At 51.6% G+C, this 115343-nt stretch carries 107 protein-coding genes, 6 tRNA genes, 3 rRNA genes and 1 pseudogene (1 of these 117 running past the window's edge); 65 read left to right on the top strand and 52 right to left on the bottom strand.

Annotation, left to right across the window (positions count from 1 at the left end):
- Positions 1–135, top strand: partial view of a TetR/AcrR family transcriptional regulator gene (locus H3L95_RS07525; protein ID WP_040667940.1) — the 3' portion only. 507 nt of this gene lie to the left of the window's left edge; 135 of the gene's 642 nt are visible here — the last part of the coding sequence; the start codon falls outside the window, past its left edge; it ends in the stop codon at positions 133–135.
- A gap of 293 nt (positions 136–428) precedes the next feature.
- On the opposite strand, the gene H3L95_RS07520 is transcribed toward H3L95_RS07525, so the two are convergent.
- Both H3L95_RS07520 and H3L95_RS07515 read right to left on the bottom strand, forming a co-directional pair.
- Positions 429–504 (bottom strand) — tRNA-Ile (locus tag H3L95_RS07520).
- A 52-nt stretch (positions 505–556) separates the two neighbouring features.
- A pseudogene (locus tag H3L95_RS07515) lies at positions 557–682 on the bottom strand (IS5/IS1182 family transposase); the annotation flags it as partial.
- Positions 683–1150: 468 nt separating this feature from the next.
- On the opposite strand from H3L95_RS07515, the gene H3L95_RS07505 reads away from it, so the two are divergent.
- The 7 genes from H3L95_RS07505 (at position 1151) to nqrF (ending at position 8838) form a co-directional block, all read left to right on the top strand.
- Entirely contained in the window at positions 1151–2572 is a 1422-nt protein-coding gene (locus H3L95_RS07505) for a sodium:proton antiporter (RefSeq protein ID WP_003755974.1), read from the top strand.
- 464 nt (positions 2573–3036) lie between these two features.
- The gene (locus H3L95_RS07500) at positions 3037–4380 is read left to right on the top strand and encodes a Na(+)-translocating NADH-quinone reductase subunit A (RefSeq protein WP_003755978.1); all 1344 of its coding nucleotides are present in this window, start codon (positions 3037–3039) and stop codon (positions 4378–4380) included.
- 2 nt (positions 4381–4382) lie between these two features.
- Entirely contained in the window at positions 4383–5615 is a 1233-nt protein-coding gene (locus tag H3L95_RS07495) for an NADH:ubiquinone reductase (Na(+)-transporting) subunit B (protein ID WP_003755979.1), read from the top strand.
- Entirely contained in the window at positions 5608–6384 is a 777-nt protein-coding gene (locus tag H3L95_RS07490; RefSeq protein ID WP_003755982.1) for a Na(+)-translocating NADH-quinone reductase subunit C, read from the top strand. The genes H3L95_RS07495 and H3L95_RS07490 overlap by 8 nt, the downstream gene beginning before the upstream one ends.
- Positions 6384–7010 carry an NADH:ubiquinone reductase (Na(+)-transporting) subunit D gene (locus tag H3L95_RS07485; protein WP_003755984.1) on the top strand — a complete coding sequence of 209 codons (627 nt, stop codon included), beginning with the start codon at positions 6384–6386 and terminating at the stop codon, positions 7008–7010. Before H3L95_RS07490 ends, H3L95_RS07485 begins: the two co-directional genes overlap by 1 nt.
- Positions 7011–7013: 3 nt before the next feature.
- Positions 7014–7607 (top strand): NADH:ubiquinone reductase (Na(+)-transporting) subunit E, encoded by a 594-nt coding sequence (nqrE, locus tag H3L95_RS07480; protein WP_003755986.1) that lies wholly within the window; start codon positions 7014–7016, stop codon positions 7605–7607.
- Between the two features lie 13 nt (positions 7608–7620).
- A complete protein-coding gene (gene nqrF, locus H3L95_RS07475) occupies positions 7621–8838 on the top strand; it encodes an NADH:ubiquinone reductase (Na(+)-transporting) subunit F (protein ID WP_003755989.1) in 1218 nt (405 codons plus the stop codon).
- Positions 8839–9294: 456 nt separating this feature from the next.
- Here nqrF and putA read toward each other — a convergent pair whose 3' ends face one another.
- Positions 9295–12900, bottom strand: a complete 3606-nt coding sequence (putA, locus tag H3L95_RS07470) for a bifunctional proline dehydrogenase/L-glutamate gamma-semialdehyde dehydrogenase PutA (protein WP_003755993.1) — start codon at positions 12898–12900, stop codon at positions 9295–9297.
- A gap of 276 nt (positions 12901–13176) precedes the next feature.
- Positions 13177–14703: a sodium/proline symporter PutP gene (gene putP / locus H3L95_RS07465; protein ID WP_003755997.1), complete on the bottom strand. Its 1527-nt coding sequence runs from the start codon at positions 14701–14703 to the stop codon at positions 13177–13179.
- Between the two features lie 761 nt (positions 14704–15464).
- On the opposite strand from putP, the gene H3L95_RS07460 reads away from it, so the two are divergent.
- Positions 15465–16541 (top strand): TerC/Alx family metal homeostasis membrane protein, encoded by a 1077-nt coding sequence (locus H3L95_RS07460; RefSeq protein WP_003756000.1) that lies wholly within the window; start codon positions 15465–15467, stop codon positions 16539–16541.
- Between the two features lie 106 nt (positions 16542–16647).
- Here the strand turns inward: H3L95_RS07460 and dacB are convergent, their stop codons facing one another.
- Positions 16648–18087, bottom strand: a complete 1440-nt coding sequence (dacB, locus tag H3L95_RS07455) for a D-alanyl-D-alanine carboxypeptidase/D-alanyl-D-alanine endopeptidase (RefSeq protein WP_003756002.1) — start codon at positions 18085–18087, stop codon at positions 16648–16650.
- 165 nt (positions 18088–18252) lie between these two features.
- On the opposite strand from dacB, the gene gloA reads away from it, so the two are divergent.
- Positions 18253–18660: a lactoylglutathione lyase gene (gene gloA / locus H3L95_RS07450; RefSeq protein WP_003756006.1), complete on the top strand. Its 408-nt coding sequence runs from the start codon at positions 18253–18255 to the stop codon at positions 18658–18660.
- 84 nt (positions 18661–18744) lie between these two features.
- Here gloA and H3L95_RS07445 read toward each other — a convergent pair whose 3' ends face one another.
- The 5 genes from H3L95_RS07445 to H3L95_RS07425 form a co-directional block, all read right to left on the bottom strand.
- Positions 18745–19386 (bottom strand): glutathione S-transferase family protein, encoded by a 642-nt coding sequence (locus tag H3L95_RS07445; protein ID WP_003756009.1) that lies wholly within the window; start codon positions 19384–19386, stop codon positions 18745–18747.
- Positions 19387–19470: 84 nt separating this feature from the next.
- A complete protein-coding gene (locus H3L95_RS07440; protein ID WP_003756011.1) occupies positions 19471–20112 on the bottom strand; it encodes a glutathione S-transferase family protein in 642 nt (213 codons plus the stop codon).
- 66 nt (positions 20113–20178) lie between these two features.
- Positions 20179–20697 (bottom strand): PqiC family protein, encoded by a 519-nt coding sequence (locus H3L95_RS07435; RefSeq protein WP_003756013.1) that lies wholly within the window; start codon positions 20695–20697, stop codon positions 20179–20181.
- Positions 20697–22358, bottom strand: coding sequence for an intermembrane transport protein PqiB (gene pqiB / locus H3L95_RS07430; protein WP_003756017.1), 1662 nt, complete (start codon positions 22356–22358; stop codon positions 20697–20699). Before pqiB ends, H3L95_RS07435 begins: the two co-directional genes overlap by 1 nt.
- Positions 22355–23665: a paraquat-inducible protein A gene (locus H3L95_RS07425; RefSeq protein ID WP_003776766.1), complete on the bottom strand. Its 1311-nt coding sequence runs from the start codon at positions 23663–23665 to the stop codon at positions 22355–22357. The genes pqiB and H3L95_RS07425 overlap by 4 nt, the downstream gene beginning before the upstream one ends.
- A gap of 481 nt (positions 23666–24146) precedes the next feature.
- Between H3L95_RS07425 and H3L95_RS07420 the strand changes: the two genes are divergently transcribed.
- Both H3L95_RS07420 and H3L95_RS07415 read left to right on the top strand, forming a co-directional pair.
- On the top strand, positions 24147–24770 hold the full coding sequence (locus H3L95_RS07420) for a biliverdin-producing heme oxygenase (RefSeq protein WP_003756024.1): 624 nt from the start codon (positions 24147–24149) through the stop codon (positions 24768–24770).
- Between the two features lie 279 nt (positions 24771–25049).
- Positions 25050–27428: a TonB-dependent hemoglobin/transferrin/lactoferrin family receptor gene (locus H3L95_RS07415; protein WP_003756026.1), complete on the top strand. Its 2379-nt coding sequence runs from the start codon at positions 25050–25052 to the stop codon at positions 27426–27428.
- A gap of 360 nt (positions 27429–27788) precedes the next feature.
- Here the strand turns inward: H3L95_RS07415 and H3L95_RS07405 are convergent, their stop codons facing one another.
- Positions 27789–28211, bottom strand: a complete 423-nt coding sequence (locus H3L95_RS07405; RefSeq protein WP_003769066.1) for a hypothetical protein — start codon at positions 28209–28211, stop codon at positions 27789–27791.
- 371 nt (positions 28212–28582) lie between these two features.
- Between H3L95_RS07405 and H3L95_RS07400 the strand changes: the two genes are divergently transcribed.
- The 10 genes from H3L95_RS07400 to H3L95_RS07355 all read left to right on the top strand — a co-directional run bounded on the left by H3L95_RS07400 (position 28583) and on the right by H3L95_RS07355 (position 38001).
- The gene (locus H3L95_RS07400) at positions 28583–29332 is read left to right on the top strand and encodes a GNAT family N-acetyltransferase (protein ID WP_003769049.1); all 750 of its coding nucleotides are present in this window, start codon (positions 28583–28585) and stop codon (positions 29330–29332) included.
- A gap of 113 nt (positions 29333–29445) precedes the next feature.
- Positions 29446–30195, top strand: a complete 750-nt coding sequence (locus H3L95_RS07395) for a lysophospholipid acyltransferase family protein (RefSeq protein ID WP_003756032.1) — start codon at positions 29446–29448, stop codon at positions 30193–30195.
- Positions 30196–30271: 76 nt separating this feature from the next.
- A complete protein-coding gene (gene thiD, locus H3L95_RS07390; protein ID WP_003756034.1) occupies positions 30272–31078 on the top strand; it encodes a bifunctional hydroxymethylpyrimidine kinase/phosphomethylpyrimidine kinase in 807 nt (268 codons plus the stop codon).
- Positions 31079–31185: 107 nt separating this feature from the next.
- Positions 31186–31605, top strand: coding sequence for an OsmC family protein (locus H3L95_RS07385; RefSeq protein ID WP_003741038.1), 420 nt, complete (start codon positions 31186–31188; stop codon positions 31603–31605).
- Positions 31606–31966: 361 nt separating this feature from the next.
- A complete protein-coding gene (locus H3L95_RS07380) occupies positions 31967–32683 on the top strand; it encodes a GntR family transcriptional regulator (protein ID WP_003756038.1) in 717 nt (238 codons plus the stop codon).
- A gap of 159 nt (positions 32684–32842) precedes the next feature.
- The gene (locus tag H3L95_RS07375) at positions 32843–33619 is read left to right on the top strand and encodes a DeoR/GlpR family DNA-binding transcription regulator (protein WP_003756041.1); all 777 of its coding nucleotides are present in this window, start codon (positions 32843–32845) and stop codon (positions 33617–33619) included.
- A gap of 254 nt (positions 33620–33873) precedes the next feature.
- Positions 33874–34497 (top strand): hypothetical protein, encoded by a 624-nt coding sequence (locus H3L95_RS07370; RefSeq protein WP_003756046.1) that lies wholly within the window; start codon positions 33874–33876, stop codon positions 34495–34497.
- A gap of 106 nt (positions 34498–34603) precedes the next feature.
- Positions 34604–35203: a hypothetical protein gene (locus tag H3L95_RS07365; RefSeq protein WP_003756047.1), complete on the top strand. Its 600-nt coding sequence runs from the start codon at positions 34604–34606 to the stop codon at positions 35201–35203.
- 123 nt (positions 35204–35326) lie between these two features.
- The gene (locus H3L95_RS07360) at positions 35327–37015 is read left to right on the top strand and encodes a glutamine--tRNA ligase/YqeY domain fusion protein (protein WP_003756049.1); all 1689 of its coding nucleotides are present in this window, start codon (positions 35327–35329) and stop codon (positions 37013–37015) included.
- A gap of 83 nt (positions 37016–37098) precedes the next feature.
- Positions 37099–38001: a DMT family transporter gene (locus H3L95_RS07355; protein ID WP_003756050.1), complete on the top strand. Its 903-nt coding sequence runs from the start codon at positions 37099–37101 to the stop codon at positions 37999–38001.
- Positions 38002–38053: 52 nt separating this feature from the next.
- On the opposite strand, the gene H3L95_RS07350 is transcribed toward H3L95_RS07355, so the two are convergent.
- Complete coding sequence (locus H3L95_RS07350; protein WP_003756053.1) at positions 38054–38698, bottom strand: hypothetical protein; 645 nt, start codon at positions 38696–38698, stop codon at positions 38054–38056.
- Positions 38699–38954: 256 nt separating this feature from the next.
- Between H3L95_RS07350 and H3L95_RS07345 the strand changes: the two genes are divergently transcribed.
- From H3L95_RS07345 to H3L95_RS07275, 15 genes are all read left to right on the top strand, one after another.
- Entirely contained in the window at positions 38955–39851 is an 897-nt protein-coding gene (locus H3L95_RS07345) for a hypothetical protein (RefSeq protein WP_003756055.1), read from the top strand.
- A 69-nt stretch (positions 39852–39920) separates the two neighbouring features.
- Positions 39921–40526: a DNA glycosylase gene (locus H3L95_RS07340; RefSeq protein ID WP_003768961.1), complete on the top strand. Its 606-nt coding sequence runs from the start codon at positions 39921–39923 to the stop codon at positions 40524–40526.
- Between the two features lie 75 nt (positions 40527–40601).
- On the top strand, positions 40602–41804 hold the full coding sequence (gene trpB, locus H3L95_RS07335; protein ID WP_003756058.1) for a tryptophan synthase subunit beta: 1203 nt from the start codon (positions 40602–40604) through the stop codon (positions 41802–41804).
- 32 nt (positions 41805–41836) lie between these two features.
- Entirely contained in the window at positions 41837–42304 is a 468-nt protein-coding gene (locus tag H3L95_RS07330) for a DUF4279 domain-containing protein (protein ID WP_003756063.1), read from the top strand.
- A gap of 322 nt (positions 42305–42626) precedes the next feature.
- On the top strand, positions 42627–43922 hold the full coding sequence (gene bioA / locus H3L95_RS07325; protein WP_003756065.1) for an adenosylmethionine--8-amino-7-oxononanoate transaminase: 1296 nt from the start codon (positions 42627–42629) through the stop codon (positions 43920–43922).
- Positions 43919–44587 carry a dethiobiotin synthase gene (gene bioD / locus H3L95_RS07320; RefSeq protein ID WP_003756068.1) on the top strand — a complete coding sequence of 223 codons (669 nt, stop codon included), beginning with the start codon at positions 43919–43921 and terminating at the stop codon, positions 44585–44587. Before bioA ends, bioD begins: the two co-directional genes overlap by 4 nt.
- Before the next feature lie 204 nt (positions 44588–44791).
- Positions 44792–45316, top strand: coding sequence for a DUF4189 domain-containing protein (locus tag H3L95_RS07315; protein WP_094105936.1), 525 nt, complete (start codon positions 44792–44794; stop codon positions 45314–45316).
- Between the two features lie 181 nt (positions 45317–45497).
- The gene (locus tag H3L95_RS07310; RefSeq protein ID WP_040667944.1) at positions 45498–45995 is read left to right on the top strand and encodes a DUF4189 domain-containing protein; all 498 of its coding nucleotides are present in this window, start codon (positions 45498–45500) and stop codon (positions 45993–45995) included.
- A 182-nt stretch (positions 45996–46177) separates the two neighbouring features.
- Positions 46178–46693 carry a DUF4189 domain-containing protein gene (locus H3L95_RS07305; protein ID WP_003756080.1) on the top strand — a complete coding sequence of 172 codons (516 nt, stop codon included), beginning with the start codon at positions 46178–46180 and terminating at the stop codon, positions 46691–46693.
- Positions 46694–46753: 60 nt separating this feature from the next.
- On the top strand, positions 46754–47296 hold the full coding sequence (locus H3L95_RS07300) for a chorismate--pyruvate lyase family protein (protein ID WP_182096130.1): 543 nt from the start codon (positions 46754–46756) through the stop codon (positions 47294–47296).
- Positions 47297–47453: 157 nt separating this feature from the next.
- The gene (gene ubiA, locus H3L95_RS07295) at positions 47454–48371 is read left to right on the top strand and encodes a 4-hydroxybenzoate octaprenyltransferase (protein ID WP_003756083.1); all 918 of its coding nucleotides are present in this window, start codon (positions 47454–47456) and stop codon (positions 48369–48371) included.
- Between the two features lie 282 nt (positions 48372–48653).
- Entirely contained in the window at positions 48654–49103 is a 450-nt protein-coding gene (ptsN, locus tag H3L95_RS07290) for a PTS IIA-like nitrogen regulatory protein PtsN (RefSeq protein ID WP_003743926.1), read from the top strand.
- Positions 49104–49106: 3 nt separating this feature from the next.
- Positions 49107–50069, top strand: a complete 963-nt coding sequence (hprK, locus tag H3L95_RS07285; RefSeq protein ID WP_003756089.1) for an HPr(Ser) kinase/phosphatase — start codon at positions 49107–49109, stop codon at positions 50067–50069.
- Entirely contained in the window at positions 50050–50904 is an 855-nt protein-coding gene (gene rapZ, locus H3L95_RS07280) for an RNase adapter RapZ (RefSeq protein ID WP_003756091.1), read from the top strand. Before hprK ends, rapZ begins: the two co-directional genes overlap by 20 nt.
- A 43-nt stretch (positions 50905–50947) precedes the next feature.
- Positions 50948–51178, top strand: a complete 231-nt coding sequence (locus H3L95_RS07275) for a hypothetical protein (RefSeq protein ID WP_003756094.1) — start codon at positions 50948–50950, stop codon at positions 51176–51178.
- Here H3L95_RS07275 and H3L95_RS07270 read toward each other — a convergent pair.
- Positions 51175–51330: a hypothetical protein gene (locus H3L95_RS07270; RefSeq protein ID WP_003776816.1), complete on the bottom strand. Its 156-nt coding sequence runs from the start codon at positions 51328–51330 to the stop codon at positions 51175–51177. The two genes, H3L95_RS07275 and H3L95_RS07270, sit on opposite strands and share 4 nt — an antisense overlap.
- A 3-nt stretch (positions 51331–51333) precedes the next feature.
- On the opposite strand from H3L95_RS07270, the gene ylqF reads away from it, so the two are divergent.
- From ylqF to H3L95_RS07240, 6 genes are all read left to right on the top strand, one after another.
- On the top strand, positions 51334–52275 hold the full coding sequence (gene ylqF, locus H3L95_RS07265) for a ribosome biogenesis GTPase YlqF (protein ID WP_003756097.1): 942 nt from the start codon (positions 51334–51336) through the stop codon (positions 52273–52275).
- Between the two features lie 174 nt (positions 52276–52449).
- On the top strand, positions 52450–53052 hold the full coding sequence (gene scpB, locus H3L95_RS07260) for an SMC-Scp complex subunit ScpB (protein WP_003756102.1): 603 nt from the start codon (positions 52450–52452) through the stop codon (positions 53050–53052).
- Between the two features lie 356 nt (positions 53053–53408).
- The gene (gene recN, locus H3L95_RS07255) at positions 53409–55070 is read left to right on the top strand and encodes a DNA repair protein RecN (protein WP_003756104.1); all 1662 of its coding nucleotides are present in this window, start codon (positions 53409–53411) and stop codon (positions 55068–55070) included.
- Between the two features lie 150 nt (positions 55071–55220).
- Complete coding sequence (gshB, locus tag H3L95_RS07250; RefSeq protein ID WP_040667947.1) at positions 55221–56177, top strand: glutathione synthase; 957 nt, start codon at positions 55221–55223, stop codon at positions 56175–56177.
- Between the two features lie 284 nt (positions 56178–56461).
- The gene (locus H3L95_RS07245; RefSeq protein ID WP_003756111.1) at positions 56462–56854 is read left to right on the top strand and encodes a diacylglycerol kinase; all 393 of its coding nucleotides are present in this window, start codon (positions 56462–56464) and stop codon (positions 56852–56854) included.
- Positions 56855–57047: 193 nt separating this feature from the next.
- Positions 57048–57527, top strand: coding sequence for a copper chaperone PCu(A)C (locus H3L95_RS07240; protein WP_009311228.1), 480 nt, complete (start codon positions 57048–57050; stop codon positions 57525–57527).
- Positions 57528–58023: 496 nt separating this feature from the next.
- Here the strand turns inward: H3L95_RS07240 and xseA are convergent, their stop codons facing one another.
- From xseA to H3L95_RS13850, 16 genes are all read right to left on the bottom strand, one after another.
- Complete coding sequence (xseA, locus tag H3L95_RS07235) at positions 58024–59373, bottom strand: exodeoxyribonuclease VII large subunit (protein ID WP_003756119.1); 1350 nt, start codon at positions 59371–59373, stop codon at positions 58024–58026.
- A gap of 127 nt (positions 59374–59500) precedes the next feature.
- Positions 59501–60505: an ADP-glyceromanno-heptose 6-epimerase gene (rfaD, locus tag H3L95_RS07230; protein WP_003756124.1), complete on the bottom strand. Its 1005-nt coding sequence runs from the start codon at positions 60503–60505 to the stop codon at positions 59501–59503.
- Positions 60506–60726: 221 nt separating this feature from the next.
- Entirely contained in the window at positions 60727–61212 is a 486-nt protein-coding gene (locus tag H3L95_RS07225) for a hypothetical protein (protein WP_003756129.1), read from the bottom strand.
- Positions 61213–61241: 29 nt separating this feature from the next.
- Positions 61242–62225: an ADP-heptose synthase gene (hldA, locus tag H3L95_RS07220; protein WP_003756130.1), complete on the bottom strand. Its 984-nt coding sequence runs from the start codon at positions 62223–62225 to the stop codon at positions 61242–61244.
- A gap of 54 nt (positions 62226–62279) precedes the next feature.
- Positions 62280–63020 (bottom strand): orotidine-5'-phosphate decarboxylase, encoded by a 741-nt coding sequence (gene pyrF / locus H3L95_RS07215; RefSeq protein ID WP_003756133.1) that lies wholly within the window; start codon positions 63018–63020, stop codon positions 62280–62282.
- A gap of 347 nt (positions 63021–63367) precedes the next feature.
- Positions 63368–64015 carry an adenylate kinase gene (gene adk / locus H3L95_RS07210; RefSeq protein ID WP_003756137.1) on the bottom strand — a complete coding sequence of 216 codons (648 nt, stop codon included), beginning with the start codon at positions 64013–64015 and terminating at the stop codon, positions 63368–63370.
- Positions 64016–64097: 82 nt separating this feature from the next.
- Complete coding sequence (locus H3L95_RS07205; protein WP_003756142.1) at positions 64098–64616, bottom strand: hypothetical protein; 519 nt, start codon at positions 64614–64616, stop codon at positions 64098–64100.
- A 10-nt stretch (positions 64617–64626) separates the two neighbouring features.
- A complete protein-coding gene (kdsB, locus tag H3L95_RS07200) occupies positions 64627–65388 on the bottom strand; it encodes a 3-deoxy-manno-octulosonate cytidylyltransferase (RefSeq protein ID WP_003756144.1) in 762 nt (253 codons plus the stop codon).
- Entirely contained in the window at positions 65385–65567 is a 183-nt protein-coding gene (locus tag H3L95_RS07195; protein ID WP_002221286.1) for a Trm112 family protein, read from the bottom strand. The genes kdsB and H3L95_RS07195 overlap by 4 nt, the downstream gene beginning before the upstream one ends.
- Before the next feature lie 174 nt (positions 65568–65741).
- Positions 65742–66317: a DUF2059 domain-containing protein gene (locus tag H3L95_RS07185; RefSeq protein ID WP_040667950.1), complete on the bottom strand. Its 576-nt coding sequence runs from the start codon at positions 66315–66317 to the stop codon at positions 65742–65744.
- 20 nt (positions 66318–66337) lie between these two features.
- Entirely contained in the window at positions 66338–66874 is a 537-nt protein-coding gene (locus H3L95_RS07180; protein WP_003756150.1) for a DUF2059 domain-containing protein, read from the bottom strand.
- 48 nt (positions 66875–66922) lie between these two features.
- Positions 66923–67948 (bottom strand): tetraacyldisaccharide 4'-kinase, encoded by a 1026-nt coding sequence (gene lpxK, locus H3L95_RS07175; RefSeq protein WP_003756153.1) that lies wholly within the window; start codon positions 67946–67948, stop codon positions 66923–66925.
- 57 nt (positions 67949–68005) lie between these two features.
- The gene (locus tag H3L95_RS07170) at positions 68006–69013 is read right to left on the bottom strand and encodes an FAD:protein FMN transferase (RefSeq protein ID WP_040667951.1); all 1008 of its coding nucleotides are present in this window, start codon (positions 69011–69013) and stop codon (positions 68006–68008) included.
- Between the two features lie 244 nt (positions 69014–69257).
- Positions 69258–70334 carry a peptide chain release factor 1 gene (gene prfA / locus H3L95_RS07165; RefSeq protein ID WP_003756162.1) on the bottom strand — a complete coding sequence of 359 codons (1077 nt, stop codon included), beginning with the start codon at positions 70332–70334 and terminating at the stop codon, positions 69258–69260.
- 93 nt (positions 70335–70427) lie between these two features.
- Positions 70428–71090 carry a hypothetical protein gene (locus H3L95_RS07160; protein WP_003756164.1) on the bottom strand — a complete coding sequence of 221 codons (663 nt, stop codon included), beginning with the start codon at positions 71088–71090 and terminating at the stop codon, positions 70428–70430.
- Entirely contained in the window at positions 71087–71233 is a 147-nt protein-coding gene (locus H3L95_RS13850) for a hypothetical protein (protein ID WP_003756166.1), read from the bottom strand. Before H3L95_RS13850 ends, H3L95_RS07160 begins: the two co-directional genes overlap by 4 nt.
- Positions 71234–71323: 90 nt before the next feature.
- Here H3L95_RS13850 and H3L95_RS07150 point away from each other — a divergent pair, with 90 nt between their 5' ends.
- On the top strand, positions 71324–71470 hold the full coding sequence (locus tag H3L95_RS07150) for a hypothetical protein (protein WP_003776856.1): 147 nt from the start codon (positions 71324–71326) through the stop codon (positions 71468–71470).
- A 6-nt stretch (positions 71471–71476) separates the two neighbouring features.
- On the opposite strand, the gene H3L95_RS07145 is transcribed toward H3L95_RS07150, so the two are convergent.
- Positions 71477–72745: an NRAMP family divalent metal transporter gene (locus H3L95_RS07145; protein ID WP_003756169.1), complete on the bottom strand. Its 1269-nt coding sequence runs from the start codon at positions 72743–72745 to the stop codon at positions 71477–71479.
- Positions 72746–73346: 601 nt separating this feature from the next.
- Here H3L95_RS07145 and H3L95_RS07140 point away from each other — a divergent pair.
- Positions 73347–73685, top strand: coding sequence for a P-II family nitrogen regulator (locus tag H3L95_RS07140; RefSeq protein WP_003756171.1), 339 nt, complete (start codon positions 73347–73349; stop codon positions 73683–73685).
- A gap of 249 nt (positions 73686–73934) precedes the next feature.
- On the opposite strand, the gene nfsB is transcribed toward H3L95_RS07140, so the two are convergent.
- From nfsB to H3L95_RS07080, 13 genes are all read right to left on the bottom strand, one after another.
- Positions 73935–74585, bottom strand: coding sequence for an oxygen-insensitive NAD(P)H nitroreductase (gene nfsB, locus H3L95_RS07135; protein ID WP_003756174.1), 651 nt, complete (start codon positions 74583–74585; stop codon positions 73935–73937).
- Between the two features lie 337 nt (positions 74586–74922).
- The gene (gene tatC, locus H3L95_RS07130; RefSeq protein ID WP_040667953.1) at positions 74923–75699 is read right to left on the bottom strand and encodes a twin-arginine translocase subunit TatC; all 777 of its coding nucleotides are present in this window, start codon (positions 75697–75699) and stop codon (positions 74923–74925) included.
- A gap of 8 nt (positions 75700–75707) precedes the next feature.
- Entirely contained in the window at positions 75708–76382 is a 675-nt protein-coding gene (gene tatB, locus H3L95_RS07125; protein WP_003756179.1) for a Sec-independent protein translocase protein TatB, read from the bottom strand.
- A 3-nt stretch (positions 76383–76385) separates the two neighbouring features.
- Complete coding sequence (gene tatA / locus H3L95_RS07120) at positions 76386–76589, bottom strand: Sec-independent protein translocase subunit TatA (protein ID WP_003679438.1); 204 nt, start codon at positions 76587–76589, stop codon at positions 76386–76388.
- Positions 76590–76634: 45 nt separating this feature from the next.
- Positions 76635–76958 (bottom strand): histidine triad nucleotide-binding protein, encoded by a 324-nt coding sequence (locus H3L95_RS07115; protein WP_003756181.1) that lies wholly within the window; start codon positions 76956–76958, stop codon positions 76635–76637.
- A gap of 113 nt (positions 76959–77071) precedes the next feature.
- Positions 77072–77395: a phosphoribosyl-ATP diphosphatase gene (locus H3L95_RS07110; protein WP_003756182.1), complete on the bottom strand. Its 324-nt coding sequence runs from the start codon at positions 77393–77395 to the stop codon at positions 77072–77074.
- Positions 77396–77422: 27 nt separating this feature from the next.
- On the bottom strand, positions 77423–77554 hold the full coding sequence (locus tag H3L95_RS13845; protein ID WP_003756185.1) for a hypothetical protein: 132 nt from the start codon (positions 77552–77554) through the stop codon (positions 77423–77425).
- Positions 77535–77933, bottom strand: coding sequence for a phosphoribosyl-AMP cyclohydrolase (hisI, locus tag H3L95_RS07105; RefSeq protein ID WP_040667955.1), 399 nt, complete (start codon positions 77931–77933; stop codon positions 77535–77537). The genes H3L95_RS13845 and hisI overlap by 20 nt, the downstream gene beginning before the upstream one ends.
- 122 nt (positions 77934–78055) lie before the next feature.
- Positions 78056–78823: an imidazole glycerol phosphate synthase subunit HisF gene (gene hisF, locus H3L95_RS07100; RefSeq protein WP_003756189.1), complete on the bottom strand. Its 768-nt coding sequence runs from the start codon at positions 78821–78823 to the stop codon at positions 78056–78058.
- 144 nt (positions 78824–78967) lie between these two features.
- Positions 78968–79285 (bottom strand): hypothetical protein, encoded by a 318-nt coding sequence (locus H3L95_RS07095; RefSeq protein WP_003756197.1) that lies wholly within the window; start codon positions 79283–79285, stop codon positions 78968–78970.
- A gap of 333 nt (positions 79286–79618) precedes the next feature.
- Entirely contained in the window at positions 79619–80356 is a 738-nt protein-coding gene (gene hisA, locus H3L95_RS07090) for a 1-(5-phosphoribosyl)-5-[(5-phosphoribosylamino)methylideneamino]imidazole-4-carboxamide isomerase (protein ID WP_003756199.1), read from the bottom strand.
- Between the two features lie 197 nt (positions 80357–80553).
- Positions 80554–80913: a SpoIIAA family protein gene (locus H3L95_RS07085; RefSeq protein WP_003756202.1), complete on the bottom strand. Its 360-nt coding sequence runs from the start codon at positions 80911–80913 to the stop codon at positions 80554–80556.
- A 42-nt stretch (positions 80914–80955) separates the two neighbouring features.
- On the bottom strand, positions 80956–81852 hold the full coding sequence (locus H3L95_RS07080) for a DMT family transporter (RefSeq protein ID WP_040667957.1): 897 nt from the start codon (positions 81850–81852) through the stop codon (positions 80956–80958).
- Positions 81853–81953: 101 nt separating this feature from the next.
- Here H3L95_RS07080 and H3L95_RS07075 point away from each other — a divergent pair, with 101 nt between their 5' ends.
- The 8 genes from H3L95_RS07075 to H3L95_RS07040 all read left to right on the top strand — a co-directional run bounded on the left by H3L95_RS07075 (position 81954) and on the right by H3L95_RS07040 (position 90863).
- Positions 81954–82949: a hypothetical protein gene (locus H3L95_RS07075; protein ID WP_003756205.1), complete on the top strand. Its 996-nt coding sequence runs from the start codon at positions 81954–81956 to the stop codon at positions 82947–82949.
- A 256-nt stretch (positions 82950–83205) separates the two neighbouring features.
- Complete coding sequence (gene rho / locus H3L95_RS07070) at positions 83206–84465, top strand: transcription termination factor Rho (RefSeq protein WP_003756207.1); 1260 nt, start codon at positions 83206–83208, stop codon at positions 84463–84465.
- Positions 84466–84891: 426 nt separating this feature from the next.
- Positions 84892–86432 (top strand): 16S ribosomal RNA (locus H3L95_RS07065).
- 101 nt (positions 86433–86533) lie between these two features.
- Positions 86534–86610, top strand: a tRNA-Ile gene (locus H3L95_RS07060).
- Between the two features lie 7 nt (positions 86611–86617).
- Positions 86618–86693: transfer RNA gene (locus H3L95_RS07055), tRNA-Ala, on the top strand.
- A 431-nt stretch (positions 86694–87124) separates the two neighbouring features.
- Positions 87125–90016, top strand: a 23S ribosomal RNA gene (locus H3L95_RS07050).
- Between the two features lie 93 nt (positions 90017–90109).
- Positions 90110–90223, top strand: a 5S ribosomal RNA gene (gene rrf / locus H3L95_RS07045).
- Together the 16S, 23S and 5S rRNA genes with 2 tRNA genes alongside form the textbook arrangement of a ribosomal RNA operon.
- A gap of 349 nt (positions 90224–90572) precedes the next feature.
- Positions 90573–90863: a ComEA family DNA-binding protein gene (locus tag H3L95_RS07040; protein ID WP_009313167.1), complete on the top strand. Its 291-nt coding sequence runs from the start codon at positions 90573–90575 to the stop codon at positions 90861–90863.
- 444 nt (positions 90864–91307) lie between these two features.
- On the opposite strand, the gene rfaQ is transcribed toward H3L95_RS07040, so the two are convergent.
- Together rfaQ and H3L95_RS07030 are read right to left on the bottom strand one after the other, a co-directional pair.
- The gene (gene rfaQ / locus H3L95_RS07035; protein WP_003761828.1) at positions 91308–92414 is read right to left on the bottom strand and encodes a putative lipopolysaccharide heptosyltransferase III; all 1107 of its coding nucleotides are present in this window, start codon (positions 92412–92414) and stop codon (positions 91308–91310) included.
- Complete coding sequence (locus tag H3L95_RS07030) at positions 92359–92610, bottom strand: hypothetical protein (RefSeq protein WP_094105996.1); 252 nt, start codon at positions 92608–92610, stop codon at positions 92359–92361. Before H3L95_RS07030 ends, rfaQ begins: the two co-directional genes overlap by 56 nt.
- A 190-nt stretch (positions 92611–92800) precedes the next feature.
- Between H3L95_RS07030 and H3L95_RS07025 the strand changes: the two genes are divergently transcribed.
- On the top strand, positions 92801–93682 hold the full coding sequence (locus H3L95_RS07025; RefSeq protein ID WP_003761821.1) for a prephenate dehydrogenase: 882 nt from the start codon (positions 92801–92803) through the stop codon (positions 93680–93682).
- A gap of 104 nt (positions 93683–93786) precedes the next feature.
- On the opposite strand, the gene H3L95_RS07020 is transcribed toward H3L95_RS07025, so the two are convergent.
- The 4 genes from H3L95_RS07020 to H3L95_RS07005 form a co-directional block, all read right to left on the bottom strand.
- Entirely contained in the window at positions 93787–95238 is a 1452-nt protein-coding gene (locus H3L95_RS07020; protein ID WP_003761818.1) for a DASS family sodium-coupled anion symporter, read from the bottom strand.
- 1220 nt (positions 95239–96458) lie between these two features.
- Entirely contained in the window at positions 96459–97712 is a 1254-nt protein-coding gene (locus H3L95_RS07015) for a complex I 51 kDa subunit family protein (protein WP_003761813.1), read from the bottom strand.
- The gene (locus H3L95_RS07010) at positions 97709–99337 is read right to left on the bottom strand and encodes an FAD-binding protein (protein WP_182096129.1); all 1629 of its coding nucleotides are present in this window, start codon (positions 99335–99337) and stop codon (positions 97709–97711) included. The genes H3L95_RS07015 and H3L95_RS07010 overlap by 4 nt, the downstream gene beginning before the upstream one ends.
- Complete coding sequence (locus H3L95_RS07005) at positions 99337–99975, bottom strand: 2Fe-2S iron-sulfur cluster-binding protein (RefSeq protein WP_003761810.1); 639 nt, start codon at positions 99973–99975, stop codon at positions 99337–99339. Before H3L95_RS07005 ends, H3L95_RS07010 begins: the two co-directional genes overlap by 1 nt.
- Positions 99976–100799: 824 nt before the next feature.
- Here H3L95_RS07005 and H3L95_RS07000 point away from each other — a divergent pair.
- Positions 100800–102323: a fumarate hydratase gene (locus tag H3L95_RS07000; protein ID WP_040669189.1), complete on the top strand. Its 1524-nt coding sequence runs from the start codon at positions 100800–100802 to the stop codon at positions 102321–102323.
- A gap of 384 nt (positions 102324–102707) precedes the next feature.
- Positions 102708–103391 (top strand): 2,3-diphosphoglycerate-dependent phosphoglycerate mutase, encoded by a 684-nt coding sequence (locus tag H3L95_RS06995; RefSeq protein WP_003761799.1) that lies wholly within the window; start codon positions 102708–102710, stop codon positions 103389–103391.
- A 150-nt stretch (positions 103392–103541) separates the two neighbouring features.
- On the opposite strand, the gene H3L95_RS06990 is transcribed toward H3L95_RS06995, so the two are convergent.
- A tRNA-Pro gene (locus tag H3L95_RS06990) sits at positions 103542–103618 on the bottom strand.
- Positions 103619–103864: 246 nt separating this feature from the next.
- On the opposite strand from H3L95_RS06990, the gene H3L95_RS06985 reads away from it, so the two are divergent.
- The 3 genes from H3L95_RS06985 to H3L95_RS06975 all read left to right on the top strand — a co-directional run bounded on the left by H3L95_RS06985 (position 103865) and on the right by H3L95_RS06975 (position 106876).
- Complete coding sequence (locus H3L95_RS06985; RefSeq protein WP_003761790.1) at positions 103865–105244, top strand: mechanosensitive ion channel family protein; 1380 nt, start codon at positions 103865–103867, stop codon at positions 105242–105244.
- Positions 105244–105699 (top strand): dihydroneopterin triphosphate diphosphatase, encoded by a 456-nt coding sequence (gene nudB / locus H3L95_RS06980; RefSeq protein ID WP_003761787.1) that lies wholly within the window; start codon positions 105244–105246, stop codon positions 105697–105699. The genes H3L95_RS06985 and nudB overlap by 1 nt, the downstream gene beginning before the upstream one ends.
- A 217-nt stretch (positions 105700–105916) precedes the next feature.
- Positions 105917–106876, top strand: coding sequence for a siderophore ABC transporter substrate-binding protein (locus tag H3L95_RS06975; protein ID WP_070869735.1), 960 nt, complete (start codon positions 105917–105919; stop codon positions 106874–106876).
- Between the two features lie 108 nt (positions 106877–106984).
- Here the strand turns inward: H3L95_RS06975 and cysI are convergent, their stop codons facing one another.
- Positions 106985–108739, bottom strand: coding sequence for an assimilatory sulfite reductase (NADPH) hemoprotein subunit (gene cysI / locus H3L95_RS06970; RefSeq protein ID WP_040669188.1), 1755 nt, complete (start codon positions 108737–108739; stop codon positions 106985–106987).
- A gap of 234 nt (positions 108740–108973) precedes the next feature.
- Between cysI and hemA the strand changes: the two genes are divergently transcribed.
- The 3 genes from hemA (at position 108974) to H3L95_RS06955 (ending at position 112043) form a co-directional block, all read left to right on the top strand.
- Positions 108974–110227 (top strand): glutamyl-tRNA reductase, encoded by a 1254-nt coding sequence (hemA, locus tag H3L95_RS06965; RefSeq protein ID WP_003761773.1) that lies wholly within the window; start codon positions 108974–108976, stop codon positions 110225–110227.
- A 103-nt stretch (positions 110228–110330) separates the two neighbouring features.
- Positions 110331–110924 (top strand): Maf family protein, encoded by a 594-nt coding sequence (locus tag H3L95_RS06960; protein ID WP_003761769.1) that lies wholly within the window; start codon positions 110331–110333, stop codon positions 110922–110924.
- A 111-nt stretch (positions 110925–111035) separates the two neighbouring features.
- Positions 111036–112043 carry an IS5 family transposase gene (locus H3L95_RS06955; RefSeq protein WP_182096128.1) on the top strand — a complete coding sequence of 336 codons (1008 nt, stop codon included), beginning with the start codon at positions 111036–111038 and terminating at the stop codon, positions 112041–112043.
- Positions 112044–112462: 419 nt separating this feature from the next.
- On the opposite strand, the gene H3L95_RS06945 is transcribed toward H3L95_RS06955, so the two are convergent.
- Positions 112463–113875 carry a 3'-5' exonuclease family protein gene (locus H3L95_RS06945; RefSeq protein ID WP_040669067.1) on the bottom strand — a complete coding sequence of 471 codons (1413 nt, stop codon included), beginning with the start codon at positions 113873–113875 and terminating at the stop codon, positions 112463–112465.
- A gap of 118 nt (positions 113876–113993) precedes the next feature.
- Here H3L95_RS06945 and H3L95_RS06940 point away from each other — a divergent pair.
- The 3 genes from H3L95_RS06940 to H3L95_RS06925 all read left to right on the top strand — a co-directional run bounded on the left by H3L95_RS06940 (position 113994) and on the right by H3L95_RS06925 (position 115234).
- Positions 113994–114070: transfer RNA gene (locus H3L95_RS06940), tRNA-Arg, on the top strand.
- A gap of 13 nt (positions 114071–114083) precedes the next feature.
- Positions 114084–114158 (top strand) — tRNA-Glu (locus tag H3L95_RS06935).
- A gap of 281 nt (positions 114159–114439) precedes the next feature.
- Entirely contained in the window at positions 114440–115234 is a 795-nt protein-coding gene (locus H3L95_RS06925; RefSeq protein ID WP_003761438.1) for a Cof-type HAD-IIB family hydrolase, read from the top strand.
- Positions 115235–115343: the final 109 nt, after the last annotated feature.

Genomic DNA, 115343 nt, shown 5'->3' with positions numbered 1-115343 from the left:
GCGGATATATTGATGCGCCATCCGCAACTGGCCGCGCTTTATGCCGCTGCGCCGCAAAAGCTGCCGCAGGACGTATTGGGGTTGCTGTTGCACGGTTTGGCGGGAGAAGAGGGAAGGAACGAGGGAGGAGATTGAGTTTTTTGGCGAAGGTGAAAGAGATTCGCTGCATTTCTCATAAAACGTCGTCTGAAAACGAATTGTCGATTTTCAGACGACGTTTTGATTAGATTGCACTAGATTGGCACTAGGAGCTGCATGGGTTTGCCCTGATGCAGGCAAATCAGGCAGGGAATGATTTAGCGAATTTGTCGGCGGAACATCTGCAAGCACATGCTGCGGTATTGGACGGAATCGGGCGATTTCAGACACAAATTGGACACAGTTGCGACATGAAAAAATACCTTGCTTACGCAAGGCATTGATTTGATTGGTGGGTCCGGTGGGGTTCGAACCCACGACCAAGGGATTATGAGTCCCCTGCTCTAACCCCTGAGCTACAGACCCGTTCAAGAGTAGGGGCGTATTGTATCATAAATTATTCCGCTTACAAGGTCGTCTGAAAAAGATATAGTGGATTAACTTTAAACCAGTACGGCGTTGCCTCGCCTTGCCGTACTATCTGTACTGTCTGCGGCTTCGTCGCCTTGTCCTGATTTAAATTTAATCCACTATAATGTGTCTGCTATTGCCGACCGGCTTTATATTGATCATTTGGGTTGTACTGCCGCGGTAGACTTGTTTTGACTGTGGTTTGCTGCTTTGGGTGGAAAGCGGATTTCGGCGGTCGATAATTTCCTGTCCAATGGGCTGAGTGTAAATGTTTGGAAAAATAAATCTAAAGTTATATTTTGATAGTTTACATTGTTTTGACCTAGCATTTTATTTTCAAAAGGATTTTGAAAATCTGATTCGGCAGACATGGTGGAATAGGGGATTGAATATTGAGAAACAAGGTAGGGCGGTCGGTTATTTTGACTGGTTTGGGGCGGGGTTTTCACTTACAATCAAACAAGGTTTACATATGGCAACACTCCGCCGCTTGATGCCAAGGTTGGTTGCAGACGTTTTTGTTTGATTTCACGGCATTGTGCGGATGTGTTTGTCTAGGCTTTTCGTCCATAAGAAAAACTAAGAAAAACAAGGAAAAACAATGCGCCGCTTACCAATTCTATCCCTCATCCTGCTTCCCGCTGTGTCTCACGCCGCTGATTTTGACGGCGCGACGCTCAGTCTGTTTTGGGGTGCGCCGTTCGCGTTGATTCTTTTGTCTATCGCGTTGGGCCCGCTCTTTTTCGCGCATACCTGGCATCACCATTTCGGCAAGATTACGGCGTTTTGGACGCTGCTGTTTTTGGTTCCGTTCGCCGTTGTGTTCGGTTTCGGGGCGGGTGTGCATACGGTTGCCCATGCGCTGGTTGAGGAATATATCCCGTTTATCCTGCTGCTTTTGGCTTTATATACGATTTCGGGCGGGATTTTGGTTTGGGGTAAGCTCAATGGTACGCCTGCGCTGAATACCGGGCTGCTGGCAGCGGGGACGGTGATGGCTTCCTTTATGGGGACGACCGGTGCGGCAATGCTGATGATTCGTCCGCTACTGAAGGCAAACCATTACCGCAAGAATAAGGTGCATGTCGTTATATTCTTTATTTTTTTGGTGGCAAATATCGGCGGCGGCCTGACGCCGTTGGGCGATCCTCCGCTGTTTTTAGGCTTCTTGAAGGGCGTGGATTTCATGTGGACGGTGAAACACATGTTGATGCCCGTATTGATCAGTACGGTGGTGCTGTTGCTGGTGTTTTATATTATCGACAGCCGTTATCACGCGCGTGAAGCCAATGTGGAACAGATTCGGCAGGAAGAGGAGGCCGATGAAGATTTGCGTATTGCCGGCAAATGGAATTTTCTGCTGCTGGCGGGCGTGGTCGGTGCGGTTTTGCTGTCCGGCTTGTGGAAGCCCGATCATCCGGGGTTTGAAATTTTAGGCAGCCACTATGCGTTGCAAAACTTGGTGCGCGATGTGATTTTGCTGGTGCTGACCGTTGTTTCGTTGCTGATTACGCCCAAACAGGTCAGGGCGGGCAATGAATTCAATTTCGACCCGATTGCCGAAGTGGGCAAACTGTTTTTGGGTATTTTCATTACGATTTCCCCTGTTTTGGCGATTTTGAAGGCAGGCGAGGCGGGTGCGCTGGGTGCGGTGGTGTCGTTGGTGCATGACGCTTCGGGCAATCCGATTAATACGATGTATTTCTGGATGAGCGGTTTGTTGTCCGCCTTTTTGGATAATGCGCCTACTTATTTGGTGTTCTTTAATATGGCGGGCGGCGATGCTCAGGCGCTGATGACGGGGCATCTGTTCCATTCGCTGTTGGCAGTATCCATGGGTTCGGTATTTATGGGCGCGCTCACTTATATCGGCAATGCGCCGAACTTTATGGTTAAAGCGATTGCCGAGCAGCGCGGCGTGCCGATGCCGACTTTCTTCGGTTATATGATGTGGTCGGTGGGGGTATTGATTCCGCTGTTTATACTGCACACGCTGATCTTCTTCGTTTGGCAGTTGTTCTGATTCCTAAACTTCGAAAGGTCGTCTGAAAACCTGATTCTTGTCATCGGTTTTCAGACGACCTTTTGTATTCTGCCGCTTGTTTCGAAGGGATTAATTTGGGGCATCAATATCTTGGATTTTATTGGAGGGCTGTTTTGCGTGGGATTCGGGGCAGGAAGCTGGAAAAAATCTGCGTAAATCTGACATAAGGCGGGCTGTTCCTGCTAAAATCAAACGTTTTACAGTTTTCATTTATAGTGGATTAAATTTAAATCAGGACAAGGCGACGAAGCCGCAGACAGTACAGATAGTACGGCAAGGCGAGGCAACGCCGTACTGGTTTAAAGTTAATCCACTATAATTGTTGTTTTCCGTAAGTAAGGCTTTACTTTCAGACGACCTTCCCCATGCTTTGCCATTTCAAACGTCGTCTGAAAAGTTGGAACATTTTATTCTGTTTAACTCATCACAAGTAATGCAAATCTATGATTAAAATCAAAAAAGGCCTAGACCTGCCCATCGCGGGCAGACCGGAGCAAGCCGTTTACGACGGTCCGGCCATTACCGAAGTCGCGTTGCTTGGCGAAGAATATGCCGGTATGCGCCCCTCGATGAAAGTCAAGGAAGGCGATGCCGTCAAAAAAGGCCAAGTGCTGTTTGAAGACAAGAAAAATCCGGGCGTGGTGTTTACTGCGCCGGCTTCCGGCAAAATCGCTGCGATTCACCGCGGTGAAAAGCGCGTGCTTCAGTCGGTCGTGATTGCCGTTGAAGGCGATGACGAAATCGAGTTCGAACGCTACGTGCCCGATGCGTTGGCAAACTTAAGCGGCGAAGAAGTGCGCCGCAATCTGATTCAATCCGGTTTGTGGACTGCGCTGCGTACCCGTCCGTTCAGCAAAATCCCCGCCGTCGATGCCGAACCGTTCGCCATTTTCGTCAATGCGATGGATACCAATCCGCTGGCGGCAGACCCTGTGGTCGTCATCAAAGAAGCCGCCGAGGATTTCAGACGAGGTTTGCTGGTGTTGAGCCGTCTGACCGAACGCAAAATCCATGTTTGTAAAGCAGCCGGTGCGGACGTGCCGTCTGAAAACGCCGCCAATATTGAAACACACGAATTCGACGGCCCGCATCCCGCTGGTTTGAGCGGTACGCACATTCATTTCATCGAGCCTGTCGGCGCGAATAAAACCGTGTGGACCATCAATTATCAAGACGTGATTGCCATCGGACGTTTGTTCGTAACAGGTCGTCTGAATACCGAGCGCGTGGTTGCTTTGGGCGGCCCGCAAGTCAACAAACCACGCCTCTTGCGTACCGTTTTGGGTGCGAAGGTGTCGCAAATTACCGCCGGTGAATTGGTTGACGCAGACAACCGCGTGATTTCCGGTTCGGTATTGAACGGCGCGATTGCACAAGGCGCGCATGATTATTTGGGACGCTGCCACAATCAGATTTCCGTTATCGAAGAAGGCCGCAGCAAAGAGCTGTTCGGCTGGGTTGCGCCGCAGCCGGACAAATACTCGATTACGCGTACGACCCTCGGCCATTTCCTGAAAAACAAACTCTTCAAGTTCACAACAGCCGTCAACGGCGGCGACCGCGCTATGGTTCCTATCGGTACTTACGAGCGCGTGATGCCGCTGGACATCCTGCCCACCTTGCTTTTGCGCGATTTAATCGTCGGCGATACCGACAGCGCGCAGGCTTTGGGTTGCTTGGAATTGGACGAAGAAGACCTCGCTTTGTGCAGCTTCGTCTGCCCGGGCAAATACGAATACGGCCCGCTGTTGCGCAAGGTGCTGGAAACCATTGAGAAGGAAGGCTGATTATGGGCTTGAAACATTTTCTGGAAAAAATCGAACCGCACTTCCTGCCGGGCGGCAAACATGAAAAATGGTATGCCCTCTATGAAGCTGCGGCGACGATTTTCTACACATCCGGCGCGGTAACGCGCAAAGCGGCACACGTCCGCGACGCGCTCGACTCCAAACGCATGATGATTTTGGTGTGGCTGGCTTTGTTCCCCGCCATGTTTTACGGCATGTACAACGTCGGCGCGCAGGCATTCGGTGCGCTGACACCCGATTTGCTGCAACAAAGCATCGCCAACGACTGGCATTACGCCCTTGCCAACGCTTTGGGCATTAATATGTCGTCTGAAGCGGGCGTGTTGGGCAAAATGCTGTTCGGCGCGATTTACTTCCTGCCGATTTACGCAACCGTATTTATCGTCGGCGGTTTCTGGGAAGTCTTGTTTGCCACCGTACGCAAACACGAAATCAACGAAGGTTTCTTCGTGACTTCGATTCTGTTTGCCTTAATCGTTCCGCCTACGCTGCCGCTGTGGCAGGCTGCCTTGGGTATTACCTTCGGCGTGGTGGTTGCGAAAGAGGTATTCGGCGGTACGGGTAAAAACTTTATGAACCCCGCGCTGGCAGGTCGTGCCTTCTTGTTCTTCGCTTATCCCGCCAATATTACCGGCGACACCGTTTGGACGGCAGTTGACGGCTATTCTGGCGCAACTGCGTTGGCGCAATGGGCGGCACACGGTTCGGAAGGTCTGAAAAACGCCGTTACCAATCAACCTATTACTTGGATGGATGCGTTTATCGGCAACTTGCCCGGTTCTATCGGCGAAGTATCCACTTTGGCGCTTTTAATCGGCGGCGCGTTTATCGTGTTTGCCCGCATCGCTTCTTGGCGCATCATTGCCGGCGTGATGATCGGTATGATTGCGATGTCTTCGCTGTTTAACGTCATCGGTTCAGACACTAACCCGATGTTCAGCATGCCTTGGTACTGGCATCTGGTCGTCGGCGGCTTCGCCATCGGTATGTTGTTTATGGCGACCGACCCCGTTTCCGCTTCCTTTACCAATGTCGGCAAATGGTGGTACGGAGCGCTAATCGGCGTGATGTGCGTGTTAATCCGCGTGGTCAATCCGGCTTACCCTGAAGGCATGATGTTGGCGATTCTGTTTGCCAACCTGTTTGCCCCGATTTTCGACTATTTCGTCGCACAAGCGAACATCAAACGCAGAAAGGCGCGCAGCAATGGCTAAGAAATTCGATAAAGACAGCTTCAGCGGCACGCTGATTGTGGTGTTGGCGGTCAGCCTGATTTGCTCGGTCATCGTGGCGGGCGCAGTTGTCGGCTTGAAACCGGTGCAGGAAAAACAAAAGGTTCAGGATAAACAAAGCTACATCCTGAGCGTTGCCGGTTTGCTCGATAAAAATACCGACATCAGCAAAACCTTTGCCGACCGTATCGAACAACGCGTGGTCGATTTGGCGACCGGCGAATATGTGAAAGACGCGCCGAAAGACTTCAGCGCACGCGTTGCCGCCAAAGACCCCGCGCAAAGCATCCAAATCAAACCTGAAGACGATTTGGCAGGCATCAAAAGCCGCGCCAAATACACCGAAGTTTATTTGGTAAAAGGCGATGACGGCAAAGTCAGCCAAATTGTTCTGCCTATGCACGGCAACGGTTTGTGGTCGGTCATGTACGGCTTCGTCGCCATCCAACCCGACGGCAACACCATCAACGGCATCACTTACTACGACCAAGGCGAAACTCCGGGCTTGGGCGGCGAAATCGGCAATCCGTTGTGGCAACAAAAATTCGTCGGCAAAAAACTCTTTGACGAACAAGGCAAACTTGCCCTGCATGTTTCCAAAGGCGGAAGCTCGGACAAAGAGCATGGCGTAGATGCCCTTTCCGGCGCATCGCTGACTTCCAAAGGCGTACAAGGTTCGTTTGCCTACTGGTTCGGCGAAAACGGCTATATCCCCTACCTGAACAAATTGAAATCAGCAGGAGCACAATAATGGCTGATATGAAACGCTTGAAACATTTAATGTTTTCACCCTTTATCGACAACAACCCGATTGCCTTGCAGGTTTTGGGTATTTGTTCGGCGCTGGCGGTTACCACCAAACTTCAGACGGCCATCGTGATGGGTATTTCCGTTAGTTTGGTAACCGGTTTTTCCAGCTTCTTCATCTCGCTGGTGCGCAACTACATCCCGAACAGCATCCGCATTATCGTGCAGATGGCGATTGTCGCGTCGCTGGTTACGCTGGTTGACCAATTGTTGCAGGCCTATGCCTACGAATTGTCCAAACAGCTCTCCGTATTCGTCGGCCTGATTATTACCAACTGTATCGTGATGGGTCGTGCCGAAGCCTTCGCCATGAAAGAGCCGCCGCTGGAAAGTTTGGTGGACGGCATCGGTAACGGCGCAGGTTACGGCATGATGCTGATTATTATCGCAACCATCCGCGAGCTTATCGGCTCAGGCAAACTCTTGGGCTACACCGTTTTCCAAACCGTGCAGGACGGCGGCTGGTATCAAACCAACGGCCTCTTCCTGTTGGCACCGAGCGCGTTCTTCATCATCGGCTTTTTGATTTGGGGTTTGCGCACATGGAAACCCGAACAGGCGGAGGAATAAGACATGGAACATTATTTAAGCCTTTTTGTGAAATCCGTCTTCATTGAAAACATGGCGCTGTCCTTCTTCTTGGGCATGTGTACTTTTTTGGCGGTATCGAAAAAAGTATCCACCGCATTCGGCTTGGGCGTTGCCGTTACCTTCGTACTCGGCCTGTCCGTCCCTGCCAACCAGCTCGTTTACTCGCTGCTTAAAGACGGCGCGATTGTCAAAGGCGTGGATTTGACTTTCCTGAAATTCATCACCTTCATCGGCGTGATTGCGGCTTTGGTGCAGATTCTGGAAATGTTCTTGGACAAATTCGTTCCCGCCCTCTATAACGCGCTGGGCATCTACCTGCCGCTGATTACCGTAAACTGCGCGATTTTTGGTGCTGTTTCGTTTATGGCGCAACGCGAATACAACTTCGGCGAATCCGTCGTGTACGGCTTTGGCGCGGGTTTAGGCTGGATGTTGGCAATTGTCGCTTTGGCGGGCATTACCGAAAAAATGAAATATTCGGACGCTCCCAAAGGCCTCAAAGGACTGGGCATCACCTTCATCTCCGCCGGCCTGATGGCGATGGCGTTTATGTCGTTCTCCGGCATCCAGTTATAAGAAAGGATTCGGCATGGAAATTATTTTAGGTATCGTGATGTTTACCGTCATCGTCTTGGCTTTGGCACTGATGATTCTGTTTGCCAAATCCAAGCTGGTGAGCGAAGGCGACATCACCATCAAAGTCAATGATGAAAAAGAGCTGACTATGCCCGCCGGCGGCAAACTGTTGGGCGCGCTTGCCAGCCAAGGCATCTTCGTACCCTCCGCCTGCGGTGGCGGTGGTTCGTGCGGACAATGCCGCGTTGTCGTAAAAAGCGGCGGCGGCGACATTCTGCCGACCGAGTTGTCCCACATCAGCAAACGCGAAGCGCGCGAAGGCTGCCGTCTGTCTTGTCAGGTCAACGTCAAAACCGACATGGACATCGAAGTACCGGAAGAAGTGTTCGGCGTGAAAAAATGGGAATGCACTGTCATCTCCAACGACAACAAAGCCACGTTCATTAAAGAACTCAAGCTTGCCATTCCTGAAGGCGAAGAAGTTCCCTTCCGCGCCGGCGGCTACATTCAAATCGAAGCCCCGCCACACACCGTTGCCTACAAAGACTTCGACATTCCTAAGGAATATCACGAAGACTGGGACAAATACAATCTGTGGCAATACGTTTCCAAAGTGGACGAGCCGATTTTGCGTGCCTACTCCATGGCTTCATACCCTGAAGAAAAAGGCATCATCATGTTGAACGTACGTATCGCCACGCCGCCTCCGCGCGTACCCGATGCGCCTCCAGGACAAATGTCCTCCTACATTTGGTCGCTTAAACCAGGTGATAAAGTAACCATCTCTGGTCCGTTCGGCGAATTCTTCGCCAAAGACACCGATGCCGAAATGGTATTCATCGGCGGCGGTGCAGGTATGGCGCCGATGCGTTCCCACATTTTCGACCAGTTGAAACGTTTGAATTCCAAACGCAAAATCACCTTCTGGTACGGCGCACGTTCGAAACGCGAAATGTTCTATGTTGAAGACTTCGACCAACTCGCATCAGAATTCCCGAACTTCACATGGCACGTCGCCCTATCCGACCCGCTGCCGGAAGACAACTGGGACGGCTACACAGGCTTCATCCACAACGTGGTTTACGAAAACCACCTGAAAAACCACGAAGCACCGGAAGACTGCGAATTCTATATGTGCGGCCCGCCGATCATGAACCAGTCCGTCATCAAAATGCTTAAAGACTTGGGCGTGGAAGATGAAAACATCCTCTTGGATGATTTCGGCGGTTAATATTTGACCTTAAATGCAAAAGGAAGAAACCTCGGTTTCTTCCTTTTTTGTTGATGCGAATTGAAATAGAAGTAGGGTATTTGCCTGCCGTTATCCCTATTTGTCGAAATAACCGGAATAAGTTGCCTCCTCATCTTATCCGCGATATCGCTCAAATTTCTGCTTCATTTTTGAAGGCATAAGTTATAGTGGATTAACTTTAAACCAGTACGGCGTTGCCTTGCCTTAGCTCAAAGAGAACGATTCTCTAAGGTGCTGAAGCACCAAGTGAATCGGTTCCGTACTATCTGTACTGTCTGCGGCTTCGTCGCCTTGTCCTGATTTAAAGTTAATCCACTATACCGAATCCGACTTTTCATCAAAGCATAAAAAGGTCGTCTGAAAACGGACTTAGCGGGTTTTGCTAACGTTTTCAGACGACCTTTGTTCAAACGCTCTGGCGTTTATTCAGTCCTTTTAGTCAGAAACGGCCATCAGGCTGGCGTTGCCGCCGGCGGCTGTGGTGTTGACGCTGCAAGAAATTTCTTCAAACACTTGCAGGATGTCCAAGCCTTGTTCGGACGGGAGGATGCGGATGAGTGCGCCGTCGCGTTTTGCCAGCTCTTGCTTGCGGCTGCTGTCCAGCGGGCTTAGGGCGGCGACGTGGTGCACACCCGTGCTTTCAGGTTTGCTGTTGACTTGCAACAGGCCTTCGAGGTCGGCGGTGTAAGAGGCAAGCGGGCTGTCGGGTTCGACGACGGTTACGATGCCTGCGGCGGCAAGTTCGGTCAGGGCGCAGAAGGCTTGCAGGAGGCTGCCGCCGTGTACCCAGACGCGTTTGGGCGCGCGCCAGCTCATGGCGTTGCGTTCGCCGGTCGGTCCGACCAAGACGGATTCTGCTTGGCGCAGGGTGCGGATGCGGGCGTGTCCCAATGCTGATGCCGCTGCTTTTTTCTCTTCCGCATTAAACGGCAGCTTGTGAATCAGGGCTTCAAGGCGTTTGAGCGCGACTTCGTCCGCTTGTCCGATACGGCTCAGCGGCGGGGCAACCCATTCGGGGATGCGGGTCAGTTTTTGCAGATAGAACGAACCGCCTGCTTTCGGACCTGTACCTGACATACCGTGTCCGCCGAACGGTTGTACGCCGACGACGGCGCCGACGATGTTGCGGTTGACGTAAACGTTACCCGCTTCGATGCGTTCGCGGATGCGTTTGACCGTACCTTCGATACGGCTGTGTACGCCGCTGGTGAGCGCGTAGCCTTTGCTGTTGATTTGGTCGATGATTTGGTCAAGTTCGTCGGCACGGTAGCGGACAACGTGCAGGACGGGACCGAAGACTTCGCGGGTGAGTTCGTTCAAATTGTTGAGTTCGAACAAAATCGGCAGCACGAAAGTGGATTTCGCAGGATCAACGTCGGAGGCGGCTTTGACTTCGTGGTAAGACTTGGCAACGCCTTTCATTTTGTTGATGTGCGATTGCAGGTTTTGCTGCGCTTCAGAATCGATGACGGGGCCTACGTCGGTGGTAAGTTGAACGGGTTTGCCGACGACCAATTCGTCCATCGCGCCTTTGATGATGGCGAGCATCTTGTCGGCAACATCTTCTTGAACGCAAAGGATACGCAGGGCGGAGCAGCGTTGTCCCGCGCTGTCGAAGGCGGAGTTGAGCACGTCCAAGCAAACTTGCTCGGGCAGCGCGGTAGAATCGACAATCATGGCGTTTTGACCGCCGGTTTCGGCAATCAATACGGGGCTGTCGTCGCGTTTGGCAAGGGCTTTGTTAATCAGTTGCGCCACTTCGGTTGAGCCGGTGAAAATCACGCCACCGATGCGCGGGTCGCCTGTCAGCGCTGCGCCGACATCGCCTGCGCCGAGGACAAGTTGCAAGGCGGAAGTCGGGATGCCTGCTTCGTGCATCAGGGAAACGGCGTAGCTGGCAATCAGGCTGGTTTGTTCGGCAGGTTTGGCGATAACGGTGTTACCGGCTGCCAATGCGGAAACGACTTCGCCGGTAAAGATGGCGAGCGGGAAGTTCCACGGGCTGATGGCGACGATGGCGCCGACGGCTTTGGCGTCTTTGGGCAGGGTGTTTTCGGCTTCTCCTGCGTAGTAGCGGCAGAAGTCGACGGCTTCGCGCACTTCGGCGACGGCGTTGTTCAACGTTTTACCGGCTTCGCGCACGGCAAGCATCATCAGCGCGGGGGTGTGCTGCTCCAGCAAATCGGCGAAGCGGCGCAGGCATTCGGCGCGCTCGGCGGCTGGCGTCGCGCTCCATTCAGGAAACGCGGCAACGGCTGCACCGACGGCTTCTTGGGCAAGCGCGGCATCGGCAAAGCTGACTGTGCCGACGATGTCGTCGTGGTCGGCGGGGTTTTTAATCGGTTGCGCTTCGCCGACATCGCGGGCTTTGCCGTTGATAATGGATGCGGCATGGAAGTCTTGCGCGGCGGCGCGGTTGAGTTTTTCTTGAAGCTGTTGCAACACGGTTTCGTTGCTGAAATCGACGCCTTGAGAATTCAGACGACCCCTGCCGTACAAATCGCGCGGCAGCGGCAAGGCGTTGTGCAGGTGGATGCCTTGTTCAGCGATGGTGTCGAACGGGCTGCGGATCAGCGTGTCGATGCTGATGTTTTCATCGACGATTTGGTTGACGAACGACGAGTTCGCGCCGTTTTCCAACAGGCGGCGCACCAAGTAGGCGAGCAGGGTTTCGTGTGTACCGACCGGGGCGTACACGCGCACGCGGCGGCCTAAGTTTTGCGGGCCGACCACTTGGTCGTACAAGGTTTCGCCCATGCCGTGCAGGCATTGGTGTTCAAAGTCTTTGCCTTTGCCCATTTGGTAAATCGCGCCCAAGGTGTAGGCGTTGTGGGTGGCGAATTGCGGGAACACGGCGTCTTGCGCGTCCAGCAGTTTGCGCGCGCAGGCGAGGTAGGAGATGTCGGTATGGACTTTGCGGGTGTAGGTCGGATAGCCGTCCAAGCCGTCCACTTGCGCCCATTTGATTTCGCTGTCCCAGTACGCGCCTTTGACGAGGCGGATCATCAGTTTTTGGTTGTTGCGGCGGGCAAGGTCAATCAGATAGTCGATGACGAAGGGGCAGCGTTTTTGGTATGCCTGAACGACAAAGCCGATGCCTTTGTAACCTGCCAAATCGGGGTCGGAAACGAGTGCTTCCATCAAATCCAAAGACAGCTCCAAACGGTTGGCTTCTTCGGCGTCGATATTGATACCGATATCGTATTTTTTACCCAAAAGGAACAGCTCTTTCAGACGAGGTAAGAGTTCGCTCATCACGCGTTCGTGTTGGGCGCGCGAGTAGCGCGGATGGATGGCGGAAAGTTTGACGGAAATGCCGTTGCCTTCATAGACGCCTTGTCCGGCGGCGTCTTTACCGATGGCGTGAATGGCTTGGACGTAGTCGTTGTAATAGCGGTCGGCATCTTCTTGGGTGAAGGCGGCTTCGCCCAACATATCGAAGGAGAAGCGGTAGCCCATTTTTTCGCGCTCTTTGCCGTTTTGCAGCGCTTCTTCAATGGTTTGTCCGGTAACAAACTGCTTGCCCAACAGGCGCATGGCGTAGTTCACGCCTTGGCGGATCAGGGGTGCGCCGCCTTTGCTGACGAGGCGGTTCAGAGCCGAACCCATCTGCTTGTCGCTCGGCGCGGTCAGTTTGCCGGTAATCAGCAAGCCCCATGCGGCGGCGTTGACGAACAGGGACGGGCTGTTGTTCAAATGGCTTTTCCAGTTGCCTTCGGAAATTTTGTCGGCAATCAGGCGGTCGCGCGTCGCATTGTCGGGAATGCGCAGCAAAGCCTCCGCCAGACACATCAGCGCAATGCCTTCTTCGCTGGAGAGCGAAAACTCGTGCATCAGCGCATCCACCCCGCTGGCTTTGGTGCGGCTGGCACGAACCTGCGTAACCAAACGGCGCGCGAGTTCGGACGCCGCCCGACGCTCCTCATCGCTCATCTGGGCGCGTTGCAGCATATCCTGAACGGCTTCGATTTCGTCGCGGCGGTAAGCATCGGTAATCGCTTGGCGCAGTGGCGTTTGTGTCGGAAAAGCAAAGTCAAACATTTTAAGGTTCTCCAAAGTTTTTATGATGATTTTCAGACGACCCCATCCCTTTTCGAGGTCGTCTGAAAAGATTTAAAGCATATAGATAATATCTTAATAAATTTATAAGGGCCGGACAAGCAATTTATCTCAAAAACAGGATTTTTTGCTTTGATAAAAAGCAGATAAAGCTAAAAGACCGCATTATCCGCATGAGCATCAATATAAAAATAAAACCTGCCTTCCCGTATAAAAATTCAGACGACCTACGGTCAACGGCAGGTCGTCTGAAAACACTTATTTCGCCTCGCGGTATTCTGTGTCCGCTTTTTCAAAACGTTCTTGGATTTCACGAGACGGCTCTTTGTCGACAAGTGAAACGATAATAGCGACCACCAAGCAGGCGATAAAGCCGGGGACGATTTCGTACATGGTCAAAAGACCGGTTTCATTTGCTGTCAAAGCAGGTTTTTTGACCCACTCCGCCCACGCCACCACAGTCAGCGCGCCGGCAATCATGCCCGACAAAGCACCGTATGCCGTAATGCGTTTCCACAATACCGACAGAATCACAATCGGACCGAACGCCGCGCCGAAACCTGCCCACGCATAAGATACCAAGCCTAAAACTTTGCTCTTAGGGTCGGACGCAATCAGAATAGAGATAATGGCAATCGCCAATACCATCAGACGGCCCACCCATACCAATTCTGATTGCGGCGCATTTTTACGCAAAAAGCCTTTGTAGAAGTCTTCGGTAATCGCGCTGGAGCAAACCAAAAGCTGGCAAGACAAAGTGGACATGACCGCCGCCAAAATCGCGCTCAAAATAATGCCTGCAATCCAAGGGTTGAACAGCAGAGTAGAAAGCGCGATGAAGATACGTTCGTGGTTGCCGTGCATGGAAGCGGTTTGGTCAGGATTGGCACCAAAATACGCAATGCCGAAATAACCGACCGCCACTGCGCCTGCCAGACACAACACCATCCAAGTCATACCGATGCGGCGTGCGGACACCAGTGATTTCGCGCTTTCAGCCGCCATAAAGCGCGCCAAAATGTGCGGCTGACCGAAATAGCCCAAGCCCCATGCGGCGGTGGAAATAATGCCGATGACGGTCGTACCGGCAAGCAGACTGTTATATTCCTTGCCTGTACTTGCGGCAACGCTTTGAATCGCGGCAGACATTTGTTCTGCACCGCCCAGACCCAAATACACCATCATAGGTGTCAAAATCAGCGCAAAAATCATCAAAGAAGCTTGCAGCGTATCCGTCCAGCTGACCGCCAAGAATCCGCCCAAGAAGGTATAGGCAATGGTTGCACCCGCACCCAGCCACATCGCCTGCTTGTAAGTCATGCCTTCAAACAGGCTTTGGAATAAGGTTGCCCCCGCCACAATGCCCGAAGCGCAATAAATCGTGAAGAAAAACAGAATAATCAGCGCGGAAACCACTTTCATCAAATGTCCGCCCGCGCCGAAGCGGTGGAAGAAATAATCCGGCAGCGTCAGCGCGTTATTGGCATGTTCGGTATGAACGCGCAGACGACCAGCTAGCAAAAGCCAGTTGAAATACGCGCCGATCACCAAACCGATGGCAATCCAAGATTTATTCAAACCGTAAAGATAAATCTCGCCGGGCAGACCCATCAAAAGCCAACCCGACATATCGGACGCACCCGCCGACATCGCCGTAACAAACGGACCCAAGCTGCGCCCGCCCAAAATATAATCATCGAAATTGCGCGTGGAGAAATACGCGGCCAGACCAATCAAGAGAACGGCAATCAGATAGATTGCAAAAGTGATATACATGGGATTCATGTACTATTCCTCATCTAAAACTTCAAAATCACGGGTTGATGAAATTGCAGGCAATCCACGCCCAAACATTTTTCTAATTAAAATACAGCGGAAATTTCTATTTTTTGTAGCTTGTTAGAAATAAATCATTTATTAATTCAATTAGATATGTAATTAAAACATATTAAATTGTAAATAATCCGTTTGAGGATACCTGAAAACAGTAGGCTTGCAAAGCTCATGATGACCGTTGCTTGCCGGTTTTACTGAAATATTTTTCAAACCATATTAAAAACATTAGTTTACAAATTATCTTGAAAAATATTGCATTTAAATAGGCTTGAAACTATCTTTCTGAAGCATTTGGAAACGGATGCGGATTGAATGTAATCAGACAACAAGTTAATCCACTATAAATCGGATAGGGTTTAGGAAGTCGATGAGGCAAGGCAAGGGGTCGTCTGAAATTTTCAGACGACCCCTTACTGGTCTGTTGGGCGTGGATAAAGAGCGGAATCCGGTTTGTGCCGGTTGTCGGAAATATAGTGGATTAAATTTAAATCAGGACAAGGTGACGAAGCCGCAGACAGTACAGATAGTACGGAACCGATTCACTTGGTGCTTCAGCACCTTAGAGAATCGTTCTCTTTGAGCTAAGGCGAGGTAACGCCGCCCTGGTTTAAAGTTAATCCACTATATTACATTATCTTTATTGGATTTCTCTATATTATTCCGCGTTGTTTCACTATACTTACGCTTTATTTTGATAACAAAGGCTTTTTATGAACCATTTGGGTTTCCCCATTGAAACCGTCGCCGTTTTCGTGATTTTGTCTGTGGGCGCGATTGCCATCGATTTATTCGCCCATAGGGACAACAAACCGATGTCGCTGAAAAGTGCCGCGATATGGTCGTTGTTTTGGGTATTGATATCGATTTTGTTCGGCGCATTTTTATGGGTTCATCACGGCAGTGAAGCTGCCAGCCTGTTCTTTACCGGCTATGCTTTGGAAAAAGTATTGTCCGTAGATAATCTGTTTTTAATGATGGCGGTTTTTGCTTGGTTTAAAGTGCCTGAGGGCCTGCGCCACCGCGTTTTGTACTGGGGGATTATCGGCGCGATTATTTTCCGCATGATTTTTGTCGCCATCGGTGCCGGACTGTTGGCATTGGGGCCGATTGTGGAAGTGGTTTTTGCCGTCATTGTCGGCTATACCGCCGTTATGATGCTGCGTCGGGATGAAGAGGAGGGCGAAGAAGATGCCGATTATTCCGAACATTTGGCATATCGTGCAGTCCATCGCTTTTTCCCTGTGTTTCCCCGTCTTTACGGCAGCCATTTTTTCTTAAAAGGCGAGGAGTTGAAAAAAGCGCATGAGCAATATCCCGAGGTGCGGCTTGAGCCGGCGGGTGAAGACCTCAAGCATCCTGAAAATAACCATCCTCAGAAAATGCGTAAAGGGCAGTTGGTCGCGACGCCGCTGTTTTTATGTTTGGCAGTGATTGAGTTGTCGGACGTGATGTTCGCGTTTGACAGCGTACCTGCGGTGATTGCCGTATCTAAAGAACCGTTGATTGTTTACAGCGCCATGATGTTCGCCATTTTGGGCTTGCGTACGCTTTATTTCGTATTGGAAGCGTTGAAGGGCTATTTGGTTCATTTGGAAAAAGCTGTGGTCGTATTGCTGTTTTTCATTGCTGCCAAGCTGGGATTGTCGGCGAGCAATCATATGTTCCATCACGGATGGGACATTTCGCCCAATACGTCTTTGCTGGTTGTTTTGGTTGTGCTGACCTGCGGGATTGCCGCTTCCTTCATTTTCCCGGACAAGAAAAATAAAGGTAAAGCCGATTCGTGACCCGCTTCGTTCAGTAAAACGGAACAGTAGGATTTGCGACCTCTGAAAAACACTTCAGGCAGCCGGAAAGTCATTTCTCCGGCTGCCTGAAGTGTTTTGATGCTTTTTAAGCTTCCATCCGTTCTGCGCACTTCATTTTCGCATCAATCCAAGCGTCACCGCCGGGCTGTACGATTTTTGAAACCAGTTTATCCAAATCATTCAGATAGTTGGTTGCATTCGGACTGTTAATCACCACCACCACGATCATGGGTTTGTCTCCCAGCCAATATCCGGCGAGGGCGCGTACATCTTTGAGCGTGCCCGTTTTCAGGCGCAGGGCAGGGCCTGCCTGTTTGAGACGGTATTTCAGCGTGCCGTCTTTGCCGGCAATGGGTAAGGTATCGATGAAGTCTTGTTTGAACGGGCTGAAATAGGCTTTTTCCAGCATTTGCGCCAACATATTGGCGCTGACGCGTTCACGGCGGGATAGGCCCGAACCGTTTTCCAAGACCAAGTTTTCCGTATCTACGCCCGCGGTAGCCAATTCACGTTTTACGGCTGAAGAGGCTTGCTGCAAGGCGGAGTTGCCGGAATGCTCGCCTCCCAATTTCAGGAATACGGAACGCGCAATCAGATTATTCGAATATTTGTTCATGTCCGTCAAAATGGCAGACATGGGTTTGGATTGGTGTACTGACAGCGTTTTGGCATGAGGCGGTACGGATGCGGCCCTGATACCGTCGGTAATTTCTCCGCCTGAATAACGCCATTGGTTGATAAAGCTCTTTTGTACAAATTCACGCATGTTCAACATGTTGACGTACATTTCACTGCCCAAACACGATTCCGGAACTTTGCCGGAAACATGCAATACGCCGCCTTTGTAGTTTGCGCGCATATGGTTTTGTAAGGCTTTGCAGGATGCGTTTGATGACGTGACGTTGATTTTGTTGTCGATTTTAATATCGGGAAGGGGCGGGTTGGTCACAAGATCCACACCGCCCATGTCATTGCGTTCCGGTTTGACCGATACGACTTTGTAAGCCAGCATATGCGGGTCGGGCGGCGTCATAAATAGAGAGCCGACATCGGATTCGAAATCGCTCGGATTTTGAATATCTCCCCATAAATGGCGGTCGAGTACCAAGCCGCCGGTGATTTTGCGTATGCCTTTATCGCGCAATTGCTGCTGCATCCCGACCAAGCCTTCTTGGTCGAAAACAGGGTCTCCGCTGCCGATCCAATAAATATCGCCTTGCAAGGTGTCGCCTTGAATCGTGCCGTCGCTTTTGAATTGGGTCGTCCAGCGGTAATCGCCGCCCAAGGCTTTAAATGCGGCAAATGCTGTAACCAGCTTCATGGTCGATGCGGGGTTGACCGGCACATTCGAACGGTGGTCGACCAAGACGTTTCCGCTGTCCAATTCTTGAACATACACGGAAATTTCGTCTTGAGGGATGCGGCCGAAATCGATGGCAAATGCCGGCAAAGAGAGGATGGACAGCCATAAAAGAGCGGCTGTTTGTCTTAACTTCATGATAGTTCTGAAAAACACATAAAGCATAATTATAAAGCAAGGTCGTCTGAAAAACGAGGATGGCTGCCTGACGGATGAAAAAGTTGTTTCTTATGGATAAAATGTGTCGCTATTTCGTTCCGTGCAGACAATCGGCGCTTAGGGCGAACTATGATAAAATCTGTTTTTAAAACAATATAAAAGGAATACATTATGCGACTGCTCCATACGATGTTGCGCGTTGGCAACCTCGAAAAATCTTTGGACTTCTATCAAAATGTTTTAGGCATGTCTTTGCTGCGCCGCCACGATTATCCTGAAGGACGGTTTACTTTGGCGTTTGTCGGTTATGGTAATGAAGCCGAAAATACCGTACTGGAATTGACGCACAACTGGGATACGGAAAGCTACGATATCGGCAACGCTTACGGTCATATCGCAGTGGAAGTGGATGATGCGTATGAGGCTTGCGAACGGGTCAGACAAAAAGGCGGCAAAGTTGTGCGCGAGGCGGGACCGATGATGCACGGCACGACCGTTATTGCTTTTGTGGAAGATCCTGACGGTTATAAAATTGAATTTATCCAAAAAAACAGCGGTAATGATTCGGTGAAATACTGATTTTCCAATCGTCTGATAAAAGGTCGTCTGAAAACCTTTCTCAATCGGGTTTTCAGACGACCTTTTTGTTTTAATAGCCTTAATTTATTCCGCAGGCGGCATTTGGGCAACGGTTTCCTGCGCCCATGCCATGGTTTCGGCAAAGGCGGGACGGGCGAGATGTTTGGCGGCGTAGCGTTGCAATATATCGGTTTCATCGGCGGGCAATACTTTAAAGTTTTGCGTTAAGAGCAGAATCAGCCCGGAATAGTACAGATCCAGCGCGGTAAAGCTGTTGCCGATAATGTAGTCGCGGTTTTTCAAGTGTTCGCGCAAGGTGTTCCATGCGGTATCAAAATCGCCGTAACCGATTTGGCGGCGGCGCTCGGGCGTATCGACAGGCAGGTTGTGCAGTTTGTTGAAGGCTGCGTATTCGAGGTGAAGCGACAGGCACATCCAGCGGTAGTATTCGCCGCGTTCCAATGTGTCTGCGGCAGGGATGAGGTGTTTGTCGGGGAACTGTTCCGCCAAAAAGGTAATGATGGCGAGCGATTCGGTCAATACGGTATCGCCGAATTTGAGCGCGGGAACCCGCCCTTGGGGATTGATGGCGAGATATTCGGCGGACTGAATCTGTGCGCCGAATTGGATGGGGACGACGGTGTATTCCGCGCCGCATTCTTTCAACATCCATACGACGTATGTGCCGCGTGAAAAGGGATGGGTGTAGAGCGTGATGTCTTGCATGTCTTTTCCTTTTGCGTTGTGAATGTTTTTGGCGAAACCCGCGCAGTAGGTTTCAGACGACCTTTCGGTTCTAATAATCTTGATTTATGCCACCGGCGGCATTTGGGCGGCGGTTTCCAGCATCCATGCCGTAGTTTCGGCGAAAGCGGGGCGGGCGAGATGTTTGGCGGCGTAGCGTTGCAATACGTCGGTTTCATCGGCGGGCAACACTTTCCAATTTTGCGTTAAGTGCAGAATCAGCGCGGAGCAGTACAAATCCATCGCGGTAAAGCTGTTGCCGACGATGTAGTCGCGGTTTTTCAAGTGTTCGCGCAATGTGTTCCATGCGGTATCGAAATCGCCGTAACCGATTTGGCGGCGGCATTCGGGCGTATCGACGGGCAGGTTGTGCAGTTTGTTGAAGGCTGCGTATTCGAGGTGCATCAATATGCACATCCAGCGGTAGTATTCGCCGCGCTCCACCGTACCTGCGGCGGGGATGAGGTGTTTGTCGGGGAACTGTTCTGCCAAAAAGGTAATGATGGCGGTCGATTCGGTCAGTACGGCATCACCGAATTTGAGTGCGGGGACTTGACCTTGTGGATTGATGGCGAGATATTCGGCGGATTTCATTTGCGTGCCGAACTGGACGGGTACGACGGTGTATTCCGCGCCGCATTCTTTGAGCATCCATACGACGTATCTGCCGCGTGAAAAGGGATGGGTATAGAGCGTGATGTTTTGCATATTTCTTCCTTTTGCACGATGAATGGTTTTGGCAAAACCCACAACAGGGGTTTTCAGACGACCTCATCAATAGGCGATGCTTTTTGCCGCTTCGTTCAAACCGTTTTCCAAAGATTTCAGCATGGCGGTATAGCCATCGCCTTGTTGCGGGGTGGTAACGTCAAACGGTTTGTTGCGTCCGTCCGGCCACAGGGCGTAGCCGCTGACGGTAGTCTGACCCTGATAGCTGCCTTGGAAGGCTTCAACATAGATTTTCAGGGTTTGGCCGCTTTGACTGCGTGAGGCGGGAACGAAAGTATGGCGCGGGTTGAGGCGGTTGAGTTTGTTGCTGAAGTTCGCCGCCAACGCGCCGTCGAGCGGCGCTGCCCAAAGGTGGTTCTTCGCCAGATTCACGTGATACGCGTCGGTTTGATAAACGAGGCCGCCGCTGGCAAGCGGTTCGGCAAGGTTGACTTTGACCGCGATTTCACTGCCTTGCGCCGCCGGCCGGATGTATTGGCTGTCGGGCAGGACGAAATATTGCGGGCTTTGCGCGGTGCCGCAGGCGGCAAGCGTCAGGGCGGCGGCAATCGGGAAGAGGCGCATTATCGGCTTCCTTTCGGGATGGGGTCTTTGCTGCTGCTGTTAAAAATCAGCGCATTGGGTTTTTCTTTCAAAGTATTAATGACGGGCTGTACGTCTCTGAGGGTTCTATCCAGGCTTTGCAGGGTATTTTGCACGTCGCCGTAGATGGGCGATTGCGGCGATACGCCTTGCAGGGTCTGGCGCAATTCTTTCAGGGTTTGGTTCAGCTCGTTCGGAATGTTTTGCGTTTGTGGTTTGCCGACCAGTTTGTCAATGGAGCTTAGGGCGGCATTGGCGGATTTGAGGGTGGATTTGAGTTCGGCAAGCGAACCGTTCAACCCGGCAACGGTTTTATCCAACGGCAGATTGTTGAATTTCTCTAACAAATCCGCCACTTTTGCCTGCAAATCATCCAAACCGCCGCCTTGTGTGGCAATGACGGTATCGCCTGCGTAAACGGTGTGCGGTCGCAGCTTGGGTGAAGACGAAGGCTGGTCGGTCAATTCGACCATTTTGCTGCCGGTAATCAAATTGTTGCTGGAAATGGTGGCGGTCAGACCTTTACCCAAAGCGGCTTGGAATTGTTGTTTCCAATGTTCTTTGCTTTGTTCGTCGGCATTGATTTCCATACGCGACGGCTCGATGCGGATGCGCACGGGAATCCAGCCGTTTTCAAACAGATGCAGGCTGTCGTTTCGGTCAAAATAGGGAACGTCGGAAACCACACCGACATTCAGTCCTTTATATTCGACAGGCGAACCGGCAGTCAGACCGCGCACGGACTGTTTGAAAAACGCGGTGTAATACAACGAACGGTCGTCGGGCAGGTTTGCCACTTCGCTGCGGCTGTCGTAAAGCGTGAAACTGTCTTCGCTTTTCACATTTTTGCTGTTTTTGGTTTTCGGCGAATCAAACGAAATCGCGCCGGACAGCAAGGCGGGCAGAGGGGCGGAATTGAGTTTTACGCCGCTGCCCGTGGTTTCGATATTGATGCCGCTCTCCAGCCAAAAGCGGCTTTCCGAATTAATCAGTTTGTCGTTCGGGCTTTGGATGAAGATGGTGTAATGCACGGTTTGGTCGGCAGGCTCGAAATGCGCGCTTTCCACCTGCCCGACCATAAAGTTTTCATAAAGCACCGGGCTGCTGACATTGAGGATTTTGTCGTTTTGACCGACCAGCTTCAGGCGCAGACCGCTTTGCCCGATGGCGGCAATCGGCGGGATGTCCTGCACTTCAAATACATCCTTCGTTTCATTGCTTTTGCCCGGCGTAAACGCGATATACGAGCCGGACAGGAGCGTGCTCAAACCGGTTACACCGCTTTGGTCGATACGCGGTTTCACCACCCAAAACTGCGTATCGCTGCGGATGAGGTCTTTCGCATCGGCGTTAAGCTGGGCGGTGACTTCCACGCCTTTTTGGTCGTCGCGCAGCTTGATGCGGGTAACGTGTCCGACATCGACGTTCAACACTTTAATCACCGTATTGTTGACTTCAATGCCTTCCGCGCTGTCCATCAAAAGCGTGACGACCGGACCTCGGTTGCGGATGTCCTTTACCAGCAGCCAGCCGCCCGCAATCAGCGCAATCAGCGGAATCAGCCACACGATAGATGTGAAGACATTGGTTTTTTTGACACGCGCGGGTACGCGATGTGTTTGAGAAGAATCGTGTTTTTTCATTGTTTCTGGTTATCGTCGGAATCGGGGTCGTCTGAAAGCTGCTGCTGCCTGTCCCAAATCAGGCGGGGGTCGAAATAATAGGCAGACAGCATGGTCAATACCACCACCAGGCAGAAATAAACCGCCGCCCCGCCGGGGACGACGCGCGCCATGTTGGTGTGGAACGAACTCATCAAAATAATAATCACAAAAATATCAATCATCGACCAGCGGCCGATGGATTCGGTAATCCGGTAAAGCACCGACATTTTCGGCGCGCTCATCGGCGGTTTGAAATAAGCAGACGCAATCAAAACCGCCATCGCGATAATCTTCAATACCGGCACCAAAATACTCGCGCTGAAAATAATCACCGCAATCAGCCTGTCGCCGTCGTTCCACATATACACAATGCCGTTGAAAATCGTATTGACTTCCAGCGCGGTAGGGTTCGACGAAATCATAATCGGCAGAATATTTGCGGGGAAATACAGGATAAACGCCGCAATCAAAAATGCCAGCGAAATGCTCAGGCTTTTCGGGCGGCGGCGGTATAAATCCGCACCGCAGACCTCGCAAGGCTGCTCGTCTTTGTCGCGGAAATACAGGCAGCGGCTGCAACAGGTTTTGTCTTCGGATGCCGTTTGCACCGCATCTCCGCCCGTCAGCCTGTGGATTTTATAATAAACCCAATGCTGAGGAATTGAGACCGAAGTCCGAATCAGCATGACCGACAGCGCAAACATCAAATAAAATGCCGAGCCGAATTCAACCTCCGCCACAGACGAGAGCTTGATATACGCCACCAAAGTGGAAATAAAAAACACATCCACCATAATCGCATGACGCAGCCTGACCAAAACCCGCGTCGCAAACCGCAGCGCAGGATACGCCCGCTCGCGCACCAACGCGGTATAAACGTACAAACAAAGCAGCAAAAACAATACCGGCGCGCCGAAAGTGAGGACGAACATCACTTCAGCCAGAAAACCGTAATCCTGATAAATCAAAAGCCGCATCATTTCCGGCAGCGACAGGACGGATGTTACGCCGAAGAGTTCCACGCGGATATAAACCATGCTGTACGCAAACGCCATCAAAATCAGCGAAGTCGTCGCGTAAGCCAGCGGCGCAACATAAGGATTGTTTTCCACCTCGACCACTTCATGATTGCACACCGGACAATGCGCTTCCTGCCCCTGCCGCAGGCGCGGAATATCCATGCGGTTGCCGCAGTCCGGGCAATCCACCGTATGCGCCGGCAGCGATGCGTCGGGCAGGTAGGATTTATAACGCCACCAGCGCGTATAGCTAGGAATCGGTTTCATGGAGGAGGGAAGAGGTCAAAGAGGCAGGTATTATAAAGGAAAACATAGGGATAGCCCAAATTGCTTACATATGGGGGAGACAGTGTCTGGAAAATAAATTATGACTATGTGAATAGTATTGTTTGCAATCAATTCGGGGTCGTCTGAAACGCTTTCAGACGACCCCTTGCCATATTTGTTGCAAATATGCGAAAACAACAGATTTATGTAAATAATAGCAAGTTAAATTCTTGATGATGTAATAGAAATGATATATATTCCTAAATTGTTTTGTAATATGACAGATTTCATTTGTTCATTCGTAAACGATTCTGTACCTAAATATCTCAAAATCATAAATTTCCATTCCCAAACACAGATTTCCCATCACTTATTTTTTATTGATTCGGGCAGCCTTCATTTGAGGTCGTCTGAAAAACCTGCTGTACAGGTTTCGTCAAAACCGTCAATTAAATTTTGTAGATCATCAAAGGATATTCACATGAGCGAAACACAAGAGCTGACCTTTGCCAAACGGCTGAAAGAGCAAACCGCTACCATTCACGACAGCGTGGACAATTTGGTTATGTCTGTCGAGCCGTTTACCAACAAAGAGAACTACATCAAATTCTTGAAGCTGCAATCCGTGTTCCACAAAGCGGTCGATCATATCTATAAAGACCCTGAGTTGAACAAAGCCATTCCCGAGCTGGAATACATGGCGCGTTACGATGCGGTAACGCAGGATTTAGCGGATTTGGGCGACAAGCCTTACGAATACGGCAAACCGCTGCCGCACGAAACCGGCAATAAAGCCATCGGCTGGCTGTATTGCGCCGAAGGTTCCAATTTGGGCGCTGCATTTTTGTTTAAACACGCGCAAAAGCTGGATTACAACGGCGAACACGGTGCGCGCCACCTCGCTCCCCATCCGAACGGACGCGGCAAACATTGGCGTGCCTTTGTCGAACATTTGAATGCTTTGGACTTAAGCCCCGAAGCCGAAGCCGAGGCGATTCAAGGTGCAAAAGATGCGTTTGCGTTCTACAAAGTCGTTCTGCGCGAAACCTTCGGTCTGCCTGAAGGCGCGGAAGCTCCGGAAGGCTTTGTTCCGCACCGCCACTAAATGCAGGGCTATTGATAGTCCAGCGATATGTTTTCCGGCGCAATATTTTGCGCCGGAAAACAGTTGAAGTCTGAAATATCAATCCCTTACATATGGTATGGGCAAGGAAGGCCGCTTTTATCCGGTTTCCGTTTCCGTATTTAAAAATTTATTGGCCATCCGTTATAGGGATTTATATTCGTCATTGCTTTCAATGGAAATATAAATGATTATCAAAAATTTTCATTGTTTAATTAAGCTGAATATTGGTCAATTTTATTGTTTCTGAGGTTTTGAACCATGAAATCATCACACATACTCCCTATTGCCGCCCTTGTCGGCAGTATTTTCGGCAATCCCGTGTTTGCGGCGGATAATGCTGCGCAATCAACGGCTGCCGAGCCCATGCAAGCCGAACTGAAACAGGTAACGGTAAAAGGGCATCGCAACGCGCCCGCCGCCGTGGAACGGGTCAACCTCGGCCGTATCCAACAGGAAATGATACGCGACAACAAGGACTTGGTGCGCTATTCCACCGATGTCGGTCTGAGCGACAGCGGCCGCCATCAAAAAGGCTTTGCCATTCGTGGCGTGGAAGGCAACCGTGTCGGCGTCAGTATTGACGGCGTGAGCCTGCCTGATTCGGAAGAAAACTCACTGTATGCCCGTTACGGCAATTTCAACAGTTCGCGCTTGTCCATCGACCCTGAACTGGTGCGCAACATCGACATCGTGAAAGGGGCGGACTCTTTCAATACCGGCAGCGGCGCCTTGGGCGGCGGTGTGAATTACCAAACCCTGCAAGGACGTGATTTGCTGCTGCCGGAGCGGCAGTTCGGCGTGATGATGAAAAACGGTTACAGCAGCCGCAACCGCGAATGGACGAACACAGTCGGCTTCGGCATGGATAACGGCAGCGTCGATGCAGCCTTGCTGTATTCACAACGGCGCGGCCATGAAACCGAAAGCGCGGGCAACCGCGGCTATGCGGTGGAAGGCAAGGGCAGCGGCACGAATATCCGCGGTTCGGCACGCGGCATTCCTGATCCGTCCAAACACAAATACCACAGCTTCTTGGCCAAAATCGGTTATCAGATTAATGAGAACCACCGTATCGGCGCATCGCTCAACGGCCAGCAGGGGCACAATTACACGGTTGAAGAGTCTTATAACCTGACCGATTCTTCCTGGCGCGAAGCCGACGATGTAAACAAACGGCGCAATGCCAACCTGTTTTACGAATGGACGCCTGATTCAAATTGGTTGTCGTTGTTGAAGGCAGACTTCGATTATCAGAAAACCAAAGTGGCGGCGGTTAACAACAAAGGCTCGTTCCCGATGGATTATTCCACCTGGACGCGCAACTACAATCAGAAGGATTTGGACGAAATATACAACCGCAGCATGGACACACGATTCAAACGCATCACTTTGCGTTTGGACAGCCAGCCGTTGCAACTGGGCGGGCAGCATCGCCTGTCGTTCAAAACCTTTGCCAGCCGGCGTGATTTTGAAAACTTAAACCGCGACGATTATTACTTCAGCGGTCGTGTTTCCCGCACGACCAGCACGATTCAGCATCCGGTGAAAACCACCAACTACGGTTTCTCGCTGTCTGACCAAATCCAATGGACCGATGTATTTTCAAGTCGCGCGGGCATCCGTTACGACCATACCAAAATGACGCCGCAACAACTGAATGCCAACTGTAATGCCTGTGACAAAACCCCACCTGCGCCCAATACTTACAGCGGCTGGAGCGGTTTCGCCGGTTTGGCAGCGCAACTGAATCCGGTTTGGCGTGTCGGTTACGACATTACTTCAGGCTACCGCGTCCCCAATGCGTCCGAAGTGTATTTCACCTACAACCACGGTTCGGGTAATTGGCTGCCCAATCCCAACCTGAAAGCCGAGCGCAGCACCACCCACACCCTCTCCCTGCAAGGACGCGGCGAAAAAGGTACGCTGGATGCCAACCTGTATCAAAGCAACTACCGCAATTTCCTGTCTGAAGAGCGGAAACTGACCGCCAGCGGCGAACCCGGCTGCACCCAGATGGATTATTACTACGGTCTGTGCAGCGACCCCTACACCGAAAAACTGGATTGGCAGATGCAGAATATCGACAAGGCCAGAATCCGCGGTATCGAGCTGACAGGCCGTCTGAATCTGGACAAAGTAGTCTCTTTCGTACCTGAAGGCTGGAAGCTGTTCGGTTCAGTCGGTTACGCGAAAAGCAAACTGTCGGGCGACAACAGCCTGCTGTCCACCCAGCCGCTGAAAGTGATTGCCGGTATCGACTATGAAAGTCCGAGCGAAAAATGGGGCGTGTTCTCCCGCCTGACCTATCTGGGCGCGAAAAAGGCCAAAGACGCGCAATACACCGTTTATGAAAACAACGGCTGGGGTACGCCTTTGCAGAAAAAAGTGCAGGATTACCCGTGGCTGAACAAATCGGCTTATGTGTTCGATATGTACGGCTTCTACAAACCGGTGAAAAACCTGACCCTGCGTGCGGGCGTGTACAACCTGTTCAACCGCAAAGACACCACTTGGGATTCCCTGCGCGGTTTGTACAGTTACAGCACCACCAACGGGGTCGACCGCGACGGCAAAGGCTTGGACCGCTACCGCGCGCCCGGCCGCAACTACGCCGTATCACTGGAATGGAAATTCTAAGCCGATTTTTGATTGAAGAAACGCAAACAAACCGCCCGAATGTCCTGTTTGGCAGAACATTCGGGCGGTTTTATTATCCGTCTGTTTAAAGTTTGCCGTCTTGTCCCATTCTTATAGTGGATTAACTTTAAGCCAGTACGACGTTGCCTCGCCTTAGCTCAAAGAGAACGATTCTCTAAGGTGCTGAAGCACCAAGTGAATCGGTTCCGTACTATCTGTACTGTCTGTGGCTTCGTCGCCTTGTCCTGATTTAAATTTAATCCACTATATTTTCCAACTGTTTAATTGGATTGGGTTTCGTTGCGGCTAACTGTTTCCTTCATATTAAACGCGCTAACGTAGTTTGAGGGATGTGTTTGATTACAGGGATCTTCGGAAATACCGGCCGATTTGGTGAGTACTGCAATTTACGCGCCATTTATCGCTGTTTTGCCAATAATAATCTACGATGATGCCTTGATCGTCAGTGTAGAAAATGCGGTCTTGGTCTTGTCCGTAGCAGACGTTGCTATAGTAGTTGGTAATGATGGGTCCGTATTGGCTGCTGCCTTCGTATTCACGTCCAGCGTAGGAATAGTAGGTATAGCGCCAGAGGTAGGCATAGCGGTCGTTTTCCGATTTGACTCCACCTTCTGTGGGTTTGACGCCATAGGATTTGATAACGGCATCGATAGGTTTGCCGACGAAACGTTTCATACGTTTGTCCAAGCTGGCACAGCCGACAGTGAGACAAACGAGGCCGGCCAGGAGGGCTGCGCGGCCTATGGAGATTTTGGAGGGCATAATGCGTTTTCCTGTCATTAAAATGAGGGGCGGAATGATAAGAAAGGAATAGGCAATTTGGCAAGAGGCTACCCGAAAAACATAAAACGTTTTTCAGGTAACCGCTTGGTTGATACACACTTTGCCTTCCTTAATCATGCGGTGGGATTTTAATGAAGGGTTTGTATGTATTGGGGAAAGGGGGTGCAAGATTTTTTCAAAACAGGGGAGGGGTCGTCTGAAAACAGTTGCCCCCATTCTGTTGTAAAAAATTCTTTTTGCATAGACATTTCATCCCTAATTTGCTTCACTTGTCCGAACTCAATATAAATTCCGGCCTATATCCGCTATAATCGCAAATCGATTATCCAATGTACAAGACAGGAAAATTCATGTCACAAAGCCGTTTCAACCAAACCGGCCCCAAAATTGGTCTGAGCGTGCGCCTTGCGGAAACGCAGGCGGAAATTGAAGCAGCACAACGCTTGCGTTATCAAGTATTCGCCCAAGAGCTGGGTGCAGAAATCGAAAGCGACGACGGTCGCGATGTCGATCCTTACGACGAACATTGCCACCACCTTTTGGCTTTTGACGACGCAACCGGAGAAGTCATCGGCTGCTACCGCCTGATTACCGAAGAAACCGCCAAAAAAGTCGGCGGCTGGTATAGCGAACACGAATTTGACTTGTCCCCTTTGAAAGACATTTTGCCGCAAACCGTCGAACTCGGCCGCGCCTGCACCCATCCCGACTATCGCAACGGCGGTTTGGTCATGCTTTTGTGGTCGGGTTTGGTCAAATTCATGAAAGACGAAAACCTGCGCTTCATGATAGGCTGCGGCAGCATTGATATGCACGACGGCGGCAGCGATGCGGCGGGTCTGTATCATGCCCTGAAATCCAAATACCTCGCGCCTGAAAAATGGTGCGTCAAGCCGCTCAATCCGCTCAAGTGGGACGAAATTACCCCGTCGGACAAACCGGACGTCCCGCCGCTGATTAAAGGCTACCTCAATGCGGGCGCATGGTTCTGCGGCGAGCCTTGTGTCGATGAAGCGTTCAACTGCGCCGACGTGCTCATCATGATGGACATCACCCGCCTGGCAGACCGTTACCTCCAACGTTTCGCCCCTAAACCATAAAGACCAAAAGGTCGTCTGAAAACCTTTTCAGACGACCTCAACTATTGTGAAATCAACCCATAATCAATTTGGGCGATCTCACCCTATACCAAGATTGCACACACCACAACCTTATGATTGCCAAATTACGTTTTACCTTCCGCCTGCTCTGCATCGGCATTTGCCTGCTTTACGGTATGGCGGAAATGTTCTTCCTGTTTCCCTTTTACAGCAAACGGCGCAAACTGCGTGCCATCCAAATTTGGTCGCTGCGCGTCCTCGCTTCATGCGGCATGAAGCTGGAAACCTTCGGCACGCTGCCTCAGGAAGGGCAGGCACAGTTGTTAATCAGCAACCATATCTCTTGGTTGGACATCATGGCGGTCAACGGCGCATTTCCGGGTCGGTTTGTGGCGAAAGACGATGTCGCCAAATGGCCGGTAGTCGGCTATCTCGCCACGCAGGCGCAGACCGTTTACGTTTCACGCAATAAAGGCACCAAAGGCAATACCGCTAAAATCGCCACGGTAACCGAAGCCCTCAAAAACGGCGATACCGTAACCATTTTCCCAGAAGGGACGAGTACGGAAGGTTATGAAATCCTCCCGTTCAAGCCCAGCTTTTTCCAAACCGCCTACGATGCAGGCGTTCCCATTATCCCCATGCTCTGCCGCTACCCTAATCCTGATGGCACCAGTCCGAACCTTCAGGCGGCTTATGTGGGCGATACCAGCCTGTGGCAATCTATCTGCATGATTATCAGCCAGCCTTCCAGCAAGGTGGAGCTGCATTTTCTGGAGCCGGTTCCTGCCAAAGAAGACCGCTACGAAACGGCGCTGGAAATACACGGCATCTTGAGCCGAGAATTAAAAAAATTGGGCTGACAGGTCCAAACAAACGCAAAAAACTTCAAACCGCTATCCGAACCGTTTCATCAAACCAAACAATAGGAGAAGCCAAATGGAAGAAACATTCGTCCAAACGCTGACCATCGCCGGCTCGGATTCCGGCGGCGGGGCGGGGATACAGGCGGATTTGAAGACGTTTCAGATGCGCGGCGTGTTCGGCACCAGCGTGCTGACCGCCGTGACCGCGCAAAATACGCTCGGCGTATCGGCGGTGCATCTGGTTCCGACCGACATCATTGCTGCGCAAATCGAAGCCGTCCGCGCCGATTTTGAAATCCGCGCCTATAAAATCGGGATGCTGGGTACGGCTCAAGTGATTGAATGCGTTGCTGAAAATCTGAAAAAATGCCGTTTCGGCAAGCGCGTCCTCGATCCGGTGATGATTGCCAAAGGCGGCGCGCCGCTGTTGCAGGATTCCGCCGTCGAAGCGATGAAACGCCTGCTTCTGCCTGATACCGACATTCTGACGCCGAACCTGCCCGAAGCGGAAGCCTTGACGGGCGTGCGTATTGAAAGCCGCCAAGATGCGGAACACGCCGCCAAAATCCTGCAGGATTGCGGCGTGAAAAACGTGGTGATTAAAGGCGGGCATTTGGGCGACAGCCGCAGCGAATACTGCATCGACTGGCTGTTTACACCGGATGACGTGTTTGAATTTGCCGACCGCCGCTTTCCGACGGCGCATACGCACGGTACGGGCTGCACGTTCTCCGCCTGTATCGCCGCCGAGCTGGCAAAAGGTTTCGAAACACTCGAAGCCGTGCAAACCGCCAAAAAATACATTACCGAAGCGATTCGCAACCCTTTGAACATCGGTGCGGGACACGGTCCGGTCAATCATTGGGCTTATCGGGATTGAATAAGGTCGTCTGAAACGGAAATTTCAGACGACCTCTTGCTATATTTATCAGTCAAATTTGTTTACAATATTGGGCAAACCAACTTCAACTTCGCGGAAGAGACATCATGCAAGTTACATCAAAATGGATAGACGGAATGTGCTTTGTCGGCACGACCGAAAACGGACACAGCGTCGTCATGGAAGGCGCGGCGGCGGAAGGGCAGGCGAAACGCGGTCCCAGCCCGATGGAAATGCTGCTTTTGGGTGTGGCGGGCTGTTCCAGCATTGATGTCGTGATGATTGCCGAGAAGCAGCGTCAAAAGGTGGTGGACTGCCAGGCGACGGTTACCGCGAAGCGCGCCGACGATGCCCCGCGCGTGTTCACCGAAATCCACATTCATTTCAAAGTCATCGGACACAACCTGACCGAATCCGCCATCGAGCGCGCCGTGCAGATGTCTGCCGAAAAATATTGTTCCGCCTCGATTATGCTGGGCAAGGCTGCGAAAATCACCCACAGTTTTGAAACCGTCGAAGCGGAGTAATTTTTCAGACGACCCCCGTATCCTTCAGGGGTCGTCTGAAAAGCGTTTAGAGGCGGAATATTGTTAAAGCGTGAATAAAGGCCGCCCGACAAAAAAGCAGATATATTCACGCTACACTATGAATATATCTGCTTGCTTATTGTGGATTCTCTCTCTATCAGCCTTCATAACTTGGCCTTGTGAGGATATTGTGCAAGCTTCACTAGAGATTGTCAACAATTTTTAATTATATCTTAATCAGATTTTGTGCTATATCGAAATGGAATCAAGCAAAAAGCGATAAGGGGCGGGTTGCCGCCGTCGCAAAATTTCTGTTATTTCAAACGATATGACACGCCAGACTATGAGGAGAGCTTAAATAATGAATACCGATAACGATACCCTCCATGCGCCTACCCCTTCTTCCATGATGCCGGCAGGCAGGCATGATTCGGAGCTGTTCCGCGTTTACGCCCTGATTTTGGACGGCATCACCGACCATGTTTTGCTGCCCGGCAAAAAACTGACCGAATCCGAGCTGTGCCGCCAGATGGTCTGCTCGCGTAACACCGTGCGCGGCGCGCTGTCCCTGTTGGCACACGACAAAATTGTCGATTTGCAGCCCAATCGCGGCGCGTTCGTCCATGTTCCCGATTTGAAGGAAATGCAGGACGTGTTCAACGCGCGTATCGAAATGGAAAGCATGATTTTGAACCTTCTGTCCGATATGCCCGATTTGGAAACCCGCCTCCAGCCGCTCTACGCCATGATCGAGCGTGAAGAACAGGCGTCCGACAGCGGCGACCGCGTGGGTTGGAACCGCCTGTCCAACGCCTTCCACGTCGAACTGGCGCGCTTGATCGACAATAATGTCTTGTTCGATATCATGAACACCCTGTGCGCCCGCTCTTCGCTCATCGTCGCCGTCTTCGATGCGCAGCGTCATGAAAAACGCACCATCAACATCCACACCCATTCCGAACACCGCGAAATCCTCGACCTGCTGGTCAACGGCAAACGCAACCGCGTGGTCAAAGTCATGCGCAAACACTTAAGCGCGTGCGTGGAGCGTTTGGAACGCAAATACGAAGCGGAATAACACGGACACAGCAAAAAGGTCGTCTGAAAACCGGGATTCAGGTTTTCAGACGACCTTTGGTTTTGGGCAAAGCCGAATCGGCGGCAGCCTTTTCCGATTTTGGGCAAAAGACGTACAATCCGAATTCAAACGAACCGGAACGAATGGAAACGAATCCAGATGAAACCAAAAATACAAAGACACGAACACATCCTCGCCCTGGTGCGCGAGCAGCATTTCATGACGGTCGAGCAGCTTGCGGAAGCTTTGGACGTGACCCCGCAGACCATACGCCGCGACATACAGGAATTGAGCGAAACGCGACAGTTGAAGCGTTACCACGGTGGAGCGTCGGTCGGCGATATTTCCGGCGGCGTGGCTCAAGGCAAGCGAAAACACTGCCAAAATGAAAAAAACGCCATCGCCCGCCTGATTGCCGCCCACATTCCCGACAATTCGTCGCTGTTTATCAGCATAGGCACGACGATGGAAGCCGTTGCCGCCGAGTTGGTCAAACAGCGCAAAAACCTGCGGATTATCACCAACAATATTTACGTTGCCTCCATCACGTCCGCGCGCACCGACTACACCGTCATCATCACTTCCGGCGTCGTGCGCCCCTTGGACGGCGGGATTACGGGCGTGGCGACGGTCGATTTTATCAATCAGTTTAAAGTTGATTATGCCGTCATGAGTACGCACGGCGTGGAAAGCGACGGATCGCTTTTGGACTACGACTATAAAGAAGTCAGCGTCATGCAGGCGATGATGACCAATGCGCGGGTCAGGTATTTGGGCGTGGACCACAGCAAATTCAACAGCAATGCCTTGGTCAGGCTGGGCGACATCGGCTCGTTTGACAAAGTATTTACCGACCGCGTACCGGAAGCCGCCATGCAGAAGGTTTTGGGTGATGCGGGTGTAGAATGGCTGGTTGCCGAACTTGTACCGCTTTGATTTCGGGGGTTGCAAAAGGTTAATGAAATTCGGGTACAATGGGGAAGCGTTTTCAGATGGCTGCTATTGAATGGGCAGGTCGTCTGAAAATATAGTAGATTAAATTTAAACCAGGACAAGGCGACGAAGCCGCAGACAGTACAGATAGTACGGCAAGGCGAGGCAACGCCGTACTGATTTAAAGTTAATCCACTATAATCATCCGTACATGAATGTTCTTGGATTCAGAAGAACAGTTTTGAAAAGACGTAAAGATGAATTTCCCCCGTATCAGCGAAAGAACATTTTCCGGCCTTTCATTGGCTGGCAGTATCATTATTATCATCACGACTTCGATATGGTTCAGTCAGGCAATACCCGATCGCTTCGAGCTTACATTGATTGCCGGTATGTTGATGCTTTGTTCGGCGAATCTGGTTTATGTCCTGTTTTCCCATCGTTTGCGACCTGCTACTGTGGCGGGCAGCGTGTGGATAACAACCATACTTTGGTTGTTGTTTATGATGGCGGTAGACAGTGCTGACAGTCATAATGACCCTTACTCCCCTAATTACGATCATCACGGATCAGGTTTTTTGTGGCTAGGATTGCCTGTGTTTTATGTTGGTTCGCTGATTGCTTCCATTATCGCTACCGCAGCCCGCCCCAAACTGCTCTCTTTGGAAAAATCCTCGCTTCAAGCATTTTGGGCGTCCATGCGCTGGTCTTTTATCGGCACTACCGGTTTGCTTGGGATTTGTTGCCCAATCACACTTTTGGTCATTTTGGGTATCGTTCTGTTGATGAACCGGCTGGTTGATTTTATCGATTCATCAACCGCATTCAAACGTCCGGAAGACAATACTTCCGACCATTCCAATCTTTCATCCGATTTGTAATGAGTCATACAGAAGTCTGCTATTTGACGGATAGGTCGTCTGAAAACCAATCATCCGTATATGAATGTCCTTTGATTCAAGAGAACAGTTTTGAAAAGACGTAAAGATGAATTTCCCCAGTATTAGCGAAAAAAAATTTGCCGGCCTTTCATTAGCAGGCAGTATCGTCATTATCATCACGACTTCGATATGGTTCGATCAGGTAGGTCCTGAAGGTTTTGACAGCACATTGATTGCCGGTATGTTGATGCTTGGCTCGGCGAATCTGGTTTATGCCCTGTTTTACCGGCGTTTGCGTCCTGCCACGTTGGCGGGCAGCTTGTGGGCGACAGCCATCATTTGGGTTTGGTATATGAGGGAAGTGGTCGATGAGCTCGTTTACAATCGGCACGGTTCAGGTACTTTGTGGTTTGTGTTGCCTTTATTCTACGGCATCTCGCTGATTGCTTCCATTATCGCCACCGCAGCCCGCCCCAAGCTGCTCTCTTTAGAAAAATCCTCACTTCAAGCATTTTGGGCGTCTATGTGCTGGTCTTTTATCGGCAATGCCGGTTTGCTTTGGATTTTTTACCCAACCGCACTTTTGGTCATTTTGGGTATCGTTCTGTTGATTAACCTGCTGGTCAAGTTGTTCGATTCATCAACGGCATCAAAACGTCTGGAAGGCAATACTTCCGACTATTCCAATCTTTCATCCGATTCGTAATTGTCCATACAGAGGTCGTCTGAAACGGTTTTCAGACGACCTCTGTACCTTGTATTGACTGTAAAGCCGTCCTGTTTTCAGGTAAAATCGGCACGACATCATATTTTCAGATAGCTCCCGACCATGCTCAACAAAGACCAATTCGCGGACAACCATTTCATCCGCACCATCATTGAAGAAGACTTAAAAAGCGGCAAACACGAAGCCATCCAAACCCGCTTCCCGCCCGAACCCAACGGCTACCTGCACATCGGCCACGCCAAATCCATCTGCCTGAACTTCGGTTTGGCGTATATTTACGACGGCTTGTGCAACCTGCGTTTCGACGATACCAATCCTGAAAAAGAAAACGACGAATACGTCAACGCCATCAAAGAAGACGTCGAGTGGCTCGGTTTCCATTGGGCGGGCGAGCCGCGTTTCGCTTCCAATTATTTCGACCAGCTGTATGACTACGCCGTCGGCTTAATCAAAGACGGCAAAGCGTATGTCGATGATTTGACGCCCGAAGAAATGCGCGAATACCGCGGTACGCTGACCGAAGCAGGCAAAAACAGCCCTTACCGCGACCGCAGCGTCGAAGAAAACCTCGACCTGTTCACGCGCATGAAAAACGGCGAATTTCCCGACGGCAGCAAAACCCTGCGCCTGAAAATCGACATGGCATCAGGCAACATCAATATGCGCGACCCCGTCATCTACCGCATCCGCCGCGCCCATCACCACAACACCGGCGACAAATGGTGCATCTACCCGATGTACGACTATACGCATTGCATTTCCGATGCCATCGAAGGCATCACACATTCCTTGTGTACGCTCGAATTTGAAGCCCACCGCCCGCTTTATGACTGGGTGTTGGACAACATTCCCGCGCCGCACGCCACACGTCCGCGCCAATACGAGTTTTCCCGTTTGGAGCTTTTGTATTCCATCACGTCCAAACGCAAGCTGAACCAACTGGTTTCAGACGGCCACGTTACCGGCTGGGACGACCCGCGTATGCCGACCATTTCCGGTATGCGCCGCCGCGGCTACACGCCCGAAGGCCTGCGCCTGTTTGCCAAACGCGCCGGTATTTCCAAATCTGAAAACGTCGTCGATATGAGCGTGCTGGAAGGTGCGATTCGCGAAGAGCTGGAAAACTCCGCCCCGCGCCTGATGGCGGTCTTGAACCCGCTCAAAGTAACCCTGACTAACTTTGAAGCCGGCAAAACCCAAAGCCGCCGCGCCGCGTTCCATCCGAACCACGAAGAAATGGGCGAGCGCGAAATCCCAGTGTCCCAAACCATCTACATCGAAGCGGACGACTTTGCCGAAAATCCGCCCAAAGGCTTCAAACGCCTGACTCCGGGCGGCGAAGTACGCCTGCGCCACGGCTATGTCATCAAGTGCGACGAAGTCGTAAAAGACGCGGCAGGCAATGTGGTCGAACTCAAATGCAGCATCGACCATGACACCTTGGGCAAAAATCCCGAAGGCAGAAAAGTCAAAGGCGTGATTCACTGGGTTTCCGCCGAACATGCCGCCGAAATCAAAGTCCGCCTGTACGACCGGCTCTTTACCGTCGAGCGTCCCGATGCCGTGCGCGGCGAAGACGGCGAATACCTGCCGTTTACCGATTTCCTCAACCCAGAATCCATTAAGGAAATCACCGCCTACGCCGAACCCGCAGCCAAAAACCTGCCCGCCGAAAGCCGTTGGCAGTTTGAGCGTCTGGGCTATTTCGTGACCGACCGCAAAGACCACCGCCCAGAGCAGCCCGTGTTCAACCGCACGGTCACGCTGAAAGACTCTTGGCAGCCCAAGTAATCTGTTGGCAACAGCCATATTGGAAGGTCGTCTGAAAACTTGGAATCGGGTTTTCAGACGACCTTTGTTGATAAAGGAATGAGATGGAACGTTATTCTGTACATTTGAAACTGCTGGGGATGGCGGTGTTGTGGGGTGCGTCTTGGCCGATGGGGCGGATGCTGGGGCAGTCGCTGCCGCCGCTGACGGGCGGGGCGGTTCGGTTTGTACTGGCTTCGGTTTTGTTGTTGGGTTGGCTGTTTGCGCGCAGCAGGTTCGCGACTTTGGCGGCTTTGTCGGCGCGGCAATGGCTGGGCTTGACGGCAGCCGCTTCCGTCGGGGTATGCGGCTATGCGGTGTTTTTCATGCTGGGTTTGCAGGCGATGCCGGCGGGTAAGGCGGCGGTGGTGGTGGCGGTGAATCCCGTGCTGACGCTGCTGCTGGCGGCTTGGCTTTTCGGCGAGCGTTTAAACGCGAAGATTTTGGCGGGTATGCTGCTAGCGGTCTGTGGCGCGATAACGGCGGTAACGCAAGGGCAGCCGTTGACGGTGTTGTCGGGCGGCATCAAGGCAGGGGAGTGGCTGATTTTCGGCTGCGTGGTCTGCTGGGCGGCTTATACCTTAATCGGGCGTGCGGTTTTGCGCGGGATAGACGCGTTGACGGTAACGGCGGCAACGTCGTTCATCGGCGCGCTGATGTTGTCGGCGGTAGCGTTGTGGACGGACGGACTGCCGTTTGATGCAATGGCGGCGATGGATGCACGCGGTTGGACGGCATTGGCGTGGCTGGTCATCGGCGCGACGGTATTGGCCTACGCGTGGTATTTCGAAGGCGTGAAGACTTTGGGTGCAGGCAGCGCGGCGGCTTATATTACGCTCGTGCCGATTTTCGGTATGCTGTCTTCGGCTTGGGTTTTGGGCGAACCGCTGCATATTTCGCTGGTTGCGGGTTGCGCGGCGGCAGTCGGTGGCATGACGCTGATGCGGTATGGGCAGAAGGTCGTCTGAAAGATTCAAGAGAGGATAAGTTCCTTATCAAACGATGGATGCTCTGTCAGTGTTATAGAAACTCAATCCAGTAGTCTCGGTGTGGTTCGATAATGACCGGTTTGCACCAGAAATATTTGAGGTATCCCAAATTGGCGGGCGTTACGGGGCGGTTGTTCATATTGAATTTTTCAGCACTTTCCCTAGTCAGGAAACATTTGACGGATACATAATGTTTACCGTCTGATTCTCTTTGAATGCCTTCGAAACCGATTCTGTCTCCCACCTTAAACTCTTTGGCAAGGAGTTGTCCGAGAAAATAAACGGTTTTGTTTTTCATCAACTCGTAGGCTTTCGCATTTTCTATTTCGGCATTTGTTGCTGCAAACATAATGCAAAAGCTGTCGATAAGGTCTTTCAGGGGCTGCAAATCGTCTTTGGAAAAGATAATGTCCGATGTATCAAGTCCGGATATAACAAGGTTTACATAATAGGGTTGCCAGATAACCGCATCAAGAGACATGCCTAAAGGGATGGTTTGCGCTTTGTAGCCGGTGATTTCAAACTTTCTCCTTTCTTTTTCATATGCCTCTGTTGAAGCAAAGACATGAAGGTTCTCCACTTTCCTGAACGGCCTTTTTTTTACGAAAGCAATGACAGGCCTGTCCAGTTGTTCGAATAAATTGAGGTTGTAGTATTCAATAGGAATTTTTTGCATTGAGACCTTTCTTTTCTATGTTTCGTGGTTTTATTCTAACATATCGCTAAAGCGGCTGTTCCGTTTGCGATAACGTTGTCTGTCGGCTTGTAAACTTGTTTCAGGATAAGGCAGGGGTCGTCTGAAATTTTTGTTCGGGTATTTTTACTTTATTGAAATTGGGTTTCAGACGACCCTTTATTTATAATAGGTAAGTTGAAGCAATATGGCTTTGATAACGAGAGAAATTTCAATATAACGAACAAAGAAAGAATCAATGCTGCCGTTTTATAACTTTATTTGGCTGACGGTGGTCGCCATACTGGGCTTGATGCTTGTCGATATGATGTTGAAGGCTGAAAGACCGTTGTTTAAAGCAATGGCTGTCAGGGTCAATGTGTTTTTGCTGTGCTGTTTGGGCGTACAGGCGTGGAGCGTGTGGATGGGGCAGCAAAAACCGGAGGGGTATGTGCTTCGGGAGGATACGGTGGTAGATGGTTTTCCATTGCCCGCCGGAACAAAGTTGCATTTTCGGTGGAAAAAGGATATTGAATCTTACGAGTATGCAGTCTTCCCACAGCCCGTCGAATGGAAGGGCGTAATGATTAAGGCAGTGGAACGGAAGTTTTATGACCAAAATATGGGCGAAGGCGTCTTTCTGAAGCCGGCGGAAGTGGCCGATCGGAAACCGGTTTGGTCGGAAGGTTGGTTGTGCCGTGTGGACGCTGAAGATTTTGGGTGGAAGTATGTCGGTACGAAGGATAAGCGAACGCCTTCGCCTGACGATTACCGGCTGACGGGGTGCCAGTTGGATGAGTCTTTCGTGCTGCCGGTGTCGCAATTGGGCGAAAATGTGAAGCTCGGTTTGCATGAAGTGAGATACATTGAATCCGGCAAAGTTTGGCTGGCATGGTTGGCTCCTGAAAATATGCCTTTTACAGGCTTGATCACGCTGGACGGTAAAAAGAATATTGTGGAAATAGAGATTGAACCCAAACAAACCGATATTTTGGGTTGCGTATTTGACAATGTTTCCTTGCTGACTTGGAATCGTGACCGACCGGATATCTGGACGGTATCGGCCCGCCCGAAAGCGGAAAATGAATTGGTGGAAGAGCATAATGTGAAACAGCCGGAAACTTGTTGGGGGAGAAAACTTGTCTATCAGTATTAATCGGCAGGTTGGCTGAAAAGGCAGCAACCGACTGTTTTGTGTTCAATATTTTTTATCAAGGAAATCATGATGTCCGCTCCGCTCGAAATCGAAACCCACCCTTTCCCCGCCTTGCTGCCGCCGCAGGCGACGGTAATGATGATGGGGACGTTTCCGCCTAAGGAAGACAAACGCGCGATGCAGTTTCATTATCCGAATTTCCAAAACGATATGTGGCGCGTCTACGGGCTGGTGTTTTTTAATGATGCGGCGCATTTCCAGATGCCGGCTGAAAAAGCGTTTGATGCGGAGAAAATCAAGGCGTTTTTGCGCGAACGGGGGATTGCCTCCTGCCCGACCGTGTTGAAGGCGGTGCGGGAACACGGCAATGCGTCCGACAAATTCTTGCAAGTGGTCGAAACCGTCGATTTGGCGGCGGTGTTGGCGCAGATGCCCGACTGCCGCCATATTTGCACCACCGGCGGCAAGGCGACGGAAGTCCTGCTCGATATTCAGGGCGGCGGCATCAAAATGCCGAAAACGGGCGAAACCGTGCCGTTTCCGTTTGCCGGACGGGATTTGACCCTGACCCGCCTGCCATCGACTTCGCGCGCTTATCCTTTGAGTTTGGCGAAAAAGGCGGCGGCGTATCGGGCGTTTTTCGAAATGGCGGGTTTGTGTGAAAAGCAGTTATAATTGCCGACAATTTTCCCTTTCAGACGACCTTCTTAAACCGAGGTCGTCTGAAAAAACAGACAAGGAAGAAATCCGATGAAAAACTACCAAGCGCCCGACGAGAAGGGCTTTTTCGGCGAACACGGCGGACTTTATGTCTCCGAAACCCTAATTCCCGCCTTACAAGAGCTGGCGGATGCCTATAAAGCAGCGAAAAACGACCCGTCGTTTTGGGAAGAGTTCCACCGCGATTTGAAACACTACGTCGGCCGCCCCAGCCCCGTTTACCATGCCGCGCGATTGTCCGAGCATCTAGGGGGCGCGCAAATCTGGTTGAAACGCGAAGACTTGAACCACACCGGCGCGCACAAGGTAAACAACACCATCGGTCAGGCGCTGCTCGCCCACCGTATGGGCAAAAAACGCGTCATCGCCGAAACCGGCGCGGGTCAGCACGGCGTAGCCTCCGCCACCGTCGCCGCCCGCTTCGGCATGACTTGCGACGTGTATATGGGCGCGGACGACATCCAGCGTCAAATGCCCAATGTGTTCCGCATGAAATTATTGGGTGCGAACGTGGTCAGCGTTGACAGCGGCAGCCGCACACTGAAAGACGCGATGAACGAAGCCATGCGCGAATGGGTCGCCCGCGTGGACGACACGTTCTACATCATCGGCACCGCCGCCGGCCCCGCGCCGTATCCCGAAATGGTGCGCGATTTCCAATGCGTTATCGGCAACGAAGCCAAAGCGCAGATGCAGGAAGCCATCGGCAGACAGCCCGACGTCGCCGTTGCCTGCGTCGGCGGCGGCTCGAACGCCATCGGGCTGTTCCACCCGTATATCGGCGAAGAAAGCGTGCGCCTCGTCGGCGTGGAAGCCGGCGGTTTGGGTGTGGACACCCCCGACCACGCCGCGCCGATTACCAGCAAAGCCCCCATCGGCGTATTGCACGGCTTCCGCAGCTACCTGATGCAGGACGAAAACGGCCAAGTCTTGGGGACGCATTCCGTGTCCGCAGGCTTGGATTACCCCGGCATCGGCCCGGAACACAGCCACCTGAACGACATCAAGCGCGTCGAATACACCGTCGCCAAAGACGACGAAGCACTCGAAGCCTTTGATTTGTTGTGCCGCTTCGAAGGCATCATCCCCGCGCTCGAATCCAGCCACGCCCTCGCATGGGCAGTCGCCAACGCGCCGAAGATGGGCAAAGACCAAGTGATTCTGGTCAACCTGTCCGGCCGCGGCGATAAAGACATCAATACCGTGGCAAAGCTGAAAGGGATTGAGTTGTAGGGATGATGTGAAGGTCGTCTGAAAACAAAAATATGATGATTCTCCCCAATTGTTACAGCTATTTCCGTATGGTGTCCGACCACAATTGCGCCGATGAATTGACGCAATTGCTCGGTATCCAGCCGTTTTCTGTTACCCGATGCGGAGAGATGCATTTAGCTAATGGAATGCCACGACCACAGCCGGCTGATTGGAGCGCATGGAATGGCTGCCGCCAAGATCAGCCGGTCAATGATGCAGAAGGACAGTGCCTGCGGATTGTCCGCCAATTGCACGGGAACATTGATGCACTTGCCCGATTCCGTCGGCAATACCAAGCAAAATTTTGGTTGGAAGTTGTCCCTGAATATGTTGTGGATGCAGAACAAAATCCCTATATAGGATTTAGTCGGGAAATCATAGAATTTTGTTATCTGACAGGTACGGAAATAGACGTCGACGTCTATCATTACTGTAATTTCTGCGACTCTGATGAAGGACAAAACGGTACGCTGCATTAATCTGCCTTCATTGACCTGAATTTGTCTTTTAATGTCTTTGGTTTTGGGATATCGACAGGATATAGGGCGTATTCGTGTTCACGCCGTGATTAGCTATCTCACTTGAAATTCCCAAAATAACGCCGTTTGAAAGTCCGCCTTTTAAACGGCGTTATTTTTAAGCTGCCTGATATTTTTCTACATACTATGCCGGATATGAACCACATCACTGAAAACAGGTTTTCAGACGACCTTTTCCTTATTCAATAAAGACTTTTCAGGTTTTCATCTAATCAGAGTGGGTTAAAATAGCGGAATTTGATATAAACCCTTCTCAGAAAATATGTTGCCCGAACACACTTCCTCCCTGCTCGATTTCGACCGCGCCCATCTGCTCCATCCCTATACATCCATGACCGACCCGTTGCCTGTTTATCCGGTGAGCCGTGCGGAGGGCGTGCATATCGAATTGGCGGACGGTACGCGGCTGATTGACGGGATGTCGTCTTGGTGGTGTGCGATACACGGCTACAATCATCCCTTTTTGAATCAGGCAGTTGAGGCGCAGATTAAACAGATGTCGCATGTGATGTTCGGCGGTTTGACGCACGGGCCGGCGGTGGAACTGGGCAAATTATTGGTCGGGATTTTGCCGCAGGGACTGGACCGTATTTTTTATGCGGACTCGGGTTCGGTTTCGGTGGAAGTTGCGCTGAAGATGGCGGTGCAATACCAGCAGGCGCGGGGTTTGACCGCGAAGCAGAATATTGCGACGGTGCGACGCGGGTATCACGGCGATACTTGGAACGCGATGTCCGTCTGCGATCCGGAAACGGGGATGCACCATATTTTCGGCAGCGCTCTGCCGCAGCGTTATTTTGTCGATAATCCAAAAAGCCGTTTTAACGATGAATGGGACGGGGCGGATTTGCAGCCTGTCCGCGCCTTGTTTGAAGCGCATCATGCGGATATCGCCGCCTTTATTTTAGAGCCGGTCGTGCAGGGCGCGGGCGGCATGTATTTTTATCATCCGCAGTATCTTCGCGGTTTGCGCGATTTGTGCGACGAATTTGATATCGTGTTGATTTTTGACGAAATCGCCACCGGATTCGGGCGCACGGGTAAGATGTTTGCCTGCGAACACGCTGAGGTCGTGCCGGATATTATGTGTATCGGCAAGGGTTTGAGCGGCGGCTATATGACGCTGGCGGCGGCAATCACTTCACAAAAAGTCACCGAAACGATTTCGCGCGGCGAAGCAGGCGTGTTTATGCACGGACCGACATTTATGGCGAACCCGCTGGCGTGTGCCGTTGCCCGTGCTTCGGTCAAGTTGCTTTTGTCTCAAGATTGGCAGACAAATATCCGCCGCATCGAAAGCATCCTGAAAGGTCGTCTGAAAACCGCATGGGACATTCGCGGCGTGAAAGACGTGCGCGTTTTGGGTGCCATCGGCGTGATCGAGCTGGAAAAAGGCGTGGATATGGCGCGTTTTCAAGCGGATTGCGTGGCGCAGGGCATTTGGGTGCGCCCGTTCGGCAGGCTGGTGTACCTCATGCCGCCTTACATCATTTCAGACGACCTCTTGACCGAACTTGCCGACAAAACCGTGCAAATTTTGAAGGAACACAGCAAATGAAAGGCGTTTACTTCGTCAGCGGTATAGACACGGACATCGGCAAAACCGTCGCCACCGGCGTGTTGGCAAAACAATTGTTGCAGCAGGGCAAAAGCGTGATCACGCAAAAGCTCGTGCAAACCGGTTGCCAAAACATCGCCGACGACATCGCCGTCCACCGCAACATCATGGGCATACCCATGCAGGAAGCCGACAAACAGCGGCTGACCATGCCCGAAATCTTCAGCTATCCCGCCTCGCCCCACCTCGCCGCCCGTCTGGACGGCAGGACTTTGGACTTGCACAAAATCCGCACCGCCACGCAGCAACTGGCGGCACAATACGAAATCGTATTGGTCGAAGGCGCGGGCGGATTGATGGTTCCGCTGACCGAAAATCTGTTAACCATTGATTATATTCAGCAACAGGCTTACCCCGTCATTCTCGTTACCAGCGGGCGGCTCGGCAGCATCAACCACACCCTGCTCAGCTTTGCCTCGCTCAAACAATACGGCATCGGCCTGCACAGCCTGATTTTCAATCACATCCACGACAGCCGCGATGAACACATCGCCCAAGACAGCTTGGCATATCTAAAGGGTCGTCTGAAAACAGATTTTCCCGATGCGGAGTGGATGGAGTTGGATAAGGTGGAGACGGACGAAAGGTCGTCTGAAAACGATTAAAAGTGGCGGGGCGTTGCTGCTGAACGAAACTGCGCTGTCGCTGGCGATACTGACGGAACTGGGGTTCAGCTTGTGTTTACTGTATGATTCGTCCAAGCAGTATTTCCAAAGGACTGAAGTTTTTGGGTTCGTTGTTAATGTGCCTTGGGATTAAGGATAAAGGGAGTAACACAATGTCTTTGGTAGTAAGAAATGGAGGATGAAATGGTAAAAAGAATATTTTTAGTATTTTCTATGGTATTAAGTGGGTTTATCTCTGCCGACGGGCTGAATGCCATCAATGATCCAGTGATGAATCCCTGTATTCAACGTCCTGATTTGGCAGGGTGTAGCGGTAATAATCAGTCAGTGAGGCAATCTCGCCAGATTATCAATATTCCTAGCCGTTGGGGTGTCATTTATTATAATCCTGCCAATGATGCGGTGGGCTATGCAGAGAACAATACTGAAGGTTATAAATCTGCTCGACGTGAGGCACTAGAAATGTGCATTAGATCGGGAGGGGGCAAAAATCCATCTCATAGGGATGGTGAGGGTTGTCGTTCTGTAACTGAGTACAAAAACAGATGTGGTGCTATCGCAGTGAGTGATAAAAGTTATGCTGCAAAAAATGATGTTTATCTTGAAAAAGCAGAACAAAAAGCTCTTGAGGGGTGTGGTCAATATTCAAATGGCTGCAAAATATTTTATTCAGGCTGTTCCCGTCACCCCGACTATCTTCGTTACTAATGATTTTTCAGACGGTCTTTTTAAGATTCTAGGTCGTCTGAAAAATTTATGCAGTAACCAAGCAATATTCCATCGCGACTAGGCATCGCTCAGATTACGATCATGCAGGGCGGCTTGTGAAATGGCGAGATATAAGCCCAAAAAGATGATAGTGGTACTGTAATAAAATAAAGGATTCATAATGAAAAAAATTCTTTTCATATTTATGATATTAAGTGGTTTTGCTTCTGCCAATCCGTTGGGAGGCAACCCGACAGACGGTTATTGTCAAACTGTTGATGGTAGTGCTTGTGGTTGGAGTGGTGGCAGTTCTTCTTCCCAGCGAGTGTATAAGATTCCGAATCGTTGGGGTGTCATTTATTATAATCCTGCCAATGATGCCGTTGGCTATGCAGAAAATAACACTGAAGGCTATCGTTCCGCCAATAAAGAGGCATTGGCAAACTGCATTAAAGCAGGAGGCGGTCAAAATCCATTGCATAGAGATGGAAAGGGTTGTCGTAAGATGACGGAAGTTCGCAATGCTTGCAGTGCGATTGCTGTGGGCAGTAAAAGCGCTAGTGCAAAAAGTGATGATTATCTAGAGAAAGCAGAACAAAAAGCTTTTGACGGGTGTAGTCAGTATTCAAATGATTGTAAAATTCTTTACTCTGGCTGTTCGCGCCACCCCGATTATTAAATAAGTTTTCAGACGACCTTTTAAAATTTAGAGGTCGTCTGAAAAATTTGATACGGTAACCAAGCAATATTCCATCGTGACTGGGTATTGCTCAGATTACGATCATGCAGGGCGACTTGTGAAATGGCGAGATATAAGCCAAAAAGATGATAGTGGTACTGTAATAAAATAAAGGATTCATAATGAAAAAAATTCTTTTCATATTTATGATATTAAGTGGTTTTGCTTCTGCCAATCCGTTGGGAGGCAACCCGACAGACGGTTATTGTCAAACTGTTGATGGCAGTGCTTGTGGTTGGAGTGGTAATTCTGGTTCTTCCCGAAGGGGTTATAAAGTACCTGATCGTTGGGGGGCGATTTATTTGAATCCTGCTAATGCAGCTATAGGTTATTCAGAAAACAATACCAAAGGTTTCCATTCTGCCAATAAAGAAGCGCTGGCAAGTTGTATTAAAGCGGGAGGCGGCAAAAATCCAATTGGAAAAAGTGGCAAAGGTTGTCAATTAATAAATGAATATCGCAATACATGTGGAGCGATTGCGATTGGCGGAGTTGCAGGTAACGGTGGCTACGGTTCGTCAACCGATTCTTCTTTGAAGAGAGCTGAAGAAAAAGCTCTTGCTGAATGTGGCAAACAATCTGATACATGCACTATTAAATATTCAGGCTGTTCGCGCCACCCCGATTACCGTTATTGATTTGATTTTTCAGACGACCTCTTTAAGATTAGAGGTCGTCTGAAAGTTATTCATTTTGCCATGAAACCCATCAATCTAAACCCCATGAATCCCCCTTTAAATTGGCAAGACAAACTTCCCAGCGAGCTGCCGCAAGGCTGGAACGAACGCGCCGCCGCCTTGTGCCAAGCGCAGTCGCTGACCGCCGCTTTACGCGCCTTGGGCGGCAGTTTTACGGTAAAAGTGCTGTATATAGGCGAACTGGACTGGCAGTGCAATCCATTGGGCGAAAACCATGCCGAAACCGCCGCCCCGCAATTCGTCCGCGATGTTTTGCTGCATCTGGACGGCGTTCCCGTCGTACAGGCGCGCAGCGCGTGCAGCCCGCAATCGCAAGCCTGGCGCGGCGTGTTGGATTGCGGCACGCAGCCTTTGGGCGAGCGGCTGTTTGACGGTACGTTGCCGCTGAAGCGTTCGGCGTTCGAGTTTTGCCTGATGGAAAACGCCGGCGGGCAGGATGATTTCAGACGACCTGTCGCCGCCCGCAGGTCTTATTTTGATTGGGATGGCGAGGTGTTGGAACTGACGGAATATTTTTTGCCGGGGTTGGCGCAGTTTGTGTAGGGCGCGGATATGCCGTTTTTGTATCTTTCTGTAAAAGTTGGGGATAAGAGCCTAGAGAAAATAGTAAAATCTAAAAATTGATTTATAATGAACATAATACGCTAAGCAATAATTACAAATTGATTTATTATACCAATAACATATTTTTCACATTCGCATGAAGATAAGACGTGTTCTCCTACATTTTTTCCCGCGCTATGCCGTCGGACGGATGGTCATATACGGCAAGCTGATGCGCATCGACAAGCCTATCGGCACGTTGTTGCTGCTTTGGCCGACCTATTGGGCGTTATGGGTCGCTTCGGAAGGTCTTCCGCAAGCGGATATTTTTTGGGCGTTTACTGCCGGTACATTCTTTATGCGCAGCGCAGGCTGCGTGATCAACGACTTTGCCGACCGCAATTTTGACGGTTCGGTCGAGCGCACGAAAAACCGCCCCTTTGCCCGCGGGTTGGTTTCTAAAACGGAAGCGATTCTGCTGACCGTCATCCTCTGCCTGCTCGCCGCCCTCTGCATGACGCCGCTGAACCTGTTGACTTGGGTGATGAGCGTTCCCGCGCTGTTTTTGGCGATGACTTATCCCTTTACCAAACGGTTTTTCCCGCTGCCGCAGTTTTATTTGGGGCTGGCGTTTTCTTTCGGGATTCCGATGGCGTTTGCCGCCGTCCGCAGCGGTGTGCCTTCTACGGCGTGGCTGATGTTTACCGCCAATGCTCTGTGGACGCTTGCCTACGACACGATTTATGCGATGTCGGACAAGGAAGACGATTTGAAAATCGGGATTAAAACTTCGGCCATCACGTTCGGCGATCACGATATTTCCGCTTCTATGCTCTGCCATTTTTGGTTTACCGCGCTGATGGCGGTGTTGGGTGTGAAAATCGGCGCGACATGGCCGTATTGGATCATGTTGCCTGCGGTGGTGTGGCTGCAAATCGGTCAATACCATGCCATCAAAACGCGCGACCGCCAGACTTGTTTTAAAGTGTTTTTGGATAACAACTATATCGGCCTGCTGTGGTTTTTGGGTTTGGCGGGGCATTATTTGTGGACTGTGGCTGCTACGCGGTTGTAAGGCAATAAAATGGTTAACACGTCGTCTGAAAAGGGTTTCAGACGACGTTTTACTTTTTGGGGCAGGGTGGATTGATGATGGCGGCTGGGTTTTATCTGGTATCCAAACCCGCCGTAAAACATTTGCCGCCGTTTTCAGACGACCTTGTGTGTGAGTTAAGAAATATCAAAGAAGCAGCGTTTCTTGTTAGCAATCTGAGTGTAAATTGCGTGTTCAGGATTGAGGTTTGTACAGACAGTCGGTACAATTCCATTTCATTTTGCCACATCAAAAGAGATTTCTATGAGCCTTATCGGCGAAATTTTGCCTTTGTCCCATATCGTTTTAGACTTGGAAGTCGGCAGCAAAAAACGCTTGTTTGAAGAAGCTGGCCTGCTGCTTGAACATGAAGCAGAATTACCTCACGGCGATGTCTTCGACTGCCTGTTTGCCCGCGAAAAGCTGGGTTCGACCGGCTTGGGGCAGGGCGTCGCCATCCCGCATGGCCGTCATGCCTGCGTGAAAAAAGCCACCGGCGCGTTTATCCGCACGAAAGAACCGGTCGCTTTCGATGCGCCCGACGGCAAACCCGTATCCCTGATTTTCACGTTGTTGGTGCCGGAAAATGCGACCGGCGAGCATTTGGAAGTCTTGTCCAAACTGGCGGGCAGGTTCTCGCAAAAAGCCGTCCGTGAAGCCTTGATGTCCGCAACCTCTGCCGAGGAGGTGCGCAAACTTCTGGCAGAAGAGTAAAGAATGCCCAGTATATCCGTCCGCCGCCTGTTTTCCGACAATCAGCACAAGCTCCAACTTGCTTGGGCGGCAGGCAATTCGGGTGCGGACAACCGCATCGGAGTAGAGGCCGACAAACCCGTTTTGGCGTTGGTCGGCCATTTGAATTTTATCCATCCCAATCAAATCCAAGTCGTCGGTGTTGCCGAAGCCGAATATCTCAAGCGCCTCGAATCGGGCGAATTGAATTACGATTTCGGCGAACTCTTCGATATCCCCATGTCGCTGGTCATCGTTGCCAACGGTCTGGCGGTTTCGCCCAAATTGCGCGACTACTGCCATAAAAACGACATCCCGCTCTTGACTTCCAAGCTCGAAAGCCCGTATTTGATGGACGTGTTGCGGATTTATCTGCAACGCACGCTGGCGACTTCCATCGTCAAACACGGCGTATTCCTCGATGTATTTGAAGTCGGCGTGCTGATTACCGGTCATTCCGGCTTGGGTAAAAGCGAGTTGGCGTTGGAATTGATTTCGCGCGGACACAGCCTGATTGCCGATGATGCGGTCGAGCTTTTCCGTACCGGTCCCGAAACGCTCGAAGGCCGCTGCCCGCCGATGTTGCGTGATTTCCTTGAAGTGCGCGGTTTGGGCATACTCAACATCCGCCACATTTTCGGCGAAACCTCCATCCGTCCGAAAAAAATCCTCCAGTTGATTATCAACCTGGTCGCTGCCGACGACGATTACATGAAGCAGCTCGACCGCTTGAGCATACGCACGGAAACCGAGTCCATCCTCAACGTTAACGTCCGTTCCGTCACCCTGCCTGTTGCCGTGGGCCGCAACCTTGCCGTATTGGTTGAAGCGGCGGTGCGCAACTACATCCTCCAGTTGCGCGGCAAAGACAGTACCAAAGAATTCCTCGAACGCCATCAAACACAACTCAAAGAAAACGAACAAAACCATGAAAATCGTCCTGATTAGCGGATTGTCCGGCTCGGGCAAGTCCGTTGCCCTCAAACAGCTTGAAGACCTCGGCTATTTCTGTGTGGACAACCTGCCGCTGGAAATGCTGCCTTCTCTGGTGCTGCACCATATCGAGCGCGCCGATGAAACCAAACTCGGAGTGAGTGTCGATGTCCGCTCCGGCATCAACATTCAGGAAGCGCAGGAGCAAATCCAATACCTGCGCGATGAAGGCCATCAGGTCGAAGTATTGTTTGTGGAGGCAGAAGAAAGCGTGCTGGTGCGCCGTTTTTCCGAAACGCGGCGCGGCCATCCGCTGTCGGGGCTGAACCTTACCCTGCTGGAAAGCCTGCAAAAAGAGCGCGAATGGCTGTTCCCGCTCAAAGACATCGCCTACTGCATCGATACATCCAAAATGAACGCGCAGCAACTGCGTTATGCCGTTCAACAATGGCTCAACATCGAGCGCAGGGGGCTTTTGGTTATCCTCGAATCTTTCGGCTTCAAATACGGCGTGCCGAACAACGCCGATTTCATGTTCGATATGCGCAGCCTGCCCAATCCCTATTACGATCCCGAGCTGCGCCCCTACACCGGCATGGACGCCCCCATTCAAGCGTATCTCGACCAGCAGCCCCTGGCGCAGGAAATGGTGGACGACATCGACCACTTTATGAACCACTGGCTCCCGCGCCTGCAAAAAGAAAGCCGCAGCTACGTGACCATCGCCATCGGCTGTACCGGCGGGCAACACCGTTCCGTCTATGTCGTCGAAAAACTCGCCCAACGCCTGCAAGGACATTACGAACTGTTGGTCCGCCACAGACAGGCGCAAAACCTGTCCGGACGCTGATTCCCCTTTTCAGACGACCTTTTCGATATAAAAGGAGAAACCCATGAAACCCATCATCACCCTTACACTCGCCTGTACACTCGCCGCCTGCGCCGCCGAAGTCCCCGCCTACCGCTGGCACCGCACCGGCGCAAGCGAATCCGAAGTTTCCCGTCAAATCAACGTTTGCAAATCACAAGCGCAACACGACGCCAAACACGGACGCGAATCCAAATCCCTTGAGCAATGTATGGACGAAGCCGGCTACTACCGCTACGAACACGGCAACCTCTAAACCTTGAGTGCCCCAAACCAAAAGGTCGTCTGAAAAACCGCGAAGGCTTTCAGACGACCTTTGCACAGAAAACGGACAAACCTCAGGTCGTCTGAAAACACCGCCGAACCACTTTTCAGACGACCCCACCGCAAATCAGACAGAAAGAACAAAACATGGCAATCCAATGGTTTCCCGGCCACATGAACAAATCAAAAAAAGCCATCGCCGAGCGCGCCAAAAGCGTCGACATGGTGATTGAAATGCTGGACGCGCGTATGCCCGCCTCCAGCGAAAACCCCCTGCTTGCCCAGCTTTCCAAAGGCAAGCCCAAGCTCAAAATCCTCAATAAACAAGACCTTGCCGACCCCGAGCGCACCAAAATCTGGCTCGAACACTACAACAGCCGCCCCGACACCCGCGCCATCGCCCTCGATTCCTCCGAAACCGGCGCACACGGCAAAATCACCCAAGCCTGCCGCGCCATGATTCCCCACCGCCAAGGCATAGACAAACCCCTGCGCGTCCTCATCTGCGGCATCCCCAACGTCGGTAAATCTACCCTCATCAACGGCATGATAGGCAAAAAATCCGCCAAAACCGGCAACGAACCCGGCATCACCAAAGCCGAACAACGCCTCTTTCTCGCCGACGACTTCTGGCTCTACGACACCCCCGGAATGCTGTGGCCGAAAATCATCGTCGAAGAAGGCGGCTACAACCTCGCCGCCGGCGGCGCAGTCGGACGCAACGCGCTGGACGAAGAAGAAGTCGCCCTCGAACTCTTAGACTACCTCCGCCGCCACTACCTCCCCATGTTGCAAGAACGCTACCAAGCCGACAAAGACCCCAGCAGCCACTGGGACGACAACTCATGGCTCGAGTGGATAGCCAAAAAACGCGGAGCAGTCCTCAGCGGCGGACGGGTCAACTACCAAAAAGCCGCCGAAAACATCCTCACCGACTTCCGCGAAGGCAAAATTGGCAGAATCACCCTCGAAACGCCGAACCAATGGGAAACATGGCTCAAAAAAGCCCGCCAAAAAGAAGCCGAACTCAAAGCCATTCGCGAAGCCAGAAAGGCGGAACGCAAAGGGCAGAAGCCTGCGGACGAGTAGGGCGGTATAGTGAAATGCCAAAAGAGGTTTCACTGCCCTCAACAAGGTCGTCTGAAACCTCAGAATAAATTTTTCAGACGGCCTGCTTGTAAAATTTAAAACCAACATATAAAACTGAAAAGAGTCCTTGTTTAAGGTCGTCTGAAAACATCAAAACAATTAAATTTCAACGTTATGAACGAAAAACTCCCTCCCGACGCGCTCATCGAAGCTGCGCTTTTGACCCAAACTGAACCCCTAAACGAAAAATCCATGCGCGAATTGTGTGTGCCACCGCTGTCTCAGGACAAATTAATCGACGTGCTGGCGCAGTTGAAAACGCGTTGGCAGGGCAGGGCGTTGCAACTGGTGCATACGCACGAAGGCTGGCGGTTTCAGATTGCGCAGGCGGCTTTCGAGCGGCTGGGCAGCCTTCAGGAGCAGCGTGCGCCGCGCTATTCCCGCGCTGTGATGGAAACGCTGGCGATTATCGCCTACCAGCAGCCGGTGACGCGCGGCGACATTGAGGGCATACGCGGCGTGGCGGTGTCGCAGAACGTGATGCAGACCTTGCAGGACAGAGGCTGGATTGAAGTGATCGGGCATCGTGATTCGGTCGGGCGGCCTGCATTGTGGGCGACGACGCCGACGTTTTTGAGCGATTTGCGCTTGGACAGTTTGGAAGATTTGCCGCCACTGACGGAATTGGGCGAATTGGTTTTGCCTGATTTGATCGAAACGCCGCCGACAGGCGAAGAAGAGGAGCAGGAAGACGCACCGGAGCGGCTGATTAATTAAATCAGGCGGGATTGGCAAAGGTCGTCTGAAAACTGGAAATATAGTGGATTAACTTTAAACCAATATGGCGTTGCCTCGCCTTAGCTCAAAGAGAACGATTCTCTAAGGTGCTGAAGCACCAAGTGAATCGGTTCCGTACTATCTGTACTGTCTGCGGCTTCGTCGCCTTGTCCTGATTTAAATTTAATCCACTATAGGTTTTCAGACGACCTTTTTTCAAAAAATAATATCATTGTATTCAGTTTGTTAGATATAAAATAAGGAAAACTTTATTCAAACTATAAAAAATCTTAGTTATAATCAGCATATCTAAAGTTAGCCGCCGATGTGCGGTCGATTTACTAAGGAATACTACCATGCTGTTGGCACTTTCTCTGCGCGATTTTGTCATTGTTGAAAACCTCAATCTGGATTTCCAAAGCGGTTTTACCGTCTTGACCGGCGAAACGGGCGCGGGCAAATCGATTACGCTGGACGCAATCGGGCTTTTGTTGGGCGATAAGGCCGATTACAGCCAAGTCCGCAGCGGTGCGAAGGAAGCGCAGTTGTCGGCATTGTTCGACATCAGCCTTCTGCCCGATCTCAAAGCCCAATTGCAGGAGCAGGGTTTTTTGGACGAAGATGCGGAAGAACTCAGCATCCGCCGCATCATCGATGCCAAAGGGAAAAGCCGCAGCTTTATCAATAATCAGGCAGCCACGCTGGCGCAGCTTAAAGCCGTCGGCGGGCAGCTTATCGACATCCACGGGCAAAACGCCCACCATTCCCTCAATCAAGAATCCGCCCAGCGCGAATTGTTGGACGCATTTTCGGGTAGCAAAGCGCAGGCGGAAACCGTCAGACAGCTTTATCAAAACTGGGTCAATGCGAAAAAAGCCCTCCAAGAGGCGCAGGAACACGCCGAGACCATCATTATCGAGCGTGAGCGTTTGGAATGGCAGTTCAACGAATTGAACCAGTTGGACGTAAAACAAGGCGAATGGGAAGCCCTCAGCCAAAGCCACGACAGTCTTGCCCATTCTGCCGAGCTGTTGCAGGCTGCCGAAGAAGTCGGCGACTACATTGATGGCGACAACGGCATCCAACGTCAAATTTATCAATGCCAAAAATTATTGACCAATCTGCAAAACATCGAGCCGCGCTTTGCCGAAAGCCTGAATATGCTGGCGAGCATTGAAGCCGAATTGGGCGAAATCAGTGCCAATATGCGCGATGTCGCAGGCCGCAGCGACATCGATCCCAACGAATTGGCGGCGCAGGAACAGCGCATGGGCGAGCTGATGGGGATGGCGCGGAAATACCGCATCGAGCCTGAAGCCTTGCCGCAAAAGCTGGCTGAAATCGACGAGCGCCTGCAAAGCCTGCAAGCCGCTGCCGATTTGGAAGCGTTGACGCAAACCGTTGCCCGCAACCTTGCCGAATATCAGGAGGCAGCCCATGTTCTTTCCGCCATGCGCCATCAGGCGGCGGGCAGGTTGGGCGAGGAAACGACCGGACATATGCAGCATCTCGCCATGAAAGGCGCGCGTTTTGACATCGTCCTGCTGCCGTCTTCCCCCACGGCGCACGGTTTGGAGCAGGTGCAGTTCCAAGTTGCTGCCAACAAAGGCAATCCGTCCCGTCCGCTGAATAAAGTCGCGTCCGGCGGCGAACTTGCCCGTATCAGCCTTGCCTTGCAGGTGGTCACCAGCCAATACACGCAAGTCCCTACGCTGATTTTTGACGAAGTCGATACCGGTATCGGCGGCGGCGTGGCAGAAATGGTCGGCAAAGCCCTGCGCGCTTTGGGTAAAAAACATCAGGTGCTCGCCGTGACCCACCTGCCGCAAGTCGCTTCCTGCGGTGAAAACCATTGGCAGGTGCGCAAACACAGCGAAGGCGAACAAACCGTCAGCGAAATCAGCGTGTTGGACCATCAGCAGCGTATCGAAGAAATCGCCCGTATGCTTGGCGGCGAAATCATTACCGACACGACCCGAAGCCACGCGGCAGAGTTAATCAGCCTTGCCGCCGCTTAAACGCAGAATCGGAGAGGTCGTCTGAAAAGGAAGTTTGTGTAACCATTTACAAACCGCTTTTCAGACGACCTCTTTGCCAAACCGCCCGCGCCCTTTCAGACGACCTCAATACAAGGTATGATTACGTCGTTCGTTTATAAGGAAGTTCCCATGAAAGTCCTGTTTATTGCCGATCCGATGGCAAGTTTCAAAACCTACAAAGACACCACCTATGCCATGATGCGCGAGATGGCAAAACGCGGCTGGCAGCTTTTCCATACCTTGAGCGGCGAATTGTCCGTACAGCAAGGATTGGTGACGGCTCAGGCTGCGCCGTTTGAGTTTCTTGGTGCAAAAAGCGACGATGACCATGAATGGTTTAAAGCAGCAGACAAAGTTCAGACGACCTTGAAAGACTTCGATGCCGTCATTATGCGCACCGACCCGCCGTTCGATATGCAATACCTCTACGCCACCCAATTCCTGACGCTGGCGGAACAGCAGGGCGCGAAGGTCTTTAACAGCGGGCAGGCGATGCGCGACTTCAATGAAAAACTGGCGATTTTGAATTTCAGCCAGTTCACCGCGCCTACGCTGGTTACGACCCGTTCCGCCGATGTCCGCGCATTTTTGAAAGAACACGGCGACATCATCATCAAACCGCTGGACGGCATGGGCGGCATGGGCATTTTCCGCCTGACCGAAAAAGACCCAAACATCGGCAGTATCCTCGAAACCCTGATGCAGCTTGATTCCCGCACCATCATGGCGCAACGCTACATTCCCGAAATCGTCCACGGCGACAAACGCATCCTGATTATCGGCGGCGAAGTCGTCCCCTATGCTTTGGCGCGTATTCCGCAAAACGGCGAAACACGCGGCAATCTGGCGGCAGGCGGGCGCGGCGTGGCGCAGGAATTGAGCGAACGCGACCGAGAAATCGCCGAAACCCTCGCCCCTGAACTCAAACGCCGCGGCATCTTGCTGGCAGGTTTGGACGTCATCGGCAGCAACCTGACCGAAGTCAACGTTACCAGCCCGACCGGTTTCCAAGAAATCATGAAACAAAAAAACTTCGACGTCGCCGCGATGTTTGCCGACGCTGTCGAAGCTTGGTCCAAACAATAATCTCGAAAGGTCGTCTGAAATCCGAATCTGTTTTAGCAAAACCCGCTTCGCTCGTTTTAGCGAAACTCGCTTCACTCGTTTTCAGACGACCCCTTTTTATAGTGAATTAAATTTAAATCAGGACAAGGCGACGAAGCCGCAGACAGTACAGATAGTACGGAACCGATTCACTTGGTGCTTCAGCACCTTAGAGAATCGTTCTCTTTGAGCTAAGGCGAGGCAACGCCGTACTGGTTTAAAGTTAATCCACTATACAAATATAAATATTGATACAAACATTACTTATGAAACCATCTTCTTACGCTGCCGATAAAAAAGGTAAAAGCGGTATCAAACGCATCATCAACGCATTCGGCTATTCCAAAGACGGGCTTGCCGCCGCCTACCGCTATGAAAGCGCGTTCCGCCAAGTATTGTGGCTGAACCTGATTTTGATTGTCTTGACCTTCATCCTCAATTTCGACTCCGCGACCAAAATGCTGCTGATTATTGCGTCGTTTGTTTCGCTGATTACCGAATTGTTCAACACCGCCGTTGAAGCCGCCGTTGACCACACTTCCACCGAAAAACACGAATTGGCAAAACGTGCCAAAGATGCCGGCTCCGCTGCGCAATTGCTCGCTTTGACGATGTTGGGTATCGTGTGGGCGATTGCATTGTGGCGCGGGTATGTTTAAATTTACTTTGAGATGATTTATACTTACTAAGTATTAATTCTCATGAATTAATTTGAATCATTTTGTTTAATCTGAGTCAAAGCATTCAGACGACCATTGCATGTAGGATGAGAACAGTATTACCGACATGCAATGTCGCGCGGAAAGCTTTTGCCGCAACAAAACCACCCATTTCATCATAAAGGAGCAATACATGAAAAAATTATTGGCAACCCTGATCGCAGCAGGTTTGGTATCCACCGCTTCCGCAGCCGGTGTTCACGTTGAAGACGGTTGGGCGCGTGCCACCGTCGAAGGCATGAAAATGGGCGGCGCGTTCATGAAGATCCACAACGATGAAGCCAAACAAGACTTCTTGGTCGGCGGCAGCAGCCCGGTAGCCGACCGCGTTGAAGTGCATACCCATGTCAACGACAACGGCGTGATGCGCATGCGTGAAGTCAAAGGTGGTGTTCCGCTGGCGGCAAAAGGCGTAACCGAGCTGAAACCGGGCAGCTACCACGTTATGTTCATGGGTCTGAAAAAACCGCTGAAAGAAGGCGAAAAAGTACCGGTTACCCTGAAATTCAAAAATGCCAAACCTCAAACCGTACAACTGGAAGTGAAAACCGCACCGCAATCCGGCATGGATCACGGTCATGGCCATGACCACGGTGGCGCGCATCAGCACTAATCGTTCATCGTTTGAACTCAAAAGGTCGTCTGAATATTTTCAGACGACCTTTTTGTTTGGATTAAATTTGAGTCGGTGCAATATAGTGGATTAAATTTAAACCAGGACAAGGCGACGAAGCCGCAGACAGTACAGATAGTACGGAACCGATTCACTTGGTGCTTCAGCACCTTAGAGAATCGTTCTCTTTGAGCTAAGGCGAGGCAACGCCGTACTGGTTTAAAGTTAATTCACTATAGATTGAAATCAGGGAGTTTTGTTTGAATACTCAGTCAATCGGTAATCACTGCATTCGGTAATCTGCGCCAAATTTGGTCCGGCAGGAGATGGGGTGGGGAAGGCAGGTTTTGCGGTATTTATCCGTGGTTTCGATCGCCTTGTTTCTTGCTTTTCTCCATCAGTCAACAGAAGGAAAACGCTTACCATCAAAGTCAAAAGGTCGTCTGAAAACCCGCTACGCTCGTTTTCAGACGACCTTCTTCATTCAAGCCGGCGATTAATCAAACAATTCCCGCTGCGCCTGCTCTTTGGTCACGCGCACGTCGGTTTCGCCGTCGGCAAAAGTGATGTGCAGTTTCTGCCCTTGCTTTAAAACATCGGCGTTGCGGATGACTTGTCCGCGTGTGTTTTTGACGACGGAGAAGCCGCGCTCCAAAATCTGCTGCGGCGATACGGCTTCGAGCAGGGCGGTTTGGGCGGTCAGGCTTTGGCGGCGGTGGGCGAGCAGTTGGCGGAAGACGTGCGACAAGGTCGTCTGAAAGCGGTTGATGTCTTGCCGGTAAACGGAAATATCGGGGCGGCAATGTTTCAGGGCTTGGGTTTGGCGTTCGAAACGGGCGGTGTGGGCGCGGACGTTTTGCGTCATCGAGTAGGACAGGGTTTGCGCCAGTTTGCGGATGTAGGTGCGCTGTTCGCCGAGTTTTTGGCGCGGGTGGCGGATTTGCCGCGCAAGCCAGTCGAGTTTTTGGCTGACATCGAAATAGCGTTGTTCCAAAACGGTTTTCAGACGACCTTTGGCTTGGGCGAGGCGGTGCAGCGATTCTTGGCGGTTGGGGCTGACCAGTTCCGCCGCGCCGGTCGGCGTGGGCGCGCGTACGTCGGCGACAAAATCGGCGAGCGTGAAATCGGTTTCGTGTCCTACGCCGCTGACGACAGGAATTGCGCAGGCTTCGATGGCGCGCACGACCGGTTCTTCGTTAAATGCCCACAAGTCTTCAATGCTGCCGCCGCCGCGACAGACAATCAACACATCGCATTCGGCGCGTTGCGACGCGGTTTTAATCGCTTGGGCAATCTGAAACTCGCTGCCCGCGCCTTGAACGGCGGTCGGATAAACAATGACGGGAATTTCGGGCGCGCGGCGTTTCAAGGTGGTAACGACATCGCGCAAAGCCGCCGCCGCCAGACTGGTTACGATGCCGATACATTGCGGTCGGGCGGGCAAAGGTTTCTTGCGTTCCGCCGCAAATGCGCCTTCCGCCTGCAACTGCGCCTTCAGTCGCTCGTAGGCTTCGTAAAGCTGCCCCAAACCTTTGAGCCGCACCTCGTTCACGGTAATCTGAAACTCGCCCCGCGCCTCGTAAATACTGATTTTGCCCGCCACTTCGATATGGTCGCCTTCTTTCAAAGGTTTCGCCAAACGCGCCGCCGCACCCTTGAACATCGCGCAACGCACCTGCGCGCGGCTGTCTTTGAGCGAGAAATAATAATGCCCGCTGGCGGCACGGGTCAGATTGGACACTTCGCCCGCAATCCACAAACCGGCAAGATGGTCTTCCAGCAAGGCTTTGGCGAGGGCGTTGAGTTCGGATACGGAAATGGAGGAGGGCGCGAAGAGTTCGGACATTGGAGGAGGGAAAAAAAGGGGGGGAAGGTTGGATTATAAGGGGTTTCAGACGAGGTTTGTACGGGAAAGGTCGTCTGAAAACCTTAAATCTGAGTTTTCAGACGACCTTTGTTATGGGCATTTCAAATTAAGCCAGATTTTCCAGCATCCATTTGACGTAGCGCTCTACGCCTGCTTTGACATCCAAAAATTCCTCCTTGTATCCGGCTTCGCGCAGTTTGGTGATGTCGGCTTGGGTGAAGCTTTGGTATTTGCCTTTGAGCGCGTCGGGGAAGGGGACGTAGCGGATAAGTTCTTCTTCTACCAGCTCTTTCAAGCTCATTTCAGGCTTGCCTTCGGCGGCGCGGCAGGCGTTGACGGTAGCGGCGGCGAGTTCGTTGAACTGTTGGCTGCGGCCGGTGCCGAGGTTGTAGATGCCGGAGAGGTTGGGGTGGTCGAAGAAGTAGAGATTGACTTTGGCGACGTCTTCGACGCTGACGAAGTCGCGGGTTTGTTCGCCGTTGCCATAGCCGTCGTTGGCACCGAACAGGTTGACGTAACCGTGTTCGCGGTATTGGTTGAAATGGTGGAAGGCGACGGATGCCATGCGGCCTTTGTGTTGTTCGTGTTGTCCGTACACGTTGAAGTAGCGGAAGCCGACAACTTGAGCAGTCAAGCCTTCTTTCATGCGGCGGCGCAATACTTGGTCAAATAGGAATTTAGAGTAGCCGTACACGTTGAGCGGCTTTTCAAGTTCGCGCTCTTCGCGGAAGATTTCGCCTTTGCCGTACACGGCGGCGCTGGAGGCATAGAGGAAGGGGATGCGTTCGTCCTGACACCAGTCCAAAAGGTCGAGCGTGTACTGGTAGTTGTTGTCCATCATGTAGAGGCCGTCGTGGTTCATGGTGTCGGAACATGCGCCTTGGTGGAAGACGGCTTCGATGTTTTCGTAAGGCAGAAGATGGCCGCGCACTTGGCGGATGAATTCGTGTTTGTCGAGGTAGTGGGCGATTTCGCACTCGGCAAGGTTTTTGAATTTTTCGCCACGGGTCAGGTTGTCAACGGCGACAATGTCGGTAATGCCGCGTTGGTTGAGGGCTTTGACGATGTTGCTGCCGATGAAGCCGGCCGCGCCTGTTACGATGATGGTCATATTGGGTTTCCTTTGATTTTTGGTTTTAGCGAAACTCGTTGCACTCGTTTCAGACGACCTTGGAAAGATGGGGTCGTCTGAAAAAGAAATTACTGCTCTTCTGAGGCCGTCTGAAAAACTTTCAGACGACCTTTTTTAAAGTTGGGTTTTCAAACCAACTTACGCTGGCTCTAAAATGTAGGGCTTTTAATTTGTCCCATACCTACATGATCAATGTTAGGCTAGAGGTTTTTACATTTTTCATAAAAACCCTCGATGTTTTCAGAATAGCCATCTTTTTCTCTAATTAAGACATCTCCTTGACTACAAAACAAAATATGTGATGGGTATCTATTATATTTTAATGTTTTAATTCCGACCCAAATTACATAATTATTCAGTAATTCTGGTAAAATTTTAATTTTATTAGGTGCGATAAACTGAATATTTCGTTTTTCTAATTTCTTTTTCAATTCTAAATGACAATTTGAGACAGTATCACATTGCTCTTCAAAATGATTTGAAGGCAATAAATGTCCATTTTTGTCAAATAAAGCTATTTCAATAACTGACAGTTGATCATCTGGATCAAGTTGCCAATCCACAATCGCATTTTGATTTTCGATATTAGCATTTAAAGCATAAACCACTTTTTCATTTCCAACTCCAAGAAAAAAAAATAATATTAAAGAAATTAAAATTATTGATAACGATTTAAATATAATCATACATACCTTTTATTTCAAAATATAATTTCTTAATTTTTCTTCGTAGTCTTTTTGAGTAAACTTAATGCTTTGTTCAATTCTGCAAACGAGCAAACCGCCGTGCCGAGTTTGGCGACGACGACGCCGGCGGCGGTATTGGCGAGGTGCATGGCTTCGGGCATGGTGTAGCCTGCCGCCAGCCCCAAGCCCACTCCGGCAATGACGGTGTCGCCTGCGCCCGATACGTCATAAACTTCCTGGGCGCGGGTGGGCTGGTAAATGGGTTCGCCTTCGCTGAACAGGGTCATACCCTCTTCACTGCGGGTCAGTAAAACGGCGGTCAGGTCGAGGTGGCGGCGCAGGTTTTGCGCTTTTTCGGTCAGCTCGCTTTCGTTTTTCCAACTGCCTACCACTTCTTTCAATTCGGCACGGTTGGGCGTAATCAGCGTGGCGCCGGCGTATTTTTCGTAATCGTCGCCTTTGGGGTCGATTAATACGGTTTTACCTGCGTGTTTCGCCCAATCTATCATATCGGAGATGTGCGACAGGCCGCCTTTGCCGTAGTCTGAAAAAATGATTGCGTCGTATTCGGGCAATACTTCGCGGTATTTCTGCTTGATTTGCTCCAACACTTCGCGGTTGGGATGCTCTTCAAAATCAAGGCGGATAAGCTGCTGGTTGCGGGCGACGACACGCAGTTTGACGGTAGTGGCGATTTGTTTGTTGCGCATCAGATAGGAGGCGACGCCGTCTTGCGCCATCAGCGCATCGAGCGCGTTGGCGGCTTCGTCGTCGCCGGTTACCGACAACAGCCCAGCTTTGCCGCCCAACGAAGCGATGTTACGCGCAACGTTCGCCGCTCCGCCCGCACGTTGGTCGATTCGTCCGATTTTCGCCACCGGCACGGGCGCTTCGGGCGAAATACGGGACACGTCGCCAAACCAATAGCGGTCGAGCATCACGTCGCCGACAACCAGGACTTTGGCTTGTGCGAAGCGGGATTTGAGGGTTTCTTGTTGGAACTTGGTGGGCATATTGCCTCCGTTGTGTTTTTTCAGACGGCCTCAACCTGTAAGGTCGTCTGAAAATCAGTTTGCTTCAAGGTTCGCCACGCGGTTCACTTCGCGCAATACGGCTACCGGATCGGCGGCTTGGGTAACGGGGCGGCCCATCACCAGATAAGTCGAACCTGCCGTCAATGCTTCGGCGGGCGTCATGATGCGGCGTTGGTCGTCGTTGTTGCCGGCAACGTCCAAACGGATGCCGGGCGTTACCAAGACAAAATCCTGTCCCAATTCGCGGCGCAACGGCGCGGCTTCTTGGGCGGAACAGACTACGCCGTCCAAGTCCGAACTTTGCGCCAGTTTTGCCAAGCGGATGACTTGTTCTTCAGGGGCGATATTCAAACCGATTTCCGCCAAATCGCTTTGTTCCATGCTGGTCAGTACGGTTACGCCGATTAAGAGCGGCTTCGTGCCGTATCCGGCAACGGCTTCGGCGGCGGCTTCCATCATGCGGCGGCCGCCCGATGCGTGCATATCGACCATCCACACGCCCATGTCGGCGGCGACTTTGCAGGCTTGCGCGACGGTGTGGGGAATGTCGTGGTATTTCAAATCGAGAAAGAGTTTGAAACCCTGATGAATTAGGCTTTCCGCCAAACTGCGCCCCGTGGCGGTAAACAGCTCTTTGCCGATTTTGATTTGGCACAACGTCGGATCAAGGTTGCGGACGAATCCGAGCGTGTCTTTTTCGTTGGCAAAATCAAGGGCAACAATGACGGGGGTGCGTTGTTGCGGAGTTTGGAAGTCGGTGATTAAAGGATTCATGGTGTTTTCGTTTTGGGTTTTCAGACGACCTTTATCGTCTTTTTCGCAGTAACAACGTAAATTCAAACCGTAGGTCGGGCATTGATGTCCACCTACGCGGACTCAAGCCCCCGACAAACTGTTTCGGATAAATTTGAACCGGTACATCAGCCGTCATTCCCGCGCAGGCGGGAATCCATTGATAAAACTCAGTTCATCAGATTTAAACAGCGATTGCCCAAATTCAGAAATGGACTCCCGCCTGCGCGGGAATGACGCCGAATGATTATTTTTCGGTTGCAACACGCTGTTTATCAAAAATAGGTCGTCTGAAAACCTTATTTCTGTTTTCAGACGACCTTTTCGATTTATTTGCCCAATGCGCCCAATATTTCGGCTTTCACGGCTTCTACCGGCTGAGTGCCGTCAACCTTGATGTATTTCGGCGCGTGTTCGCCTTCCAGCTTGCTGTAAAAATCGACCAGCACTTCGGTTTGCTCGTGGTAAACGGCAAGGCGTTTTTTGACGGTTTCTTCTTTGTCGTCGTCGCGCTGAATCAAATCTTCGCCGGTTACGTCGTCTTTGCCTTCGACTTTGGGCGGATTGTAGGTAACGTGGTAGGTGCGGCCGGAAGCCAAGTGAACGCGGCGGCCGCTCATGCGGTCGACAATCACGCTGTCGGGTACGTCGATTTCAACGACCGCGTCCAAATCCACGCCCGCTTCAACCATCGCTTCGGCTTGTGCCAGCGTGCGCGGGAAACCGTCGAACAGGAAACCGTTTTTGCAGTCGTCTTGCGCGATGCGTTCTTTCACCATGCCGATGATGATGTCGTCGCGCACCAAGCCGCCTTCGTCAATGATTTTTTTCGCTTCCAAACCCAGCGGCGTGCCTGCTTTAATCGCAGCGCGGAGCATATCGCCGGTGGAAATTTGCGGAATGCCGAACGCAGCGGTGATGAATTGTGCCTGAGTGCCTTTGCCCGCGCCCGGCGCGCCTAACAATAATACTTTCATGGGTGTTCCTTTTTGTTAAGTGATATGGATTTGAAACGTGATTCAAATGATTTTACACGGCTTGCGTTTATCGTTCAAAACTTCAGACGGCCTGTTCCGCGCCGAAATGTTTCCATGCGTCATCGCGCATTTCGGCAAACCATGTGTCTTCGGGAAACCGCTCCAGTGCCTCTTTCAAAGTGGAAAGCAGGTTTTGCGATAAAGTCTTTGCCAAATACTCTTCCTCGCTGGCTTCCGCCGCCTTGTCCGCCTGCTGCGCCAAACCGAGCGCGCGGGTCTGATGCCCGTGTGCCAAGTAGTTGAGCGCAATTACCTTTTGCGCCCAAAGCTGCGGAATTTCAGGGCTGTCTTGCAGCAATACCGACAAAATCGACACGGCAACCGTCAGCCTGCCGCCGTTCAAGCGCAAATCCAGCGAACGGTTGGGCGGCAGCGTACTGAGCGTTTCCGCCACACGGAACCAAAACTCGCCGCTGGCTTCGTCCGGCGCGGCGGCTTTCAACATTTCATAGTTAAACTCTTGGTCGTCGTTTTGAACCAGCAGGGTAACATCGGCAAGCAGTTTTTGCTCTTCGCGGCTCAAATGGCGTAAATCGGTCATGTTTTTCCTTTCAGACGGCCTCAAAGACGGCTCGGACCCTGTCCAAATCTTCCTGCGTATCCACGCCGGCGGCGGGGGCTTGTTTGGCGGTTTCGATGGCAATCGGGTAGCCGTGCCACAGGACGCGCAGTTGCTCCAACGATTCGATGGTTTCCAGCGGCGAAACGCTCATTTCGGCGTAGCGTTGCAGGAAGCCGGCGCGGTAGGCGTAAATGCCGATATGGCGCAGGACGGCGGTTTCGGCGGGCAATTCGCGTTTTTCGGCGCGCATGGCATCGCGCGGATAGGGAATCGGGGCGCGGCTGAAGTAGATGGCGTTGCGGTTTTTGTCGAGGACGACTTTGACGACGTTGGGATTCATAAATTCGTCGAAATCGTGTAATTCGTGCGCCGCGGTCGCCATCTGCACGTTGTTTTCTACCAAGACTTCGGCAGTGCGGTCGATGAGTTCGGGGGCAATCAGTGGTTCGTCGCCCTGTACGTTGACGACCACCAGATGTTGTGGCAGCTTCAGTGCAGCGGCGGCTTCGGCAAGGCGCGTTGTGCCGCTTTCGTGCCGGTTTGAAGTCATGACGACTTCGACGCCTTGCGCCTGACAGGCCGCCTGAATATCGGGATGGTCGGTGGCAACAACGACGCGCGCCGCTTTGCTTTTTGCCGCCTGTTCGGCAACGCGCACGACCATCGGTTTGCCGTGAATATCCGCCAAGGCTTTTCCGGGCAGGCGCGATGAATCCAGCCGCGCTGGAATCAATACGACGAATTCGGTCATGCTTTGAGTTCCTCTTCGCTCAACGCTCGCGCTTCGTTTTCCAGCATATAGGGAATGCCGTCTTTAATCGGATAAGCCAGCTTCGCCTGACGGCTCCACAATTCCTGTTTGTCCTGATGATATTCCAGCCTGCCTTTGGTAACGGGGCAGACGAGGATGTCTAAGAATTTTTTTTCCATGGGGTTTCTTTCGGGTTTGATGGTTTATAGTGGATTAACTTTAAACCAGTACGGCGTTGCCTCGCCTTGCCGTACTATCTGTACTGTCTGCAGCTTCGTCGCCTTGTCCTGATTTAAATTTAATCCACTATAGCGAAGCTCGCTTCGCTCGTTTTCAGACGACCTCAAGCGGCATTATTTTTTCCGTGCCGGTTTGTTCGGCTGTTTGGCGCAGGCTTGGGCAGGATTTTTGCCTTCGCACATGATTTGGCGGATTTCGCGCCTCAAGTTTGCGCTTTGGTTGGATTGGGTGTATTTGCCGGCAAGGATGTTCATCATCGGTTTCACCGTTGCCTCAAGATAGCGCGGCGTTTTGTCCATTATCGATTGACCTACCGCCGTGCTGTAAAAGCCAATCAATGCGTTGACTTCTTCTTGCGTATAAACCGTCTTCATGCCGTCTAAAGTCGCTTTACGCAATTGGGCGCGCACTTGCGGCGTGTTGATTTCGGCAATCGACCGGGTTGCATACTTTTTCAATACCGCCTCCAACTGCGGACGTTTGTCTTCCGGCGCATCTTTCAAAAATTTCTGTACATTCGGATCGGAAAGCACAATGCCCTCCATGCTTTGGAAAGACTGGTCCAACAGGGCATCCATCTTCTGCACTTCAAACAGACGCTCCAGCGACGCGTCGCTGGGTGTAGCGGCAAATGCGTTGGCACACAATGCCAGCGCGGCGAAGGGCAATAACAAGGTTTTCAGTTTCATCTTTTTCTCCTGTTTAAGGTTTAGGGGGTACATTCTTCAGACAATATTTTTTTAATTTCGTTTTCAAATTCAATTAGGTAGTGTTCGCTAATTGTTTCTATTTCTTTCATATCCGCTTCGCTTGCCCCTATATTGGCGAGTTTTTTTATGAATGCCGAATTTTTCTCCACGATAGATTGTCCTACGGGAGTCTCGTAAAACGCAATCATGGCATCAATCTCTTGTTGAGTGAACTCGTCCTTGGCAACTTTTTTTATTTCTTTCATTAATTTGTTTCTAAGTTGCGGTGTGAAATAAGCTTTAAACACTTTGTTCATATAACGGTCTGACGCGGCTTGTAATTGCGGCTGCAGTTCCGGTGGATATGAGGAGATGATCGGTTGCATGAGCTGTCGGTTTTGTGCTTCCGCCATGTTGGTCAAATTTTTGAGAAAGTCGCGTTCGATATGCTGGACTTCCATCCATCTATTTAGAGACTTATCGCTTGGAGGCGCGGCAGTTGCGGCGGAACAGGCGGCAATGGCAACGAAAGTGAGCAGCAGTTTCTTCAGGTTCATAAATTTCCTTATTATTCAAGACAAACAGCAACAAAGAATCAATTGATTTCAGACGACCTGTCGCGAATCTTTCAGCTGTTCCGACACAAACGCCGCCAAATCAGGTTCGATTATCGCACAAACAGGCAACACCCATACATGATTCAGATTGAGGTCGTCTGAAAACTTGACCGCATCCTTTTCCGTAATAATGACCGCGTCTGCATCCGGCAAATCTGTCGCAGCGATATCGGCATGGTCGGGCAGTGCGACGGTTTGGTTCAACGTGATGCCCATGTTCCGCAGCGAATCAAAAAAACGCTCCGGTTTGGCGATACCTGCCACGGCGGCGACAGTTTGGTTTTTCAGACGACCTGTATCCAGTATTTCAGACGGCTTGTTCAAACGGTAAATCTGTCCCGTTTCGATACGGCTGTGAAACATATTTTCAGACGGAGCAAACGACGCATTCGCCTTGCCGCCGCTGACAACGACCGCGTCCACCGAATCCAGCCGCGACAAAGGTTCGCGCAAACTGCCGTTGGGCAGCAAATCCAAATCCGACCGCCCCGTATCCGCCGCCGGAAACACCGCGATTTCCACATCCCGCCACAGGGCGTAATGCTGCAAACCGTCGTCCGCCACAATCAGCCTGATGTCGGGATGCGCCGCCAGCAACGCCCTGCCTGCCTCCGCACGGCTGCTGCCCACCGCCGTCGGCGCGCCGGTTTTACGGAACAGCAGCAAAGGCTCGTCGCCCGCATCTTCCGCTCGGCTCTTCTCATTCAATACATGAACCGCCTTGCTCTTGCGCCCGTAGCCCCTGCTGATGATGCCGACCTTGATGCCTTTTTCCTGCAAACCCGACACCAGCGCGGCGACAATCGGCGTTTTCCCCGTCCCGCCCGCGTGGATATTGCCGACCACGACCACAGGCACGGGCAGCTTTTCGCTTTTCAGACGACCTGAAACGAAATCATCGCGCCGTTTCGCCGCAATTTTGGCAAACAGTTTGGATAAGGGTTTGAGCAGGAAAGATAAAAACGGATTGGGGCGTTGCCAATGACGTTCGATGATTTGATGGAGTTTGGGCATTCAGACGACCTTGTAGCTGCGTTTCTTTGTAGTACACCATTTTAGCGGATAAGTCGTTCAGGCTAGGGTTTCAATGCGGTTGTCGGGCATGACCAGCCAGACTTTTGCCTGTTTGGCGCGGGCTGCGGTACGGATGGCGGATTCGTCCATGATGGAGAACGCGGTGGAGAAGGCATCGGCAACGGCGGCGGTTGGCGCCATGACGCTGACGCTGCGGTAGCGCGGTGTGGCAGTGCCGGTGCGGGGGTCGAAGAGGTGGGTGAACTTGCCGGCTTCGTCCATCACGGTACCGTAGCCGCCTGAGGTGGCGAAGGCTTGGTTTTGCATGGGGATGGTCAGGAGGGTGGCTTCTTCGTTTTGGGGATTGCGGATGCCGACGTTCCATGTGCGTTGGTTGTCGGTGTCGAAGCCGCGGATTTCGCCCATATCGACGAGGGCTTGGCGGATGCCGTGTTGTTGCAGCAGGGCGGTGATTTTGTCGGTGATGTAGCCTTGGGCGATGCCGTTGAGGGATAAGCCCATGCCTTTTTGTTCGAAGAGGATGGTTTTTTGGTCGAAGACGACGTGTTTGAAGCCGACGAGTTTGAGGGTGCGCCGGATATCTGGGTCGGACGGCGGGGTTTCGGTACGCGGGTTGCGGCGGAAATGGTCTGCGTAGAGGTTCCACAGCACTTGGACGGTGGGGTCGAACGCGCCGTCTGTCAGGGCATGGATGTCGCGGCAGATGCTCAACAGGGCGAGGAAATCGGGCGGCGGGTTGTTCAGACGACCTTCTTTGTTCAGTCGGTTGATCAGGCTGTCTTCGCGGTAGAGGCTGAAGATTTTTTCGAGGCGGGCGACTTCTGCGAGGACTTTGTTGACAAGGATTTCGGCTTCTTTGCGGTCAACGCCGAAGAGGCGGAGCTCGGCGCCGGAACCCAGCGCGATGCCTTTCCAAATGACGGGCTCGCCGGTAGTTGGTAACGAGGCAGGGCGGTTGCGGTTCAGGAGGAAGGGCGCGGCCGCTCCGGCGGCAGTCAGGGCGGCGATGGCGAAAAAACGGCGGCGGGTGAGCGGGGTGTTCATGGGTTGGGATGGGTCGTCTGAAAAAGGGGCGGATTGTTGGAAGACTGGGAAAACCGGTTTATCTGGGCTTGCGTTTGAAGACGATGGGAAGGCTTTTTAGGAGCGCCGTCATTTCCGCATAGGATTTTATGGTTACGGAAAGGACGGCGGGCGACGGCTGAGGCTTGATTTACGCTGTGGCAGAACTTGTTTTCCCGCCATCAAGCCTACTTTCACGCTTTGAAACCAAGCGTCAACCGTCCCATTAATCGCCCATTGCCGCCAGAAGCTCAGCCTGATGTTCGGCAATCAGGGCGTTGGTGATTTCTTCCAAGTCTCCGTCCATCACAAAATCCAGCTTGTGCAGGGTGAGGTTGATGCGGTGGTCGGTCACGCGGCCTTGCGGGTAGTTGTAGGTGCGGATGCGTTCGCTACGGTCGCCGCTGCCGATGAGGGATTTGCGCTCAGCGGCTTCTTTGGCTTGGGCTTCGCGTTTTTGCGCGTCGTTCAGGCGGGCGGCGAGGACTTTCATCGCCTGCGCTTTGTTGGCGTGTTGGCTGCGGCCGTCTTGGCATTCGACCACCATGCCGGTGGGCAGGTGGGTGATGCGGACGGCGGAGTCGGTTTTGTTGATGTGCTGACCGCCCGCGCCGGATGCGCGGAAGGTGTCGATGCGCAGGTCGGCGGGGTTCAACTCGATGTCTTCGAGTTCGTCCGCTTCGGGCATGACGGCGACGGTGCAGGCGGAGGTGTGGATACGGCCTTGGCTTTCGGTGGCGGGGACGCGTTGCACGCGGTGGCCGCCCGATTCGAATTTCAGACGACTGTACGCCCCGAGTCCGACAATGCGGGCGATGACTTCTTTATAGCCGCCCAACTCGCTTTCGTTGGCGGAAACGATTTCGACCTGCCAGCGGTTACGTTCGGCGTAACGGCTGTACATACGCAGCAAATCGCCTGCAAACAGCGCGGCTTCGTCGCCGCCCGTTCCGGCGCGCACTTCGATGAAGATGTTTTTGTCGTCGTCGGCATCTTTGGGCAGCAGCAGTTTTTGCAGTTCGGTATCGAGCGTGTCGATTTTGACTTTCGCCGCTTCGATTTCTTCGGCGGCAAAGTCTTTCATTTCGGGGTCCGACAGCATTTCTTCGGCATCCGCCAAGTCGCTTTGCGCCTGCTGATAGTTTTGGAACACTTCGACCACGGGCGTCAATTCGGCGTGTTCGCGCGTGAGCTTGCGGTAGTTGTCCATGTCGGACGTGGCTTCGGGCTGTCCGAGGAGGGAGGTGACTTCTTCCAAACGGTCGGATAGTTGTTGTAATTTTTCGATGATGCTGGGTTTCATGTAAGTCTTTCTTTGAAGGTCGTCTGAAAGGTTTTCAGACGACCCGTGACGGATTGGCGCGGATGATAACCGATTACTTTTCCGTATTGCAGATCAGTGCAGTTTGCGGGTGGTGATTTCTGCCGCTTTTTCCTTCAATACGGGGATGTAGCTGCTGTTGCGGTACATCACGATACTTTCCTTCGGCGATGCCGCGCTGACGGCGGCCAAAATCAGCGTGTCGCCCTGTTTGTAGAAGGCGATGTCGGATTTGTGTTGCGCGAACCAGTTTTCCTGATGCTCGAAATCTGTGCCTTGCGGGGCGAGGGCTTCGAATTCTTCGCGGTTCAGGCGCGGGTAGGGCGGGTAGAGCGCGTCAAATTCCTTTTTCACTTGGTGAAACGGTTTTTTAGACGGTATCAGCATGATGTTTTGCAACGTGTCGTGCGTATCATCGAATTGGAAAACGATAATCGAACCGTCTGCATCGGGCATTGAGTAGGCATTGTTCATCGGAACAGACGTGCCGTTGCTGTAGCCTATGGTGCTGGAGGCTGCCTTAGCAAGTTGCGGATGCTTTTTCAGCGCGTCGGCCACTGTGGCTTTGCCCATGGTCAGGCCGTAGGGCGACGGATTGTCGGGATGAACGGCTTGTTTCGCCTGTGCGTCGGCGGCGGCTTTGATGGCGACACTGTTGTCGGTGCGGGTGGTTTCATTGACTTCGAAAGAACAGGCTGCCAGTATGACACAGACTATCAGAGAATATAGGTATTTCATGGCATTTCCTTATCGTGGCCGTGCTGTTGCTTTTCGGGGGCGGACAGCATTTCTTCAGCATCCGCGGGCTGTCCGAGGAGGTGGGTGACTTCTTCCAAACGGTCGCTGAGTTGTTGTAGTTTTTCTAAGATAGACGGCTTCATAATTCTTCCATAACAAATGCCGCCGGGAGTCGTCCGCGACGGCGCGAGGAGGCGATATTATAATGGGTTTGGTTGGAAATTCAAAAGGATATGGCGGAGTTTCTGATGGGCTGCGGCGATGTCGGTTTGCTTTGCGGCATCGGTTTGACGTTCGTCCCTTCGTTTGAACATTTTGCCATACATAACAAAAGGTCGTCTGAAAACCAAAATCCGGTTTTCAGACGACCTTTGTTTTGATTGGGCTTACTTAGGTGCAGCCAAGATGCCTGTCAGGTTCAGCAGGAACAAAACCGTAAACCCGGTCAGGTAAATCAAGCCGAGGATGGCGAGGAGGTCCATACCTGCCGTCAGCTTGTGGCGTTTGTCGCCTTTGACGAGGCGGTAGTTCAACCAAGCGAACACGGGGGCAGAAACGAAGGCGGTAATCATGGCGAATTTGAGCAGCTCCGCCATCGCGCTGTTGAACCAGAAAATCACTGCCAAACCCGTACCTGCGACCCAAACGTTCCAGGCAAACAGTTCGACGTTGCCCGTTTTGTCTTTGCCGCGCAGCAGGCGCACCGGCTCGGCAATCGCACGCGCGTAGCCGTCCACTACGGTAATCGTCGTGCCGTACATGCAGGCGAAGGCGATGAATGCAACCATCGGACGCGACCAATCGCCGATGGTGACGGCGTACATATTGATCAGTTGACCGACGTATTTGCCACCCGCCATTTGCACTGCCTCCCCGTTACCGTACTGCACATACGCGCCTAAGGCGAGGAAGACGACTGCCAACACTGCGCTGGTGATGTAGCCGACGTTGAAGTCGAAAATACCGTCGCGGTAACTGGAAGGATTGATGCGTTGTTTTTCCGTTACCCACAAAGAGTTGATAGCGGAAATTTCAATCGGCGCAGGCATCCAGCCCATCAACGCGATTAAGAAGCCCAAGCCTGCCAGTGTCCATGGGGTAGGCTCGATAAAGTCGGGTTTCATCTGCATGCCGCGCGACATGGCGATGGCGGCGGCGGCGACTGTGGCAATCGTCAGGCTGACGATGATGATTTTGGAAACGTTGTCCAAGGCTTTGTAACGTCCGCTCGCCAAGATAATCAGGCAGGAAGCCATAATCAGCGCGGAGATTGCGCCGACATTCAGCGTCAGCGACGGAATTGCCATTTTGACGATGGCGGCGGTCACGATGGCGACCGCACCTGCGTTAATTGTTGCCGAGATAACGCACAAAATCAGGAATACCCACAAATAAACGCGGCTTTTTTCCGCATAGCCTTCAATCAGGCTTTTGCCCGTATCCAGCGTGTAATGCGCGCTGAAACGGAAAAACGGATATTTGAAGAGGTTGATCAAAATGATAATCAACGCAAGCTGCCAGCCGTAAAGCGCACCCGCCTGCGTCGAGGCAATCAGGTGCGAACCGCCGACCGCCGCCGAAGCCATCATGATTCCGGGCCCCAGCGCATTGATTTTGCTTTTCCAAGTCGAAGCGTGTGTATGTTGTTCAGACATCTATTCTCTCCGTCTTTTTCAGACGACCTTCACAAAAAAAGGCATATTTTAACGTAAATCAAAATCCCGAATGATGAATATTGGAAAACATTATGCTGAATTTTGGATAAAAAATACTAATCAAATAAAAAAATAGGGTATTCAGGAAATTTTATGCCTAAAAACCTTTTTCAGACGACCTTGTATCGCTTTTTATTCCTGTTTGTCCGTGTTAAACGGGAGGTGTTGGAAAATGGGCGGAAGCCGATGACAAGCGCTCCATAGCGGTTTTGTTAGCGTTTCACTATAATATTCAACCTGTTCTACGCTAGGGTGGGCAGGCGGTTCGGTCTATATAGTGGATTAAATTTAAATCAGGACAAGGCGACGAAGCCGCAGACAGTACAGATAGTACGGAACCGATTCACTTGGTGCTTCAGCACCTGAGAGAATCGTTCTCTTTGAGCTAAGGCGAGGCAACGCCGTACTGGTTTAAAGTTAATCCACTATATTGTGTAAAAAATGGAAGCAAGGCTGCGTTTAGGCTGATTCAACGTTTCATCCAAACCGGATTGGCTGAGGGTCGAACGCTATGCCATCCTGAAATTTAAGGAAAAATATCATGAAAAAAATCGAAGCTGTGATTAAGCCGTTTAAATTGGACGATGTCCGTGAAGCTCTGACAGAAATCGGGATAAGCGGCATGACGGTCAGCGAGGTTAAAGGTTTCGGCCGTCAGAAAGGGCATACCGAAATTTACCGCGGCGCGGAGTATGCGGTTGATTTTCTGCCGAAAGTCAAAGTCGAGCTGGTGTTGGCAGATGAAGATGTGGAACGCGCCATCGATATCATTGTGGAGACTGCGCGGTCGGGCAAAATTGGAGACGGCAAGATTTTTGTGCTGCCGGTTGAAGAAGTGATTCGGATACGGACGGGCGAACGCGCGGAAGCGGCGATTTAATCCTATCGTTGCCGCGATTGGCTGATATAGTGGATTAAATTTAAATCAGGACAAGGCGACGAAGCCACAGACAGTACAGATAGTACGGAACCGATTCACTTGGTGCTTCAGCACCTTAGAGAATCGTTCTCTTTGAGCTAAGGCGAGGCAACGCCGTACCGGTTTAAAGTTAATCCACTATACAAATAAGGTCGTCTGAAATCCTGCATTGTCGGGTTTCAGACGACCTTGTTTTTGTTTCTATCGGGTTTAGATTTTGGTGAAGATGACTTCGTTTTCAAAACGCGATTTGGGCAGCGCGGCGTTGAAATCGTCTGCGGCACGGTAGCCGAAGGAGACGACGGCGACGGCTTTGTAGCCTTTTTCAGTCAAACCGAATTCCTCATTCAAAACCTGCAAATCGACGCCTTCCATCGGCACGGCGTCGATGCCTGCTGCGGCAGCGGCGAATAGGGTGAAGCCCATGTTGAGATAGACTTGTTTGGCAAGCCATTGCTCTTCATCTTGGAATTGGTTGCGGTGGATGCCCAAGAACAGGCGGCGGGTGGAATCGCCTGCCTGCTTGGCTTCTTCCGTGGCGAAACGTCCGTCTTTGTCCTCTTGCGCCAATACGGCGGCGACATAATCATCGTCGGCACAAACGCGGGCGGCGAAAACGACGACGTGGGAGGCATGAGTAATTTTCGGGGTGTTGTAAGGGAGTTTTTCGGTGGATTTGGCAATGCGCGCTTTGCCAGCTTCGTCATCGGCGATGATAAAGTGCCACGGCTGCATATTGACGCTGGAGGGGCTGTTGCGCAGGGCGGCTTCGATATGGGCGAAGTCTTCGGCAGCGATTTTTTTGGACGGGTCGAAAGATTTGGTGCTGTATCGTTGGCGGACGATTTCTGTGATGTTCATGAGGTGTTTCCTGTTTTTAGGATGGAAACGGGGATTATAGAGGGGTCGTCTGAAAGGGGCAATGTAGGAAATTGGTGGGGATTTCGGTATAAGGTCGGTATAGTGGATTAACTTTAAACCAGTACGGCGTTGCCTCGCCTTAGCTCAAAGAGAACGATTCTCTAAGGTGCTGAAGCACCAAGTGAATCGGTTCCGTACTATCTGTACTGTCTGTGGCTTCGTCGCCTTGTCCTGATTTAAATTTAATCCACTATAAAATGCAAACGCTGGCGTATGAAAAAGGTCGTCTGAAACGGAATGTTCCGTTTCAGACGACCTTTGCCCTTTGTAGGCAGATTTAAGTTTCTGCGGGCGGAAGGGGCGAGTGTTCGTCGGTTTTGTCCGATTTGGGTTTGGCAAAGCGGCTGCACCAGATACCTGCTTCGTAAAGCAAGATAAGCGGGACGGCAAGCAGGGTTTGGGAAATCACGTCCGGCGGGGTAATGATGGCGGCAACGACAAATGCGCCGACAATGACGTAGGGTCGTGCATTTTTGAGTTGTTCGGTGGTCACGACGCCGATTTTGGCGAGCAGGACGACGACGACGGGGACTTCGAAAGTCGTGCCGAATGCGACGAACATACCCAAAATAAAGGACAAATATTTGTCGATGTCGGTTGCCATGTTGACACCGACGGGGGTGATGCCTGCGAGGAATTTAAAGATGACGGGGAAAACGAGGTAGTAGGCAAACGCCATGCCGACAAAAAACAGGCTGACGCTGGAGAGGACAAGCGGGGTGATCAGGCGTTTTTCGTTTTGATAGAGGGCGGGCGCGACGAATGCCCAGATTTGGTAGAGCGTGTGCGGCAGGGAAACGAGGAATGCCGCCATCAGCGTCACTTTCACCGGCACGAAAAACGGTGCGATGACGTCGGTGGCAATCATGCTGGTGTCTTTGGGAAGATTCACCATCAATGGTTCGGCAACAAAGGTGTAAAGCTGCTGGGCAAACGGCATCATGCCGAGAAAGCAGACGACGATGCCGATGACGATCCACATCAGGCGGCGGCGCAGCTCGATAAGGTGTTCGATAAGAGGTTGGACGGGTTGTTCGTTTTGAGGTTCGGACACCGGTTTACTCACTTTTTACGGACGCGAAGTTTGGGTTTGGCATGAAATTTCGGGCGCAGGTCGCGCTTGCGGTTCATCGCTTGTTTTTTGAGGGAAGTGATATGCAGCACGGGCGCGTCTGCGGAAGTGTCGATATAGCTGACTTCTACGACATTGGACGCTGGGGCGGCGCTGCCGGTCAGGTATTCGCGCCATGCGCGGTCTTGCTCGGATTCTGCAGGCGTGTCGGTTTCGACAGCATCCGTCGTAGTGTCTGCTTGCAGCAGAGCGTTTTCAGACGACGTGGAAACAGCTGGATCGTCTGAAACTTCCGTGCTTAACGAAGGAAGCGGGTTACCGTGTTCATCCAAACCGAAATCGGCAGGCGTGCGCTGCGCCGGCAGGCGTTCCCAAGGTTTGAGTCCGTCGGAAATGTCGTGCAGGTTGTCCTGCATATCCGTACCGGTTTCTTTGAGGCTGTCGCGCACTTGTGCGGCGGCGGCTTCAAATTCCTGTTTGGCTTTGCGCAGCTCTTCCAATTCGACTTGGGTGTTGAATTCCTGCTTGACGCTGCTGACGAGGCGTTGCAGCTTGCCGATAAGCCGTCCGGCGGCGCGGGCGGTTTCGGGCAGACGCTCGGGGCCGAGTACAATCAGGGCGACGATGCCGACTAAAAGCAGCTCGCCCAAACCGAAATCAAACATAGATTATGCTTTGTCTTCGTCTTTTTTGTGTTCGATGACTTCGTCTTTTTTGGCATCTTTGCCGTCGGTACCTTCATTTAGGCCTTGTTTGAAGTCATGCACGGCACCGCCGAGGTCTTTGCCGACGTTGCGCAGTTTTTTGGTACCGAAAACCAAAACAACGATGATTAATACGATAATCCAGTGCCACAGAGAGAAGCTACCCATAATAAATCCTTGATATAGTTGAAAATGGATATTTGAAATGTTGGTTTACGCAGGCGTACCCATGATGTGGATATGCAGGTGGAACACTTCCTGCCCGCCGCCTTTGCCTGTATTGATCAGGGTTTTGAAACCGTCGGTCAAACCTGCCGCTTTGGCGATTTGAGGGACTTTCAACATCATTTTGCCCAAGAGGGTTTGATGTTCGGGCGCGGCGTGTGCCAGCGAGTCGAAATGGACTTTCGGAATCAGCAGCAGATGAACCGGCGCGGCGGGGCGGATGTCTTTGAAGCACAACATCTCGTCGTCTTCGTAAACGGTTTGCGCCGGAATGTCTTTGGCGGCGATTTTACAGAAAATACAGTTGTCCATAATGGCTCCAAGGTCGTCTGAAAACGAGCGCAGCGAGTTTCGCTAAAACGTGTGCAGCGCGTTTCGTCAAACAGACGGCAGAAAAACGAATAAGGTCGGATTGTAATATAAATTCAAGACTCTTTGCGAGAGGCTTTTTCCGCCAAGCCTGATAAACCTTGACGGCGCGCAAGCTCGTTGACGACATCTTCGGCGCGCAAACCGTGGTGCGCCAAGAGAACCATGGTGTGAAACCATAAGTCGGCAACTTCGTAAACGAGGTGTTCACCGCCGCCGTCTTTCGACGCCATCAGCACTTCGCCCGCTTCTTCGATGACTTTTTTGAGGATTTTGTCTTTGCCTTTGTGCAGAAGCTGGGCAACGTAGGAAGCTTCGGAATCGCCGCCTTTGCGGGAGTCGATGGTGTTTTGGATTTGGGAGAGGATGGTGTTGGTCATGGGATTTTCGGCTTTGAAGGATAAGGATTATTCGGATAAGGCATCGGTTTGCTTGGCTTCGCGTAACGCTGTTTCTGACAACAGACAATCATCCGCCCGATTTTTAGCGAAACTCGCTGCGCTCGTTTTCAGACGACCTCTAAGGATGCGTATGCCCATAAATGGCTTTTTCGTCTTTCAACACGGCATCAACCGTCTGCCATGCGCCGTCTTTCCAAACTTTGTAGAAACAGCTTTCGCGTCCCGTATGGCAGGCGATGCCGCCGTTTTGGTCTATCAACATTACAATGGCGTCGCCGTCGCAGTCGAGGCGTAATTCGTAAACCTTTTGCGTGTGTCCCGATTCTTCGCCCTTCATCCATTGCTTTTGGCGCGAACGGCTGTAATAGTGGGCGAAACCGGTTGCTACGGTTTTTTGCAGCGCCTCGGCATTCATCCATGCGACCATCAATACGCGGCGGGTCTGTCTATCTTGGGCGATGGCGCAGACCAAGCCTTTTTCGTCGAATTTGACGGCTTCAAGCAGGCTGTTATCCATATTCGGCATCCTTATTTATTTTGACGAACTCGCTTCGTTCATTTTAGCGAAACTCGTTACACTCGTTTTGGCGAAACTCGCTGCGCTCGTTTTCAGACGACCTCGAGTCAATCAAGTTCAACTTACAGCCGCACTTCGATTCCGGCTTCACGCATGGCGAGCTTCGCATCGCGGATACTGACTTCGCCGAAGTGGAAAATGCTGGCGGCAAGCACGGCATCGGCTTTGCCTTCTTTGATGCCGTCAATCAGATGCTGCACATTACCGACGCCGCCGGAAGCGATAACAGGAATATCGACCGCTTCGCTGACGGCGCGGGTCAGCGGCAGATTGAAGCCTTGTTTCGTGCCGTCCCTGTCCATGCTGGTGAGCAGGATTTCGCCCGCGCCGCGCCGCTGCATTTCAACCGCCCATTCGACTGCGTCCAAACCGGTCGGCGTGCGCCCGCCGTGGGTGAAAATTTCCCAGCGGGTGTTTTCGGGATTGACGGCTTTGGCATCGACGGCGACGACGATGGCTTGCGAGCCGAAAAATCCGGCGGCTTCGTTGACTAAATCGGGGTTGGTGACGGCAGCGGTGTTGATGCTGGCTTTGTCCGCACCGGCATTGAGCAGGCGGCGGATGTCGGCTACGGTGCGCACACCGCCGCCGACGGTCAGCGGAATGAAAACTTGTGAGGCAACGTCTTCGATGACGCGCAAAATGGTGTCGCGGTTGTCGGAGGAGGCAGTGATGTCGAGGAAGGTCAGCTCGTCCGCACCTTCGTCGTTGTAGCGTTTGGCGACATCGACGGGATTGCCCGCATCGCGCAAACCAAGGAAGTTTACGCCTTTGACGACGCGGCCGTCTTTGACGTCGAGACAGGGGATGATGCGTTTTGCCAGTGCCATTTTGAATGCCTTTCCAAACCTAGGAATGAGGTCGTCTGAAAGTGGGTACAGCCGGTTACGCTAAAACCCATACAACGGATTTCACCCAAACGGATAAGCCGTTTCAGACGACCTTTCAAATCATTGATACCGGCAAGGCAGGTGTCACGCCAGCCAGTTGTGCACCCATTTGGGCAGGTGTTGGAGCAGTTGGAAATAGCCGACGCCTGCAATGGCGGCGAATACGCAGGAAGTCATAAAGCTGCCGCTGAAGCGTCCGACGATATAAAACACTGTGCTGGCAAATGCCCATAACGCGCCGTTAAACACCATCCAATAGGTGTCGATCATCGGCATATCGAACGCGGAAAGCTGGCGGACGAGGATGGCGATAATGGTAAATCCCAAACCTTCGCTGACGGCGCGTACGTTGCGGCCAGACGACCAGATAATCCAAAAGCCCAAAATAAATGCTTCAAACATGAAATACCCCTTGAAAAGTAAATAAAACTAGTGAGTGTGGGATGGTGAGTCCCAAACAATATTCGGTGGTCAGCCGCCTTTTATTGTGAAGAAAAATGGACGAACCCGTCTTTTGTCCTGCCTGTGCAGACAGGACAACAATGAAAGCAAACAGGTTCAACCGAGTATTGTGTATCTTCGCCCCGCTATATTGTTTGAAAACGGCGGGACAAGTGAGTAAGAAAACATAAGGTCATTTCAGAGGACCTGGATGGTTGTTTTTAAATAAGGTCGTCTGAAAACGAGTGCAACGAGTTTCGCCAAAACGAGCGCAGCGAGTTTCGCTACACCAACTTATGCCAGCGAATCCGCCAACTGCTGCGCTTGGGCAAAATCAATACTGCCCTCGTAAATCGCACGACCGGTAATCGCACCCGCCACGCCGTGTTTCTCAACGGCACACAAAGCACGGATGTCGTCCAAATTGGTCAATCCGCCCGACGCGATAACCGGAATGGCAACGGCTTGCGCCAGTTTGACGGTTGCGTCGATGTTCACGCCGCTCATCATGCCGTCGCGGCCGATGTCGGTGTAAATAATGCTGTTGACGCCGTCGTCTTCAAAACGTTTCGCCAAATCAATCACATGATGCTCGGTTACGGTCGCCCAGCCGTCTATCGCCACCATACCGTCTTTGGCATCCAACCCGACAATAATCTGCCCCGGAAACGTTTTGCACGCCTCGCGCACGAAGTCGGGATTTTTTACCGCCGCCGTACCGATAATGACGTCGTTCAATCCCAAATCCAAATATTTTTCAATGGCTTCCAGGTCGCGTATTCCGCCGCCTAGCTGTACGGGAATGTCTTTGGCAACAGCAGCGAGGATGTCCTTGATGGCGGGGAAATTTTGCGGAACGCCGGCAAATGCGCCGTTCAAGTCCACCAAATGTAAACGGCGCGCGCCTTGTTTGAACCAATGCAGCGCAGTTTCGGCGGGCGAATCGGAAAACACCGTCGCCTGCTCCATCAAACCTTGTTTCAGGCGCACGCAGCGGCCTTCTTTTAAATCGATTGCGGGAATCAGCAGCATGGGAGTCCTATCCTTATGCGGAGTGTATTTTACACAAATTATCGAGTTTTAGCATATTTAAATGAAAAAACGTCATTGATAACACTAAAACGGGGCTATTTTGTGTGTATTTTGCATGTTTTAGACGACCCCTTCCGAGCGAAATTCAGAAGGTGAGAAGGGCGGGATGCTATTTCGTCTGTTTCAGCCCTTCATTTTTATTGCCTGAAATTGCTTGCCAACAGCCATTCTTGTGCCTTAGTGGCATCGTCAAAATATTTCGGATGTTGGTTGGTCAACAGGCTGGAGAGGCGGGCGCCGAGTTTGATCCAAATGTCGTCTGTAATAACGGCGACGCGGCCGAAGTCGTTTTCATGTTGGTTAAGGAATTTGATTTGTTCCATCGCCATATCGATTGTGAAATCTTTCAGCATGGACAAATCTAAAAGGACGTCGGGTAAGTGGATTTTTTGTTTGCTTTCCAATAAGGCAGCTTCAAGCTGGCGGAAATCGTCGAGGGTAAATTCGTTGTACAGCGCCACATTCAAACCGTAAGACTGCTCGCGGATGGAAATCATCGTACTCTCCTTTTTATATGATGTTAATGATGAGGTTGATGGTCAGCTTGTTTTGGTAAGCCACTTTTTAATCGAAACCGGCCGGATGCTGCTTAATATGCCGCTTGTGACAATAATAATCATACCAAAGGTTTCCTGCCAAGTGACGGTATCGCCCAAAAATATCATGCCCGATAGGGCGGAAAAGACGACGGTCAGATAAGAAAGAGAGGCGACGGTAAATTTGTTGCCGACTTTATAGGCGCGGGTCATGGAAAGCTGGGCAAGCATGGCGGCAAGTCCGATGCAGAAAAGATAGGGCAGGGCGGATAGGGAAATGCTGTGCCAGCCGGTCAAAGTTGCCCAAACCGATGCCATAACGACGCCGGTTATCGAAAAATAAAACACTACCCGCCAACCCGGCTCGCCGAGCAATGACAGTTCGCGTACCTGCAAATACGCCCAACCTGACATGGCTCCGCCCGCCAAGCCTGCCAATGCGGCGATTTCCTGTCCGCCTTTGAACGAAGGGTTCAACAGCAGGACGACACCGAAAAAGCCAAATAACAAAACTGCCTGCGTATAAAACGCGATCCGCTCTTTCAGGATAAAAAATGAAAATACCGCCAGAAAAATCGAGGAGGTGTAGCTTAAGGTTACCCCCGTTGCCAGCGGCAGGTGCATGACGGCATAAAACAGACAAAACATGGCGGCTGTACCGACAACGCTGCGGTTGAGGTGGGTTTTCCAATGTGGTGTGGCAAAGGTGTCGCCGCGTGCTTTTGCCATTATGCCTAATACGACGGCAGCAAAACTCATGCGCCAAAATACCAGTTCGCCACTGTTGAAACCGAATTTTGCCGCCGCGGCTTTGATGCACACGTTCATGACGGTAAAACCGAGTGCGGCAACAATCATCCATGCAGAACCGAGAGGGTCTTTGGGTGTGGGTGTAGTCATTTATCAAACTTCCAAAGAAGAAAGGGGTGTGTGGTTATAAATGGGGTCGTCTGAAAAGATTTCAGACGACCTATTGTCAAAAAGGCTCAATAAATAAACCTATGTTTTATGATATAATGATAATTTTTCTCATTCATAAACTTGGAAATTATTTTTATGGAAACTTCGCAACCTACGCAACATATTGCTTTGCTGTACCTAATAGCCCCGTTAATCAACCCAAACGTTTGCGTGCAAGTGAAGGGGTAAATTGGTTTGCCGAATCATGGCGTATTTTTAATAAATACAAATTAAAATGGATAGGGGCAATGGTTTTGTTCTTCCTTATCCCGATTGCTTTGGGTTTGTTGTCCAGCTATGCAGCAGAAGGCAGCCAGCCTATGACCTTCAATCAATTGTCCTTAGGTATAGTCATACGCGAAGTGATCATCAATCTGTTTGTATATTGGGGAAGCTATTGTTTCCTAGGTGGTATTGTGCTGCTGGCACATCAAACCGCAAAAGGTGCGAATTTTAACTTTGGTAGTTTGTTTGCAGGTTTTTCAACTAAAAAGATCGGTTCGTTCCTAGTTCTTATGCTGATGAGTATAGTTGCGATGCTGCTTCTTGCGTTGGTTGCTGTTATTCCTATCATGTTGCTTACGAAAGGAAATCTCTCTGCTCTAGAGATGTTGCCGATGGGGGAGTCACTTGTGTTCATTATAATGCTGATGGTCATTAGCATTGGTTCTATGATGTTTTGGTTGACTCCTGCTTTGGTCATGTTGGAGGATGTCAGACCAGTTGCCGCCATTAAGGTTAGCTTAAATGCCTGTTTTCGCAATATCCCTGCGTTTCTGGTATATAGCTTGATTTGGTTTGGCGTTATTATGGCATTTGGGTTGGCAATGACATTATTTGCTATACCAATTATTTTTGTATTGGGTGTAGGAGGACAACTGTTAGGCGCAGGAGGGGAACAGCAAATATGGGAAGTTTTCATTTTTCTTACAATTTTGTCTGGTTCTGTCTTCACAGTTCCTTATTCTATGATGGCAATCGGTCTATACACCTCATATCACAGCATCTTCCCCGAGGGTTATCTGAATAAACGCTAAATAGCAGAAGGATTATTATTGCTTTATAACAGGTCGTCTGAAACGTATTTTTCAGACGACTTTTTCAATTCAATGTTACCAGTCATGCAACAAAACCTATGCCATACAAACCTTGCCCTGCCTAAATTTGACACCCGCCCTCCGACTGCCTACAATTCAGGTTTCTCAAAAATCATCGTACGTTCCGTACACTATTCTTTTCAGACGACCTCTGTCTTCCGAATCCCATTCCTTTCCAATACAACTGTCAAAAATCATGCACGTTTCAGAACTACAAACCCTACACATTTCCAAACTCTTGGAAATGGCAGAAGAACACGGCATTGAAAACGCCAACCGTTTCCGCAAACAAGACCTCGTATTCGCCATTGTCCGTCAGATGATGAAGCAGGGCGAAAGCTTCACCTGCTCCGGCACGCTCGAAATCCTACCCGACGGCTTCGGCTTTTTACGCAGCGCAGACACTTCCTACCTCGCTGGCCCCGACGACATCTACGTCTCCCCCACACAAATCCGCCGCTTCAACCTGCATACGGGCGACACCATCGAAGGCAGCGTACGCGTACCCAAAGACAACGAACGCTATTTCGCCCTCGTCCGTCTCGACAGCATCAACGGCGATCATCCCGAAGTCTGCAAACACAAAATCCTCTTCGAAAACCTCACCCCGCTTTTCCCTACCAAGCAATTCAAACTCGAGCGCGACATTAAAGCCGAAGAAAACCTTACTGGCCGTGCCATTGATTTAGTTTCCCCCATCGGTCGCGGACAACGCGCCCTTTTGGTTGCACCGCCGAAAACCGGTAAGACCGTGATGCTGCAAAATATCGCCCACGCGATTACCGCCAACTATCCCGATGTCGAACTCATTGTCTTGTTGATTGACGAACGTCCGGAAGAGGTTACCGAAATGAGCCGTTCCGTGCGCGGCGAAGTGGTTTCCTCCACCTTCGACGAACCGGCGCAACGCCATGTCCAAGTGGCGGAAATGGTGATTGAAAAAGCCAAGCGCATGGTCGAACACAAAAAAGACGTGGTCATCCTGCTTGACTCGATTACCCGTCTCGCCCGCGCCTACAATACCGTTGTACCCACTTCCGGTAAAATCCTGACTGGTGGCGTAGATGCCAATGCCCTCCACCGCCCCAAGCGCTTCTTCGGTGCGGCGCGCAACGTTGAAGAAGGCGGCTCGCTCACTATTATTGCGACCGCTTTGGTAGAAACCGGCAGTCGCATGGATGATGTGATTTATGAAGAATTTAAAGGCACAGGCAATATGGAGCTGCACCTCGACCGCCGCATGGCGGAAAAACGCCTGTTCCCCGCCATCAACATCAACAAATCCGGCACGCGTCGTGAAGAGTTGCTGGTGCCGAACGACCAGTTGCAGCGCATGTGGCTCTTGCGCAAATTCCTGCATCCGATGGACGAAATCGAGGCCACCGAATTTTTGGTGGGCAAACTCAAAGATTCCAAAAACAATGATGAGTTTTTTGAATTGATGCGTGGTAAATAGTGAAAAAGGTCGTCTGAAAGGGATTTCAGACGACCTTTGCTGTTGATTGAGTTTGGTTTGAGAATATTTTGAAATAAAAGTCTTTGTATTTCAGGTTGTTGTTTAGTTTTGTGGGATTTTTTGCGGTTTTGGGGGTTGACGGTTTTTGAGGAGGGGGGTATAGTTCGGTTCTTCGCTGCTTCGGCGGTGATTGAACGAACAGGTAAGTATATCACAGTTGGTCTGATTTTTCGAGGTTTTAAGAAAAGTTTTGATTGACAATGAGATGAAATGCTTTATAATTCGTTTTCGCTCTTTAACAAAACAGATTACCGATAAGTGTGAGTGCGACAGCCTCACACTGTTTGAAAGACAGACAAGATGATGTTTTAGACATTGTCCTGTTGGTTTCTTTGAAGCAGACCAGAAGTTAAAAAGTTAGAGATTGAACATAAGAGTTTGATCCTGGCTCAGATTGAACGCTGGCGGCATGCTTTACACATGCAAGTCGGACGGCAGCACAGAGAAGCTTGCTTCTTGGGTGGCGAGTGGCGAACGGGTGAGTAACATATCGGAACGTACCGAGCAGTGGGGGATAACTAATCGAAAGATTAGCTAATACCGCATATCTTCTGAGGAAGAAAGCAGGGGACCATTTGGCCTTGCGCTGTTTGAGCGGCCGATATCTGATTAGCTAGTTGGTGGGGTAAAGGCCTACCAAGGCGACGATCAGTAGCGGGTCTGAGAGGATGATCCGCCACACTGGGACTGAGACACGGCCCAGACTCCTACGGGAGGCAGCAGTGGGGAATTTTGGACAATGGGCGCAAGCCTGATCCAGCCATGCCGCGTGTCTGAAGAAGGCCTTCGGGTTGTAAAGGACTTTTGTCAGGGAAGAAAAGGGCGGGGTTAATACCCCTGTCTGATGACGGTACCTGAAGAATAAGCACCGGCTAACTACGTGCCAGCAGCCGCGGTAATACGTAGGGTGCGAGCGTTAATCGGAATTACTGGGCGTAAAGCGGGCGCAGACGGTTACTTAAGCAGGATGTGAAATCCCCGGGCTCAACTTGGGAACTGCGTTCTGAACTGGGTGACTAGAGTGTGTCAGAGGGAGGTAGAATTCCACGTGTAGCAGTGAAATGCGTAGAGATGTGGAGGAATACCGATGGCGAAGGCAGCCTCCTGGGATAACACTGACGTTCATGCCCGAAAGCGTGGGTAGCAAACAGGATTAGATACCCTGGTAGTCCACGCCCTAAACGATGTCGATTAGCTGTTGGGCAGCATGACTGCTTAGTAGCGAAGCTAACGCGTGAAATCGACCGCCTGGGGAGTACGGTCGCAAGATTAAAACTCAAAGGAATTGACGGGGACCCGCACAAGCGGTGGATGATGTGGATTAATTCGATGCAACGCGAAGAACCTTACCTGGTCTTGACATGTACGGAACCCTCCAGAGACGGAGGGGTGCCTTCGGGAGCCGTAACACAGGTGCTGCATGGCTGTCGTCAGCTCGTGTCGTGAGATGTTGGGTTAAGTCCCGCAACGAGCGCAACCCTTGTCATTAGTTGCCATCATTAAGTTGGGCACTCTAATGAGACTGCCGGTGACAAGCCGGAGGAAGGTGGGGATGACGTCAAGTCCTCATGGCCCTTATGACCAGGGCTTCACACGTCATACAATGGTCGGTACAGAGGGTAGCCAAGCCGCGAGGTGGAGCCAATCTCACAAAACCGATCGTAGTCCGGATTGCACTCTGCAACTCGAGTGCATGAAGTCGGAATCGCTAGTAATCGCAGGTCAGCATACTGCGGTGAATACGTTCCCGGGTCTTGTACACACCGCCCGTCACACCATGGGAGTGGGGGATACCAGAAGTAGGTAGGGTAACCGCAAGGAGCCCGCTTACCACGGTATGCTTCATGACTGGGGTGAAGTCGTAACAAGGTAGCCGTAGGGGAACCTGCGGCTGGATCACCTCCTTTCTAGAGAAAGAAGAGGTTGTTGCATTCACACTTATCGGTAAACTGTAGAAGATGCGGAAAAATGCTTGAGTGAAGACAAGGTTCGCTTAAGAAGAGAATCCGGGTTTGTAGCTCAGCTGGTTAGAGCACACGCTTGATAAGCGTGGGGTCGGAGGTTCAAGTCCTCCCAGACCCACCAAGAACGGGGGGGCATAGCTCAGTTGGTAGAGCACCTGCTTTGCAAGCAGGGGGTCATCGGTTCGATCCCGTTTGCCTCCACCAATACTTTCCAAATCAAAGCGAGTTAAAAAGGCAGTGTAACTGCTTTCTTTTTTTCCAAAGAGAAGTCTGCTGACGAATCAGTTTGACGGAAAAAGAAAGGCTGCTATAATAATCAGCTCATTTTGATTTGCGAAGTAAATAGCAATATTGAACGCATCGATCTTTAACAAATTGGAAAGCCGAAATCAACAAACAAAGACAATGTGTCTGTTTTTGATGATTGACCGATTGCAAACGGTCAGTTGTCTCCTGGATAGGAAAAGAAAAACAGGTGCAGTATTTGGGTGATGATTGTATCGACTTAATCCCGAAAGACAAAAGGCGGGATTAAGACACAACAAGCAGTAAGCTTTATCAGAGTAGGAAATTCAAGTTTGATGTTCTAGTCAACGGAATGTCAGGCAAAGTCAGAGAAGTTCTTGAAATGATAGAGTCAAGTGAATAAGTGCATCAGGTGGATGCCTTGGCGATGATAGGCGACGAAGGACGTGTAAGCCTGCGAAAAGCGTGGGGGAGCTGGCAATAAAGCTATGATCCCGCGATGTCCGAATGGGGAAACCCACTGCATTCTGTGCAGTATCCTAAGTTGAATACATAGACTTAGAGAAGCGAACCCGGAGAACTGAACCATCTAAGTACCCGGAGGAAAAGAAATCAACCGAGATTCCGCAAGTAGTGGCGAGCGAACGCGGAGGAGCCTGTACGTGATAACTGTCGAGATAGAAGAACAAGCTGGGAAGCTTGACCATAGTGGGTGATAGTCCCGTATTCGAAATCTCAACGGTGGTACTAAGCGTACGAAAAGTAGGGCGGGACACGTGAAATCCTGTCTGAATATGGGGGGACCATCCTCCAAGGCTAAATACTCATCATCGACCGATAGTGAACCAGTACCGTGAGGGAAAGGCGAAAAGAACCCCGGGAGGGGAGTGAAATAGAACCTGAAACCTGATGCATACAAACAGTGGAAGCACCCTTGTGGTGTGACTGCGTACCTTTTGTATAATGGGTCAACGACTTACATTCAGTAGCGAGCTTAACCGAGTAGGGGAGGCGTAGGGAAACCGAGTCTTAATAGGGCGAACAGTTGCTGGGTGTAGACCCGAAACCGAGTGATCTATCCATGGCCAGGTTGAAGGTGCCGTAACAGGTACTGGAGGACCGAACCCACGCATGTTGCAAAATGCGGGGATGAGCTGTGGATAGGGGTGAAAGGCTAAACAAACTCGGAGATAGCTGGTTCTCCCCGAAAACTATTTAGGTAGTGCCTCGAGCAAGACACTGATGGGGGTAAAGCACTGTTATGGCTAGGGGGTTATTGCAACTTACCAACCCATGGCAAACTAAGAATACCATCAAGTGGTTCCTCGGGAGACAGACAGCGGGTGCTAACGTCCGTTGTCAAGAGGGAAACAACCCAGACCGCCAGCTAAGGTCCCAAATGATAGATTAAGTGGTAAACGAAGTGGGAAGGCCCAGACAGCCAGGATGTTGGCTTAGAAGCAGCCATCATTTAAAGAAAGCGTAATAGCTCACTGGTCGAGTCGTCCTGCGCGGAAGATGTAACGGGGCTCAAATCTATAACCGAAGCTGCGGATGCTAGTTTACTAGCATGGTAGGGGAGCGTTCTGTAGGCCGATGAAGGTGCATTGTAAAGTGTGCTGGAGGTATCAGAAGTGCGAATGTTGACATGAGTAGCGATAAAGCGGGTGAAAAGCCCGCTCGCCGAAAGCCCAAGGTTTCCTACGCAACGTTCATCGGCGTAGGGTGAGTCGGCCCCTAAGGCGAGGCAGAAATGCGTAGTCGATGGGAAACAGGTTAATATTCCTGTACTTGATTCAAATGCGATGTGGGGACGGAGAAGGTTAGGTTAGCAAGCTGTTGGAATAGCTTGTTTAAGCCGGTAGGTGGAAGACTTAGGCAAATCCGGGTCTTCTTAACACCGAGAAGTGACGACGAGTGTCTACGGACATGAAGTAACCGATACCACGCTTCCAGGAAAAGCCACTAAGCTTCAGTTTGAATCGAACCGTACCGCAAACCGACACAGGTGGGCAGGATGAGAATTCTAAGGCGCTTGAGAGAACTCGGGAGAAGGAACTCGGCAAATTGATACCGTAACTTCGGGAGAAGGTATGCCCTCTAAGGTTAAGGACTTGCTCCGTAAGCCTCGGAGGGTCGCAGAGAATAGGTGGCTGCGACTGTTTATTAAAAACACAGCACTCTGCTAACACGAAAGTGGACGTATAGGGTGTGACGCCTGCCCGGTGCTGGAAGGTTAATTGAAGATGTGAGAGCATCGGATCGAAGCCCCAGTAAACGGCGGCCGTAACTATAACGGTCCTAAGGTAGCGAAATTCCTTGTCGGGTAAGTTCCGACCCGCACGAATGGCGTAACGATGGCCACACTGTCTCCTCCCGAGACTCAGCGAAGTTGAAGTGGTTGTGAAGATGCAATCTACCCGCTGCTAGACGGAAAGACCCCGTGAACCTTTACTGTAGCTTTGCATTGGACTTTGAAGTCACTTGTGTAGGATAGGTGGGAGGCTTTGAAGCAGAGACGCCAGTCTCTGTGGAGCCGTCCTTGAAATACCACCCTGGTGTCTTTGAGGTTCTAACCCAGACCCGTAATCCGGGTCGGGGACCGTGCATGGTAGGCAGTTTGACTGGGGCGGTCTCCTCCCAAAGAGTAACGGAGGAGTTCGAAGGTTACCTAGGTCCGGTCGGAAATCGGACTGATAGTGCAATGGCAAAAGGTAGCTTAACTGCGAGACCGACAAGTCGAGCAGGTGCGAAAGCAGGACATAGTGATCCGGTGGTTCTGTATGGAAGGGCCATCGCTCAACGGATAAAAGGTACTCCGGGGATAACAGGCTGATTCCGCCCAAGAGTTCATATCGACGGCGGAGTTTGGCACCTCGATGTCGGCTCATCACATCCTGGGGCTGTAGTCGGTCCCAAGGGTATGGCTGTTCGCCATTTAAAGTGGTACGTGAGCTGGGTTTAAAACGTCGTGAGACAGTTTGGTCCCTATCTGCAGTGGGCGTTGGAAGTTTGACGGGGGCTGCTCCTAGTACGAGAGGACCGGAGTGGACGAACCTCTGGTGTACCGGTTGTAACGCCAGTTGCATAGCCGGGTAGCTAAGTTCGGAAGAGATAAGCGCTGAAAGCATCTAAGCGCGAAACTCGCCTGAAGATGAGACTTCCCTTGCGGTTTAACCGCACTAAAGAGTCGTTCGAGACCAGGACGTTGATAGGTGGGGTGTGGAAGCGCGGTAACGCGTGAAGCTAACCCATACTAATTGCTCGTGAGGCTTGACTCTATCATTTGAAGAACTTCAAATAAAAAGCTTACTGACTGATTCAGTCATCACCAAATATATTGATTAAGGCTTTGCCGATTTGTACAGTTTAAGTTTGGCGGCCATAGCGAGTTGGTCCCACGCCTTCCCATCCCGAACAGGACCGTGAAACGACTCAGCGCCGATGATAGTGTGGTTCTTCCATGCGAAAGTAGGTCACTGCCAAACACCTATTCTAAGCCCCTGACAGATGTCGGGGGCTTTTACTTTTACCCCATATTTTATTCATACCTTTACTTGAAACTCGTCATTGCCGTTCCTTGCCTTCTTGCTATGGCTGACTGCTCACGAGTGGAGATAGGCGGGTGCGACGATAGCGCAGCAGGTAAATGTGACGGATAGGGAGGGTGCGGGTAGAATAGGGATGTTGCAGAATCAATACATAAAGAGATAGTAAACCAAGAAATCTTCAGGTATCGTTTGAACGGAAACGGTAAGACGGATATGATAGCCAACTATTTTACGGTGCCGCACACACAGGCATCATCCGCATTCACAAACTATGGAGTATCTTCTTATGAAAAAATTCCTCTTTGCCGCCCTCTCCCTGCTGACCGCTTCGCTGTCGCTGGCCGCCGTCAACATCAATACCGCTTCCCCGTCCGAGTTGGAAGCCCTGCCCGGTATCGGCCCTGCCAAAGCCAAAGCCATCGTGGACTACCGTCAACAACATGGTGCCTTCAAATCGGTCGAGGAGTTGAAAAACGTCAAAGGTATCGGTGAGGGCATCTTCTCCAAACTGAAGGCGGAAGCAACCGTCGCCCCGGCCGCTCAAAACAAAGCCGCCACCCCCGCCGCTAAAAAATAAACCCGGGTGCGCCCTCCCGAATAGGGAATGTGCGCAGCTGCAGACCCGGTAATGAAAAGGCCGTCCGAATCCAGTCCGGAGTCGGACGGTCTTTGTATCGGGCGGGTAAGGCTGCCATGTCTGTCCCGCTTCATTCGGCCGTCAGATCAGGATGTATGGGGAGACCTATGTGGAAAGGTCGTCTGAAAAGGTGGCGGGCTGCAATACTGCCTTAGTGTGTGCAGTGAGAAGGTTCGTTATTGGAAACGACTGCCTTGCTGGCGCACTATGCCGACTACGTCTCCACCAAATAGCGCGTTGACATCCGTTAAGGTTTCAGGATGTTTGGATAAATCTTAGGTGTTCTCTTAAGATGTCGGAATAGGGTGAAAATCTGTTGTAGTTAATTTTGCAAAGACCTCTACTTTATTTATAGGCAACCGCTTATTGATACCGAAGCAGGGATTATTCTATTGCTGCGTGTGTTCCCGTTTGGTCAATTTTCTCGAGTTTGGCGGAAACGCGGTTCCATACTTCTTCCAGAGGAATGGCTTTCAGGAGACGTTCGGGATTGTTTGTATTGATGCTGTCGGGGTGGGGGAGGTCGGTATAATCGCCCGCCCATATCACTTCGGCATTGAGCGAATAAGGATGCCATATGCCCAGCCAAGTCGCGCCGAATAGGGCGATTTGCGGTTTGTCGAGCGCGGCGGCGATGTGCATGGGAACGGAATCGACGCCGATAAACAGTTTGGCGCGGTCTATCGCCGCTGCAAGTTCGCGCAAAGTTAGGCAGCCGGACAATACCCATACTTTGCCGCTTTCCGGTATTTTCAGACGACCTAAGATGGCTTCAATCATGTCGTGTTCAACGGGACTGGGGGAGGCAGTCAGGACGACGTTGTGTCCGTGGTTCAGCAGAAGCTGGACGAGTGCGGCGTTTTTGCCGTCTTCCCAACATTTGAACAACCAGCGCGCGCCCGGATGCAGTAAGACGTAGTTTTCGCCTTGCCAGCCTTGTTCGCGCAATTTTTGTTCCATACTGTTGCGGACATCTGGGGAGATGCTCATACGGACTTTTGCGTGGGATAGATCTTCCGGACGGATAAGCGGAGGCAGTATGCCCAGATGGGTTTCAACGATATGTTTGGTCGTGCCCATATCGGGGTTGAGAAAGTCGTGACACCAGCGCCAGGCGGCATTGTCGCGTTTGATGCAGTTGAAGCCGACGCTGCATTTTGAACAGAGCTTGGCAATGATGGCGGCACGCCATTGGTCGGAAAGGTTGAATGCCCAATCGTATTGACGGGCTTTTAACTGACGGAAAAGGTCTTTTTCGTGTTTGAACTGCATCCGCACGCCTTGTTTCTTCCATTGCCGGTCAATGGTGAAAATCCGGGCGATTTGCGGATTGTCGCGGATGATGTCGGCGGTTTCCTGATAAACCAGCATATCGACTTCGCACTCGGGAAAATGTTGTTTGATCGCATCGACGACCGGCGTACTGAGCAATACGTCACCATGATGGCGCAGTTTGATGACGAGGATACGGTTGGGTTGTGCAAGTGACATACGGTACTTTCAGACGACCTGGTTCAAGAATGGCTCTCAATTTTAAAACGGAACGCAAGGTTTGGAAAACTGTTTCTGTATAAACGGTTTTTAGAGCAAATGAACGCTGCCGGTTTTCTTTGATTTTCTTAAAAAATATTGATTTAGGATGGCCGGTGTATGCAAAATCTTTTGACACTGCGGAAGATTGTTCCATTCTGAAAACGCCTACGGGCTGACCGGCTTTCCGACAGGGTTGTGGCTGGAATGGGGCCGATTCACTATAATAGCCCAAGCTGCAGGCAGGATTTGTGTTCCAAGAAGGTTTTGCAGGTTTCGAAGCAAATCCTAGTCCCCGGTATGTTTTCAGACGACCTTTCCTTCATCCACCGCCTTACACATCCGCCATGACACCAAATGCTCCGCTCCAACACATCACCCTTATCGGCGTCGGACTGATAGGCGGCTCTTTCGTTCTGGATCTCAAACGATTGGGACGGGTGCAAACCGTGACCGGCATTGATCTTGACCGCGACAATCTCGACCGTGCGCTTGAGCGTCGGGTGATTGATAAAGCGTTTACGGAAATCAACGCCGAAAGCATCGGTCATGCCGATTTGGTGTTGATTGCCACGCCGGTTTCCACGCTGCCGACCATCTGCCAAGCCATTGCGCCGCTGCTTGCGCCGGAGGCTTATGTGTCTGATGTGGGCAGCACCAAGCGGACTGCCATCGCCGCTTTCCGCCAATATCTGCCCGAGCGGATTTCACACTGTATCGCCGCGCACCCCATTGCAGGCTCCGACCGCAGCGGTGCATTGGCGGCGCAATTCGGGTTGTATCAAGATAAAAAACTGATTATCACCACACACGGACAAGAGCGTCCCGAAGGTATCGCTTTGATAAAAAGCCTATGGCAGGCGGTCGGCGCACAGACGTTTGAAATGAGTGCGGAAGAACACGATGCCGTGTTCGCCGCCGTTTCCCATATGCCGCATTTGACCGCTTTTGCTTATGTCCACCAAATCGCCGACCATCCGGACGGACAGGAATATTTGAAATTTGCCGCCAGCGGTTTCCGAGACTTTACCCGCATCGCCTCCAGCCATCCCGCCATTTGGACGGACATTTGCCTGGACAATAAAAACAGCCTGATCAAGCTGATTGCCGGACTGCACGATCAACTTTCCAAGTTGGAACGTATCCTTGAACAAGAAAACCGCGACGCGCTATACCGTTATTTTGAAGAAGCCAAGCAAACGCGCGACGAATGGTTGGGCAGCCAATAGCGGATTGATATCCAGCCTCACCTTGCAACTGCTTCTCTCCAAAAAGCAAAAAGGTCGTCTGAAAACCTATTTTCAGACGACCTTTTGTTGATTTCAGGCAGGGTTTACCAGTAGCCCAGCACTTTCCACCAGATAATGCCGATGGTGCCGAAAATCAGGATTTCGACCACGCTCATGATGAAGCCGGCTTTCCACCATTCGGTCATGCTGACATAGTTCGAGCCGTAGATGACGGGGGACGAACCTGAGGCGTAGTGGGTCAGCGACATCATGATGCCGGTGGCGGATGCCATAATTAGGGCGAACAGCATGGGCGGTGCATTCAAGGCGAGGCCTGCGCCGTAGAACGCGCCGAACATGGCGGTAACGTGTGCCGTGCCGCTGGCGAAAACGTAGTGGGCGTAGAGGTAGGCGAGTACCAACAGGGCGCAACCGGCTTCCCAGCCCAGCCCGAGATGGGAAATGCCACCCTGCATGGATTCGGACAGCCATGCAATCAGTCCCAATTTGTTGAGGAAGTTCGCCATCATGACCAAGGCGGCAAACCAGACGATGGTGTCCCACGCGCCTTTTTCTTTCAGCGCGTCGTCCCAAGTCAGTACGCCGGTGAGCAGGCACAGGCTCAGACCGAGGAAGGTGGTGGCGGTGGCATCGACTTTCACGCCGAACAGCATTTCGGGAACGCCCGCCCACAAAAGCAGCAGAATCACGAAAATGCCGAGCATGATTTTTTCGTCACGCTTCATCGCGCCCATTTCTTTCAGTTTTTCTTTGGCAAGGGCGGTCGCGTTAGGCGTTTGTTTGATTTCGGGCGGATACAGGAAATACAGCACCAGCGGCATCAGGAACATGGCGATCAGGCCGGGGACAACCATGGCGGCGAACCATGTGCCCCAAGAGAGGTGGATTTTCGAATCGGTAGCTTTGGCGACTAATTCGACAACCAACGGGTTGGGTGCGGTTGCGGTAATGAAGATACAGCAGGTGATGATGTTGGCGTGGTAGTTGACCAGCGCGAGGTATTTACCGATTTTGCCTTCCGTGCCTTTTTCGGGGTCGGAATCGAAACTCAGGGCAATGGAACGCATAATCGGATGCACGATGGCGCCGCCGCGCGCGGTGTTACTTGGCGTAACCGGGCCGATAACCAAGTCGGCCAAAGCCAGGCTGTAACCTACGCCCAGCGTGCGTTTGCCGAAGAGGGAAATCAGAAGGTAGCCGATACGCATCCCCAAGCCGGTTTTCAACAAACCGCGCGAGATGATGATGGCGATACCGATCATCCAGATTAACGAGTTGTTGAGGCTGCTCAGAGCGTCTTTGGTTGCGTCGGCTGCTTTTTCGTTGGTCACGCCGGTCAGCGCGACCAAGGTAATGCCCAAAATCGCCATTGCGCCGATGGGCATGGCTTTGCCGATGATGCCGGCGATGATGCCGACGAACAACGCCAAAAGGTGCCATGCGTCGGGCGACACGCCCTGCGGCACGGGTATGACGAACCAGATAATCAGCGTCAGCGCGAGCGCAACCGCAGCAGGAATTGGCTTGAAGCCCATGTTGAGTCTCCTAGTTTGAGGTATCGGGGAAATCGGATTTCAGACGACGTGTGCCTGATTTTGATGGGAACAGGTCGTCTGAAACGTATTTGGCAGCAGTTGTTTTTTATGTTTTTCTTTTGGTGGTTTGGGTAATGCGTGTTTGTGTTGCCATCTTTTTCAGACGACGTTTTCTTAAGGTTATTGCGGTTTGCCCTCTCCCTAGCCCTCTCCCACGGGGAGAGGGGACAGCTTGCAGAAAGTCCGATAATGGTCGGTTTCAGCGCCATTATTCCCTTTCCGTGGAAGAGAGAACAGATTGCAGAAAATCCGATAATGGTCGGTTTCAGCACCATCATTCCCTCTCCCCGTGGGAGAGGGCTAGGGAGAGGGTAAAACCCTAGGATGCACCGTATCGTTTTCTCTGATGGCAAATCTACCGATAAGTTTTAGTCAGACGATGTGTGTCCGTTTTAGTGGGGAGGGGTCGTCTGAAACGTATTTGGCAGCAGTTGTTTTTTATGTTTTTCTTTTGGTGGTTTGGGTAATGCGTATTTTTTATTGCCATCTTTTTCAGACGACGTTTTCTTAAGGTTATTGCGTTTTGCCCTCTCCCTAGCCCTCTCCCACGGGGAGAGGGGATAGATTGCAGAAAATCCGATAATAGTCGGTTTCAGCACCATTATTCCTTCTCCCAGTGGGAGAGGGTTAGGGAGAGGGCAAACCCTAGGATGCGTGTATCGTTTTTTCTGATGGCAAATCTACCGATAAGTTTTAGTCAGACGATGTGTGTCCGTTTTAGTGGGGAGGGGTCGTCTGAAACGTATTTGGCAGCAGTTGTTTTTTATGTTTTTCTTTTGGTGGTTTGGGTCATGCGTGTTTGTGTTGCCATCTTTTTCAGACGACGTTTTCTTGAGGTTATTGCGGTTTGCCCTCTCCCACGGGAGAGGGGACGGGTTGCGGAAAGTCTGATAATGGTCGATTTTTAGCACCATCATTCTCTCTCCGTGGAAGAGGGGCAGATTGCAGAAAATCTGATAATGGTCGGCTTCAGCACCATCATTCCCTCTCCCCGTGGGAGAGGGCTAGGGAGAGGGCAAAACCTCAGATTTAGCGGTTTCGGTTGTGAAATCCAACAAATACTTAAACCCTAATCATCATGTTGGTTCATGCCCCAATCTACAGGTATTTTTCAGACGACCTCCCATAATAGAAAAGGTCGTCTGAAATCCCGTATCGGATTAATCCTGCTCTGCCGGCAGGCCGTACTCTTCGGGGAAGGTACGCAGCGAGCTTTGCAACACGGTAACCGCGCCGTCAATCAGACCGCAGCGGCCGCTTCGTGGCAGCAGTTGGCACAGGCTTTGCAGGGCGCGGAGGTCGTCTGAAGTGCCGATGCCGGTATCCACACGGTTGAGCAGGCGCGAGAGTTGGAAAGTGCCGCCTTTGCACGGCGGGCATTGTCCGCATGAGTTGGACGCAAAAAATTCCACATACTCGGACACTTTACGCACCACGCTGGTGCCTTCGGAAATCACAATCATCGCGCCCGTACCGAGGCTGGATTTGCGTTCGCGCACGGACACGAAGTCCAAAGGCACGTCCAAATCTTTCGCGGTCAGAAGCGTGTTTGACGGGCCGCCGGTGAAGACGGCTTTAAACGTGCGCCCTTCGAGCATACCGCCGCCGTGGTCGAAAATCAGCGATTGCAGGGTCGTGCCCATCGGCAGTTCGTACAGGCCCGGATTCAATACGTCGCCGGAAAGCGAATAGAGTTTCGTGCCTGCGGCATCGCCCAAACCCAGCGATTTGTACCATTCCGCGCCTTTGGCAAGGATTTGCGGGATGTTGGCGAAGGTTTCGGTGTTGTTGATTAAGGTCGGTTCGCCTGCTACGCCGCTTTCGGCAGGGAACGGCGGCTTGCGGCGCGGGAACGGGAAACCGCCTTCCAACCATGAAATCACGGCGGTTTCTTCGCCGCCGATGTAGCGGCCTGAAGTTTCGACCAATTTCAGGTCTAAAGGTTTGCCCAGATAGTTTTCGATGCGGATGAACAAATCGCTTTTTTTCCACTGCTCGATGGCGGGCACGATGGAGGCGACGGATTCGGTCTGGTGCGGGTTGACATACATAATCGCTTTGTTGGCGCGGCAGGCGACGGCGGCAATCAGTACGCCCTCGATGACTTGGTGCGGCGTTTTCGCCAGCAATACGCGGTCTTTAAACGTACCCGGTTCGTCTTCGTTGGCGTTACAGACGACGTATTTGTCGCCGTGTTTGCTTTGGGCTGCGACGGCCGCCTCCCATTTGCGCCAGGTCGGGAAACCTGCGCCGCCCATGCCGCAGAGATTGGCGTCTTGCAGCTTGGAAACGATGCTTTGAGGATCGGCAAGCGCTGCCAGCAGGCCTTCGCCGCCGCCGACTTTGCGCCACGCGGCCAAATCCACGCCGACTTGGCGGGACGGGTGCAGTAAGTTTTGATTGGCTTGGTTCATGATTGTTGCTCCTGCAAACCGGCGTGTTCGCGCAAATCGAATTTGCCGTAGTCGGGATATAAAACGGGGGCTTTGATGTCGCTGGTCAGACCGGCGCGGGTCATTTCGCGTTGCAGATCGTGGACGTGTCCGACACCGCCGCGCACTTTTTTCAGCGGTAGGCCGCAACCGGCGGCTGCTTTACCCGCGCGGCGGCCGAAGCTGATGATGTCCAAAAGCGCGTTGCCCATCAGGCGGTTGCGGCCGTGGATGCCGCCGGTTACTTCGCCGGCGCAATAGAGGCCTTCCACGCAGGTCGCGCCGTCGCCGTTGATTTCGACGCCGCCGTTTTGGTAGTGCAGGGTCGGATGAATCATTACAGGCTCAACAGCGGGGTCGATGCCGCATTTGTGGGCAACGTGGCCGAGCGTAACCAAACGGTTCAACACGTCAGGATCGTTTTCAATCAGGCGCGGGGTGTCGAGGAACACGCCGACCTGTCCGTCGCGCACCACGCCGCGGCCTTCGCGGCACTCGCGCAAAATGGCGGCGGCAACGACGTCGCGCGGCTGTAATTCGTCAACGAAACGCTCGCCCAAACCGTTGACCAGTTTGGTGCCTGCGGAACGCACGGCTTCGGAAATCAGCGCGCCTGCCAAGTGCGGCGGATGGGCGACGCCGGTCGGATGGTATTGGAAGGAATCGATGTCGCGCAGTTTTGCGCCGATGCGGTATGCCATCACCAGACCGTCGGCGGTTGCGCCGTAGTGGTTGGAAGTGGCGAAACCCTGCAAATGCAGCCGTCCGCTGCCGCCGGTTGCCAAGACCACGGCTTTGGTGTGAACCAATACCAAGGAGCGTTTTTCCAAATCGTACAAAATCGCGCCGACGCAGCGGCCGTGTTCGTCCGACAATAATTCGATGGCGGGGTGGCGGTTGAGCTGGGTAATGTTTTCGTCGAGTTCGACCGCCTCGCGCAGTACTCGCATCATTTCAAGGCCGGTAAAGTCGCGGTAGCTCAGGATGCGCGGCACAGTCGTACCGCCCGCACGTTTGCGGCTCAACATGCCGTTGCTGTCCGCACCTTTGGCAAGGTCGAAAGTCATGCCCAAGCCGATCAGCCAGCGGATGGCGGACGGCGCGTCAGTAACCATTTGTGCCACCAATTCTTTTTTGCCTGCGTTGTGGCCGCCTTTGATGGTGTCGTCAAAGTGTTGCTGCAAGCTGTCTTCCGCGCCGACCGCCGCCTGAATGCCGCCTTCGGCCATCACGGTATTGCTGTCGCCGATACGCAGCTTGTTCGCCATAATCACGCGCGCGCCTGCTTCGGTTGCAGACAATGCCGCTGCTGCGCCCGCACCGCCGCCGCCGATAACCAGTACGTCGGTGTTCAAATGTTCCGCGCCCGACAAATCATAGTCGTCAATCAGGGGATGGCTGATCAGCAGTTTCGCCAAATCAGGATGGCAGTAATCGCCCGTGTTCGGGCCGATGGGCAGTTTGACGCGCGCATTTGCCTGATAGTCGGGGTGAAACTGGCTCAACAATTCGTTTTTTTCCGGCAGGTCGCCGCGCAGTTCCAATGAGGAAGCACGCAGGTTGGCAAGGGCGGTTTCGTAGTCTATGCCTTGGATTTCGTTCGCCATCACATTGCCTCCTCTTCAAATTCGACTTTCATTTTGCCGCTGTCGATTTCGCGCAGGCGGCGCATCAAATCCACCGGACGCAGCGTGCGCGCCGCTTTCATACGACGGGCGAACAGACCCAAGTGGTTCGGACGGATGTGTTCGGGGCAGGAAAGGGTGCAGAGGTTACACATCACACATTGGTCGAAGGTCAGCGCAGCCGCGCCGAAATCGCCGGATACTACTTGCGCTACGCCGTTTTCCACTTCCAAACCTTTGGGGCAGGCGCGGTTGCAGCCGCCGCAATGACGGCAGTGTTGCGCTTCGGGGAAGGCTTTGGCGGTGTCGTCCAGCCAGTTCCAGCCGTCGCCGACCTCGCTCACGTCGTAATATTGGATGTGCTCAGGGATAAAGTAGTCCAAGAAGCTGACCTGCATCCCTTCTTCGACTTTGGTTTCACACGCCAACGCAGTCGTTACCTCGCGCTCGCCTTCCTTGCGGATCATGCAGCGGCACGAACCGCACACGCCTTGTCCCATACAGCCGACGTTGGCGGTAATCGCGCTGCCGGCACGGGCATAGGCCTGAATAATTGACGAGTCGGCGGAGGCCTTGACCTCGTGGCCGTCTATGGTCAGGGTTAACAAGTTTTCACTCATGGTAGTGTCCTGTGGAATGGGATAGGGGAAATCGGATGTGTGTATTTTTATTACAAATTTTTAAAATGCAGATATTTTTCAGGAAACGTCTTATAAATCAACGTCTGACTGTCTTTTATTAGTGTATCAGAATTTGGTTTTTTTGATGATGGCGGAGTCGTAAAGGCAGGGTGGGGGCGGATTGTGAACAAAAAACAGCGGTTTTCAGACGACCTTTGTGCCATCTTGTTATTTTGTAAGATAAAATAAACTTACGATAAAGGAATAATTGCTAAAAACCGTTTTGAAATACGAGTAAATATCATTATTAAGTGTTTGATATAAAAGCATATATCTATGTATTTATTGGATAAATTTGCGAAATGTAAGTAAATGCAAATTGTGTTATAAAATTTCATAAAAACGGCTAAGTTTGACTTCCGTCAAAAATCATCGTGGGTAGAATGACACGGCTTTTACATTTGTGTATGGTTGAAAAAAGAAAGACAGGTCGTCTGAAAAGTAATTGTTTCTTTTTAAATTCATGTTATTAGTAGGGTTCATTACAGCGGTGAATTCAGCCTTTTCAGACGACCCTTGGGAATTTTAGTGGACAGATTAATTGTAGTTTTATTTCTACTGGTAAATATTGCCGACAATATCCGTTATCATCATCCGAGTGAAATGATAGGTTATTAAGTTTTATGAAAATCAATAAATTATAAAAATCATATTGTCGCCTCATATCGATTGACAGCACTATTACACTGATTAAGGTCGTCTGAAAAACGGCCTCTATAAAAAAGCTAACAAACCTTCCCTACCATATGAAAAGGAACACAATCATGACCGTCATCAAGCAAGAAGACTTTATCCAAAGTATCTGCGATGCCTTCCAATTCATCAGCTATTACCATCCGAAAGACTACATCGACGCGCTCTATAAGGCGTGGCAGAAGGAAGAAAATCCCGCCGCCAAAGACGCGATGACGCAGATTTTGGTCAACAGCCGTATGTGTGCGGAAAACAACCGCCCCATCTGTCAAGACACCGGTATCGCAACCGTCTTCCTCAAAGTCGGCATGAACGTCCAATGGGATGCGGACATGAGCGTGGAAGAGATGGTTAACGAAGGCGTGCGCCGCGCCTACACTTGGGAAGGCAACACCCTACGCGCGTCCGTCCTCGCCGACCCGGCCGGCAAACGCCAAAACACCAAAGACAACACCCCCGCCGTCATCCACATGAGCATCGTACCGGGCGACAAAGTCGAAGTAACCTGCGCGGCAAAAGGCGGCGGCTCTGAAAACAAATCCAAACTCGCCATGCTCAATCCTTCCGACAACATCGTCGATTGGGTATTGAAAACCATCCCGACCATGGGCGCGGGCTGGTGTCCTCCCGGCATTTTGGGCATCGGTATCGGCGGTACGCCCGAAAAAGCCGTGTTGATGGCGAAAGAATCCCTGATGAGCCACATCGACATTCAAGAGTTGCAGGAAAAAGCCGCGTCCGGTGCGGAATTGTCCGCCACCGAATCCCTGCGCCTCGAGCTCTTTGAAAAAGTCAACGCGTTGGGCATCGGCGCACAAGGTTTGGGCGGACTGACCACCGTGTTGGACGTCAAAATCCTCGATTACCCGACCCATGCCGCTTCCAAACCGATTGCCATGATTCCGAACTGCGCCGCCACCCGCCACGTTGAATTCGAATTGGACGGCTCAGGCCCGGTCGAACTGACCCCGCCGCGCGTTGAAGACTGGCCCGATTTGACTTACAGCCCCGACAACGGCAAACGCATCGATGTCGATAAACTGACCAAAGAAGAAGTTGCCAGCTGGAAAACCGGCGACGTATTGCTGCTGAACGGCAAAATCCTCACCGGCCGCGATGCCGCGCACAAACGCCTCGTCGATATGCTCGACAAAGGCGAAGAGTTGCCCGTCGATTTCACCAACCGCCTGATTTACTACGTCGGCCCCGTCGATCCTGTCGGCGACGAAGTCGTCGGTCCCGCAGGTCCGACCACTGCCACCCGTATGGACAAATTCACCCGCCAAATGCTCGAACAAACCGGCCTCTTGGGCATGATCGGCAAATCCGAGCGCGGCGCAGCCACCTGCGAAGCCATCGCCGACAACAAAGCCGTGTACCTCATGGCAGTCGGCGGTGCGGCATACCTCGTGGCAAAAGCCATCAAATCCTCCAAAGTCTTGGCGTTCCCCGAATTGGGCATGGAAGCGGTTTACGAGTTTGAAGTCAAAGACATGCCCGTAACCGTCGCCGTGGACAGCAAAGGCGAATCCATCCACGCCACCGCCCCGCGCAAATGGCAGGCAAAAATCGGCATCATCCCCGTCGAATCCTAATGACTTGATGGTAGGTTGAAAAAGGTCGTCTGAAAACTTGAAACAGGGTTTTCAGACGACCTTTAATTTGTTTGGAGGCATTACGACTGCAAGGGTAGGGGGAATGGACGGTATAGTGGATTAACTTTAAATCAGGACAAGGCGACGAAGCCGCAGACAGTACAGATAGGACGGAACCGATTCACTTGGTGCTTCAGCACCTTAGAGAATCGTTCTCTTTGAGCTAAGGCGAGGCAACGCCGTACTGGTTTAAAGTTAATCCACTATAAAACAATACGCCGCAAGTCTTGATAAAGAACAAGCATCGCCCTGCCCCGACTGCAGAAGCAGCCGAAATATGTTATAAATAGCCCCTTCTACCGACCTCAAATTGGAGCATACGACATGGAATTGGTATTTATCCGTCACGGACAAAGCGAATGGAACGCGAAAAACCTGTTTACAGGCTGGCGCGATGTGAAACTGAGCGAGCAGGGGCTTGCCGAAGCTGCCGCCGCCGGTAAAAAACTGAAGGAAAAAGGCTACGAGTTCGACATCGCCTTCACTTCCGTCCTGACCCGCGCGATTAAAACCTGCAACATCGTTTTGGAAGAATCCAACCAACTGTTCGTGCCGCAAATCAAAAGCTGGAGGCTGAACGAACGCCACTACGGCCAACTGCAAGGTTTGGACAAAAAACAAACCGCCGAAAAATACGGCGACGAGCAAGTCCACATCTGGCGCCGCAGCTACGACACCCTGCCGCCGCTGCTCGATCCGAAAGACCCGTTCTCCGCGCACAACGACCGCCGCTATGCCAACCTGCCCGCCGATGTTATCCCCGACGGCGAAAACCTGAAAGTTACTTTGGAGCGCGTATTGCCGTTCTGGGAAGACCAAATCGCCCCCGCGCTTCTGAGCGGCAAACGCGTCTTGGTCGCCGCCCACGGCAACTCCCTGCGCGCATTGGCCAAACACATCGAAGGCATTTCTGACGAAGACATCATGGGCTTGGAAATTCCGACCGGTCAGCCGCTGGTGTACAAATTGGATGATAATTTGAAAGTGGTTGAAAAATTCTATCTGTAAGCTTTGCGGATAATAAAAAGGTCGTCTGAAAACTCGGATTCGGGGTTTTCAGACGACCTTTTGATTGATTGAAACGCTTGAAATATAAAATTTGAGATAGGTAAAGACAAAAAAACAGCCCGGTCAAAAATGACCGGGCTGTTGAATCTTTGGTCGGAGTGAAAGGATTCGAACCTTCGACCCCTTGCACCCCATGCAAGTGCGCTACCAGACTGCGCCACACTCCGACTCGAGAAGTTTGGGATTATAGTTTTCTTGTCCGGCTTTGGCAAGGGTAAAGCCGGACGGTTTCGGCTATCTGCTTGAAGCGGCTTTGAATTTGTTTGGCGTTAAGGAGGGTAGGGCTGCGGAATGGCTCATACTTGATTGGAAGCTGCGATGTTTTTCAGACGACCCCGGGGGTAAACGGATGTGGCGGAATTTAATGGCTGCTATATAATCTCAGCTTTGATTTTTAATAAAAAACAGGGCGGATGGACAGTATTTTGCATGATTTGTTTGCGCGTCAGGCGTTTACATCGAGCTTGGTGGAGCGCAACTTCGGACAGGTTTCGGGCTGGATAGAGCTGGTCGGTGTCTTGATGCTGATGGTGGCGGCGTTTTGGCTGTCAAACCGCCTCAACGACCGTTATTTCTTCTCAGAACACGGCAGCTTCGCGCTTTTGCGGCATATCGGCAGAAGGATTTTGTGGCCGGTACTGATGATGATTTTCAGCGCGGCGGCTTTGTTTGTCTGTAATCTGACGGAATTTCGCGCGGTATGGCTGCATCTGCTGATTTTGGCGGCGCGCTGGATGATTCTGATTCGGGTCAGCGTGGCGGTGGTTCATGCCGCTTTGCCGCAAAACAAACTGACCGACTGGCTGGAGCGGGCGGTGTCTATGGTTTTGTGGATAGGGTTCGTGCTTTGGCTGTCGGGTTTGGACGATAAGATTTTGGAGGTACTGGACGGCATCAGTTTCTCGGTTGGTTCGGGCAGGCTCAGCCTGCTGACGATTCTGAACGGGATTTTGTGGGTCGGCCTCCTGATGATAGGCGCGTCATGGCTGGCTCGAGTTATCGGCGGACATTTGGAGAAGAGTAGCTTGGATACCAATCTGAGCATGATTTTGTCCAAAGTCGTCAAAACGGTGATGATGGTGTTGGCGGTCTTGATTGCGCTGCCTCTGGTGGGGATTGATTTGACGGTATTGTCGGTGTTCGGCGGTGCGTTGGGTGTCGGTATCGGTTTCGGCCTGCAAAAAGTGGCGAGCAACTATATTTCGGGCTTCATCATTTTGGGCGACCGCTCCATCCGCATGAACGACCGTCTGACGGTCAACAACTTTACCGGCTATGTCACCAAAATCACCTCGCGTTTCGTCGTGCTGCGCAATGCCAACGGTACGGAGGCGCTGATTCCGAACGAGACGTTCGTTACCTCGATGGTGGTCAACGAATCCTATACCAGCCGCGAATTGCAGCAGGCGTTCAATATACAGGTTGCCTATCATTCCGATTTGATTAAGGCGCTCGACATCATTAAAAGTGCAGCCGCCGCGCAGCCGCGTGTTTCCAATAATCCCGCGCCTTTGGCGGTAGTCACCAACTTTGGCGACAACGGTATCGATTTGCGCGCGACGTATTGGGTGAAAGACCCGGAAAACGGTTTTGCCGCGCTACAATCGGCGATTTTTCTGGATATTTGGCGGCAGTTTAACGAACACGGTATCGAGTTCCCTTATCCGCAGCGCGAAGTCCGCATCCTGAACGAAAGCCAGGCACCGAGCAGCATCGCCATGATTAAGGCGGGAATGCAGGCGCGCAGCGATACCAAATCCGATCCCGCGATGGATTCCGGCAGAGACGATTGATGGCAAAGCCCTTGAAGTATCCCGTGTCCGCGCTGGTTGTCCTGCATGATGCTGACGGCAATATCCTTTTAATCGAACGCACTTCGCCGCCAGGTTTTTGGCAGTCGGTAACCGGCAGCATCGAGCCGGACGAAACCATAGAGGAAACCGCCAAACGCGAAGTTTGGGAGGAAACCGGCATCCGCCTTGCAGACGGACAGCTCTGCAACTGGCACGACAGCACGGTTTATGAAATCTACCACCACTGGCGGCACCGCTATCCGAAAGGCGTGTTTGAAAACCGCGAACACATCTTTTCCGCCGAAATCCCGCGCGATACGGCGATTGTTTTGCAGTCCGACGAACACGTCGCTTACGGATGGTTCGGTATTGAAGAAGCGGCGGAAAAAGTGTTCTCCCTGTCGAACAAAAGGGCGATTTTGGCATTGGGGAAAAGGTTGGGATTGGTGGTTTGATGAATGATGGCGGAGAGATGACCGACAACCGCATTTAAAGACCGATGGACAGCCTCTTTTATATCTAATAAAATAAACGATAATTGTTATTGGTTAATTTGGTAACATCAAACCGTAAAGGTCGTCTGAACGTTCGGCTTTCTGATTGGAAGCCTTTAAATTTTCTTGTTCAAACGGCCTTTTCCATATTTTCGTTTTATATCTGCTTGGAGAATCCATGTTACGTCTGACTGCTTTAGCCGTATGCTGCGCCCTTGCTTTGGGTGCGTGTTCGCCGAAAGATTCCGCTTCAAACCAAAACGCCCAAACCGCTTCCGCCGCCCAAACCGAAGGCGCGGGCTTGACCGTCAAAACGACGCGTGGTGACGCGAAAGTGCCGCAAAATCCCGAACGTATCGCCGTTTACGATTTGGGTATGCTCGACACTTTAAACAAATTGGGCGTGAAAACCGGTCTGTCCATCGACAAAAACCTGCTGCCTTATTTGGACGAATATTTCAAAACGACAAAACCTGCCGGTACGCTGTTCGAGCCGGATTACGAAGCGCTCAACGCCTACAAGCCGCAGCTCATCATTATCGGCAGCCGCGCAGCCAAAGCGTTTGACAAGTTGAACGCCATTGCGCCAACCATCGAAATGACCGCCGATACCGCCAACCTCAAAGACAGTGCCAAAGAGCGCATCGACGCGCTGGCGCAAATCTTCGGCAAACAGGCGGAAGCCGACAAGCTGAAGGCGGAAATCGACGCATCTTTTGAAGCCGCAAAAGCTGCCGCGCAAGGTAAAGGCAAAGGTTTGGTGATTTTGGTCAACGGCGGGAAACTGTCCGCCTTCGGTCCGTCTTCACGACTGGGCGGCTGGCTGCACAAAGACATCGGCGTTCCGGCCGTTGATGAAGCCATCAAAGAAGGCAGCCACGGTCAGCCCGTCAGCTTCGAATACTTGAAAGAGAAAAATCCCGACTGGCTGTTTGTCCTTGACAGGGGCGCAGCCATCGGCGAAGAAGGACAGGCGGCGAAAGATGTGTTGAACAATCCGCTGGTCGCCGAAACGACCGCATGGAAAAAAGGACAGGTGGTTTACCTCGTTCCCGAAACCTATTTGGCGGCGGGCGGCGCGCAAGAATTGCTGAACGCGTCCAAACAGGTTACCGACGCGTTTAAGGCTGCGAAATAATTTAATAAGTCGGTTTAAACAATCAAAAGGTCGTCTGAAAACAAGCATTGCGGGTTTTCAGACGACCTTTTGATTTCCAACTTTGTTTCTTAATCTGCCAACAGGTTTTCAAGCCCAAAAATCGCGCGGTGGATCGAGGACGGGTTTGACGATGCCGGTACGGACGGCAAAATCGCCGAAGCCTTCGTCGTCGAGGCGGTTTTGCGCCCAGTTGCCGACCCAGCCGTCGACGATTTCGAGGATTTCGGGTTCGGTAATGTTTTCTTTAAAGAGGCGCGGGATGCGGGTGCCTTCGCGGTTGCCGCCTGCGTAGAGGTTGTAGCGGCCGACGGCTTTGCCGACCAAGCCGATTTCGGCGAGCATGGCGCGGCCGCAGCCGTTGGGGCAACCGGTAACGCGCAGGACGATGTATTCGTCTTCCAAGCCGTATTTGGCGAACATTTCGTCGATTTTGTCGGAGAACGACGGTAGGAAGCGTTCGGCCTCCGCCATCGCCAGCGGACAGGTCGGCAGGGCGACGCACGCCATGGAGTTTTCGCGCTGGATGGTGATGGATTTGCTGATTAGACCATGTTCTTTGGCGATTTTGTCTATGGTGTCTTTCAGCTCGGGCGGAACGTTGGCGACGACGAGGTTTTGGTTGGCGGTCAGACGGAAGTCGCCGGGGTGGATTTTGGCGATTTCGCGCACGCCGGTTTTCAACGGTCTGCCGGGGTAGTCGAGCAGGCGGCCGTTTTCGATGAACAGGGTCAGGTGCCAGTTGCCTTCGAGGCCTTTAACCCAGCCGATGTGGTCGCCGCGATGGGTGAAGGAGTAGGGGCGGATGGGTTGGAACTTGATGCCCATGCGCTTTTCGACTTCTTCTTTGAACACTTCGACGCCGACGCGCTGGAGGGTATAGCGGGTGCGCGCGGCTTTGCGGTCGCTGCGGTTGCCCCAGTCGCGCTGGGTGCTGACGACGGCTTCGGCGGCGTTGAGGGTATATTCGAGGGGGACGAAACCGAATTCGTAAGAAGTGTTGGGATAGGTTTTGGTGTTGCCGTGTTCGCTGGAAAGCCCGCCGCCAACAAGGACGTTGAAGCCGACAAGTCTGCCGTTTTCTTCAATGGCGACAAAGCCTAAGTCGTTGGAATGGATGTCCACATCGTTGTCAGGCGGGATGACGACGGCGGTTTTGAATTTGCGCGGCAGATAGGTTTTGCCCAAAATCGGCTCGACATCGTCGGCGATTTCTTTGTTGCGCGGTTCGGTCGGTTCGGTGGTGAACACTTTTTCGCCGTCCAGCCAGACATCGGCGTATGCCATAGTGCGCGGCAGGAGGTGCATACTGATGCGTTTCGCCCATTCGTAGGCTTCTTGGTGCAGCGGGCTTTGAACGGGATTGCTGGTGCAGAGTACGTTGCGGTTGACGTCGCTGGCGGTGGCGATGGAATCGAGGCCGAGTTTGTGCAGGGACTGGTGCGCCAGTTTCAAATCGGTTTTTAAAATGCCGTGGTATTGGAAGGTTTGGCGGTTGGTCAGGCGGATGGAGCCGTAAATGGTGTGGTCGCCGGCAAATTCGTCTATGCCCAACCACTGCGCCGGCGTGATGATGCCGCCGGGCAAGCGACAGCGCAACATCATGTTTTTTAAGGGTTCGAGTTTTTGATCGGTACGCTCGGCGCGGATGTCGCGGTTGTCCTGCTCGTACATGCCGTGGAAACGGATGAGCTGGAAATTGTCGGCGGTAAAGCCGCCGGTAAAGTCGTCGGTCAAATCGTCTTTGATGGTACCGTGCAGATAGTCGCTGCGGTCTTTCAGGGCTTCGTTGCCGGAAAGCGGGGTGTCGGGCAGTTTGGCGCGCGGGTCGGCGGTGGTAGTCATAGGGTGCTCCTTATTCTCAGTTTGGAGCTACTTTAATCAGGTCGTCTGAAAATGGGAAAGAATGGTTTGTTCGATTTAAAGATGATTTCGTTATATGAATCTGATGTTTTCAGACGACCCCGGGTAATCTAAATTTTGCCAATCGCACTGTTTGTTTGGAAGCCAACACATTCATTTCAAAGTCAAGTTAAGCTATAATACCCGCCGACACATACCATCTCTCCCCCTTATCCCATGCAACTTACCGCCGTCGGACTCAACCACCAAACTGCGCCTTTGAGTATACGCGAGAAGCTGGCATTCACCGCAGCAAGCCTGCCCGAAGCCGTCCGCAACCTTGCTCGAAGCAAAGCAGCGAAGGAGGCAGTAATTCTATCGACCTGTAACCGCACCGAGCTTTACTGCGTCGGCGAAACCGAGCAAATCATCGAATGGCTGGCGCAATACCACAACCTGCCCGCCGAAGAAATCCGCCCCTATCTTTATACCTTGGACAACAACGAAACCATCCGCCACGCTTTCCGCGTCGCCTGTGGATTGGATTCTATGGTATTGGGCGAGCCGCAGATTTTGGGACAGATTAAAGATGCCGTGCGTGTCGCCCAAGAACAAGAAAGCATCAATACCAACCTCAACGCATTGTTTCAAAAAACGTTTGCCGTTGCCAAAGAAGTGCGTACCGACACTGCCGTCGGCGAGAATTCCGTTTCGATGGCTTCCGCATCCGTCAAACTTGCCGAACAGATTTTTCCCGATATCGGCGATCTGAACGTTCTATTTATCGGTGCGGGCGAAATGATTGAATTGGTCGCCACCTATTTCGCCGCCAAAAGTCCCAAACTCATTACCGTTGCCAACCGTACCCTGCCGCGCGCCCAAGAGTTGTGCGACAAACTCGGACTAAATGCCGAGCCTTGCCTGCTGACAGAGTTGCCCGACATCCTGCACGAATACGATGTCGTCGTTTCCTCTACCGCCAGCCAGCTCCCGTTGGTCGGCAAAGGCATGGTGGAACGCGCATTGCGCCTGCGTCTCAATATGCCCATGTTTCTGCTCGACCTTGCCGTTCCGCGCGATATCGAAGCCGAAGTGGGGGAACTGGGCGACGCTTATCTTTACACTGTTGACGACATGATGGGCATCGTTCAAAACGGCAAGGAGGCCCGCCAAAAAGCAGCTGCCGAAGCCGAAGCTATGGTGGAGAAAAAGGTCGGTGAGTTTGTCCGCCAACAACAAAGCCGCCAAAGCGTCCCCCTTATCCGCGCCCTGCGTGACGAAGGCGAACGCGCCCGCAGGCAGGTTTTGGAAAATGCGATGAAACAGCTTGCCAAAGGCGCATCGGCGGAAGAGGTATTGGAGCGGCTCTCCATCCAATTGACCAACAAACTCCTCCACTCTCCCACTCAAACCCTCAATAAGGCAGGCTCGGAAAACAGCAATCTGGTCGATGCCGTTGCCCAAATTTATCAATTGGATCAACACGATTAACGATTGGAAAGGTCGTCTGAAAGTTTTCAGACGACCTTTCCGTATGCCTATCCGCCTTATCGATTAAATCCCCAAAATCCGTATCTCAAATATCTGAAAACTTATGCAGACACTTTATCTTGCCTCCGGCAGCCCGCGCCGCCGCGAAATCCTTGAAAACTTAGGCTACCAAATTCGGCGCATTTCCACCGATATTGATGAAACGCCATTTCCTGACGAAAATGCCGCCGATTATGTTCAGCGTATGGCGAACGAAAAGAACGCTGCTGCCGTCGCCCAATGGTTTGCACAACATGATACGCCGCCCGAATTTCCCATTCTGACCGCCGATACCACCGTTGCCTATCAAAACCATATCCTCGGCAAACCCGAAACCCAAGAGCATGCCGCCGCAATGCTTGGACAGTTGTCAGGACAAACCCATCAAGTGCTGACTGCCGTATGCGTGTATTGGCAAGGCGAAACGCGCAGCGTCTTGCAAACCAGCGATGTGCGTTTCAAAACCTTATCCCCTGACGAAATCCTTGCCTACATTCAAAGCGGCGAACCGATGGATAAAGCCGGTGCATACGGAATCCAAGGCTTGGGCGGCGTGTTTGTCGAGTATTTGCAAGGCAGCTTTACCGGTGTGATGGGGCTGCCCGTTTATGAAACCATCGGTTTGCTGAAGCAATTTGATTTGTCTGTTCCGCTTTAAATCTTATGACGGATTGAGGTTTTGTATTTGAAACAGCTGTGATAAGCCGAGACCTTTGCAAAATTCCCCAAAATCCCCTAAATTCCCACCAAGACATTTAGGGGATTTCTCATGAGCACCTTCTTCCAGCAAACCGCCCAAGCCATGATTGCCAAACACATCGACCGCTTCCCACTATTGAAGTTGGATCAGGTGATTGATTGGCAACCGATCGAACAATACCTGAATCGTCAAAGAACCCGTTACCTTAGAGACCACCGCGGCCGTCCCGCCTATCCCCTGTTGTCCATGTTCAAAGCCGTCCTGCTCGGACAATGGCACAGCCTCTCCGATCCCGAACTCGAACACAGCCTCATCACCCGCATCGATTTCAACCTGTTTTGCCGTTTTGACGAACTGAGCATCCCCGATTACAGCACCTTATGCCGCTACCGCAACTGGCTGGCGCAAGACGACACCTTGTCCGAATTGCTGGAACTGATTAACCGACAACTGGCCGAAAAAAACCTAAAAGTAGAGAAGGCATCCGCCGCCGTCATTGATGCCACCATTATTCAGACCGCCGGCAGCAAACAGCGTCAGGCCATAGAAGTCGATGAAGAAGGGCAAGTCAGCGGCCAAACCACACCGAGCAAAGATAAAGATGCCCGTTGGACAAAGAAAAACGGTTTATACAGACTCGGTTACAAACAACATACCCGTACCGATGAGGAAGGCTATATCGGGAAACTGCAGATTACCCCCGCCAATGTCCATGAGTGCAACCATCTGTCGTCTTTGTTGGAAGGCATTGCCGAAGGTACGACCGTCTATGCCGACAAAGGCTACGACAGCAAGGAAAACCGGCAACATCTGAAAGAGCATCAGTTGTTAGACGGCATTATGCGCAAAGCCCACCGCAACCGTCCGCTGACGGAGGCGCAAACCAAACGCAACCGATATTTGTCGAAGACCCGTTATGTGGTCGAACAAAGCTTCGGTATGCTGCACCGTAAATTCCGCTATGCCCGGGCAGCCTATTTTGGTCTGTGTAAAGTGAGTGCGCAAAGCCATCTGAAGGCGATATGTTTGAACCTGTTGAAAGCAGCTAACAGGCTAAGTGTGCCTGTTGCTGCCTAAAAGGCGGCTCGTATACCTGATTATCGGGTATTCGGGGAGAATTAAGGGGATATTTGGGTAAAATCAGGAGTGATTGGGGGGGGAAACAGCCGAAAACAGCCGAAAACCTGTGTTTAGGGTTTCGGTTGTCGGGAGGAGGGCTTTTTTGCAAAGGTCTCAAGCCGTAGATTTGGATAATGCTCAGTAATGATAAAAGGTCGTCTGAAAACGCCGACTTGGTTTTCAGACGACCTCTTTTTTGTTCGTCCGCTTACGTCAATATATAGTGGATTAAATTTAAATCAGGACAAGGCGACGAAGCCGCAGACAGTACAGATAGTACGGAACCGATTCACTCGGTGCTTCAGCACCTTAGAGAATCGTTCTCTTTGAGCTAAGGCGAGGCAACGCCGTACTGGTTTAAAGTTAATCCACTATACTCAAGCGATAACGCGGATATTTTGTCTGTCTTGTTTGAATTTGATCTTCAATATAGAGGGCAGCAGGTTGTCGAAATACCAGTGTCCGTTCGGCAGCTCCAAGGCTCCTCCGGCGCAACGCATGATGACGCTGCGGCCTGATAATTCGTCTGTTTCCGTGATTTCCACTTCATGCACTTTCCCCCAGTCGGCGACAGGCAGCTTGGATGCCATGGCATGAATTCGGGTATTTTGTTCTTCGATTCCGTCACCTTTATGGCATGTCCCATTGCACTTGCCGACAGCCTGCACGGGGCATAACGCTCCCTTTGCGTGACTGACCGGCAAAATGTTTAAGGCATCGGGACAGAAATGGTGTTCTTGCGCCCAGATGTTCAATGCGCGTTTTGCCGCTTTTTTGTGGATAAACAAACCGTAAGGGCGGGTGGTGCTGCTGCCGTTGTCTAACGGCACAATTCGTGCCTTCAGTACGCCATGTTCGTCGGGGATGAACTTAACAGTCATAAATGTTTTGGGATTCAATTGCTTGAGGGGAAATGGTGCAGATAACTCCTCTTGATATTCCTGCATAACCTGCGCTTTCAACCACAAGGCATGCAGGCTCCCTACTGCGGGGATGAATTTCACATCTGCGGCATTTTGAACATAGTGCAAGCCTTCTTTGCTGTGGAGTAGGGCGGCGATTTCGCTATACGTTTTTTCATAGGCTTCGACGGACAGCACTTTTCCTGAATGGTCAAACCAGACAAGTACGCCTACCGTATCGGGTAATGAATAGAGTTTTGCCGTCAAAGAATCGGATAGCTGCGTCGGCAGTATTTTCGGATTCATCAACGTACGGCAATGATTGTCCCATTCATCGGAGGTTTTCTCTTTCAGGCTGTGTTCCAAATAATCGGCGAGTGCCAAAACATCGGCCAATGCACGGTGACGATCGTCCGTTTGGATTCCCATCCTGCTGATAATACTGTCAAGATTGTGTTTATAAAATTGAGGGTACAGACGGCGGGACAGTTGGACGGTACACAATGCCGGAGCGGCAAAATCGATGCCTGCCCGATAAAATTCATGACGCAGGAAGGTGTAATCGAAACGGCTGTTGTGCGCCACAATCAAAGAGCCGCGCAGTAAAGGCAGTATGTCGGGAGCAATTTGGTCGAAAGCGGGAGCCTGCGCCACCATTTCATTGGTAATGCCGGTCAGTTGGACGACAAATTCAGGAATCGGCTTTCCCGGGTTGATCAATTGTTCGTAATGTTCTACCCGGCCGTTTTCAAAGCGCAGAAAAGCAATTTCCGTCACCCTGTCTTGATACAGATTGCCGCCGGTAGATTCTAAATCAACGACCACAACAGGGCGGTTCAATCGGGTAAAAGCTTCCGATAATCTCAACCAGCGAGAAAGATGAAACATCCTAAATTCCTGAAAATTCACACAACAGGGCAGTATTCTACACTTTGCACATCGTTTATCCAAGAAAGCCCTTGACAAGTCATATATGGGAAAATATAATCCAAATCTTTCTTTCAGTGCACCCGTAGCTCAGTTGGATAGAGTATCTGGCTACGAACCAGAGGGTCGGGCGTTCGAATCGCTCCGGGTGCGCCAATAGAAAATTTCTGCGCCCATCGTCTAGCGGTTAGGACATCGCCCTTTCACGGCGGTAACCGGGGTTCGATTCCCCGTGGGCGTGCCAGATTTTGACAAGCCCCTGATTTTTCAGGGGCTTGTCTTTTTTGTATCTTCGAAAAAGATAAAACGCTGGTTGTTTGTGGTCATAAATATTTAGATATAGTGGATTAAATTTAAATCAGGACAAGGCGACGAAGCCGCAGACAGTACAGATAGTACGGTAAGGCGAGGCAACGCCGTGCTGGTTTAAAGTTAATCCACTATATATCAGGCAGATATTCTTTTGATTAGGTTGACGGTACAATAGCCGAACTTTGAAATGATTAAACTTTTGTTTGCCTGCTTATGAAAAATCCGAAAATTATCTTCTTTGATATTGATGACACCCTCTATCGGAAATATACCGATACCCTGATGCCTTCCGTTTATAAAGCAATGGCGGCGTTGAAAGAGAAAGGGATATTGACCGCGATTGCAACGGGTCGTCCTCCTGCGGCTATTCCGAAAAAAGTGCAGGAGCTGATCCGTGAAAGCGGAATCGATATGCTGGTGACCATTAATGGGCAATATACGTCGTTTCACGGGGAAGTATTGCAGGAATATCCGATGGATTCTGCGAATATGATGGAAATATGCGCGTTGTTGGACAATAAAAATATTGATTACGCCTTTGTGAATAACAATGAAATTGCGGTTTCCAGCCCTTCATCGCTTGTTAAAGATGCATTGGCGCATATTTTTCCCGATTTTTTGGTGGATAAAGAATATTTTCATCGGGCAAAAGTGTATCAAATGCTGATCTTTGCAAATTCCAATCAAGAACGCGCCATTGAAGATGAAATTCAACAAAACGGATTTAAATTGGTTCGGTGGCATGAATGTGCCATGGATATGCTTCGTTCTGAAGGTTCTAAGGTAAGGGGAATTGCTCATGCCGTAGGCAAGCTGGGGATTGAAATGAAGGATGTTATGGCATTTGGCGACAGCTTCAACGACTTGGAAATGTTGTCTACTGTCGGATTTGGAGTGGCAATGGGGAATGGCGAGGCTGAGGCAAAGGCTGTGGCAAAGTTTGTATGCCCGAGCGTGGACGAGGATGGGGTGTTGCGGGGATTACAGGAATTGGGCGTTATTGACTAAATAGGTCGTCTGAAATTTCAGACGACCTTACGAGAAAGAGTTGGTAATGGTGATACGACATTTCTGTTCTGCTGCCAGTATATCCTGAGTAAAACAAAAGACCGCTTCG

The sequence above is a fragment of the Neisseria sicca genome (assembly GCF_014054945.1).
GTDB classification, from domain to species: domain Bacteria; phylum Pseudomonadota; class Gammaproteobacteria; order Burkholderiales; family Neisseriaceae; genus Neisseria; species Neisseria sicca.
This window is presented reverse-complemented; position numbering and strand designations above follow the sequence as displayed.

Bases quoted from the DNA above. Each gene is read 5' to 3' on its own strand.
- rapZ (WP_003756091.1), top strand. From the start codon at position 50,050: ATGAAAATCGTCCTGATTAGCGGATTGTCCGGCTCGGGCAAGTCCGTT.
- H3L95_RS06925 (WP_003761438.1), top strand. From the start codon at position 114,440: ATGAAAAATCCGAAAATTATCTTCTTTGATATTGATGACACCCTCTAT.
- H3L95_RS07145 (WP_003756169.1), bottom strand. From the start codon at position 72,745: ATGTCTGAACAACATACACACGCTTCGACTTGGAAAAGCAAAATCAAT.
- H3L95_RS07075 (WP_003756205.1), top strand. From the start codon at position 81,954: ATGTTTTATGATATAATGATAATTTTTCTCATTCATAAACTTGGAAAT.
- nudB (WP_003761787.1), top strand. From the start codon at position 105,244: ATGGCAAAGCCCTTGAAGTATCCCGTGTCCGCGCTGGTTGTCCTGCAT.
- H3L95_RS07500 (WP_003755978.1), top strand. From the start codon at position 3,037: ATGATTAAAATCAAAAAAGGCCTAGACCTGCCCATCGCGGGCAGACCG.
- H3L95_RS06995 (WP_003761799.1), top strand. From the start codon at position 102,708: ATGGAATTGGTATTTATCCGTCACGGACAAAGCGAATGGAACGCGAAA.
- H3L95_RS07395 (WP_003756032.1), top strand. From the start codon at position 29,446: ATGATTGCCAAATTACGTTTTACCTTCCGCCTGCTCTGCATCGGCATT.
- scpB (WP_003756102.1), top strand. From the start codon at position 52,450: ATGAACGAAAAACTCCCTCCCGACGCGCTCATCGAAGCTGCGCTTTTG.
- H3L95_RS07300 (WP_182096130.1), top strand. From the start codon at position 46,754: ATGAAACCCATCAATCTAAACCCCATGAATCCCCCTTTAAATTGGCAA.
- rho (WP_003756207.1), top strand. From the start codon at position 83,206: ATGCACGTTTCAGAACTACAAACCCTACACATTTCCAAACTCTTGGAA.
- H3L95_RS07010 (WP_182096129.1), bottom strand. From the start codon at position 99,337: ATGGCGAACGAAATCCAAGGCATAGACTACGAAACCGCCCTTGCCAAC.
- H3L95_RS07005 (WP_003761810.1), bottom strand. From the start codon at position 99,975: ATGAGTGAAAACTTGTTAACCCTGACCATAGACGGCCACGAGGTCAAG.
- kdsB (WP_003756144.1), bottom strand. From the start codon at position 65,388: ATGACCGAATTCGTCGTATTGATTCCAGCGCGGCTGGATTCATCGCGC.
- H3L95_RS07415 (WP_003756026.1), top strand. From the start codon at position 25,050: ATGAAATCATCACACATACTCCCTATTGCCGCCCTTGTCGGCAGTATT.
- H3L95_RS07080 (WP_040667957.1), bottom strand. From the start codon at position 81,852: ATGACTACACCCACACCCAAAGACCCTCTCGGTTCTGCATGGATGATT.
- H3L95_RS07495 (WP_003755979.1), top strand. From the start codon at position 4,383: ATGGGCTTGAAACATTTTCTGGAAAAAATCGAACCGCACTTCCTGCCG.
- pqiB (WP_003756017.1), bottom strand. From the start codon at position 22,358: ATGAAAAAACACGATTCTTCTCAAACACATCGCGTACCCGCGCGTGTC.
- rfaD (WP_003756124.1), bottom strand. From the start codon at position 60,505: ATGACCATCATCGTAACAGGCGCGGCCGGCTTCATCGGCAGCAACATC.
- cysI (WP_040669188.1), bottom strand. From the start codon at position 108,739: ATGACTACCACCGCCGACCCGCGCGCCAAACTGCCCGACACCCCGCTT.
- H3L95_RS07485 (WP_003755984.1), top strand. From the start codon at position 6,384: ATGGCTGATATGAAACGCTTGAAACATTTAATGTTTTCACCCTTTATC.
- H3L95_RS07085 (WP_003756202.1), bottom strand. From the start codon at position 80,913: ATGATTTCCATCCGCGAGCAGTCTTACGGTTTGAATGTGGCGCTGTAC.
- H3L95_RS07115 (WP_003756181.1), bottom strand. From the start codon at position 76,958: ATGGACAACTGTATTTTCTGTAAAATCGCCGCCAAAGACATTCCGGCG.
- H3L95_RS07170 (WP_040667951.1), bottom strand. From the start codon at position 69,013: ATGAACACCCCGCTCACCCGCCGCCGTTTTTTCGCCATCGCCGCCCTG.
- H3L95_RS07185 (WP_040667950.1), bottom strand. From the start codon at position 66,317: ATGAAACTGAAAACCTTGTTATTGCCCTTCGCCGCGCTGGCATTGTGT.
- H3L95_RS07315 (WP_094105936.1), top strand. From the start codon at position 44,792: ATGGTAAAAAGAATATTTTTAGTATTTTCTATGGTATTAAGTGGGTTT.
- H3L95_RS07245 (WP_003756111.1), top strand. From the start codon at position 56,462: ATGAAACCATCTTCTTACGCTGCCGATAAAAAAGGTAAAAGCGGTATC.
- H3L95_RS07400 (WP_003769049.1), top strand. From the start codon at position 28,583: ATGTCACAAAGCCGTTTCAACCAAACCGGCCCCAAAATTGGTCTGAGC.
- H3L95_RS07375 (WP_003756041.1), top strand. From the start codon at position 32,843: ATGAAACCAAAAATACAAAGACACGAACACATCCTCGCCCTGGTGCGC.
- H3L95_RS06955 (WP_182096128.1), top strand. From the start codon at position 111,036: ATGAGCACCTTCTTCCAGCAAACCGCCCAAGCCATGATTGCCAAACAC.
- H3L95_RS07350 (WP_003756053.1), bottom strand. From the start codon at position 38,698: ATGCAAAAAATTCCTATTGAATACTACAACCTCAATTTATTCGAACAA.
- lpxK (WP_003756153.1), bottom strand. From the start codon at position 67,948: ATGCCCAAACTCCATCAAATCATCGAACGTCATTGGCAACGCCCCAAT.
- H3L95_RS06985 (WP_003761790.1), top strand. From the start codon at position 103,865: ATGGACAGTATTTTGCATGATTTGTTTGCGCGTCAGGCGTTTACATCG.
- H3L95_RS07015 (WP_003761813.1), bottom strand. From the start codon at position 97,712: ATGAACCAAGCCAATCAAAACTTACTGCACCCGTCCCGCCAAGTCGGC.
- putA (WP_003755993.1), bottom strand. From the start codon at position 12,900: ATGTTTGACTTTGCTTTTCCGACACAAACGCCACTGCGCCAAGCGATT.
- hemA (WP_003761773.1), top strand. From the start codon at position 108,974: ATGCAACTTACCGCCGTCGGACTCAACCACCAAACTGCGCCTTTGAGT.
- gshB (WP_040667947.1), top strand. From the start codon at position 55,221: ATGAAAGTCCTGTTTATTGCCGATCCGATGGCAAGTTTCAAAACCTAC.
- hldA (WP_003756130.1), bottom strand. From the start codon at position 62,225: ATGCCCACCAAGTTCCAACAAGAAACCCTCAAATCCCGCTTCGCACAA.
- H3L95_RS07435 (WP_003756013.1), bottom strand. From the start codon at position 20,697: ATGCGCCTCTTCCCGATTGCCGCCGCCCTGACGCTTGCCGCCTGCGGC.
- H3L95_RS07140 (WP_003756171.1), top strand. From the start codon at position 73,347: ATGAAAAAAATCGAAGCTGTGATTAAGCCGTTTAAATTGGACGATGTC.
- H3L95_RS07440 (WP_003756011.1), bottom strand. From the start codon at position 20,112: ATGCAAAACATCACGCTCTATACCCATCCCTTTTCACGCGGCAGATAC.
- nqrF (WP_003755989.1), top strand. From the start codon at position 7,621: ATGGAAATTATTTTAGGTATCGTGATGTTTACCGTCATCGTCTTGGCT.
- H3L95_RS07425 (WP_003776766.1), bottom strand. From the start codon at position 23,665: ATGAAACCGATTCCTAGCTATACGCGCTGGTGGCGTTATAAATCCTAC.
- ubiA (WP_003756083.1), top strand. From the start codon at position 47,454: ATGAAGATAAGACGTGTTCTCCTACATTTTTTCCCGCGCTATGCCGTC.
- H3L95_RS07405 (WP_003769066.1), bottom strand. From the start codon at position 28,211: ATGCCCTCCAAAATCTCCATAGGCCGCGCAGCCCTCCTGGCCGGCCTC.
- H3L95_RS07025 (WP_003761821.1), top strand. From the start codon at position 92,801: ATGACACCAAATGCTCCGCTCCAACACATCACCCTTATCGGCGTCGGA.
- H3L95_RS07385 (WP_003741038.1), top strand. From the start codon at position 31,186: ATGCAAGTTACATCAAAATGGATAGACGGAATGTGCTTTGTCGGCACG.
- H3L95_RS07340 (WP_003768961.1), top strand. From the start codon at position 39,921: ATGTCCGCTCCGCTCGAAATCGAAACCCACCCTTTCCCCGCCTTGCTG.
- H3L95_RS07370 (WP_003756046.1), top strand. From the start codon at position 33,874: ATGAATTTCCCCCGTATCAGCGAAAGAACATTTTCCGGCCTTTCATTG.
- H3L95_RS07505 (WP_003755974.1), top strand. From the start codon at position 1,151: ATGCGCCGCTTACCAATTCTATCCCTCATCCTGCTTCCCGCTGTGTCT.
- H3L95_RS07225 (WP_003756129.1), bottom strand. From the start codon at position 61,212: ATGATTATATTTAAATCGTTATCAATAATTTTAATTTCTTTAATATTA.
- hisF (WP_003756189.1), bottom strand. From the start codon at position 78,823: ATGGCACTGGCAAAACGCATCATCCCCTGTCTCGACGTCAAAGACGGC.
- H3L95_RS07040 (WP_009313167.1), top strand. From the start codon at position 90,573: ATGAAAAAATTCCTCTTTGCCGCCCTCTCCCTGCTGACCGCTTCGCTG.
- H3L95_RS06945 (WP_040669067.1), bottom strand. From the start codon at position 113,875: ATGTTTCATCTTTCTCGCTGGTTGAGATTATCGGAAGCTTTTACCCGA.
- gloA (WP_003756006.1), top strand. From the start codon at position 18,253: ATGCGACTGCTCCATACGATGTTGCGCGTTGGCAACCTCGAAAAATCT.
- pyrF (WP_003756133.1), bottom strand. From the start codon at position 63,020: ATGAATCCTTTAATCACCGACTTCCAAACTCCGCAACAACGCACCCCC.
- H3L95_RS07150 (WP_003776856.1), top strand. From the start codon at position 71,324: ATGGCGGAGTTTCTGATGGGCTGCGGCGATGTCGGTTTGCTTTGCGGC.
- rfaQ (WP_003761828.1), bottom strand. From the start codon at position 92,414: ATGTCACTTGCACAACCCAACCGTATCCTCGTCATCAAACTGCGCCAT.
- H3L95_RS07095 (WP_003756197.1), bottom strand. From the start codon at position 79,285: ATGTTTGAAGCATTTATTTTGGGCTTTTGGATTATCTGGTCGTCTGGC.
- nqrE (WP_003755986.1), top strand. From the start codon at position 7,014: ATGGAACATTATTTAAGCCTTTTTGTGAAATCCGTCTTCATTGAAAAC.
- xseA (WP_003756119.1), bottom strand. From the start codon at position 59,373: ATGTCCGAACTCTTCGCGCCCTCCTCCATTTCCGTATCCGAACTCAAC.
- hisI (WP_040667955.1), bottom strand. From the start codon at position 77,933: ATGGATAACAGCCTGCTTGAAGCCGTCAAATTCGACGAAAAAGGCTTG.
- H3L95_RS07000 (WP_040669189.1), top strand. From the start codon at position 100,800: ATGACCGTCATCAAGCAAGAAGACTTTATCCAAAGTATCTGCGATGCC.
- H3L95_RS07420 (WP_003756024.1), top strand. From the start codon at position 24,147: ATGAGCGAAACACAAGAGCTGACCTTTGCCAAACGGCTGAAAGAGCAA.
- tatA (WP_003679438.1), bottom strand. From the start codon at position 76,589: ATGGGTAGCTTCTCTCTGTGGCACTGGATTATCGTATTAATCATCGTT.
- recN (WP_003756104.1), top strand. From the start codon at position 53,409: ATGCTGTTGGCACTTTCTCTGCGCGATTTTGTCATTGTTGAAAACCTC.
- H3L95_RS07355 (WP_003756050.1), top strand. From the start codon at position 37,099: ATGGAACGTTATTCTGTACATTTGAAACTGCTGGGGATGGCGGTGTTG.
- H3L95_RS07345 (WP_003756055.1), top strand. From the start codon at position 38,955: ATGCTGCCGTTTTATAACTTTATTTGGCTGACGGTGGTCGCCATACTG.
- H3L95_RS07275 (WP_003756094.1), top strand. From the start codon at position 50,948: ATGAAACCCATCATCACCCTTACACTCGCCTGTACACTCGCCGCCTGC.
- adk (WP_003756137.1), bottom strand. From the start codon at position 64,015: ATGAAAGTATTATTGTTAGGCGCGCCGGGCGCGGGCAAAGGCACTCAG.
- hprK (WP_003756089.1), top strand. From the start codon at position 49,107: ATGCCCAGTATATCCGTCCGCCGCCTGTTTTCCGACAATCAGCACAAG.
- H3L95_RS07445 (WP_003756009.1), bottom strand. From the start codon at position 19,386: ATGCAAGACATCACGCTCTACACCCATCCCTTTTCACGCGGCACATAC.
- ylqF (WP_003756097.1), top strand. From the start codon at position 51,334: ATGGCAATCCAATGGTTTCCCGGCCACATGAACAAATCAAAAAAAGCC.
- H3L95_RS07330 (WP_003756063.1), top strand. From the start codon at position 41,837: ATGATGATTCTCCCCAATTGTTACAGCTATTTCCGTATGGTGTCCGAC.
- H3L95_RS07490 (WP_003755982.1), top strand. From the start codon at position 5,608: ATGGCTAAGAAATTCGATAAAGACAGCTTCAGCGGCACGCTGATTGTG.
- H3L95_RS07030 (WP_094105996.1), bottom strand. From the start codon at position 92,610: ATGGAACAATCTTCCGCAGTGTCAAAAGATTTTGCATACACCGGCCAT.
- prfA (WP_003756162.1), bottom strand. From the start codon at position 70,334: ATGAAACCCAGCATCATCGAAAAATTACAACAACTATCCGACCGTTTG.
- H3L95_RS07305 (WP_003756080.1), top strand. From the start codon at position 46,178: ATGAAAAAAATTCTTTTCATATTTATGATATTAAGTGGTTTTGCTTCT.
- ptsN (WP_003743926.1), top strand. From the start codon at position 48,654: ATGAGCCTTATCGGCGAAATTTTGCCTTTGTCCCATATCGTTTTAGAC.
- bioD (WP_003756068.1), top strand. From the start codon at position 43,919: ATGAAAGGCGTTTACTTCGTCAGCGGTATAGACACGGACATCGGCAAA.
- H3L95_RS07460 (WP_003756000.1), top strand. From the start codon at position 15,465: ATGAACCATTTGGGTTTCCCCATTGAAACCGTCGCCGTTTTCGTGATT.
- H3L95_RS07110 (WP_003756182.1), bottom strand. From the start codon at position 77,395: ATGACCAACACCATCCTCTCCCAAATCCAAAACACCATCGACTCCCGC.
- hisA (WP_003756199.1), bottom strand. From the start codon at position 80,356: ATGCTGCTGATTCCCGCAATCGATTTAAAAGAAGGCCGCTGCGTGCGC.
- bioA (WP_003756065.1), top strand. From the start codon at position 42,627: ATGTTGCCCGAACACACTTCCTCCCTGCTCGATTTCGACCGCGCCCAT.
- H3L95_RS07180 (WP_003756150.1), bottom strand. From the start codon at position 66,874: ATGAACCTGAAGAAACTGCTGCTCACTTTCGTTGCCATTGCCGCCTGT.
- H3L95_RS07310 (WP_040667944.1), top strand. From the start codon at position 45,498: ATGAAAAAAATTCTTTTCATATTTATGATATTAAGTGGTTTTGCTTCT.
- trpB (WP_003756058.1), top strand. From the start codon at position 40,602: ATGAAAAACTACCAAGCGCCCGACGAGAAGGGCTTTTTCGGCGAACAC.
- H3L95_RS13845 (WP_003756185.1), bottom strand. From the start codon at position 77,554: ATGGGCATACGCATCCTTAGAGGTCGTCTGAAAACGAGCGCAGCGAGT.
- H3L95_RS13850 (WP_003756166.1), bottom strand. From the start codon at position 71,233: ATGAAGCCGTCTATCTTAGAAAAACTACAACAACTCAGCGACCGTTTG.
- H3L95_RS06960 (WP_003761769.1), top strand. From the start codon at position 110,331: ATGCAGACACTTTATCTTGCCTCCGGCAGCCCGCGCCGCCGCGAAATC.
- H3L95_RS07360 (WP_003756049.1), top strand. From the start codon at position 35,327: ATGCTCAACAAAGACCAATTCGCGGACAACCATTTCATCCGCACCATC.
- H3L95_RS07160 (WP_003756164.1), bottom strand. From the start codon at position 71,090: ATGAAATACCTATATTCTCTGATAGTCTGTGTCATACTGGCAGCCTGT.
- H3L95_RS07020 (WP_003761818.1), bottom strand. From the start codon at position 95,238: ATGGGCTTCAAGCCAATTCCTGCTGCGGTTGCGCTCGCGCTGACGCTG.
- tatB (WP_003756179.1), bottom strand. From the start codon at position 76,382: ATGTTTGATTTCGGTTTGGGCGAGCTGCTTTTAGTCGGCATCGTCGCC.
- H3L95_RS07365 (WP_003756047.1), top strand. From the start codon at position 34,604: ATGAATTTCCCCAGTATTAGCGAAAAAAAATTTGCCGGCCTTTCATTA.
- H3L95_RS07205 (WP_003756142.1), bottom strand. From the start codon at position 64,616: ATGACCGATTTACGCCATTTGAGCCGCGAAGAGCAAAAACTGCTTGCC.
- dacB (WP_003756002.1), bottom strand. From the start codon at position 18,087: ATGCTTTATGTGTTTTTCAGAACTATCATGAAGTTAAGACAAACAGCC.
- H3L95_RS06975 (WP_070869735.1), top strand. From the start codon at position 105,917: ATGTTACGTCTGACTGCTTTAGCCGTATGCTGCGCCCTTGCTTTGGGT.
- nfsB (WP_003756174.1), bottom strand. From the start codon at position 74,585: ATGAACATCACAGAAATCGTCCGCCAACGATACAGCACCAAATCTTTC.
- thiD (WP_003756034.1), top strand. From the start codon at position 30,272: ATGGAAGAAACATTCGTCCAAACGCTGACCATCGCCGGCTCGGATTCC.
- H3L95_RS07240 (WP_009311228.1), top strand. From the start codon at position 57,048: ATGAAAAAATTATTGGCAACCCTGATCGCAGCAGGTTTGGTATCCACC.
- putP (WP_003755997.1), bottom strand. From the start codon at position 14,703: ATGAATCCCATGTATATCACTTTTGCAATCTATCTGATTGCCGTTCTC.
- H3L95_RS07380 (WP_003756038.1), top strand. From the start codon at position 31,967: ATGAATACCGATAACGATACCCTCCATGCGCCTACCCCTTCTTCCATG.
- H3L95_RS07195 (WP_002221286.1), bottom strand. From the start codon at position 65,567: ATGGAAAAAAAATTCTTAGACATCCTCGTCTGCCCCGTTACCAAAGGC.